This is a genomic window from Micromonospora sp. NPDC049900, assembly GCF_044461025.1.
Taxonomy (GTDB): domain Bacteria; phylum Actinomycetota; class Actinomycetes; order Mycobacteriales; family Micromonosporaceae; genus Micromonospora.
This window is the reverse complement of the sequence record NZ_JBITKM010000002.1, coordinates 53,695-166,762: the sequence shown is the minus strand read 5'-3', so window position 1 is coordinate 166,762 and position 113,068 is coordinate 53,695. Positions and strand designations below refer to the sequence as shown.

100 protein-coding genes (1 of these 100 cut by a window edge) are annotated in these 113,068 nt (G+C 72.9%); 55 read left to right on the top strand and 45 right to left on the bottom strand.

Going from position 1 to position 113,068, the window contains the following annotated elements:
- Positions 1-395, top strand: the 3' end of a protein-coding gene (locus ACIBMZ_RS05285; protein ID WP_396691294.1) for a helix-turn-helix domain-containing protein. Its footprint begins 763 nt before the window's first position; the window shows 395 of its 1,158 coding nt (coding positions 764-1,158); its start codon lies off the left edge, out of view; its stop codon occupies positions 393-395.
- Between the two features lie 93 nt (positions 396-488).
- Here the strand turns inward: ACIBMZ_RS05285 and glgA are convergent, their stop codons facing one another.
- Positions 489-1,691, bottom strand: a complete 1,203-nt coding sequence (glgA, locus tag ACIBMZ_RS05280) for a glycogen synthase (RefSeq protein WP_396691292.1) — start codon at positions 1,689-1,691, stop codon at positions 489-491.
- Positions 1,692-1,762: 71 nt separating this feature from the next.
- On the opposite strand from glgA, the gene glgC reads away from it, so the two are divergent.
- Positions 1,763-2,995: a glucose-1-phosphate adenylyltransferase gene (gene glgC / locus ACIBMZ_RS05275; protein WP_350695255.1), complete on the top strand. Its 1,233-nt coding sequence runs from the start codon at positions 1,763-1,765 to the stop codon at positions 2,993-2,995.
- On the top strand, positions 2,992-4,635 hold the full coding sequence (gene pgm / locus ACIBMZ_RS05270; protein ID WP_396691290.1) for a phosphoglucomutase (alpha-D-glucose-1,6-bisphosphate-dependent): 1,644 nt from the start codon (positions 2,992-2,994) through the stop codon (positions 4,633-4,635). Before glgC ends, pgm begins: the two co-directional genes overlap by 4 nt.
- Positions 4,636-4,821: 186 nt before the next feature.
- On the opposite strand, the gene ACIBMZ_RS05265 is transcribed toward pgm, so the two are convergent.
- Both ACIBMZ_RS05265 and ACIBMZ_RS05260 read right to left on the bottom strand, forming a co-directional pair.
- Positions 4,822-6,681: a polysaccharide biosynthesis protein gene (locus ACIBMZ_RS05265; RefSeq protein WP_396691288.1), complete on the bottom strand. Its 1,860-nt coding sequence runs from the start codon at positions 6,679-6,681 to the stop codon at positions 4,822-4,824.
- Positions 6,682-6,884: 203 nt separating this feature from the next.
- Entirely contained in the window at positions 6,885-7,811 is a 927-nt protein-coding gene (locus ACIBMZ_RS05260; protein WP_396691287.1) for an NAD(+)/NADH kinase, read from the bottom strand.
- Positions 7,812-8,140: 329 nt separating this feature from the next.
- Here ACIBMZ_RS05260 and ACIBMZ_RS05255 point away from each other — a divergent pair, with 329 nt between their 5' ends.
- From ACIBMZ_RS05255 to ACIBMZ_RS05220, 8 genes are all read left to right on the top strand, one after another.
- Positions 8,141-9,334 (top strand): glycosyltransferase, encoded by a 1,194-nt coding sequence (locus ACIBMZ_RS05255; protein WP_396691285.1) that lies wholly within the window; start codon positions 8,141-8,143, stop codon positions 9,332-9,334.
- A gap of 128 nt (positions 9,335-9,462) precedes the next feature.
- The gene (locus ACIBMZ_RS05250; RefSeq protein ID WP_396691283.1) at positions 9,463-10,629 is read left to right on the top strand and encodes a hypothetical protein; all 1,167 of its coding nucleotides are present in this window, start codon (positions 9,463-9,465) and stop codon (positions 10,627-10,629) included.
- Positions 10,626-11,891: a hypothetical protein gene (locus ACIBMZ_RS05245; RefSeq protein ID WP_396691281.1), complete on the top strand. Its 1,266-nt coding sequence runs from the start codon at positions 10,626-10,628 to the stop codon at positions 11,889-11,891. Before ACIBMZ_RS05250 ends, ACIBMZ_RS05245 begins: the two co-directional genes overlap by 4 nt.
- Positions 11,888-13,072, top strand: coding sequence for a polysaccharide pyruvyl transferase family protein (locus ACIBMZ_RS05240; RefSeq protein WP_396691279.1), 1,185 nt, complete (start codon positions 11,888-11,890; stop codon positions 13,070-13,072). The genes ACIBMZ_RS05245 and ACIBMZ_RS05240 overlap by 4 nt, the downstream gene beginning before the upstream one ends.
- A gap of 234 nt (positions 13,073-13,306) precedes the next feature.
- Complete coding sequence (locus ACIBMZ_RS05235; RefSeq protein WP_396691278.1) at positions 13,307-14,548, top strand: glycosyltransferase; 1,242 nt, start codon at positions 13,307-13,309, stop codon at positions 14,546-14,548.
- Positions 14,549-14,597: 49 nt separating this feature from the next.
- Entirely contained in the window at positions 14,598-15,722 is a 1,125-nt protein-coding gene (wecB, locus tag ACIBMZ_RS05230) for a non-hydrolyzing UDP-N-acetylglucosamine 2-epimerase (protein WP_396691276.1), read from the top strand.
- Between the two features lie 589 nt (positions 15,723-16,311).
- Positions 16,312-17,532, top strand: coding sequence for a glycosyltransferase (locus tag ACIBMZ_RS05225; RefSeq protein ID WP_396691274.1), 1,221 nt, complete (start codon positions 16,312-16,314; stop codon positions 17,530-17,532).
- Between the two features lie 148 nt (positions 17,533-17,680).
- The gene (locus tag ACIBMZ_RS05220; protein WP_350695239.1) at positions 17,681-18,187 is read left to right on the top strand and encodes an acyltransferase; all 507 of its coding nucleotides are present in this window, start codon (positions 17,681-17,683) and stop codon (positions 18,185-18,187) included.
- A gap of 5 nt (positions 18,188-18,192) precedes the next feature.
- Here the strand turns inward: ACIBMZ_RS05220 and ACIBMZ_RS05215 are convergent, their stop codons facing one another.
- Positions 18,193-20,217 (bottom strand): hypothetical protein, encoded by a 2,025-nt coding sequence (locus ACIBMZ_RS05215; RefSeq protein ID WP_396691271.1) that lies wholly within the window; start codon positions 20,215-20,217, stop codon positions 18,193-18,195.
- A gap of 171 nt (positions 20,218-20,388) precedes the next feature.
- Between ACIBMZ_RS05215 and ACIBMZ_RS05210 the strand changes: the two genes are divergently transcribed.
- From ACIBMZ_RS05210 to ACIBMZ_RS05195, 4 genes are all read left to right on the top strand, one after another.
- On the top strand, positions 20,389-21,345 hold the full coding sequence (locus ACIBMZ_RS05210; RefSeq protein WP_396691270.1) for an NAD-dependent epimerase/dehydratase family protein: 957 nt from the start codon (positions 20,389-20,391) through the stop codon (positions 21,343-21,345).
- Between the two features lie 92 nt (positions 21,346-21,437).
- Positions 21,438-22,895 (top strand): lipopolysaccharide biosynthesis protein, encoded by a 1,458-nt coding sequence (locus ACIBMZ_RS05205; RefSeq protein ID WP_396691268.1) that lies wholly within the window; start codon positions 21,438-21,440, stop codon positions 22,893-22,895.
- On the top strand, positions 22,879-24,093 hold the full coding sequence (locus ACIBMZ_RS05200; RefSeq protein ID WP_396691266.1) for a glycosyltransferase: 1,215 nt from the start codon (positions 22,879-22,881) through the stop codon (positions 24,091-24,093). The genes ACIBMZ_RS05205 and ACIBMZ_RS05200 overlap by 17 nt, the downstream gene beginning before the upstream one ends.
- A gap of 5 nt (positions 24,094-24,098) precedes the next feature.
- A complete protein-coding gene (locus ACIBMZ_RS05195; protein ID WP_396691264.1) occupies positions 24,099-25,343 on the top strand; it encodes a glycosyltransferase in 1,245 nt (414 codons plus the stop codon).
- A gap of 67 nt (positions 25,344-25,410) precedes the next feature.
- Here the strand turns inward: ACIBMZ_RS05195 and ACIBMZ_RS05190 are convergent, their stop codons facing one another.
- From ACIBMZ_RS05190 to ACIBMZ_RS05180, 3 genes are all read right to left on the bottom strand, one after another.
- Entirely contained in the window at positions 25,411-26,829 is a 1,419-nt protein-coding gene (locus ACIBMZ_RS05190) for an O-antigen ligase family protein (RefSeq protein WP_396691262.1), read from the bottom strand.
- A 72-nt stretch (positions 26,830-26,901) separates the two neighbouring features.
- Positions 26,902-27,933, bottom strand: a complete 1,032-nt coding sequence (locus ACIBMZ_RS05185) for a dTDP-4-dehydrorhamnose reductase family protein (RefSeq protein WP_396691260.1) — start codon at positions 27,931-27,933, stop codon at positions 26,902-26,904.
- The gene (locus ACIBMZ_RS05180) at positions 27,930-28,973 is read right to left on the bottom strand and encodes a polysaccharide biosynthesis protein (RefSeq protein WP_396691258.1); all 1,044 of its coding nucleotides are present in this window, start codon (positions 28,971-28,973) and stop codon (positions 27,930-27,932) included. The genes ACIBMZ_RS05185 and ACIBMZ_RS05180 overlap by 4 nt, the downstream gene beginning before the upstream one ends.
- Positions 28,974-29,287: 314 nt before the next feature.
- Between ACIBMZ_RS05180 and ACIBMZ_RS05175 the strand changes: the two genes are divergently transcribed.
- The 3 genes from ACIBMZ_RS05175 to ACIBMZ_RS05165 are packed head-to-tail and all read left to right on the top strand — an operon-like array spanning position 29,288 to position 32,126.
- On the top strand, positions 29,288-29,956 hold the full coding sequence (locus tag ACIBMZ_RS05175) for a sugar transferase (protein ID WP_396691873.1): 669 nt from the start codon (positions 29,288-29,290) through the stop codon (positions 29,954-29,956).
- Positions 29,953-30,882 carry an NAD-dependent epimerase/dehydratase family protein gene (locus ACIBMZ_RS05170; RefSeq protein ID WP_396691256.1) on the top strand — a complete coding sequence of 310 codons (930 nt, stop codon included), beginning with the start codon at positions 29,953-29,955 and terminating at the stop codon, positions 30,880-30,882. The genes ACIBMZ_RS05175 and ACIBMZ_RS05170 overlap by 4 nt, the downstream gene beginning before the upstream one ends.
- Entirely contained in the window at positions 30,879-32,126 is a 1,248-nt protein-coding gene (locus ACIBMZ_RS05165; RefSeq protein ID WP_396691254.1) for a glycosyltransferase family 4 protein, read from the top strand. The genes ACIBMZ_RS05170 and ACIBMZ_RS05165 overlap by 4 nt, the downstream gene beginning before the upstream one ends.
- Positions 32,127-32,152: 26 nt before the next feature.
- Here the strand turns inward: ACIBMZ_RS05165 and ACIBMZ_RS05160 are convergent, their stop codons facing one another.
- Together ACIBMZ_RS05160 and ACIBMZ_RS05155 are read right to left on the bottom strand one after the other, a co-directional pair.
- Positions 32,153-32,581 (bottom strand): hypothetical protein, encoded by a 429-nt coding sequence (locus ACIBMZ_RS05160; protein WP_396691252.1) that lies wholly within the window; start codon positions 32,579-32,581, stop codon positions 32,153-32,155.
- 35 nt (positions 32,582-32,616) lie between these two features.
- A complete protein-coding gene (locus tag ACIBMZ_RS05155; RefSeq protein WP_396691250.1) occupies positions 32,617-35,037 on the bottom strand; it encodes a Tex family protein in 2,421 nt (806 codons plus the stop codon).
- A 62-nt stretch (positions 35,038-35,099) separates the two neighbouring features.
- On the opposite strand from ACIBMZ_RS05155, the gene ACIBMZ_RS05150 reads away from it, so the two are divergent.
- Positions 35,100-36,611, top strand: coding sequence for a deoxyguanosinetriphosphate triphosphohydrolase family protein (locus tag ACIBMZ_RS05150; RefSeq protein WP_396691249.1), 1,512 nt, complete (start codon positions 35,100-35,102; stop codon positions 36,609-36,611).
- Positions 36,612-36,693: 82 nt separating this feature from the next.
- On the opposite strand, the gene ACIBMZ_RS05145 is transcribed toward ACIBMZ_RS05150, so the two are convergent.
- The 6 genes from ACIBMZ_RS05145 to ACIBMZ_RS05120 form a co-directional block, all read right to left on the bottom strand.
- Positions 36,694-37,842, bottom strand: a complete 1,149-nt coding sequence (locus ACIBMZ_RS05145) for an MBL fold metallo-hydrolase (RefSeq protein ID WP_396691247.1) — start codon at positions 37,840-37,842, stop codon at positions 36,694-36,696.
- A gap of 53 nt (positions 37,843-37,895) precedes the next feature.
- Positions 37,896-38,654, bottom strand: coding sequence for a serine hydrolase (locus tag ACIBMZ_RS05140; protein ID WP_396691245.1), 759 nt, complete (start codon positions 38,652-38,654; stop codon positions 37,896-37,898).
- A gap of 203 nt (positions 38,655-38,857) precedes the next feature.
- On the bottom strand, positions 38,858-39,037 hold the full coding sequence (locus tag ACIBMZ_RS05135) for a hypothetical protein (protein ID WP_396691243.1): 180 nt from the start codon (positions 39,035-39,037) through the stop codon (positions 38,858-38,860).
- A gap of 495 nt (positions 39,038-39,532) precedes the next feature.
- Complete coding sequence (locus tag ACIBMZ_RS05130) at positions 39,533-40,294, bottom strand: succinate dehydrogenase/fumarate reductase iron-sulfur subunit (RefSeq protein WP_396691241.1); 762 nt, start codon at positions 40,292-40,294, stop codon at positions 39,533-39,535.
- Positions 40,291-42,228 (bottom strand): fumarate reductase/succinate dehydrogenase flavoprotein subunit, encoded by a 1,938-nt coding sequence (locus tag ACIBMZ_RS05125; RefSeq protein WP_396691239.1) that lies wholly within the window; start codon positions 42,226-42,228, stop codon positions 40,291-40,293. Before ACIBMZ_RS05125 ends, ACIBMZ_RS05130 begins: the two co-directional genes overlap by 4 nt.
- A 2-nt stretch (positions 42,229-42,230) precedes the next feature.
- Positions 42,231-42,923 carry a succinate dehydrogenase cytochrome b subunit gene (locus ACIBMZ_RS05120; protein WP_396691238.1) on the bottom strand — a complete coding sequence of 231 codons (693 nt, stop codon included), beginning with the start codon at positions 42,921-42,923 and terminating at the stop codon, positions 42,231-42,233.
- 77 nt (positions 42,924-43,000) lie between these two features.
- Between ACIBMZ_RS05120 and ACIBMZ_RS05115 the strand changes: the two genes are divergently transcribed.
- The gene (locus ACIBMZ_RS05115) at positions 43,001-43,933 is read left to right on the top strand and encodes a LysR family transcriptional regulator (protein WP_396691236.1); all 933 of its coding nucleotides are present in this window, start codon (positions 43,001-43,003) and stop codon (positions 43,931-43,933) included.
- Here ACIBMZ_RS05115 and hrpA read toward each other — a convergent pair.
- Positions 43,930-47,910 carry an ATP-dependent RNA helicase HrpA gene (hrpA, locus tag ACIBMZ_RS05110; RefSeq protein ID WP_396691234.1) on the bottom strand — a complete coding sequence of 1,327 codons (3,981 nt, stop codon included), beginning with the start codon at positions 47,908-47,910 and terminating at the stop codon, positions 43,930-43,932. The two genes, ACIBMZ_RS05115 and hrpA, sit on opposite strands and share 4 nt — an antisense overlap.
- 217 nt (positions 47,911-48,127) lie before the next feature.
- Here hrpA and ACIBMZ_RS05105 point away from each other — a divergent pair, with 217 nt between their 5' ends.
- Positions 48,128-48,505: a cytidine deaminase gene (locus ACIBMZ_RS05105; RefSeq protein ID WP_396691232.1), complete on the top strand. Its 378-nt coding sequence runs from the start codon at positions 48,128-48,130 to the stop codon at positions 48,503-48,505.
- 300 nt (positions 48,506-48,805) lie between these two features.
- Here ACIBMZ_RS05105 and ACIBMZ_RS05100 read toward each other — a convergent pair whose 3' ends face one another.
- The 4 genes from ACIBMZ_RS05100 to trmB all read right to left on the bottom strand — a co-directional run bounded on the left by ACIBMZ_RS05100 (position 48,806) and on the right by trmB (position 54,492).
- Positions 48,806-49,450, bottom strand: coding sequence for a hypothetical protein (locus ACIBMZ_RS05100; RefSeq protein ID WP_396691230.1), 645 nt, complete (start codon positions 49,448-49,450; stop codon positions 48,806-48,808).
- 41 nt (positions 49,451-49,491) lie between these two features.
- On the bottom strand, positions 49,492-50,970 hold the full coding sequence (locus ACIBMZ_RS05095; RefSeq protein ID WP_396691229.1) for an O-antigen ligase family protein: 1,479 nt from the start codon (positions 50,968-50,970) through the stop codon (positions 49,492-49,494).
- Positions 50,971-51,097: 127 nt separating this feature from the next.
- Positions 51,098-53,602, bottom strand: coding sequence for a DEAD/DEAH box helicase (locus ACIBMZ_RS05090; RefSeq protein ID WP_396691227.1), 2,505 nt, complete (start codon positions 53,600-53,602; stop codon positions 51,098-51,100).
- A 179-nt stretch (positions 53,603-53,781) separates the two neighbouring features.
- Positions 53,782-54,492: a tRNA (guanosine(46)-N7)-methyltransferase TrmB gene (gene trmB / locus ACIBMZ_RS05085; protein ID WP_396691225.1), complete on the bottom strand. Its 711-nt coding sequence runs from the start codon at positions 54,490-54,492 to the stop codon at positions 53,782-53,784.
- Between the two features lie 143 nt (positions 54,493-54,635).
- Between trmB and ACIBMZ_RS05080 the strand changes: the two genes are divergently transcribed.
- Complete coding sequence (locus ACIBMZ_RS05080) at positions 54,636-55,274, top strand: hypothetical protein (protein ID WP_396691223.1); 639 nt, start codon at positions 54,636-54,638, stop codon at positions 55,272-55,274.
- 433 nt (positions 55,275-55,707) lie between these two features.
- A complete protein-coding gene (locus tag ACIBMZ_RS05075) occupies positions 55,708-56,379 on the top strand; it encodes a class F sortase (protein ID WP_396691872.1) in 672 nt (223 codons plus the stop codon).
- A 109-nt stretch (positions 56,380-56,488) separates the two neighbouring features.
- Here ACIBMZ_RS05075 and ACIBMZ_RS05070 read toward each other — a convergent pair whose 3' ends face one another.
- The 3 genes from ACIBMZ_RS05070 to ACIBMZ_RS05060 form a co-directional block, all read right to left on the bottom strand.
- Positions 56,489-56,800, bottom strand: coding sequence for an antibiotic biosynthesis monooxygenase family protein (locus tag ACIBMZ_RS05070; RefSeq protein ID WP_396691221.1), 312 nt, complete (start codon positions 56,798-56,800; stop codon positions 56,489-56,491).
- 111 nt (positions 56,801-56,911) lie between these two features.
- Positions 56,912-57,709, bottom strand: a complete 798-nt coding sequence (locus ACIBMZ_RS05065; protein ID WP_396691219.1) for an exodeoxyribonuclease III — start codon at positions 57,707-57,709, stop codon at positions 56,912-56,914.
- Between the two features lie 175 nt (positions 57,710-57,884).
- On the bottom strand, positions 57,885-58,796 hold the full coding sequence (locus ACIBMZ_RS05060; RefSeq protein ID WP_396691217.1) for a proteasome assembly chaperone family protein: 912 nt from the start codon (positions 58,794-58,796) through the stop codon (positions 57,885-57,887).
- A 195-nt stretch (positions 58,797-58,991) separates the two neighbouring features.
- On the opposite strand from ACIBMZ_RS05060, the gene ACIBMZ_RS05055 reads away from it, so the two are divergent.
- Positions 58,992-59,747 carry an EcsC family protein gene (locus ACIBMZ_RS05055; RefSeq protein ID WP_396691215.1) on the top strand — a complete coding sequence of 252 codons (756 nt, stop codon included), beginning with the start codon at positions 58,992-58,994 and terminating at the stop codon, positions 59,745-59,747.
- Positions 59,748-59,773: 26 nt separating this feature from the next.
- Here ACIBMZ_RS05055 and ACIBMZ_RS05050 read toward each other — a convergent pair whose 3' ends face one another.
- Positions 59,774-60,625 carry a GDSL-type esterase/lipase family protein gene (locus ACIBMZ_RS05050; protein ID WP_396691211.1) on the bottom strand — a complete coding sequence of 284 codons (852 nt, stop codon included), beginning with the start codon at positions 60,623-60,625 and terminating at the stop codon, positions 59,774-59,776.
- 119 nt (positions 60,626-60,744) lie between these two features.
- Positions 60,745-61,341: an antibiotic biosynthesis monooxygenase gene (locus ACIBMZ_RS05045; RefSeq protein ID WP_396691209.1), complete on the bottom strand. Its 597-nt coding sequence runs from the start codon at positions 61,339-61,341 to the stop codon at positions 60,745-60,747.
- A gap of 120 nt (positions 61,342-61,461) precedes the next feature.
- Between ACIBMZ_RS05045 and ACIBMZ_RS05040 the strand changes: the two genes are divergently transcribed.
- From ACIBMZ_RS05040 to ACIBMZ_RS05000, 9 genes are all read left to right on the top strand, one after another.
- Positions 61,462-61,725 (top strand): DUF6343 family protein, encoded by a 264-nt coding sequence (locus ACIBMZ_RS05040; protein ID WP_396691207.1) that lies wholly within the window; start codon positions 61,462-61,464, stop codon positions 61,723-61,725.
- Positions 61,726-61,739: 14 nt separating this feature from the next.
- Complete coding sequence (locus ACIBMZ_RS05035; RefSeq protein WP_396691205.1) at positions 61,740-63,152, top strand: NADP-dependent succinic semialdehyde dehydrogenase; 1,413 nt, start codon at positions 61,740-61,742, stop codon at positions 63,150-63,152.
- A gap of 387 nt (positions 63,153-63,539) precedes the next feature.
- On the top strand, positions 63,540-64,514 hold the full coding sequence (locus ACIBMZ_RS05030) for an amidohydrolase family protein (protein ID WP_396691203.1): 975 nt from the start codon (positions 63,540-63,542) through the stop codon (positions 64,512-64,514).
- Positions 64,511-65,716 carry an SfnB family sulfur acquisition oxidoreductase gene (locus tag ACIBMZ_RS05025; RefSeq protein ID WP_396691201.1) on the top strand — a complete coding sequence of 402 codons (1,206 nt, stop codon included), beginning with the start codon at positions 64,511-64,513 and terminating at the stop codon, positions 65,714-65,716. The genes ACIBMZ_RS05030 and ACIBMZ_RS05025 overlap by 4 nt, the downstream gene beginning before the upstream one ends.
- Before the next feature lie 31 nt (positions 65,717-65,747).
- A complete protein-coding gene (locus tag ACIBMZ_RS05020; RefSeq protein WP_396691199.1) occupies positions 65,748-66,605 on the top strand; it encodes an ABC transporter permease in 858 nt (285 codons plus the stop codon).
- Positions 66,602-67,345 carry an ABC transporter ATP-binding protein gene (locus ACIBMZ_RS05015; RefSeq protein ID WP_396691197.1) on the top strand — a complete coding sequence of 248 codons (744 nt, stop codon included), beginning with the start codon at positions 66,602-66,604 and terminating at the stop codon, positions 67,343-67,345. The genes ACIBMZ_RS05020 and ACIBMZ_RS05015 overlap by 4 nt, the downstream gene beginning before the upstream one ends.
- 27 nt (positions 67,346-67,372) lie before the next feature.
- Positions 67,373-68,356, top strand: coding sequence for an ABC transporter substrate-binding protein (locus ACIBMZ_RS05010; protein ID WP_396691195.1), 984 nt, complete (start codon positions 67,373-67,375; stop codon positions 68,354-68,356).
- Position 68,357: 1 nt separating this feature from the next.
- A complete protein-coding gene (locus tag ACIBMZ_RS05005; RefSeq protein ID WP_396691193.1) occupies positions 68,358-69,419 on the top strand; it encodes an LLM class flavin-dependent oxidoreductase in 1,062 nt (353 codons plus the stop codon).
- A 103-nt stretch (positions 69,420-69,522) separates the two neighbouring features.
- Positions 69,523-70,491 (top strand): TIGR03885 family FMN-dependent LLM class oxidoreductase, encoded by a 969-nt coding sequence (locus ACIBMZ_RS05000; protein WP_396691191.1) that lies wholly within the window; start codon positions 69,523-69,525, stop codon positions 70,489-70,491.
- A gap of 98 nt (positions 70,492-70,589) precedes the next feature.
- On the opposite strand, the gene ACIBMZ_RS04995 is transcribed toward ACIBMZ_RS05000, so the two are convergent.
- Both ACIBMZ_RS04995 and ACIBMZ_RS04990 read right to left on the bottom strand, forming a co-directional pair.
- Positions 70,590-70,967, bottom strand: a complete 378-nt coding sequence (locus ACIBMZ_RS04995) for a GNAT family N-acetyltransferase (protein ID WP_396691871.1) — start codon at positions 70,965-70,967, stop codon at positions 70,590-70,592.
- A complete protein-coding gene (locus ACIBMZ_RS04990) occupies positions 70,964-73,576 on the bottom strand; it encodes a glycoside hydrolase family 9 protein (protein ID WP_396691189.1) in 2,613 nt (870 codons plus the stop codon). The genes ACIBMZ_RS04995 and ACIBMZ_RS04990 overlap by 4 nt, the downstream gene beginning before the upstream one ends.
- Positions 73,577-73,798: 222 nt before the next feature.
- Between ACIBMZ_RS04990 and ACIBMZ_RS04985 the strand changes: the two genes are divergently transcribed.
- Positions 73,799-74,527: a PP2C family protein-serine/threonine phosphatase gene (locus ACIBMZ_RS04985; protein ID WP_396691187.1), complete on the top strand. Its 729-nt coding sequence runs from the start codon at positions 73,799-73,801 to the stop codon at positions 74,525-74,527.
- Between the two features lie 123 nt (positions 74,528-74,650).
- Here the strand turns inward: ACIBMZ_RS04985 and hrpB are convergent, their stop codons facing one another.
- From hrpB to ACIBMZ_RS04970, 3 genes are all read right to left on the bottom strand, one after another.
- Positions 74,651-77,161: an ATP-dependent helicase HrpB gene (gene hrpB, locus ACIBMZ_RS04980; RefSeq protein ID WP_396691870.1), complete on the bottom strand. Its 2,511-nt coding sequence runs from the start codon at positions 77,159-77,161 to the stop codon at positions 74,651-74,653.
- 119 nt (positions 77,162-77,280) lie between these two features.
- The gene (locus tag ACIBMZ_RS04975; protein WP_396691185.1) at positions 77,281-77,481 is read right to left on the bottom strand and encodes a DUF397 domain-containing protein; all 201 of its coding nucleotides are present in this window, start codon (positions 77,479-77,481) and stop codon (positions 77,281-77,283) included.
- A gap of 42 nt (positions 77,482-77,523) precedes the next feature.
- Complete coding sequence (locus tag ACIBMZ_RS04970) at positions 77,524-78,366, bottom strand: helix-turn-helix domain-containing protein (protein ID WP_396691183.1); 843 nt, start codon at positions 78,364-78,366, stop codon at positions 77,524-77,526.
- 143 nt (positions 78,367-78,509) lie between these two features.
- Between ACIBMZ_RS04970 and ACIBMZ_RS04965 the strand changes: the two genes are divergently transcribed.
- From ACIBMZ_RS04965 to ACIBMZ_RS04955, 3 genes are read left to right on the top strand one after another with little or no spacing between them, the layout of a single operon-like run.
- Entirely contained in the window at positions 78,510-79,136 is a 627-nt protein-coding gene (locus ACIBMZ_RS04965) for a GPP34 family phosphoprotein (protein ID WP_396691181.1), read from the top strand.
- 41 nt (positions 79,137-79,177) lie between these two features.
- Entirely contained in the window at positions 79,178-80,689 is a 1,512-nt protein-coding gene (locus tag ACIBMZ_RS04960) for an APC family permease (protein ID WP_396691179.1), read from the top strand.
- Positions 80,686-81,279: a GNAT family N-acetyltransferase gene (locus ACIBMZ_RS04955; RefSeq protein WP_396691177.1), complete on the top strand. Its 594-nt coding sequence runs from the start codon at positions 80,686-80,688 to the stop codon at positions 81,277-81,279. Before ACIBMZ_RS04960 ends, ACIBMZ_RS04955 begins: the two co-directional genes overlap by 4 nt.
- A gap of 126 nt (positions 81,280-81,405) precedes the next feature.
- Here ACIBMZ_RS04955 and ACIBMZ_RS04950 read toward each other — a convergent pair whose 3' ends face one another.
- Positions 81,406-82,215, bottom strand: a complete 810-nt coding sequence (locus ACIBMZ_RS04950) for a SigB/SigF/SigG family RNA polymerase sigma factor (RefSeq protein ID WP_350695171.1) — start codon at positions 82,213-82,215, stop codon at positions 81,406-81,408.
- Positions 82,216-82,607: 392 nt separating this feature from the next.
- On the opposite strand from ACIBMZ_RS04950, the gene ACIBMZ_RS04945 reads away from it, so the two are divergent.
- Positions 82,608-83,339 (top strand): hypothetical protein, encoded by a 732-nt coding sequence (locus ACIBMZ_RS04945; RefSeq protein WP_396691175.1) that lies wholly within the window; start codon positions 82,608-82,610, stop codon positions 83,337-83,339.
- 398 nt (positions 83,340-83,737) lie between these two features.
- Here the strand turns inward: ACIBMZ_RS04945 and ACIBMZ_RS04940 are convergent, their stop codons facing one another.
- The gene (locus ACIBMZ_RS04940; RefSeq protein WP_396691173.1) at positions 83,738-84,259 is read right to left on the bottom strand and encodes a GNAT family N-acetyltransferase; all 522 of its coding nucleotides are present in this window, start codon (positions 84,257-84,259) and stop codon (positions 83,738-83,740) included.
- 275 nt (positions 84,260-84,534) lie between these two features.
- Between ACIBMZ_RS04940 and ACIBMZ_RS04935 the strand changes: the two genes are divergently transcribed.
- Complete coding sequence (locus ACIBMZ_RS04935) at positions 84,535-85,011, top strand: MarR family winged helix-turn-helix transcriptional regulator (protein ID WP_396691171.1); 477 nt, start codon at positions 84,535-84,537, stop codon at positions 85,009-85,011.
- Between the two features lie 11 nt (positions 85,012-85,022).
- Positions 85,023-86,012 (top strand): pirin family protein, encoded by a 990-nt coding sequence (locus ACIBMZ_RS04930; RefSeq protein ID WP_396691169.1) that lies wholly within the window; start codon positions 85,023-85,025, stop codon positions 86,010-86,012.
- A gap of 165 nt (positions 86,013-86,177) precedes the next feature.
- On the opposite strand, the gene ACIBMZ_RS04925 is transcribed toward ACIBMZ_RS04930, so the two are convergent.
- Together ACIBMZ_RS04925 and ACIBMZ_RS04920 are read right to left on the bottom strand one after the other, a co-directional pair.
- Positions 86,178-86,765, bottom strand: a complete 588-nt coding sequence (locus ACIBMZ_RS04925; protein ID WP_396691167.1) for a general stress protein — start codon at positions 86,763-86,765, stop codon at positions 86,178-86,180.
- A 185-nt stretch (positions 86,766-86,950) separates the two neighbouring features.
- Positions 86,951-88,330: a glycoside hydrolase family 6 protein gene (locus tag ACIBMZ_RS04920; RefSeq protein WP_396691165.1), complete on the bottom strand. Its 1,380-nt coding sequence runs from the start codon at positions 88,328-88,330 to the stop codon at positions 86,951-86,953.
- Between the two features lie 167 nt (positions 88,331-88,497).
- On the opposite strand from ACIBMZ_RS04920, the gene ACIBMZ_RS04915 reads away from it, so the two are divergent.
- Complete coding sequence (locus ACIBMZ_RS04915; RefSeq protein WP_396691163.1) at positions 88,498-89,454, top strand: NAD(P)/FAD-dependent oxidoreductase; 957 nt, start codon at positions 88,498-88,500, stop codon at positions 89,452-89,454.
- A gap of 30 nt (positions 89,455-89,484) precedes the next feature.
- Here ACIBMZ_RS04915 and ACIBMZ_RS04910 read toward each other — a convergent pair whose 3' ends face one another.
- Complete coding sequence (locus ACIBMZ_RS04910) at positions 89,485-91,608, bottom strand: SpoIIE family protein phosphatase (protein WP_396691162.1); 2,124 nt, start codon at positions 91,606-91,608, stop codon at positions 89,485-89,487.
- 188 nt (positions 91,609-91,796) lie between these two features.
- Between ACIBMZ_RS04910 and ACIBMZ_RS04905 the strand changes: the two genes are divergently transcribed.
- Positions 91,797-92,663 (top strand): hypothetical protein, encoded by an 867-nt coding sequence (locus ACIBMZ_RS04905; RefSeq protein WP_396691160.1) that lies wholly within the window; start codon positions 91,797-91,799, stop codon positions 92,661-92,663.
- A gap of 52 nt (positions 92,664-92,715) precedes the next feature.
- On the opposite strand, the gene ACIBMZ_RS04900 is transcribed toward ACIBMZ_RS04905, so the two are convergent.
- Entirely contained in the window at positions 92,716-93,090 is a 375-nt protein-coding gene (locus ACIBMZ_RS04900; protein WP_396691158.1) for a DUF6401 family natural product biosynthesis protein, read from the bottom strand.
- 141 nt (positions 93,091-93,231) lie between these two features.
- Between ACIBMZ_RS04900 and ACIBMZ_RS04895 the strand changes: the two genes are divergently transcribed.
- Positions 93,232-93,678 carry a hypothetical protein gene (locus ACIBMZ_RS04895; protein ID WP_396691156.1) on the top strand — a complete coding sequence of 149 codons (447 nt, stop codon included), beginning with the start codon at positions 93,232-93,234 and terminating at the stop codon, positions 93,676-93,678.
- A 34-nt stretch (positions 93,679-93,712) separates the two neighbouring features.
- Here the strand turns inward: ACIBMZ_RS04895 and ACIBMZ_RS04890 are convergent, their stop codons facing one another.
- The 5 genes from ACIBMZ_RS04890 to ACIBMZ_RS04870 form a co-directional block, all read right to left on the bottom strand.
- Positions 93,713-93,925, bottom strand: coding sequence for a hypothetical protein (locus ACIBMZ_RS04890; RefSeq protein ID WP_396691154.1), 213 nt, complete (start codon positions 93,923-93,925; stop codon positions 93,713-93,715).
- Positions 93,926-94,116: 191 nt separating this feature from the next.
- Positions 94,117-94,374, bottom strand: coding sequence for a hypothetical protein (locus ACIBMZ_RS04885; RefSeq protein WP_396691152.1), 258 nt, complete (start codon positions 94,372-94,374; stop codon positions 94,117-94,119).
- Positions 94,375-94,526: 152 nt separating this feature from the next.
- Positions 94,527-94,988: an SRPBCC family protein gene (locus tag ACIBMZ_RS04880; RefSeq protein WP_396691151.1), complete on the bottom strand. Its 462-nt coding sequence runs from the start codon at positions 94,986-94,988 to the stop codon at positions 94,527-94,529.
- 46 nt (positions 94,989-95,034) lie between these two features.
- A complete protein-coding gene (locus ACIBMZ_RS04875) occupies positions 95,035-95,451 on the bottom strand; it encodes a DUF2795 domain-containing protein (RefSeq protein WP_396691149.1) in 417 nt (138 codons plus the stop codon).
- A 46-nt stretch (positions 95,452-95,497) separates the two neighbouring features.
- A complete protein-coding gene (locus ACIBMZ_RS04870) occupies positions 95,498-96,478 on the bottom strand; it encodes a YihY/virulence factor BrkB family protein (RefSeq protein ID WP_396691147.1) in 981 nt (326 codons plus the stop codon).
- A 149-nt stretch (positions 96,479-96,627) separates the two neighbouring features.
- On the opposite strand from ACIBMZ_RS04870, the gene ACIBMZ_RS04865 reads away from it, so the two are divergent.
- The gene (locus ACIBMZ_RS04865; RefSeq protein WP_396691145.1) at positions 96,628-97,029 is read left to right on the top strand and encodes a ChaB family protein; all 402 of its coding nucleotides are present in this window, start codon (positions 96,628-96,630) and stop codon (positions 97,027-97,029) included.
- Between the two features lie 72 nt (positions 97,030-97,101).
- On the opposite strand, the gene ACIBMZ_RS04860 is transcribed toward ACIBMZ_RS04865, so the two are convergent.
- Positions 97,102-98,535 (bottom strand): aldehyde dehydrogenase family protein, encoded by a 1,434-nt coding sequence (locus ACIBMZ_RS04860; protein WP_396691869.1) that lies wholly within the window; start codon positions 98,533-98,535, stop codon positions 97,102-97,104.
- A gap of 69 nt (positions 98,536-98,604) precedes the next feature.
- On the opposite strand from ACIBMZ_RS04860, the gene ACIBMZ_RS04855 reads away from it, so the two are divergent.
- Positions 98,605-100,218: a phytoene desaturase family protein gene (locus ACIBMZ_RS04855; protein ID WP_396691142.1), complete on the top strand. Its 1,614-nt coding sequence runs from the start codon at positions 98,605-98,607 to the stop codon at positions 100,216-100,218.
- Positions 100,219-100,272: 54 nt separating this feature from the next.
- Here the strand turns inward: ACIBMZ_RS04855 and ACIBMZ_RS04850 are convergent, their stop codons facing one another.
- On the bottom strand, positions 100,273-101,040 hold the full coding sequence (locus tag ACIBMZ_RS04850; protein ID WP_350695142.1) for a polyprenol monophosphomannose synthase: 768 nt from the start codon (positions 101,038-101,040) through the stop codon (positions 100,273-100,275).
- 86 nt (positions 101,041-101,126) lie between these two features.
- A complete protein-coding gene (locus ACIBMZ_RS04845; protein ID WP_396691140.1) occupies positions 101,127-101,573 on the bottom strand; it encodes an SRPBCC family protein in 447 nt (148 codons plus the stop codon).
- A 216-nt stretch (positions 101,574-101,789) separates the two neighbouring features.
- Between ACIBMZ_RS04845 and ACIBMZ_RS04840 the strand changes: the two genes are divergently transcribed.
- From ACIBMZ_RS04840 to ACIBMZ_RS04805, 8 genes are read left to right on the top strand one after another with little or no spacing between them, the layout of a single operon-like run.
- Entirely contained in the window at positions 101,790-103,436 is a 1,647-nt protein-coding gene (locus tag ACIBMZ_RS04840; RefSeq protein ID WP_396691868.1) for an HAD-IIIA family hydrolase, read from the top strand.
- A complete protein-coding gene (locus ACIBMZ_RS04835; RefSeq protein WP_396691138.1) occupies positions 103,433-104,404 on the top strand; it encodes a glycosyltransferase in 972 nt (323 codons plus the stop codon). Before ACIBMZ_RS04840 ends, ACIBMZ_RS04835 begins: the two co-directional genes overlap by 4 nt.
- Positions 104,395-105,609: a glycosyltransferase gene (locus tag ACIBMZ_RS04830; RefSeq protein WP_396691136.1), complete on the top strand. Its 1,215-nt coding sequence runs from the start codon at positions 104,395-104,397 to the stop codon at positions 105,607-105,609. The genes ACIBMZ_RS04835 and ACIBMZ_RS04830 overlap by 10 nt, the downstream gene beginning before the upstream one ends.
- On the top strand, positions 105,606-106,304 hold the full coding sequence (locus ACIBMZ_RS04825; RefSeq protein WP_396691867.1) for an SIS domain-containing protein: 699 nt from the start codon (positions 105,606-105,608) through the stop codon (positions 106,302-106,304). The genes ACIBMZ_RS04830 and ACIBMZ_RS04825 overlap by 4 nt, the downstream gene beginning before the upstream one ends.
- A gap of 10 nt (positions 106,305-106,314) precedes the next feature.
- A complete protein-coding gene (locus tag ACIBMZ_RS04820; protein ID WP_396691134.1) occupies positions 106,315-107,751 on the top strand; it encodes a PfkB family carbohydrate kinase in 1,437 nt (478 codons plus the stop codon).
- A complete protein-coding gene (locus ACIBMZ_RS04815) occupies positions 107,748-108,443 on the top strand; it encodes an SDR family oxidoreductase (RefSeq protein WP_396691132.1) in 696 nt (231 codons plus the stop codon). Before ACIBMZ_RS04820 ends, ACIBMZ_RS04815 begins: the two co-directional genes overlap by 4 nt.
- Positions 108,440-109,387, top strand: coding sequence for a glycosyltransferase family 9 protein (locus ACIBMZ_RS04810; protein ID WP_396691130.1), 948 nt, complete (start codon positions 108,440-108,442; stop codon positions 109,385-109,387). The genes ACIBMZ_RS04815 and ACIBMZ_RS04810 overlap by 4 nt, the downstream gene beginning before the upstream one ends.
- Positions 109,371-110,354 carry a DNA topoisomerase IB gene (locus ACIBMZ_RS04805; protein WP_396691128.1) on the top strand — a complete coding sequence of 328 codons (984 nt, stop codon included), beginning with the start codon at positions 109,371-109,373 and terminating at the stop codon, positions 110,352-110,354. Before ACIBMZ_RS04810 ends, ACIBMZ_RS04805 begins: the two co-directional genes overlap by 17 nt.
- Before the next feature lie 4 nt (positions 110,355-110,358).
- On the opposite strand, the gene ACIBMZ_RS04800 is transcribed toward ACIBMZ_RS04805, so the two are convergent.
- Positions 110,359-111,117 carry a TetR/AcrR family transcriptional regulator gene (locus tag ACIBMZ_RS04800; protein ID WP_396691127.1) on the bottom strand — a complete coding sequence of 253 codons (759 nt, stop codon included), beginning with the start codon at positions 111,115-111,117 and terminating at the stop codon, positions 110,359-110,361.
- 96 nt (positions 111,118-111,213) lie between these two features.
- Between ACIBMZ_RS04800 and ACIBMZ_RS04795 the strand changes: the two genes are divergently transcribed.
- Entirely contained in the window at positions 111,214-112,179 is a 966-nt protein-coding gene (locus tag ACIBMZ_RS04795; RefSeq protein WP_396691125.1) for an ATP-binding cassette domain-containing protein, read from the top strand.
- Positions 112,172-112,936 carry an ABC transporter permease gene (locus ACIBMZ_RS04790; protein WP_396691123.1) on the top strand — a complete coding sequence of 255 codons (765 nt, stop codon included), beginning with the start codon at positions 112,172-112,174 and terminating at the stop codon, positions 112,934-112,936. The genes ACIBMZ_RS04795 and ACIBMZ_RS04790 overlap by 8 nt, the downstream gene beginning before the upstream one ends.
- Positions 112,937-113,068 lie beyond the last annotated feature (132 nt).

Genomic DNA, 113,068 nt, shown 5'->3' with positions numbered 1-113,068 from the left:
TCGACCAGGCTGCGGCGATCGTGCCCGAGCTGCCGGACGGCTACGGTACGGCGGCGGTGGAGGCGGCGCGGGTGGTGATCGCGGCCGACCTCGGGGACGTCGGGGTGGCGGCGGCTCGACACGAACGGCTGACGGCGGGGAACGGGTGGCGGTGGCTGCCGACCGAGCACCGCGCGGCGTACCTGCTCGACGTGGCCCGCGCGCACGCCCGCCTCGGCGACATGCTCCAGGCGGGGCGGGCGCTGTTGGACGCCGAGCGGACCGCCCCCGGCGAGGTACGCGAGCGCCCGTCCGCCCGCGCTCTGGTCGCCGTGGTGGCCCGCGCCGCCACCGCTCCCGCCGCGCTCACCCGCCTCGCCACCAGCCTGCACGTCGGTGGCGACGGTGCGGGGTGAGCTGTGGTGGACGGTGCGGGGTGAGCTGTGTTAGCAGGGGACCCCTGCTATGCACGAGGCGTTAATAAGGTGCCCTTCCTTACACCCAAAGCCTTACACCGAAAGCGAGCGGTACAGCTCTAGCGTCTGGCGCGCGATCGCGTCCCACGAGAAGTGCTCCACCGCGCGTCGGCGCCCGGCCCGGCCGAGTGCGGCGGCCCGCACCGGGTCGGCCAGCAGCGTGTTCAGCCGGTCCGCCAGGTCGGCCTCGAAGCGGGCCGGGTCCAGCGGGCGGCCCGAGCCGTCGGTGGCCTGGTCGATCGGGACCAGCAGCCCGGTCTCGCCGTCGGCGACCACCTCGGGGATGCCGCCGGTGGCGGTGGCGACCACGGCGGTCTCGCAGGCCATCGCCTCCAGGTTGACGATGCCCATCGGTTCGTACACCGACGGGCAGACGAAGATGGTGGCGTGGGTGAGCACCTGGATCACCTCGGACTTGGGCAGCATCTCGGCCACCCAGACCACTCCGGAGCGGCGCGACCGCAGCTCGGCGACCAGACCCTCCACCTCGGCGGCGATCTCCGGCGTGTCGGGTGCGCCGGCCAGCAGCACGAGCTGCGTCTCCGGCGGCAGTTCACGGGCGGCACGCAGCAGATGCGGCAGGCCCTTCTGATGGGTGATCCGCCCGACGTAGACCACGCTGGGCAGGGCGGGGTCGATGCCGAGTCGGGTCAGCACGTCGGTGCCCGGGTCGGGGGCGTACTGCGCGGTGTCGATGCCGTTGTAGATCACCTTGATCCGCTCCGGGTCCACCGACGGGTACGCGGCCAGCACGTCCCGGCCCATCCCGGCGCTGACCGCCACGACCGCGTCGGCGGATTCGTAGGCGGTGCGCTCGCACCAGGAGGAGAGCGCGTAGCCGCCGCCGAGCTGCTCGGCCTTCCACGGTCGCAGCGGCTCCAGGCTGTGCGCGGTCACCACGTGCGGCACCCCGTACAGCAGCTTCGCGGTGTGTCCGGCGAGATTGGCGTACCAGGTGTGGCTGTGCACCACGTCCGCGCCGGCACAGCCGGCGGCCATCTCCAGGTCCACACCCATGGTCCGCAGCGCGGCGTTCGTCCCGGCCAGCGCCGGCGGGTCCGCGTACGCCCGGACTCCCGGCTCGGTACGCGGCGCACCGAAGCAGTGCACCCGGACCTCGGTGATCCGGCGCAGCTCCCGGGCCAGGTACTCGACGTGGACCCCGGCACCGCCGTAGACCTCGGGCGGGTACTCCCGGGTGAGCAGGTCGACGCGAAGGGGGGCGGAGTCGGTCATGCCCGGCACCCTAGTGCAGAAGTGTGCCCGTACGAGTGGTGAAGCGGCACGGGGATGGATAGCGTCTGGTCATGGCTGCCAAGGTGCTCGCGATCGTCCTGGCCGGCGGAGAGGGCAAGCGCCTGATGCCGCTGACCACGGACCGGGCCAAGCCGGCCGTCCCGTTCGGCGGGATGTACCGCATGGTCGACTTCGTCCTCTCCAACCTGGCCAACGCCGGCTATCTGAAGATCGTCGTGCTGACCCAGTACAAGTCCCACTCCCTCGACCGGCACATCACCAAGACCTGGCGGATGTCGACGCTGCTGGGCAACTACGTGACGCCGGTGCCCGCGCAGCAGCGCCGGGGCCCCTGGTGGTTCGCCGGCTCCGCCGACGCGATCTACCAGAGCTTCAACCTGATCTACGACGAGCAGCCCGACTACGTGATCGTCTTCGGTGCCGACCACATCTACCGGATGGACCCCCGGCAGATGGTGGAGGACCACATCGCCTCCGGTGCCGGGGTCACGGTGGCCGGAATCCGGCAGCCGCTGCACACCGCCGACCAGTTCGGCGTGATCGAGGTCGGCGAGGACGGCCGACGGATCCGGGCCTTCCGGGAGAAGCCCACCGACGCGGTCGGGCTGCCCGACGCGCCCGACGAGATCTACGCCTCGATGGGCAACTACGTCTTCACCACCAGGGCGCTGATCGAGGCGGTGGAGCGCGACGCCGAGGACAAGACCAGCAAGCACGACATGGGCGGCAGCATCATCCCGATGCTGGTGGAGCGCGGCGAGGCCAACGTCTACGACTTCCGCGACAACGAGGTGCCGGGCAGCACCGACCGGGACCGGGGTTACTGGCGCGACGTGGGGACGCTCGACTCCTTCTACGACGCCCACATGGACCTGATCAACGTCCACCCGGTGTTCAACCTCTACAACTTCGACTGGCCGATCTACACCGAGCAGCCGCCGTACCCGCCGGCCAAGTTCGTGCACCAGTGGGGTGAGCGGGTCGGCCGGGCGGTCGCCTCGATGGTGTCGCCCGGCGCGGTGATCTCCGGCTCGCTGGTGGAGAACTCGATCGTCTCGCCGAAGGCCAAGGTGCACTCCTGGGCGCACGTGGACGGCGCGGTGCTGATGGAGGGCGTCGAGATCGGCCGGCACGCGGTGGTCCGCCGGGCCATCCTCGACAAGAACGTCTACGTGCCCGAGGGCGCGGAGATCGGCGTGGACCTGGAACGGGACCGGCAGCGCTACACCGTCTCGGACAACGGGATCGTGGTCATCGGCAAAGGACAGAAGGTGGAGCCATGAGTCACCCGCGCGCCGGTCAGCCGGCTCAGCCCGCCGACCTGGTCGACGTTCCGCGGCTGGTGACGGCCTACTACGCCGAGCATCCCGACCCGGCCGACCCGGCACAGCAGGTCTCCTTCGGCACCTCCGGGCATCGCGGGTCGAGCCTGCGCAACGCGTTCAACTCCGACCACATCCTGGCGGTCACCCAGGCGCTCTGTGACCACCGGCGGGAGCAGGGCGTCGACGGGCCACTGTTCCTGGGCCGGGACACCCACGCGTTGTCCACCCCGGCGGCCGTGGACGCCCTGGAGGTGCTCGCCGCCAACGAGGTCACCGTGCTGCTGGACAGCCGGGACGGCTACACCCCGACCCCGGCGGTCTCGCACGCCATCCTCACCCACAACCGGGGTCGCACCGGCGGGCTCGCCGACGGCATCGTGATCACCCCGTCGCACAACCCGCCGGACGACGGCGGGTTCAAGTACAACCCCACCCACGGCGGTCCGGCGGACTCGGACGTGACCCGATGGATCCAGGACCGCGCGAACGCGATCCTCGCCGCCGGGCTCAAGGAGGTGCGACGCATCCCGTACGCGCGGGCGCGCGCCGTCGACACCACCGGCACGTACGACTTCCTCGGCGCGTACGTGGACGACCTGCCGGCGGTGATCGACGTGGACGCGATCCGCGACGCCGGGGTGCGGATCGGTGCCGACCCGCTCGGCGGGGCCAGCGTCGACTACTGGGGCGAGATCGCCCAGCGGCACCGGTTGGAGTTGACCGTGGTCAACCCGACGGTGGATCCGACCTGGCGGTTCATGACCCTGGACGGCGACGGCAAGATCCGGATGGACTGTTCGTCGCCGAACGCGATGGCCTCGCTGATCGCGATGCGCGCCGACTACCAGGTGGCCACCGGCAACGACGCGGACGCCGACCGGCACGGCATCGTGACGCCGGACGCCGGTCTGATGAACCCCAACCACTACCTGGCGGTGGCGATCGCCCACCTGTTCCGGACCCGGGAACAGTGGGGTCCGGACGCGGCCGTCGGCAAGACCCTGGTCTCCTCGTCGATGATCGACCGGGTCGCTGTCGACCTCGGGCGTCCGTTGCTGGAGGTGCCGGTGGGCTTCAAGTGGTTCGTGCCCGGACTGCTCGACGGCGCGGTGGGCTTCGGCGGCGAGGAGAGCGCGGGCGCCTCGTTCCTGCGCCGCGACGGCGGGACGTGGACCACCGACAAGGACGGTCTGCTGCTCTGCCTGCTCGCCGCCGAGATCATCGCCACCACCGGCCGGACGCCCAGCGAGCACTGGGCCGAGTTGGCCGACCGGTTCGGCGCGCCCGCGTACGCCCGGATCGACGCCCCGGCCACCCGGGAGCAGAAGGCCGTGCTCGGCAAGCTCTCCCCGGAGCAGGTGCGCGCCACCGAGCTGGCCGGTGAGCCGATCACCGCCACGCTCACCGCCGCGCCCGGCAACGGCGCGCCGATCGGCGGGCTCAAGGTGACGACCGCCTCGGGTTGGTTCGCCGCCCGCCCGTCGGGCACCGAGGACGTCTACAAGATCTACGCCGAGTCGTTCCAGGGGCCCGAGCACCTGGCCCGGATCCAGCAGGAGGCGCGGGAACTGGTCACCGAGGTGCTGGCCGACTCCTGAGGGCTCGGCACCTGCCCGGCCCGGCTGCCGCCGGGTATCGGACAGCGGCCGGCGTCTGCCCGGCCCGGCTCGGGCCCGGCGTCGGACAGCGGGCGGCGCGTGACCGGTCCGTCGGCGTCGGGCAGTCGTGGACGCGTACGCCCGCGTGCCGTCACCCGGTGCGGGTGACGGCACGTCGGTGACGTGTCAGCGGGCCAGCGGGATGCCCGGCTGGCGTTCGCGGGACGTACCCGGCGAGACGCCGCAGAGCGCGGCGAGCTGGTCGACGATCAGGCCCGGGTCGCCGAACGGGTCGAGCGCACTGACCTCTAGTGGGTCGAGGGCCGGCACGGTCACGTGCGAGATCAGCGGGTGCAGTGGACGGTGGTCGGCCTCGCCGTGGCCGAGCAGGTCCTCGTGCAGCTTCTCGCCGGGGCGCAGTCCGGTGTAGACGACCTGCACCGGGCTGGCCGCCTGGGCGACCATCCGGCGGGCCAGGTCGTCGATGCGGACCGGCTCGCCCATGTCGAGCACCAGTGCCTCGCCGTCGCGCCCGATGCTGGCCGCCTGGAGGACCAGGTGCACCGCTTCCTGCACGGTCATCAGGTATCGCGTCACGTCGGGGTGCGTGACGGTCAACGGCTGCCCGGCCTCGATCTGCCGCTGGAAGGCGGTCACCACCGAGCCTCGGCTGCTGAGCACGTTGCCGAACCGGACGCTGAGGAAGGTGCCCGGGTGGGTCGCCGCCGCGTGGGCGGTGAGCATCTCGGTGAGGCGCTTGGAGTAGCCGAGCACGCTGATCGGGTTGGCGGCCTTGTCGGTGGAGATGTTGACGAAGCGGGCGACGTCCCGGCAGGCGTCCAGGACGGTGAGCGTGCCCCAGACGTTGGTCTTGATCGCCTCGCCGGGGTGCCGTTCCAGCAGGGTCAGGTGCTTGAGCGCGGCGGCGTGGAAGACGATCTCGGGTCGACGGTCCCGCATGATGCGCCGGATGCCCTCGTCGTCGCGCAGGTCGGCGAGGATGAGTTCCGGGCCGTCGAGCAGGGCCCGCCCGGTGAGTGACATCTGGAGGCTGTGCAGCGCGGACTCGTCCCGGTCGAGCATCATCAGCTCACCCGGGTTGGCGCGCATGATCTGCCGGCACAGTTCCGCGCCGATCGAGCCCCCCGCGCCGGTGACCAGGATCCGCCGACCGGCGAGGCCGTTGTCGTCGAGCGTGAGGTCGCCGACCACCTGACGGCGACCGAGCAGGTCGCTGATCTGTACGTCGCGGACGTCGCTGACCCTGATCCGGTGGTCCACCAGCTCCCGGACCGGTGGGATGATCTTGAAGGCGGCACCGGTGCGGAGGGTGATCTCCCGGATCTCCCGGATCAGGGTCGCGTCGGCGTTCGCCACCGAGAAGATCAGTGTGGTCGCGCCGGTGCGGCGGACGGCCTCGGCGAGTTGCTTCCGGCCGCCGAGCACCGGGACCCCGGCGATGCGCAGGTCGCGCCGCTCCGGGTCGTCGTCCAGCGCGCCGACCGGCAGGTAGCGTCCCTTCGGGTCGCCGAGCATGGCCCGGACCAGCCCCTGACCGGCCTCGCCCAGACCGAACAGGAGCACCGGGGTGGCGGATCGGGCGTCCGGACGCATGGCGCGGTCGCGGCGGTGCCGGTGCAGCAGGCGGGAGCAGAGCATGAACAGCAGCGCCAGCGCGCCGCCGACCACCGGGGTGCTGGCCGGGATCGGGCGCTCGCCGAAGGCGAGCAGGGCGAGCAGCGCCAGGGCGGCCGTGGTGGCGGTCGTGCCGGCGAGCCCGCGAACCTCCTCGATGGTGCCCAACGGCTGCCGGCCGGAGTAGATCCGTCGCAGTGCGCTGATCCCGACGTGCAGCACGGCGGTGGCGGCACCGAGCAGCATCACGTCGGTGGCCTTGTCCGCGGTGGGCACCTGTTCGTAGCGGGCCCAGCCGGCCACGGTGAAGCCGCCGACCCAGGCGAGGGCGTCGGCGGCCAGGAAGACGGCGGTGCGGCGTCGGTTCACTCTGTTCCGGTCCTGGGGCGTCGGCGTTATCTCGGGTGGCATGACGATCTCCCCTGTCCTGTCCGTGGCCGGTGAAGACCCACATCGGGTCTGGGGCCACGCACGTCCCCTAACTGCTTAGCGGAATTAAGGTCGTCCGATTCCCGTTTTCACGTTTCTCTGGCCGGTCGTTCATTTCCGGAAGTGTGAACAATTGTCGCGTGCAGGGGGGCGAGGGACGTTCTCCGAATGCGCAGACGTCGAATTCAGGCCGTCGGTGGTATCCGGCGGTCGAGACGTGAACGCAACTCCTCGGGGAGCAGCTCGCGCAGTTGCTCGGGCAGCAGCGGCAGGTCCAGCAGGCTCAACTTGAGCTGGCTGCGCTCCTGGAAGCGGCCCGGGTCGAGGCGCACCACCAGGCCCGCGTCGTGCCGGTAGCGGATGTCGACCGCGCCGGAGGTCGACCTCTCGCGGATCAGCAGCCCGTCGACCTCCACCGCGACCGGCCCGGAACCGGGCCGCAGCTCCAGCCGGACGTTCTCGTCGGGGGAGAGCACCACGGCCCGGGAGATGCCGGACATCGGCGCGCTCGGGGTCACCACCACCGCCCGGGTGGCCGGGGAGATCAGCGGCCCGCCCGCCGCGTAGCTGTACGCGGTCGACCCGGCAGGCGTGCTGACCACCACCGCGTCGCAGCGGTAGTAGCCGTACCGGCGGCCGTCCACGGCCAGGGTGGCGGTGACGAATCCCTGGCCGGGCGCACGGATCAGCGCGATGTCGTTGAACGCCACCACGTCGTCGCCGCACACGTCGCAGGCCAGGCAACTGTGTCCCGCCACGGTGTAGTCCCGGGTCAGCAGCCGGTCCAGCGCCGCCGGCACCTCCGGCGGCTCCACCTCGACCAGGAACCCGACCTTGCCCAGGTGCACGCCGAGCACCGGCTTGGGGTCGTTCACGGCCATCCGGAGCGCGCCCAGCATGGTGCCGTCCCCGCCGATGCTGACCAGCACGTCGGAGCGGGCGACGAGGTCCGCCGTCGGCATCGCCTGGACCGACTCGGGGACCCGGTGGCGGTCCTCGACGCGTACCGCCAGGGTGGCGTCGTGCCGGACGGCCCAGGCCGCGATGGTGTCCACCACGGGCGAGGTGTCCCGGGTGGGATGGAGCACCAGCCCGAGCCGGATTCGGTCCATGTGGCCAGCTCACCACAGTCCGGTCGCCCGCACGGTGCCTACCGGCCGGCGTCCGTCAATTGCGTGTGCCGGATTCTGATCGAGCGCGACGTGACGACTATTCACGAATTCGGCTCGCGGTGCCCTTTGTTCGGCATTCGTCGACCACGATGCTATTTTGGCTATTCCTTCTCGACCCGATCCGATATTGCGGAGGCCGATATATGAGTGATGAGCCGGGCCAGGTTCGCGTTCGGGAAGCGACGTGTCCACCGCCCGGTCGGCAACCGGCGGGTCACGGCCCGACCGGGCGTCGCCCCGCCGCGTCGGCGCGCCGTCGGGTCGCCCTGGTGACCCACGGGCTGCACCGCAACGGCGGGGTGGGTTCGGTGGTCAACTGGCTGTACGAGGGGTTGACGGACACCGGCCGGTACGCCGTGGACGTGCACGACCTGGCGACGTCCGTCCGGGACGCCGGCAGCCGCCGGTTGCTCGCGCCCCGGTCCTGGCGGCGCGCCAGCCTGCTGCGGCCGTCCGACACGGTGCCGCACGAGCGGTACTGGGGCGCCAACGCGGTCGAGGTGGAGGTCATGCGGTACCGGCCTCGGCAGGAACTGACCAGGGCGTTGGCGGGATACGACTGCATCCAGGTCGTCTGCGGCACCCCCGCCTGGGCGGCTCCGGTGCTCTCCGCCGGTCCGCCGGTCGTGGTGCAGATGGCGACGCTCGTCGCGTGGGAACGGGCGCACCGTCCACTGCGGGCCTGGCACCCGGCTGACCTCTGGCGGGCGGCGATGACCCGGCTCACCTCCCGGATCGAGCGGTCGGCGCTCGGCGCGGCGGACGCGGTCCTGGTCGAGAACCACGTGATCCTCGACTGGGCGGTGTCGCTCGGACTGTCGGGCGTCCTGCTCGCGCCGCCCGGCGTGGACACCGCCCGGTTCACACCGTCGCCGTCCGGCTGGCGCGCCGACGGATACCTGCTCTCGGTCTGCCGGCTCGGCGATCCACGCAAGGGGCTCGACCGGATGGTCCGCGCCTACGCCGAGGCCCTGCGACGTCGCCCGGACCTGCCGCCGCTCGTCCTCGCCGGCAAGGGGCGGCTCGCACCGGGTGTGACGGACCTGGTCGCGCAACTCGGGCTCGGTGAGCGGGTCCGAGTACGCCCCGACGTCCCGGCCGACGACCTGGTCGAGTTGTTCCGAGGCGCGTCCGTCTTCCTCCAGACCTCCTACGAGGAGGGCCTCGGTCTCTCGGCCGTGGAGGCGATGGCCTGTGGTCTGCCGACGGTGCTCACGGCCACCCACGGGGCCGTCGAGTGCGTCGCCGACGGGCGGACCGGCTGGTTGGTTCCCCTGGAGCCCGCCGACGAGGTGAGCGCGACCGTCGCGGCGCGGATCCTGGACATCCTGGACGTCTCCGGCCCGGCGATGGCGGAGGCCGCCCGTCGACGCTGCGAGTGCCTCTTCTCCCGTTCTGCGGCGCTGTCCCGATTCACCGACACCTACGATCGACTGCTCGCCGACCGGACGGCCGACCGGTGACGTGCGCGACGTCGTACCGCGTGGCCGAGGCTCGACCAGCGACCCCGGCACCACCGGACACGACGAGGGCCCCACGGGGCCGCCGCCGCAGACTGCCCCGGCTGAACTGGCTGCTGCAACTCTTTCCGGTGAGCACGATGGTGTCGGCCCCGTACGCGGTGCTCGTCGTCCCGATGGCGGTACTCAACGGCAATCCGGACCTGGGCTTCATCGTCATGCTGCTGGCCCTGGCGCTGCCGGGGTGCGTACTCGTCGAGCTGGCCTTCCTGCGACGGGTGGGCCGACGCGGCGAGTGGCAACGCGGCCTGGCCGAGGCCAGCGCCGGTCACCCCCACCTGTTCACGATCGCCCGCGCGGTCACGCTGGTCAGTGTCACCGCCGACCTGGCCGGTGCCTGGGCCGGCCGCGGCACGATCTTCACCCAGCTCACCGGCGAGGTGGTGACGTCACCGACGGCCATGCTCAGCTCCCTGTTCATGGGCTGGCGATACCTCGCCTTCGCCCTGCTGGCCGCGAGCCTGCTCGCCGGGCAGGCGGGCCGGTTGGCCTGCCTGCGCTGGACGGCCTACCTCATCGGCGCGCAGGTGGTGGTGGCGATGGCCACCGCGTTGACCGCTCCCGTGATGGGCTACCTCTCCTTCGTGGTGGCGCTGGCGGCCCTCTGCGGGTTGCTGCACACCCGGTTCGTGGTGATCGCCGTCATCGCGCTGTTCCTGATCTGGCCGACGGTGTACGCCGCCCGCAACGAGATCCGGGTCGACGGTGGCGTGGCGGTCGACGAGGAGGTCACCTCCGGCGACCGGCTCCGTTTCGACCTACAGGTGACGCGCGCCAGCGAGTACGACGTGCCGGTCGACATCGAGCGCCCCGGCGTGTCCCAGATCGTGCGGTACGGGCTGGTGCCCCGGGCACTCGACCCGGACCGGCCGGCCCTGTCGACCGGCACGCGGATCAACGAGTACCTCGGCGGAACGTCGACGTCCGCGTACACCTTCCTCGCGCTCGGCACGATCTACTTCCTCGACGGTCCGTGGGGCGTGGTGCTGTTCTACACCGGTTGGGCCCTCGTCGGGGTCCTGCTGCTGCGGGCCGGCGGTCCACCGGGACCGGTCCGCCTCGCGCTCTTCGGGTTCGCGGTCGCCAGCCCACTGATGTGGTCGAAGGTCTATCCGGAGTCCATGATCTCGTTCGTGCAGTTCTGCGTCGCCGCGCTGCCGGTGTTGCTGCTCCTGCGACTGACCCGGCACCGGGTGCCGACGCCGGCACCGCCGCGGCCCATCCGGTTCCCGACATGACGACCCGGGCGGCGCCGCGCACCGGCCCGTCGGTGGCGAGCGAGATCCCCCGGGCGGGCGGTCGGCGGGCGTTCGTCCGACGTACGGTGGCGGCGCTGTCGGTGAACGGGCTGTCGAGCGTGGGCAACCTGATGGTCTCGGTCTCCGTCGCGCGGAGTGAGTCACTGTCGAGACTGGGGCAGTTCGCCCTGGCATTCTCGATCTACGTACTGGTCATCGGTCTGGTGCGGACGGCGGTCACCGAGTCGGTGTTGGCCGCGCGGGCCGGCCCGGCCCGGCCCGAGATCGCGTGGGGGGCCCGCCGCGCCTGCACCGTCGCCGTCGGGTCCGGGTTGCTCGCGGCGGCCACCGGGGTGGTGGTCGGCGCCGACTACCTCACCGTGGTCGGCCTGGCCCTGCCCGGCCTGGTGGTCTACGACTACGTCAAGGCCATCAGCATCGGTGTCGGCGGCACCCGGGTCGCGCTGGCCCAGGAGTGCGCCTGGCTGGGCTGCACCGCTCTGGCCGTCGGGGCGGCCGTGGTCGGGTCGGTGCCGCCGGTGATGATCTTCGTCGGCTGGGCGGTCTCCGGTGCGGTCATCGGTGTCGTGGCCGCCCTGCGGCTGCGCTACGGCGTGGTGCCCGGCTGGGGGCTCGACCGTGCTGGCACCCGCGTGGCCGCCTCCTTCGCCGCGCAGTTCCTGGTCACCACCGGTTCGGCCCAACTGGCCCTGAGCGGTCTGGCCGCGACGGCGGGGGTGGCCGTGGTCGGCGCCCTCGGCGCGGCCCGAACGGTCTTCGGCCCGGTGACGCTGCTGATGACGACGCTCTCCTCGCTGATCGTCCCGTACCTGGCCCAGGCACGTCCGGAGACGGCACGCGCCCGGATGCGGGTGGCCGGTTCGGTCATCGCGGTGACCGGCGGCGTGGTGCTCCCACTGGTGCTGGCGGTGTGCCTGTTGCCGGACGACGTCGGCCGGGCCGTGCTGGGCGACAACTGGGACGCGGCCCGTCCGCTGCTGCCGCTGCTCTCCGTCGAGGCGTTGCTGGCCCCCGTCGCCCTCGTCGCCTTCGCCGGGCACCGCGTCGCCCACGCCGGTGGACGTGCCTTGGCGATCGGTGTGGTCCTCGGGCCGGTGCGGATCGCGACGATCGTCGCGGGTGGTGTTCTGTTCGGAGCCGGTGGCGCAGCAGGCGCACTGGCCGTACTCGCCCTGGTCAGCGCCGGTTGCTGGTGGTTCAGCTATCTGAAGCTGGGCGGGCGGAGGGGAGTTGTGCGGTGACCCGTGCCGTCGGACTGGTCTGCCTCGGTGAGGCCGGCAATTTCGGTGACGACCTGATCCTGATCGCCGCGGTGGCCGCCGCCACCGACGTGGAAGAGGAGACCGAGGTCCGGTACCTCAGCTTCGGTCGTCCCATCGACTGGGCGGCGATCTCGGCCCGGCTCGGTGCGCCACTGCGTCCCCGGCCGGTCCGCCCCGGACGGGACCTGCCCGGCTCCCGCCGCAGCGAACTGAGCTTCCAGGGCTGCCGCGCCGTGCTGTTCGGCGGCGGTGGCCTGCTCCAGACCAGCCATCACCCGCACACTCCCTACCGGTGGCTGAGCTTCCTGCCGGGACACCTGCCGGCGGTGCCGGTGCTCGCTGTGGGGCTCGGTCTCGGCCCGCTCAGCGCGGACTGGGAACGTCGGCTGCGGGCCCTCGGGTCCCCGTTCGACGAGTGCTACCTGCGCGACGGCGACTCGGTGACCCTGGCGGAGCAGCGGCTGGGGTGGCGGGCCCGGCGCTGCCGGGACTTCGTCGACCGGACCTTCCTCGACGGGCTGGGGGTACGTCCCGCAGCGGCCGGGCGCGACCGGCCGGAGGTGCTGGGGGTGGCGCTGCGGCGGTGGCCGGGGCTGGACGTGACCGACACCGCCCGCCACGTGGCCCGGGTCGCCGAGCGGTACGGCGTCGACGCGGTGCGCCTCTTCGTCCTGGAGGCGGGGGCCGGTGGACCCGATGTGACCTTCACCGAACAGGTGTGCCGGCAACTGGCCGGCGGTGACGCGACGGTGTTGCCGTACGAGGGCGTGGACCTGCTCGACTTCGCCGCCGCGATGGCGGAGTGCACGGTCGCCGTCTCGATGAAGCTGCACTCCAGCGCGCTCTGGGCGGCCCTGGACGTGCCGATCCTGCCGATCTCGTACGCGCCGAAGACGGCGGCCTTCTTCGACCAGCCCTTCGACGGGCTGCGGATCTACGACCGGGTGCTGCCCCCCGCCGTCGACGACGACGTGGTGCCACGGGCGGCCGAGGTGGTCGGACCGTGGTTGCGGCGGGCACTCGCCGGCCAGGTGCCCGTCACGCGCGCGATGCTGAGCGCCGGGGACCGGCTGAGGTTCCAGACCTCCGGCACGGCGGTCAACATCTACCGGCGGCTCGGTCGTACGGTCCGGGGCACGATCGGCGCCGGCTCGCGGTAGCCCGGCGCCGACCGTCCCGGCCGGAGGCGGGTGCTCAGTCCCCCCACGGGCGGCGCACGTCCCCTAGCGCTGTGCCGGCGGTGTGTGTCGCCTGGTATCTATTGCGTTGTTCGGGGTTTCGGATTGCGTTCTGCACAAACTGTTCGGAAGGTGTCGCCTCCTGCGTCCGGCAGTCACCGCAGAAGCGCTCGATCGTTGGGCCAATCAGTCCTGTGCTGCCGGCGAGGAGCGAAGATGGTCAACGACACCACCCCCGTGTCGCAATTTCGAGAGGGACTCTCGGAATATGACGAGAAGCAATTCCGCGTTCTCGTGACGGCGGAGTACTTCGTTCCCGGTTGGCGTGCCGGCGGCCCGGTCCGCTCGATCTCGGACGTGCTCGCGAAAGCCAGCGACGACATCGAGACGACCATGTTGACCCGTGACCACGACCTCGGTTCGCGCGATCCCTATCCCGGTCTCTCCGGTCGGTGGGCGCGATTCGGCCGGACCAGCATCTTCTACCTCGGGGTACGCCGTCCGGCGCACTGGCGGCAACTCTGGCGCGCGCTGCGCACGGTCCGGTTCGACCTGCTCTACGTCAACAGCGTCTGGTCGACCTTCTCCATCCTGCCCATCGTCGCGGCCCGGCTCGGCCTGCTGCGGGTGCGGCGCGTGCTGGTGGCGCCCCGGGGCGAGTTCGGGTCGGCCGCGCTGCGGCTGCACGGCCTGCGCAAGCGGATCTTCCTGGCCGGCTGGCGGTGGATGCTCGCCCAGCCCCGGGTGCTGTGGCACGCCACCACTCCGGCCGAGGCCGCCGACATCCGGCGGGTGCTGCCCCGGGCCCGGATCGGGGTGGTCGCCGTCGCCAGCGGTCCCGAGCCGGATCCGGAGCCGGTCACGCTGCCGCCGACCGCGCAGGCGCGGCTGGTCTTCATCGGACGGATCTCCCCGATGAAGAACCTCGACCTGGTGCTCCGCGCGCTCGCCCACGTGCCGGTGCCGGTCCGGTTGGACGTGTACGGCCCGGTGGAGGACCCGGGGTACTGGCGACGGTGCCAGGAACTGATCGCGGCCCTGCCCGAGCAGGCCACCGTCGCCTATCGCGGCGAGCTGCACCCCGACCACGTCCGCGAGACCTTCTCCCGGTACGAGGCGTTCGTGCTGCCGACCCGGGGCGAGAACTTCGGCAACGCCATCGCGGAGAGCCTGTCGGCGTACTGCCCGGTGATCTGTTCCGACCGCACCCCCTGGACCGGCGTGCTGCGCGACGGTGGCGGGCTGGTGTTGACCGATCTGACCCCGTCGGCCCTGGGCGCACTGGTCACCGAGGTCGCCACGGCCGCACCGGAGCAGCGGCACGCGGCCCGGGTGGCCGCCGGTGCGGCGTACCGGCGCTGGCGGGCGAGCCTGACCCGGGTCAGCGTGCTCGACCAGGCCCGGCACGTGATCCGCGACCCGGCGTACCGGGTGCCCCCGCAGGGGCGTACGTCCTGAACCGGTGGGCCGCACCGTCCACCGGAAGACCGCTGTGAGGAGAATGCCCGTGACCCGGGTGATGACCGTCGTCGGGACCAGGCCGGAGATCATCCGGCTGGCCCGGGTGATCGACGCGCTGGACCGGACCGTGGAGCACACGTTGGTGCACACGGGACAGAACTGGGACCCGGCCCTGTCCGACATCTTCTTCACCGAGCTGGGGGTCCGCGCGCCGGACCGGTTCCTGCGTGCGGACACCAGCTCGCTCGGCACCCTGCTCGGCGCAGTCCTGGTCGGCACCGAGGCCGCGATCGCCGAGACCCGTCCGGACGCGCTGCTGGTGCTCGGTGACACCAACAGCGCGATCTCGGCGCTGATGGCCCGACGGATGAAGGTGCCGGTGTACCACATGGAGGCCGGCAACCGCTGCTTCGACCTGAACGTGCCGGAGGAGACGAACCGGCGCATGGTCGACCACGTCGCCGACTTCAACCTGGTCTACTCCGAGCACGCCCGGCGCAACCTGCTCGCCGAGGGCCTGCACCCCCGGCGGATCCTGCACACCGGCTCGCCCATGCGCGAGGTGCTGGACCACTACCGGCCGCAGATCGACGCCTCGACCGTGCTGGCGCGGCTCGACCTGGAGCCCGGTGGCTATGTCGTGGTCAGCGCCCACCGGGAGGAGAACGTCGACCACCCGGACCGGCTCCGCCGGCTGCTGGACTGTCTCTGCGCGGTACGCGACGAGTGGGGCCTGCCGCTGCTGGTCTCCACCCATCCGCGCACTCGCAAGCGGTTGGAGTCCCTCGCCGTGGACGGTACGCGGCTGGAGGCCATCGCCTTCCACGAGCCGTTCGGCTTCTTCGACTACGTCACCCTGCAACGGCACGCCCGGTGCACGCTCTCGGACAGCGGCACGGTCAGCGAGGAGTCGGCGATCCTCGGCTTCCCGGCGGTGACCCTGCGCGAGTCGATCGAGCGCCCCGAGGCGCTGGACACCGGGTCGATCGTGATGACCGGCCTGGACCCGGCCGGGGTGGTGGAGGCGGTCCGGGTGGTGGTGGCGCAGGCCGCCGCCGGTGCCGCCGGCTGTCCGCTGGACTACCAGGTCCCGGACACCTCACGCCGGGTGGTCGACTTCATCCTGTCGACCGTGCGCCGTCATCACGACTGGGCGGGCATCCGGCACTGAGGACGGCGGCGGTGGTGCCGACCATCACGCCCTCGGCGAGGCGGCAGTGGCCGGAGACGGCGGCCAGCGGGTTGACCGACACGTAGTCGCCCAGCACCGCGTCGTGCCGTGCAGTTCTGGTTGAGGGGTACGTGGCGGCCGAGGACCACGTCGGTCGTCACGCGCGCCACCGGCGGCGAACACGCCCTCGCCGACCACGCAGTCCGCACCGATCTCGGCGTCCGGGTGGATCACCGTGGCGGCGGGCAGTCCGTAGTGGGAGATGGCGCGACGTCCGGCTCGGTGGGGTAGTCGTCGACGAATCCGCGCACCCGCCATCGGGGTTCGCGGGACATCGGCGTGTTGAGTAGACAAATTACCCGATACGCCTCACGGCCCATTCCGCCGACTCCTACGATCACTACGTCGGTCGTCACCCGTGGCTCCCTCGTCCGGGGAGAACGCCGGTCGCTCTCCGCCATCCGAGCCGCCCCGGAGCGTCGATGGTGACGGTCGCGCCGACACCGGTCCGCAGGCCCCACCTCCGCACCGGCGGGCGCGGCTGTGGCCTGCGGTGACGGACGCCCGCTTCCTGAAGGTGAGCCACACAGTGAACGAGCTGGTGAGGACCCGTCCGCCCGTCGCCGGTACGCACCGGTCGGCGTCGCGGTCCGCCGTCGAGTCGGACGGCTACCGGGTCGTCGCGACCGCCGGTGTGTTCGAGCCCGGCTTCCGGGGCGGCGGGCCGATCCGTTCGCTGCGCTACATCCTGGACACCCTGCCGGACGACCTCGACGTCACCCTGGTCACCCGGGATCGTGACCTGCACTCACCGGCGTCCTACCCGGGGCTGTCCGGGCGGTTGCTGCGCCGCGACGCCCGCTCGGCCGTGTTCTACCTCGACCCGTTCGCGCTCCGGCACTGGGCGCGGCTGCTGCGGCACGTCCGCTCCCGACCGGTCGACCTGCTCTACGTCAACAGCCTCTGGTCGCCGTTCTCGGTGGTGTCGATCCTCGCGGTCGCCTCGGGCGTGCTGCGCGCCGGGGCGATCCTGCTCGCGCCGCGCGGGGAACTGGCTCCGGCCGCCCTGGACATCAGGTCCCGCAAGAAGCGACTGTTCCTGTCGGTGTGGGCACCGCTGCTGCGTCGGCTCGGCGTGCGCTGGCAGGCGTGCAGCCGGCGGGAGGAGGAGCAGATCCGGGCGGCCGTGCCGTGGGCCCGGGTGATGGTCAACGGCAACGAGTGCGCCGTGCCGGAGGATCCCGCCCCGCCCGCCGAGCCGCGCGAGGGGCCGCTGCGGCTGGTCTTCGTGGGCCGGATCTCGCCGATTAAGAACCTGGTCACGGCGCTGGAGGCGGTGGCCGGTACGACCCGGCCGGTCGAGTTCGACATCTTCGGGCCGGTGGAGGACGAGGCGTACTGGGCGCGGTGTCGCGGGATCGTCGAGTCGATGCCCGAGCACGTCCGGGTCGCCTACCGGGGCGAACTCCCGGCGGGGCAGGTGCTTGCGACCTTCGGCCGGTACGACGCGTTCCTCTTCCCGACGCTGGGCGAGAACTACGGTCACGTGATCGTCGAGAGCCTGGCCGCCGGCTGCCCGGTGATCTGCTCCGACGAGACACCGTTCAGCGAGCTGATCACGCAGGCCGGGGGAGCGGTGGTGCGCCCCGCCACGGCCGCCGGGTTCAGCACGGTGCTCGACCGGCTCGCCGACCGCCCGGTCGCCGAGCGCGCCGAGGCGAAACGGGTCGCCGCCCGGCGGTACCGGATCTGGCGGCGACAGAGCCGGGAACTCAACGTGCTGGAGCACGCCCGCCGGTTCTGCCGCTGACCGTCGACCCGCCGGAGGTCCGTCACCCGTACCCCGGGCGGATCGTTGCGGGAGGTGTCCGGCGGTGCGGGCACGCCGGCCCGTCGCCGCGTACTTCGTCAGGTGAGGACGTCAGGTGTCTCGTCGCGTTCGTACCATGGTCCAGCGGGTGCGCGACCATCTCGCCGCCACCCGCGACCCGGAGGCGTTCGCCCGTTCGCTCGGGGTGAACCTGACCGGCCGGGTCCGGTTCTATGGGATCAGCCGGGCGATGTTCGGCTCGGAGCCCTGGCTGATCACCCTCGGCGACAACGTCTTCATCACCTCCGAGGTCCAGTTCGTCACGCACGACGGCGGCACGCTGATCCTCCGTAAGGAACACCCGGACCTGGACTGGACCGCGCCGATCGTCGTCGGCGACGACGTCTACATCGGGATGCGGTCGATGATCCTGGCGGGCGTCACCATCGGCAACCGGTGCGTGATCGGGGCGGGCTCGATCGTCACCCGGGACATCCCGGACAACACCGTGGCCGCCGGGGTGCCGGCGCGACCGTTGCGCACCACCGACGAGTACCTCGCGCGGTTGCAGGCCAAGTCGTTGGGGATCGGCCACCTGCCGGTGCCGGCCAAGCACGAGGCGATGAAGCGGATCTACGGGGTGACCACGGCCTGAGGCCGTCAGGCCCGCCGGTAGGCCACCCGTGGTGGCGGGAACCGGTGGACGTCGTCGACCGTGATCGCGCCCAGGGCGCCGGTCACGCCGGTCACCTGGTAGCCGTACCGGTCGCCGGACATCGCCGCCCGGTCGGTGCCGATGTTCAGCGCCGTCCCGCCCGCCGCCTCGGCCAGCAGCGTCGGCGCGGTGCTGCCGGTGCCCTGCCAGACCAGCGCGTACCAGTGCCAACCGCCGGGCAGCATCACCGGCGTGCCCAGCACCGACTCCTTGATCCCGGCGGTGGTCACCGCCAGCGTGCCGAAGTCGGCGATCGGGCCGAGGAACGCGGGCCGTCCGGTGGCCGGGTCGTGGGCGTACACGCCGTGGCGCAGCACGCCGGTGCCGGGTGCGGTCACCTCGACGCAGGCCCGGTCGACCGGGGTCGCCTCGGCCAGGTAGACCGGGTACAGCAGGAGCCGCTGGAACGCGCCGGTGTACGTGCTGGCCCGGGTCGGACCGGCCAGCGGCAGGAAGTAGCTGCCGACCCCGAGCACGACGCCGGGCACCTGCGGCGGGGCCGGTGGGGCGGGCTCGGCACGCCACATGCCGTACCCGGGCGAGACCGGCACCGCGTACGGGATGCCGTCGACGGCGACCCGGTCCGGCACCGTGAGGTTGGTCGGACCCTCGGCGACCAGCCGCCGGTGGTACAGCCGGGGTGCCGGCATCCGGGTCTGGGCGACCGGGTCGACCCGCTCGATCACCACGACGTCGTGGGTGCCGGTGGAGACGACGATCTCGGTGGCGGTCGAGGGCGGCGCCAGATAGCGGCGGTACGCCGTGCCGGTCACCGAGTCACCCGGCTCCAGCCTGCGTCCCCACACCAGTTGCGGGTAGTTCTTCTTCAGGCTGGAGCTGACGAACCAGGACTTGTCCGTGGTGTGCCGGACCCGGACCGCCCGTCGCCCGTCGTCCAACGGCAGCAGTCCGACCGCGATACCCCACCTCTGCTCCCCGCCGGAGTCGATCACCCACTGGGTCATGCTCGCGGCCGGGGTCAGTGGGTCCCGCAGCGTGGCCGGGGTGATGTCGGTGAGGGCGGTCAGCGTGTCGAGCTTCGCCCAGGTCGACCAGTTCAGCGAGCCGGCGACCCCGACGTTCGGCATGAACTGTCGGCGGCTGCCGCCGGTCGGCACGGTCAGCGCCGAACACTGGGTGACCCCGGCGTTCAGGGCGAAGCGGTCGAGCGCGGTGACCGTCTGCGAGATCAGCAGCCCGTCCGTGCTCCAGCGGTACAGGTTGTCGATCCGGCACAGCGACGGGACGCGGGTCATGATCGTGGCGATCGGCGTGCCGATGTTCGCCTGGGCGGTGTCGATCATCCCGCGATAGGACGGGATCACGTACGACTCCCGGATCCGCAGTTCCTGGCCGGTACGTCGACCGTCCGGCAGCGCCCGACCGTCGAGTTCCACGCTCACCACGTGGCTGTGCGTGGCCGGGCGGATCTGGACGTCCGGCGTGAGACCCGTGATCGGCACGGTGGTGCGGTTCGTCGCGCCGGAGAGGTGGGTCAGCGGTGCCGCCGGCCGCAGCCGCGCGCCCTGGGCGACGCCGGCCACGATCACGTACGGGTTGCCGAACAGCAGGCTGTCGGCGTTGGTGATGGCGAGCAGCGTGAAAACCTCGGTGCCGTCGGTCCACCGGGAACCCACGTCGGCGGTGGTCTTGCCGTGGTTGGTCACGACGATCTGGTCGCCCACGTTGTACCCGTGGTTGCCGCCCACGTACGACCAGCCGGTGTTGATCGGGCAGTTGTCGTCGGAGGTGTCGTGGATCGGGGTGCCCACGGCCGACGGGGAGGGCCACACCTGGGCGTCGGTCGCCGTCGACGGGACGAGCGTGACCTGCGGCAGGCTGGAGTGCCACATGCCGACCATGCCCAGGGGATAGGCGATGTTCGCCGGCATCAGCACGTCCCGGGTGGCGTCGAAACGCGACCGGATGGTCATCAGGGCGTTGGAACGGTAGACGATCAGTTCTCCCATGCCGGCACCTCCGCCGTGACGCGTCCCGATGATGTCACTGTGCGCCACGTCGCCCCTGGTCAGCGGTGCACGGTCGGCTCCCGGACAGCAGCGCGGAATTCCGCGAACGCGGGACGCTGACCCAGATGAGTCGATATACATACCTTCGACATTCATTCGGGGGTTATGTCCATGCGAGTTCTGGTCACCGGCGGGGCCGGTTTCATCGGATCCAATCTGGCCCGCGCCGCGTTGGCCGATCCCGCCGTCAAAGAGGTGACCGTCCTCGACGATCTCTCCGTCGGGTTGCCCGGCAACCTGGACGGGCTCGGCGTCGACCTGGTCGAGGGCTCCATCCTGGACCCGGTCGCCCTGGACACCGCGATGGCGGGCCGGGAGGCGGTGGTCCACCTGGCGGCCCTGCCGAGCGTGCCCCGCTCCCTGGCGGACCCGGTCGCCTCCCACCAGGCGAACGCGACCGGCACGCTGATGGTGCTGGAGGCGGCCCGCCGACACCACGTCGCGCACGTCGTCGTCGCCTCGTCGTCGTCGGTGTACGGCACGAACCCGGCGCTGCCCAAGGCGGAGCTGACCTGGACCCGGCCGATGAGCCCGTACGCGGCGAGCAAGCTGGCCACCGAGGCGTACGCGCTGGCGTACCAGGCGTCGTTCGGCCTGCCCACGCTGGCCTTCCGGTTCTTCAACGTGTTCGGGCCCGGGCAGCGGCACGACCACCCGTACGCGGCGGTCATCCCGCGTTTCGCGCACGCCGCCCTGCACGGCGAGCCGGTCGTGGTGCACGGCGACGGCACCCAGTCCCGCGACTTCACCTACGTCGGCACGGTGTGCCAGGTCATCCTGGACGCGCTGCGCCGCCGGGTGCAGCACCCGCACCCGGTCAACCTCGCCTTCGGGGCGCGGGCCACCCTGCTGGAGGTCGTCGACGAGTTGGCGGGGCTGCTCGGGCGACCGATCGCCCGTGAGTACGCCGCCCCGCGCGGCGGCGACGTGCCGCACTCGCTGGCCGACGACACCCTGCTGCGGGACCTGTTCCCGGACGTGACCCCGGTCGACCGTCTCGACGGCCTGCGCGCCACCGTCGCGTGGATGTCCGGGCGGCGCGACCTCGCACCCGCCGGGACCCGGTGAACCGGGCGGCGAGCCGGACCGGACCGGGGCGGTCGAGGGCCCCGAGCCCTCCCGTCGACCCTGCACAGACCTCGACGCCGCCTCCCGCCGAGATGCCGCAGGCCGTCGACGCGCCGTCCGCCGTGGAGACCCTGCCGGCGGCACCGGCCACCGACACGGCACCGGCCGCCGCCGCGCCGACGCCGTCCGAGGTGGCGGGGGAGCGGGACCGACGCGTCACGGTCGGCATCGCCGCCGCGATGGCGGCGAAGGGGATCGGCCTGGCCGCGCCGCTCGTCGTCACCCCGGCCTGCTTCGGCTACCTCGGCGAGCAGCGGTACGGCCTATGGATGGCGGTCACCGCGCTGACCGGCATGGCCTGGTTCGCCGACCTGGGGCTGGGCAACGGGCTGCTGACCCGGCTGAGCCACCACGTCACCGACGTCCGGGCCCAGGCGCGGGAGATCTCCAGCGCCTTCGCCACCCTCGGCGCGGTCGCCGTGGTGCTGGTCGTCGCGCTGGTGGCGGTCGTACCCACGGTGGGATGGGCCGGGCTGTTCGGCGTGACCGACGCGCGGGTCGCCGCGGACGCGTCCACGATGGTGCTGCTCTGCTTCGGGGCCTTCGCCGTCAACATCCCGTTCTCGCTGATCCAGCGGATCCAGTACGCCCGGGGCCAGGTGGTGCAGAGCAACGTCTGGCAGTCGGCCGGTGCGCTGGTGGCGATGGGCGCGGTGCTCGGCGCCATCGCCGCCGGGTGGGGTCCGCTGGTGGTGATCGGCTGCGCGGTGCTGGCCGTGCCGCTGACCAACCTGCTCAACACGGTGGCGTACTTCTGGTTCCAGGAGCCCGCGCTGCGGCCCGGTCCGGCCCTGGTGGACCGGGCCACCGCCGTCGGCCTGCTCCGGCTCGGTCTCCAGTTCTTCGCGCTCACCACCATGTCGTCGATCGCGCTCAACATGGACAGCCCGCTGGTCGCGTACCTGCTCGGGCCGGCGGTGGCGGCCCACTACGCGGTGGTCGGGAAGCTGTTCGGCGTACTGTCGATCTTCGTCGGGCTGGTCGGCATGACGATCTGGCCGGTCAACGGCACCGCCCTGGCCCGGGGCGAGGTGGCCTGGGTGCGCCGCAACACCCGACGCATGGTGCTGCTCTACGGCGTCATCGTCGGTGTGGTCGGCGGCGCGCTGGTCGGCGTCGGCCCCCGGCTGGTCGAGTCGTGGGTGAGCGGCATCGACCGCGCCTCGGTGTCGGTCGCGCTCCTGGCCGGGCTGGCCGCCTGGTCCTTCCTGGTCGCCGTCACCTCTCCGTTGACCATGGTGCAGAACAGCGTCGGCCTGCTCCGTCCGCAGTTCGTCGGCTGGGCGTCGTTCCTGGTGCTGGCGGCCGGGCTCAAGGTCTGGGGGCTGCGGCAGTTCGGGCTCGTCGGCCTGCCGGTCGCGGCCTGTCTCGCGTACGTGCTGACCATGTGGCCGGCGGTGATCGTGGGCTACCGGCGGGCGCTCGCCGGTGACCGGCCCCGCCGACCGGCCCGACGAGCGAAGGAGCACGCCGGTGTCCACCCGGGATGACCCGGCGACGCCGGGCCCGCGCCACCCCGAGCCGCCGTGCCGGGTCCTGCGCATCGTCGGCGAGCTGAACTTCGGCGGCACCGAGATGCGGACCGCCGAGCTGCTGCCCCGGCTGGCCGCCGCCGGTGTCGAGGTGCACCTGGTGACGCTCAGCCACCGGATCGGCCCCGGCCCGCTGGCCGACGTGGTCACCCGGCACGGTGGCACGGTCACCCCGATCGCGCTGGACGCCGACTTCGCCCCGCGCCTGCTCGGGCTGCTGCGGCGGTTGCGTCCGGACGTGGTGCACGTCGACTGCGCCAACTTCTCCGGCGTACCGCTGGCACTGGCCCGGCTCTGCGGCGTACCCGTTCGGGTGGCGCACTTCCGGGGCGACGACAACGTCCGCCGCAGCCTACGGCGGCGCGTCTACCGACGGCTCTGCGGTCGGCTGCTGCGGCACAGTGCCACCGACATCCTCGGTGTCTCGCCCAGCTCGCTCACCTTCGGCTACGACCCGCAGTGGCAGCGCGACCGGCGCTGCCGGGTGGTGCTCAACGGCCTCGACCTCGACCGGCTGCGGGCACCCGGCCGCGACGACCTGCGCGCACTGGTCGGCGCCGAACCGGGCGCCCTCGTCTGTGTCAGCGTCGGGCGGGCCTCGCCGGAGAAGCGGCGCTGGCTGCTGCCGCCGATCCTGGCCGAGCTGCGGTCGCTGGGCGTGCCGGCACACGCGGTGCTGGTCGGTCCCGGCGACGACGCCGACGACGACGCGCGGGTCCGTGCGGCGGCGCACGCCGCCGGACTCGCCGACCGGGTGCACCTGCTCGGCCCACGCGACGACGTGGGCCACCTGCTGCGGCAGGCCGACGTGGTGGTGCACCCCTCCTGCCTGGAAGGGCTGCCCGGGGGAGTGCTGGAACCCGTCGCGCTGGGCGTCGGCACCGTCGCCGCCGACCTGCCCGGGGTGCGGTTCATCGAGTCGCACCTGCCCGGCGTGGCGGTCGTCGACACCGACGCGCCGCCGAGGGCCTGGGCCGAGGCGGTGCGGACCGCCGCCGCGTACACCGCGTCGACGACGCCGCAGACGGCCGCCGCGCGCTTCGCCGACAGCGTCTTCGCCATCGACGCCGCCCTCGCCGCCCACCTCGCCATCTATCGACCACGGGAACATCCGACAGCACAGCGGAGCCGGCAGCGGGTCGGCTCGGAACGGTGACCGAGATGAACGACAGCACCCTGGTACGCGGCCCGGAGCAGCGCCGTCGGTCGACGATCCGGGTACGCCCGGCCCGGCCGCTGCTCGTCGGCGCGTACGCCTTCCCGTACGGCGACGCCACCTCCAACCGGCTGCGGCAACTCGCCCGCAGCGCCGCGCCCGAGGGGGAGCGGACCCTGGTGGTCAACGACTGGCCCTGCGAGGTCCCCTTCCCCGGCGAGTTCGGCGACCTCGCCGGCATCGACCTGGTCACGCTGCGCGTGCGGGGCGGCAACCGGCTCACCCGGATGGCGGCCCGCCTGGCCCGACCGGTACGCGTGCTGCGCGCCCTGCGCCGTGCGGGCGTGGACCGCGACGAGATCGGCGTGGTGCTGCTGCCGATGGCGATGATGACGCTCGGCAACTGGGCGGTGCTGCGGCTCGCGCTGCGCGCCCCGGTGGTGGTCGACGCCAGCGAACGCCACGACCGGCACCAGTTCGCGCACGGCTGGCTCACCCCGTACTTCGTGCGGCACCGCTGGTCGACCTTCCTGGCCACCCGGCTGGTGCACCGGGCCACGGCGGTGACCGGCGCACTCGCCGAGCACCTCGCCGCGTACGGCCTCGACGTGCTGGTGGTGCCGCCGCAGGTGGACTGCGCCGAGTTCGCGCCGCCCCGGACACCGTCGCTGGTCGACGGGCTGCGGCTGGTCTACGCCGGCACCCCCGGCCGCAAGGACATGCTCGACGTGATCGTGCGCGGCATCAGCCGGCTCGCCCCGGCCGATCAGCGACGGGTCAGCCTGACCATCGCGGGCATCACCCGCGAGCAGGCCGCCACCGGGTCGGACCTGGACCCGGCGCTGCTGGACGAGGTGGCGGCCGAGGTGACCTTCCTCGGCCGGGTGCCCCGCGACACCGTGCTCACGCTGCTCGGCGGCGCGCACTTCTCGATGCTGGTCCGGCCCACCGGGGGGTACGCCGCGCACGGCTTCCCGTCCAAGGTGCCGGAGAGCCTCGCCGCCGGTTGCCCGGTGCTGCTCAACCACACCAGCGACCTGGCCGCTCACGTGCACGACGGCGTCGAGGGCCTGGTGCTCGACGGCAACGGCCCGGACGACGTCCGACGCGGGATCGAGCGGGCGCTGCGCCTGCGGGACGAGGAGTGGGCGGCGATGAGCCGGGCCGCCCTGTCCCGGGCCCGTGAGTCGTTCGACCACCGGGCCTGGCAGGCCCGGGTCACCGCGTTCCTGACCGCCGCCCGGCGCTGACGCGACCGGCGTTCCCGCGCCTGCCCGGTGCGGCCGGAGGAGATCCGTCGCGTACGGGCGGCCGGTCTCAGCCGGGCAGCCCGACGGGTGCCCGACGACCCGGCCGGGTGCGTACGCCCTCGGTGACCCCGGCCTTCTCGTCCGGGTCGGCGGTGGGCCGGTGCAGCAGGGCGGCGACCGCGAGCCAGAACACGTACGGGTAGGGCTGCCCGGTGCCGAAGATGGCCGACTCGGTCAACTGCACCAGCACGCCGCTGACCACCAGCCAGACCAGGCCCGAGTTGGCCCCGCGCACCGGTGCGCGCAGCGCGCCGCGCCCGGCGGCCAGCAGCAGCGCCACCAGCGGGACGACGGCGGTGAGCCCCAGCTCCAGCAGCAGTTGCAGGTAGCTGTTGTGCACCACGCTGACGCCCGCGCCGAAGAACTCGTCGTAGCTGGCGAGTTCGAACAGGTGGTTGCGGGACGCGTACCCGAAACCCAGCGTGGGCCGGTTCTGCCACCACAGGTCGACGGTGGCCTGCCACATCTCGGTGCGGCCGTTGGACAGGTCGGCGCCCTCCGGATCGGTGAAGCGCAGCACGACCCGCTGCATCCACGGTGCCGAGAAGATGACCGGCAGCAGGTTGAACAGGTGCGCCACCAGCAGCGTGGCGGTCACCGCCGTGGCGGCCCGGACCACCGGCCCGAACCCGTGCCGCAGCAGGACCCAGGCGGCACCGACCAGGACGGCGACGATGCCGGTCCGGGACTGCGACAGCAGCAGACAGACACCGGCCGGCAGGACGCCGAGCAGCAGCACGGGTCGGCGGAACTGCTGGTACACCGCCCAGCCCAGCGGGATGGCCAGGGCGCACACGATGCCGAGCATGTTCGGGTTGTTGTAGATGCCCTGGAACCGCTGGCTGCTGGCCAGCGCGGCGGTCAGCACGCCGCCGCTGACCCCGTACCCGAGGCTGACCAGGGCGGACACGCTGAGGACCAGGTACACCGTCCGCAGGTCGGCGAGCATCACCGTACGCTCGGACCACCGCCGCCGCACCAGCACGTGCACCAGGGCGGCCAGCAGCACCAGGGCCACCCCACGCTGGAAGGTCTCCATCGGGACCACCGACCAGACGGTGCTGAGCGTGGCGAGCCCGGCGACCGACCAGAGCGCGGCGACGAGGACACCGGTCCACGGCGCGAGCCGGACCGGGACCCGGACCGGCCGGCACAGCCCCCACACCACCAGGGCGGCGACCGCGGCGTAGCGCGGATAGAAGCTCACCTCGACCAGGGCGGGCAGGTCCGACGAGGCGCAGACCAGCAGCGCGGTGGTCAGCCCCAGCAACCACCGCCACCCGTCCACCCGGCGGACCAGGGCGACCAACAGGAGCAGCAGGGTCAGCCCGATCGCGACCAGCGGGGCGTCGACCGCGACGAGGGTGGTGACCACGACCAGCGCCGCCGCCCCCGCGACGACGCCCCACTCGGCCAAACGGTTCATCACGTGCTGTCCTCCGCCTCGCGGCCGGCCCGCCTACCACGCGGCCCGGCGGGTCGTCGTCCTCGTCCGCCGTCAGACCCGGATGCCGGGCCGGTCCGCGTCGGTCCAGCGGGCCCGGGCCGCGTGCATGGCCCGGACCATCTCCGGCCAGTCCGGCGGCCGGTAGCCGGTGGCCTGGGCGAGGGCGTCGGCCCGCATCGAGCGGTCGCAGACGAAACCGTCGTCCGGCACCAGCTCACCGGGCCAGCCGTACACCTCGGCGACCAGCCGCAGCAGGTCGTGCTTGGTGATCGGATCGGCCGCGACGTGGTAGAGCCCGGTCAGGTCCTCGCGCGGCAGCACCACGGTGCGCAGCAGGCGGGCGAACTCGACGGTGGTCACGCCGGTGTAGACGGCCCGGGTGAAGCCCCGGACCTGACCCCGCTGGGCGAGGAACCAGTCCACCAGGGAACGGTGCGAGGTCAACTCGTGGCCGACGATCGAGGTGCGCAGGGTGAGCGCCGACGGTCCGGTCGCCTCACCGAGCAGTTTGGACCGCCCGTACAGGTCGGGTGGGTCGGGCAGGTCGTCCTCGGCGTAGTCGCCCCGTCGACCGGAGAAGACACAGTCGGTGCTGACGTGCACCAGCCGGCCGCCGAGATCGGCGCAGGCGGCGGCGAGCAGGTGCGGCAGGAGCGCGTTGAGCGTGACGGTCGGCACCGCCTCCTGCACGTCCGGCCGCTGCTTGATCACACCCACACAGTTGATCACCACGTCCGGCCGAAGCAGGTCGAGGAAGCGGCGGACCTCGGCGAACCGGGTGGCGTCGACGCCCGTGGTGATCCGGTCGCGCAGGTGCGCCGGGAACCACCCCGCCTCGTCGTCGATCCGCCGGGCCAGGCCGTGCACGTCCAGGTCGGGATCGGCGCTCAGTTCGCGCAGGACGGCGTGACCGAGCATGCCGGTGACCCCGACGACGAGTACCCGCCGGGTGGCCGGGCGCGACGAGCCCGACTCACCGCCCTGTCGGCCGGGGTGTGCGGCGTCGGCCTGGTCGCGCCGCCGGGGCACCCGATCGGTCGTGCCGCCGCCCACACCCGGGTCGGCGCCGCGCCGCTCGGTCATGCGGGCACGGCGGCAGCCGCCGCGACGTCGAGCTGCGCCCGTACCTCGGGCAGGGTCCGCAACAGCGTCTCGATCTCCGGTACGGAGAGCCGGCGCGCGTTGTGCGAGTGGAAGTCGGCCAACGCGCCCCGCTCGACGTTGCCCTCCTCGAAGTAGAGGGCGTAGTTCAGGTCGCGGCTGTCCACCGGCACCCGGAGGAACTCGCCCAGGTCCTCGGCGTGCGCGAGCTCCTCCCGGCTGGCCAGGGTCTCGTAGAGCTTCTCCCCGTGCCGGATGCCGAGCACGTCGAACTTGGCGGGCACCCCGAACAGGTTGCACAGGGCGGTGGCCAGGTCGCCGATGGTGCAGGCGTCGGCCTTGCGGATGAACACGTCGCCCGGCTGCCCGTCGCGGAACGCGTGCTCGACCAGGTCGACCGACTGCGCCAGCGACATCAGGAAACGGGTCATCGACGGCTCGGTGACGGTCGGCAGCGCGCCCCGGCGGATCTGCTCGATGAACAGCGGGATGACCGAGCCGCGCGAGTACATGACGTTGCCGTAGCGCACGCAGCAGACCCGGGTCCGGGCCTGCGGGTTGTTCCGGGCGTGCGCCTGGGCCACCTTCTCCATCAGCGCCTTGGTCATCCCCATCGCGTTCACCGGGTAGACCGCCTTGTCGGTGCTGAGCAGCACCAGCGTCTCGACCCCGACCCGTTCGCAGGCCTCGACGACGTTGGCGCTCCCGAGCACGTTCGTGCGCAGCGCCTCCAGCGGGAAGAACTCGCAGGACGGGACCTGCTTGAGCGCGGCGGCGTGGAAGACGAACTCCATGCCCCGCGCGGCCCTGAGCACGCTGTCGTAGTCACGGACGTCGCCCACGTAGTAGCGGACCCGGTCGTCGCGCAGGCGGTGTCGCATCGCGTCCTGCTTGGACTCGTCGCGGCTGAGGACCCGCACCTCGGTGGCCCCGGCGTCGAGCAGCCGGGAAACCATCGTCTGGCCGAATGATCCGGTGCCACCGGTAATCAGAAATCGCCGATCCGTTAGCGAGGAAATCACATCTGGCCCTGCCTGTTCCCTGTCGAGTGTTCCGCGATGCCGTCGGGACGGCGTCCACCGGCGAACATACCGATTCACGAACTGATCCGGGACGGCTTTCCTGAATTGAAAAAGGAGTCTCATTCGGATTGTCCGCGTGTAGGTGACAGGTGAGCGAAATTCATTCCACCGTACGGTCCGAACAGTGCGCCACGAAATGTGAAAGCGCGATCCGGCGCAGCGGAGAATGATATGCGTATCGCATGTCAAAAGTTGCTCTCCATGCGACGCACACGCGTGCCGGGGCTGCCGGCGCGGCGAGGGGTCCGCGCGGGATCGCCGAGGATCCGGCCACCTGGCGACCGTACGATCGGTGGAAGCGGCTGCTCGACGTCGTGGGCGCCCTCCTCGTCCTGGTCCTGGGCGCACCGCTGATGGCCCTGGTGGCCCTCGTGGTGCTGATCGCGCACGGTCGGCCGGTGCTGTTCCGGCACAAGCGGCCCGGCCTGCACGGCGAGCTGTTCGAGATGGTCAAGTTCCGGACCATGCGGCACCCCGACCCGGACCGGGGACTGGTCACCGACGCGCAGCGCCTGACCCGGGTCGGCCGCTGGCTGCGAGCCAGCAGCCTGGACGAGCTGCCCGAGTTCTGGAACGTGCTGCGGGGCGAGATGAGCGTCGTCGGTCCCCGCCCGCACCTGGTGCAGTACCTCGACCTCTACAGCCCGGAACAGGCCCGCCGCCACGACGTACGGCCCGGCATCACCGGGCTGGCGCAGGTCCGGGGCCGCAACGCGCTGGAGTGGCAGGTCAAGTTCGCCCACGACGTCGAGTACGTCGACCGGCGCTCGCTCCTGCTGGACCTGAAGATCGTGCTGGCCACCGTCTGGGTGGTCGCCAGCCGCCAGGGCATCTCCGCGCCGGGTGCGGCCACCTGGCACGAGTTCACCGGCAATCCAGGGCAGTCGACGGTCGCCGAGGCGGATCCCGCGTACCGCCGATGAACCGGGTGCTGCTGCTCGGCGCCGGCGGGTTCCTCGGACGGCACGTCGGGGCGCTGCTCGCCGCGCACGCCGACGTCCGGGCACCCGACCGGTCGGCCTGCGACCTGGTCCGCATCGACCTTCCCGCGCTGATCGCGTTGCTGTCCCGGGAACGGCCCGACGCGGTGGTGGTCGCCGCGGGCCGGATCGTCGGCTCCGGGTACGACTTCGTCCGCGCGCACGTGCTGGCCACCGCCAAGCTCGTCGAGGCGATGGCGGAGGCGGTGCCGACGGCCCGACTGGTCCGGATCGGGTCGGCCGCCGAGTACGGCGCCGTCCCGTACGGCCTCGCGGTGACCGAGGACCATCCGTGCGCGCCGGTCAACGAGTACGGGCTCAGCCACCTGACCGCGACCCGGCTGGCGGAGCTGGCCGGTACGGCGGGCCGGGTCGACACGGTCGTGCTGCGGGTCTTCAACCCGGTCGGGCCGGGCATCCCGGCGGGCAACGTGCTCGGCCGGGTCACCGCGCTGATCAGGTCGGCCCGCGCCGCCGGGGACGATGGCATCGCGCTGGGACTGCACGACACGTACCGCGACTTCGTCGACGTGCGGGACGTGGCGTCGGCGGTGCTGGCGGCGGTGCGCAGCGCGCCCACGGCCGACCGGGTGGTCAACGTCGGCAGCGGCCGGGCGGTGGCCGTCCGCGACGTGGTCCGGCTGCTGGCCGAGGTGGCCGGGTTCACCGGCGACGTCCGCGACGGCGGGTTCGCCGCCGACGCCGGGCGCTCCGCCACCGTGCCGTGGATGTGCGCGGACACCACACGTGCCGGGCGGGTGCTCGGCTGGGCACCCGCGTACGACCTGCGCGAGTCGCTGACCGCGCTGTGGCGCACCGACGGCGCCGTGCCGCCGGTACGCCCGTTGGCCCCACTGGAGACGGGATGAGGCGCATGCGGATCGGCCTGCTCACGCAATGGTTCGACCCGGAGCCCGGCCCGGCCGCCCTGCCCGGGATGCTCGCCACCGCCCTCGCCGGACGGGGGCACGAGGTGCAGGTGCTCACCGGCTTCCCCAACTACCCGACCGGGCGACTGGCCCCCGGCTACCGGATGGCCCGCCGCCGGGACGAGACCGTCGGCGCGACCCGGATCCGGCGGGTCGCGCTCTATCCCAGCCACGACCGTTCCGCGCTGCGTCGGGTCGCCAACTACGGCTCCTTCGCCGTCTCCGCGTTGACCTCCGGCACGCCGGTGCTGCGGGGGCTGGACGCGCTCTGGGTGGGTAACTCGCCGATCAGCGTCGCGCTGCCGATGTGGTTCACCCGGTACGCCCACCGGGTGCCGGTGCTGCTGCACGTCCTCGACCTCTGGCCGGACAGCGTGGTGGCCAGCGGATTCCTCGGGACCGGGCGGCTGTCCCGGACCGTTGAGCGGGGCATGGCCGGCTGGTGCGGCGCGATGTACCGCAGCGCCGCCCGGGTCGCCTGCGTCTCGCCCGGCGCCGTCGACCTGCTCGCCGGTCGGGGCGTGCCCCGGGAGAAGCTGGTGCACATCCCGATGTGGGCGGACGAGACACCCCGGCCCCGCGCCGGTGACCTGCGCGCGGAGCTGGGCGTGCGCCCCGACCAGGTGGTCCTGGTGTACGCCGGTGCGCTCGGCGAGGCACAGGGGCTCGACTCGCTCGTGGACGCCTGCGCAAGGGTGGCCGACCCCCGGCTGGTCTGCGTGATCGCGGGCTCCGGCACCACCGAGGAACGGCTGCGCCGTCGGGCCGAGGAGTCGGGCGCGGCCAACGTGCGCTTCCTCGGGCAACTGCCCCGGGAACGGATGCCCGCGTTGATGGCGACCGGCGACGCGCACTACGTGAGCCTTCGGCCCGGCGGCATGTCGGCGTACACCATGCCGAGCAAGGTGCAGGCCACCCTGGCCGCCGGACGGGCCCTGCTGGTGGCCGCCGAGGGGGACGCCGCCGACGTGGCCCGCGACAGCGGGGCCGGGATCACCGCCCGGCCCGGTGACCCCGACTCGATCGCCGCCGCGCTGCGCGAACTCTGCGACCTCGGCCGGGAGAAGCTCGACCTGCTCGGGCAGGCCGGTCGGCTGCACTACCAGCGGGTCTTCTCGGTGGCCGCCGGTGCTCATCGGGTGGAGCAGGCGCTGTCCGAGGTGGTCGACGTCCACCGACGCTGAGGGCGTCAGGGCCCGCGTCGAGGGCGTCAGGGCCAGTCGTCACCGGCGTCCAGGCGCCGGTCGAGCAGCTCCGCCAGCGGCAGGGACTCGCCGTCCCGGCCGCCCCGGCCGACCACCAGCGGCGGCGGGACCGGCGGGCAGACCGCGCCGAACAGCAGCGCACGCACGCTGTTCGGCACGGTCAGCAGATAGAAGTTCCCCCGGGCGTCGACCGCCCGCGAGCGCGCCCGGTCGACGTACCAGCCGGTCAGGCCGGTGCGGTAGCGGTGCCGCCCGTCGTAGGACGTCACCCGCAGCCGCTCGGTGCGCAGCCCGCGCGCGGTCGCGTCGGCGACGAAGCGCTGCACCAGCTCCGTCGCCGCGGCCTGCTCCACGGCCCGGGCCCGGGACTCGGCCTCGGCGTGCGCGTGCACCGCCCGCCGTCGCTGCTCCCGCCAGTCCTCGTCGCCCGCCATGGCGCTCACCGTACGCCGCTCACCCGGGGAGGGGCTCAGGCCAGTCCGGCGCGACGCAACGCCTCGGCCATCGCGTCGTTCGCCGGCCCGGCCGGGCCCCGGCCCTGCCGCTGCTGCGGCCCGCCGCGCTGCCCGCCCCGGTCTCCGCGACCGCCGCCGCGTCCGCCCTGCCCGGCACCGCCCTGCCCGCCGCCGTCCCGGCCGCCCCGGTTCTCCCGACCGCCCTGGTTCTCCCGGCCACCGCGCTCCCGCGGACCGCCGCGGGCGGCCTCCGCGTCGTCGTCCAGCCGCAGCGTCAGCGAGATGCGCTTGCGCGGTACGTCCACGTCCAGCACCTTCACCTTGACCACGTCGCCGGACTTCACCACCTCGCGCGGGTCCTTGACGAAGGTGCGCGACATCGCCGACACGTGCACCAGACCGTCCTGGTGCACCCCGACGTCGACGAAGGCGCCGAAGGCCGCCACGTTGGTGACCACGCCCTCCAGCACCATCCCCGGGGTCAGGTCGCCGATCTTCTCGACGCCCTCGACGAAGGTGGCGGTCTTGAACTCCGGACGCGGGTCGCGCCCCGGCTTCTCCAACTCGGCGAGGATGTCGGTGACCGTCGGCAGACCGAACGTGTCGTCGACGAAGTCGGTGGCCCGCAGGCCGCGCAGGATCGCCGACCGGCCGATCAGCGTCCGCAGATCCTGTCCGGTGCTGGCCAGGATCCGGCGCACCACCGGGTACGCCTCGGGGTGCACGCTGGAGGAGTCCAGCGGGTCGTCGCCGTCGGGGATACGCAGGAAGCCGGCGCACTGCTCGAACGCCTTCGGCCCGAGTCGGGGCACCTTGCGCAGGTCGGAGCGGCTGCGGAACGGCCCGTTGGCGTCCCGGTGCAGCACGATGTTCTCGGCCAGCCCGGCGCCGATCCCGGAGACCCGGGTCAGCAGCGGCGCGGACGCGGTGTTCACGTCCACCCCGACGCCGTTGACGCAGTCCTCCACCACCGTGTCCAGCGACCGGGAGAGCTTCACCTCCGACAGGTCGTGCTGGTACTGCCCGACGCCGATGGATTTCGGGTCGATCTTCACCAGCTCGGCGAGCGGGTCCTGCAACCGGCGGGCGATGGAGACCGCGCCACGCAGCGACACGTCCATCCCGGGCAGCTCCTGCGCCGCGTACGCGGAGGCGGAGTAGACAGAGGCACCCGCCTCGGAGACCATCACCTTGGTCAACCCGAGCTGCGGGAAGCGCTTGATCAGGTCACCGGCGAGCTTGTCGGTCTCCCGGCTGGCCGTACCGTTGCCGATCGCCACCAGCTCCACCTGGTGCGCCCCGGCGAGCCGGGCCAGCGTCTCGATCGAGGCGTCCCACTGTCGGCGCGGCTCGTGCGGGTAGATCGTGTCGGTGGCGACCACCTTGCCGGTGGCGTCCACCACCGCCACCTTCACCCCGGTCCGCAGCCCCGGGTCCAGCCCCATCGTCGGCCGGGCCCCGGCCGGCGCGGCCAGCAGCAGGTCACGCAGGTTGGTGGCGAAGACCCGGACGGCCTCCTCCTCGGCCGCCTGCCACAACCGCATCCGCAGGTCCGCGCCGAGGTGGATGAGGATCCGGGTACGCCACGCCCAGCGCACCGTGTCGGCCAGCCACCGGTCCGCGGGCCGCCCCTGGTCGCCGACGCCGAACCGGCCGGCGATCGCCGCCTCGTACCGGGTCGGGCCGGTGACCGTGTCGGCGTCGCCGTCGGTCTCCGGGTCCATGGTCAGGTCGAGCACGCCCTCCTTCTCGCCCCGGAACATCGCCAGGATGCGGTGCGAGGGCAGCTTCGGGTACGGCTCGGCGAAGTCGAAGTAGTCGGCGAACTTCGCGCCGGCCGACTCCTGTCCCTCGCGGACCCGGGCCACCAGCCGGCCCCGCGACCACATCTGCTCGCGCAGCGTGCCGATCAGGTCGGCGTCCTCGGCGAACCGCTCGATCAGGATGGCCCGCGCCCCGTCCAGCGCGGCGGCGGCGTCGGCCACCCCCTTGTCCGCGTCGACGTAGCCGGCGGCGGTCTCCCGGGGGTCCCGCGTCGGGTCGCCGAGCAGCGTGTCGGCCAGCGGCTCCAGCCCCGCCTCGCGGGCGATCTGCGCCCGGGTCCGCCGCTTCGGCTTGTACGGCAGATAGATGTCCTCCAGGCGGGACTTCGAGTCGGCCGCCATGATCTGCGCTTCCAGGGCCTCGTCCAGCTTGCCCTGGGAGCGGATCGACTCCAGCACCGCCGCCCGCCGCTCGTCCAGCTCCCGCAGGTAGCGCAGCCGCTCCTCGAGCGTACGAAGCTGGGTGTCGTCGAGCAGCCCGGTGGCCTCCTTGCGGTACCGCGCGATGAACGGCACCGTCGCACCGCCGTCGAGCAGATCCACGGCCGCGCGTACCTGGCGCTCGGCGACGCCGAGTTCCTCGGCGATGCGCTGATGAACAGAGAGGGTCACGATGTCGCTCCGCCTTCGGGTGTGGGTTCCGTGGTGCATTCTGCCGGGCTACCGTGGCGATCATGGAACCACCTGTGGAGCCGCGCGCCCGACGCCTGTTCGGCGGCAGCGCCCGCACCCTCGGCGACCTCGCGACCAGCCCGTTCCGCGCGGACCGGGACCGCATCGTCGGCTCGCCGTTCTTCACCCGCCTGGGCGGAGTCACCCAGGTGGTCAGTCCCGGCGGGTCCGGTCTGCTGGTGCACAATCGGCTCACGCACAGCCTCAAGGTCGCACAGGTGGCCCGCGCGATCGCGGAACGGCTCACCGCCGACGGGTGGCAACGTGACCTGGTGGAGAAGCTGGGCGGCTGCGACCCGGACGTGGTGGAGGCCGCCGCGCTCGCCCACGACCTCGGTCACCCGCCCTTCGGGCACCTGGGCGAACGGGTGCTGGACCGGCTGGCCCGGCACCGGCTCGGCCTCACCGACGGCTTCGAGGGCAACGCCCAGTCGTACCGGATCGTCACCTCGACCGAGATCCGGGGCGCGGCCACCACCGGCCTGGACCTGACCGCGGCGGTCCGGGCGGCGATGCTGAAGTACCCGTGGACCCGGCTCGACCACCCGGACCCGCACCCGCGCCTGATGGACCCGCCGCCGCGCGGTGCCACCCCGCCGCCGGACGACCCGGACAGCGGCTCGGCCAAGTTCGGGGCGTACCGCACCGAGCTGGAGGACCTGCGGCAGGCGCGTGCGCCGTTCGCCGGGCGGATCGCCGACTGGCAGCAGACCGTCGAGGCGTCGGTGATGGACACCGCCGACGACGTCGCCTACGCCATCCACGACGTGGAGGACTTCTATCGCGTCGGGGTGCTCCAGCAGGGTGCCGTCGCCGCCGAGCTGATGGCCTGGCAGCGGGAGGGCGGCAGCCTCCGGGCGATCACCGACGCGGCGTTGCAGACCTCGGCCCGCCGGCCCGGTTCGGCGATCGAGCGGCTGCGCCGCCAACTGCACCGCAAGGACGCCTGGATCGCCGACGACGACGCCTTCGCGGCGGCCGTCGAACACGTCCGGGAGGAGCTGGTCGAGGGCCTGCTGGCGGTACCCTTCGACGGCTCCATCGAGGCAGAACAGTACGTCGCCCGGTTCTCCGCCCGGTGGACCACCCGCTTCGTGGACGCGATCACCGTGGTCGAGCAGCCCGGCATGCGCTCCGGGCACGTGCTGCTGGCCCCGGCGCAGTGGCACGAGGTGCAGGTGCTCAAGTTCGTCCACCACCGCTTCGTGCTGGCCCGCCCCGACCTGGCCCTGCACCAGCGGGGCCAGGCCCGCCTGCTCGGCACCCTGGTCGAGGCGTTGCTGGAGTGGCTGCTCGACCCGGAGGAGGAGTCCCGTCTGCCCCGACGGCTGCACGACCTGGTGGAGTTGGCCGAGGCGGAGCTGCACCCGCGTACCCCGGACCGGCTCGGCAAGGCGCGTGGCCGCGCCATCGTGGACTTCGTCGCCCAGCTCACCGACGGGCAGGCGGTGGCGATGCTGGACGCCCTGTCCGGCCGCTCCGGCGCCCTCTGGACCGACGCCTTCGTCCTCTGACCGCGCGGCGGGTGCGGTGAAAGGAAGGGCACCTTCCTAACGCCTACGGCATAGGAAGGGCCCCCTCCTAACACCGAGGAGCTCAGGCGACCGTCTGCCACCAGCCGTCGACCGGCGGCGGGTCGTCCACCACGACCCGCTCGCCGGGCCGGGGCACCGCCAGCCGGACGTCGCGGGCCTTGGCCTCGGCCCAGAGCCGGTCCACCGGCTCGGACCAGTCGTGCATGGCGAGGTTGAACGTCGCCCAGTGCACCGGCACGAACAGCCCGCCGCGCAGATCCAGGTGGGCGGCGACGCCCTCCTCCGGGAACATGTGGATCCCCGGCCAGGCCCGGTCGTACGCGCCGATCTGCACCAGCGTCGCGTCGAACGGCCCGTACGCCGCCCCGATCTCGGCGTACCCGTCGAAGTAGCCGGAGTCCCCGGTGTAGTAGACCTTCCGCTGCCGACCGGCGACCACCCACGAACTCCACAGCGTGCCGTTGCGCCGCAGCCCCCGGCCGGAGAAGTGCTGCGCGGCCGTGCAGGTGATCTCCAGGTCGGCCACCCGGTGCGTCTGCGACCAGTCCAGCTCGATCACCCGGTGCGCCGGCACCCCCCACCGGTCGAGGTGCGCGCCGACCCCGAGCGGCACCAGGAACGGCGCCGACTGCCGGGCGGTCAACTCCCGCACCGTGGCCATGTCCAGGTGGTCGTAGTGGTCGTGGGAGATCAGGATCGCGTCGAGCTGCGGCAGCTCGTCGAGGCGTACCGGCGGTTCGTGCAGTCGACGCGGACCGACCGCGTCCGACGGCGAGCACCTGTCGCTCCAGACCGGGTCGACCAGCACCCGGCGACCCTCGATCTCGATCAGCGTGGAGGCGTGGCCGTACCAGACGAGGTTCAGCTCGCGGGCCCGGTCGACGTCCGGCGCGGGCGTCGACCGCACCAGCGGCACGGCCCGGGTCGGTCGACGCTGCTGCTTACCGAAGATCATCTCGCGGAACAGGTTGCTGTCCGGATTGGGCGCCGTCCGGGTGCTCGTCCGGTTGTGGAACGTCCCGTCGCGGAACTGCGGCGACCGGGCCGCCCGCTCCGCCCGCGCCCCGGTCAGGCGGCCACCGAGCGCGGCCGGTACGCCCCGGGCCGCCCACGCCAGTCCGGCTAGTCCGGCCAACGCGGCCACCCCGACCACCGATCCACCGATCCGTCGGCCGGCGACTCGTCCCGTCGGCTCCTTCGGTGCTCGCATGGTTGCCCCCCTCTGCTGATCCCCGCAGTCCACGGTAGCCCTGACCGCCCGGTTCAACCCTGGTTGCCGCAGCCGTGTGGGCGCGGCTCGCCGGTCGCCAGCCGGTCGGTCAGGTCCAGCAACCGCCGACCCAACCGGGCCCGGGCCTGCACAGCGGGGTGGGTGGCGCCGAAGTCGTCCGCCCCGGGTTGACCGGCGGCGAAGAAGGCGTACGTCAGTCGGGGCGCCCCGGCCGTGTCGAAGATCACCCCGGCCTCGTGCCGGGCGTCGCGGAACCAGCCGGCCTTGGTGGCGATCCGCGCCCGCTCGGCCGACGACATGGTGCGTCGCACCCCGTCGGTGAACGCCACCGGCGAACGCAGCATCCGCAGCACGAACTCCGTCGAGGCGGGGGAGAGCAGGGTGCCGCCGACGAGCGCCCGCAGCAGGTCGTGCGTCTCGCGGGCCGTGCTGGTGCCGAGGTGGTACCGGGGCGAGTCGGGCACCGGCTGCACAGACGTGCCCGGGAAGCCCTTCGCCGCCACGATCCGGTTGACCTCGGCGGCCGGGCAGACCTGCGCGCACAGCCGCACCGCGACGTCGTCGGAGACGGTCAGCAGGTTCGCCAGCACGTGTCCCAGCGTCACCCGGCTGGGATAGGCGCCGGCCAACCCGAAGATGCCGTCGCTGTCCGGAGTCGCGAGCTCGGCGGTCACCTCGACCTGACGGTCGAGGGCGAGCAACCCCCGGTCGACCGTGTCCAGCACCGCCGTCGCCACCGCGATCTTGTTGACGCTGTACGCCTCGACCCGGCGGTCCGCCGACTCGTCCACCGCGACCAGCGGGCCGTCCGGCCCGGCGAGACTCAGGTACGCCTGCCAGTCGCCGCCGGCCCGGGCGCGCTCCCGCCGGTACGCCGCTCGGACCCGTGCCGCGATCCGGCTCGGGTCGCTGCGCGGTGCAACCGGTTCGCGAATGGTCCACTCCCGTTCCCGTCATGGACACCTTAGGCCGACGGACGCACACCGGCGCGCGCTCACGGGTTGAGGACCACCTTGACGTAGCCGTCCTCCTTGCGCTGGAACATCTGGTACGCCAGCGGGGCCCGGTCCAGCGGCAGCCGGTGGGTGAGCAGGTCCGAGACACCGAGCGGGTCCTCGTCGGTGAGCAGCGGGACGATCTCGTCGACCCACCGGCGTACGTGACACTGGCCCATCCGCAACTGGATGCCCTCAGCGGCAGCGGGTCGACCTCGCCGTTGTACACCCCGGAGATGGAGACGGTGCCGCCGCGCGGGGACGGCCTTCACCGCGGTCTTGAGCACCACCAGCCTGCCCCACCGGGCCGAGGCCGAAGACGGCCAGCGTGCGGCCGGGCGGCGTGTCCGCGGACCGGACGGCCCGCCAGGCGGTCCGCAGGATGTCGGACAGATGCAGCCAGAGCCCGTCCACGCCGTGCTCCGGCACCGTTGATCGGGCCGAAGTCAGCAGGTACTCCACTTGTCCGCCAGGCACCGAGCCATAGCCACCAGCGCCGCACCTTCCCCCCCCACCTCCCTCCCCGGCCTGCGTGATCAAGGAGTTCTGGTCGCTGACGCTGCGGTCGCGTGACGCAAACTCCTTGATCACCGCGCCCGGGGGTGGGTGGGGAGGGGGAGGGGGGAGGGGGGTGGGTGGGGCGGCCGTTTCGCGCGCGGTTCAGGTGTTGGGGGTCAGGTGCCGGGGGTGTCGTTCCGCTTGGCGGTGGCGGCCAGGTAGTCGCGGTTCAGGCGGCCGATGGTGGTCAGCGGGATGCCCTTCGGGCAGACCACGGTGCACTCGCCCGCGTTGGTGCAGCCGCCGAAGCCGGCCTCGTCGTGCGCGTCGACCATGCCGATCACCCGGGTGTACCGCTCCGGCTGGCCCTGGGGGAGCAGCGAGAGCTGGGTGACCTTGGCAGCGGTGAAGAGCATGCCGGAGCCGTTCGGGCAGGCGGCCACGCAGGCGCCGCAGCCGATGCAGGCGGCCGACTCGAAGGCGGCGTCGGCGTCGGCCTTCGCCACCGGGACCGAGTGGGCCTCCGGCGCGCTGCCGGTGGGGGCGGTGATGTACCCACCGGCGGCGATGATGTTGTCGAACGAGTTGCGGTTGACCACCAGGTCCTTGATGACCGGGAAGGCCCGGGCCCGCCACGGCTCGATGTCGATGGTCTCGCCGTCGGAGAACTGTCGCATGTGGAGCTGGCAGGCGGTGGTGCCGCGCTGCGGCCCGTGCGCGTCACCGTTGATCATCAGGCCGCACATGCCGCAGATGCCCTCGCGGCAGTCGTGGTCGAAGGCGACCGGTTCCTCGCCGGAGAGGATGAGTCGCTCGTTGAGGACGTCGAGCATCTCCAGGAAGGACATGTCCGGGGAGACGTCCTCGACCTGGTAGGTGACCATCCGCCCCTTGTCCTGGGGGCTGGACTGACGCCAGATGCGCAGGGTCAGGTTCACTTGTAGCTCCGCTGCGTGGGGTGGACGTATTCGAAGTTCAGGTCTTCCTTGTGCAGCACCGACGGCTGCCCGGTGGCGGTGAACTCCCAGGCGGCGACGTACGCGAAGTGCTCGTCGTCGCGCTGGGCCTCGCCGTCGGGAGTCTGGTGCTCGGCACGGAAGTGACCGCCGCAGGACTCCTCCCGGTGCAGGGCGTCGATGCACATCAGCTCGGCCAGCTCGAAGAAGTCGGCGACGCGGCCGGCCTTCTCCAGCGACTGGTTCAGCCCCTCGCCGTCGCCGGGCACCCGGACCCGCTGCCAGAACTGGTCGCGCAGCGCCCGGATCTCGTCGATCGCCTTGCGCAGCCCGGCCTCGGAGCGCTCCATGCCGCAGTGCTCCCACATGATCTGGCCCAGCTCACGGTGGAACGAGTCCACCGTGCGGTCGCCGTCGATCGCGAGTAGCCGCTGGATCCGGTCCTCGACGTCGCGCCGCGCCTCGACGGCCGCCGGGTGGCTGCCGTCGACCTGCTCGAACGGGCCGGCGGCCAGGTAGTTGGCGACCGTGTTCGGCAGCACGAAGTAGCCGTCGGCGAGCCCCTGCATCAGCGCCGAGGCGCCGAGCCGGTTCGCGCCGTGGTCGGAGAAGTTCGCCTCGCCGATCACGAACAGGCCGGGGATGGTGGACTGGAGGTCGTAGTCGACCCAGAGGCCGCCCATCGTGTAGTGCACGGCGGGGTAGATGCGCATCGGGACCTCGTACGGGTCCTCGCCGGTGATCCGCTCGTACATCTCGAAGAGGTTGCCGTACTTGGCCTCGATGGCCTTGCGGCCGAGACGCCCGATGGCGTCGGAGAAGTCCAGGTAGACGCCGAGCTTCGTGGGGCCCACGCCACGGCCCTCGTCACAGACGTACTTCGCGGCCCGGGAGGCGATGTCGCGCGGCACCAGGTTGCCGAAGGAGGGGTAGATCCGCTCCAGGTAGTAGTCGCGCTCGTCCTCCGGGATGTCCCGCGGGTTGCGGTCGTCGCCCTTGGTCTTCGGTACCCACACCCGGCCGTCGTTGCGCAGCGACTCGCTCATCAGGGTCAGCTTCGACTGGTGGTCGCCGGAGACCGGGATGCAGGTCGGGTGGATCTGGGTGTAGCAGGGGTTGGCGAAGTACGCGCCCTTGCGGTGCGCCCGCCAGGTGGCGGTGACGTTGCAGCCCTTGGCGTTGGTGGAGAGGTAGAAGACGTTGCCGTAGCCGCCGGAGGCGAGCACCACGGCGTCGGCGAACTCGGTGCTGATCTCGCCGGTGACCATGTCCCGGACGACGATGCCGCGCGCCTTGCCGTCGATGATGATCAGCTCCAGCATCTCGTGCCGGGCGTTCATCTCCACGTTGCCGAGGCCGATCTGCCGCTCCAGCGCCTGGTACGCGCCGAGCAGCAACTGCTGACCCGTCTGGCCCCGGGCGTAGAAGGTGCGCTGGACCTGCGCGCCACCGAAGGACCGGGTGTCCAGCAGGCCGCCGTACTCGCGGGCGAACGGGACGCCCTGGGCGACGCACTGGTCGATGATGTTCACCGACATCTCGGCCAGCCGGTGCACGTTCGACTCCCGGGAGCGGAAGTCGCCGCCCTTGACGGTGTCGTAGAACAGCCGGTGCACCGAGTCACCGTCGTTGCGGTAGTTCTTGGCGGCGTTGATGCCGCCCTGCGCGGCGATCGAGTGGGCCCGGCGCGGGCTGTCCTGGTAGCAGTACGACTTGACCCGGTAGCCCTGCTCGCCCAGCGTGGCGGCGGCGGCTCCGCCGGCCAGGCCGGTGCCGACCACGATCACGGTCATCTTGCGCCGGTTGGCCGGGTTGACCAGCTTGGCCTCGAAACGGCGGCGTTCCCACCGGGTCTCGATTGGCCCGTCGGGAGCCCGGGTGTCGGCGATCGGGTCGCCCTCGGTGAACAGATCCATGGTCAGGACACCAATCCGGTGAGTACGGCGAACGGGACCAGGAGGTAGCCGGCGCAGAGGACGACGGCGAAGGTCAGCGCCACCAGGCGGGCCCGCTGCTCGCCCCGGGGCGTCTGCTGCCCGAGGCTGCGCAGCGCGCTGAAGATGCCGTGCCGCAGGTGGAAGCCGAGCGCGACGATCGCCAGCGTGTAGAAGAGCGTGACGTACCAGCGCGACGGCGCGAAGTCGGCCACCACGTTGGCGTACGGCCGGGACGGGTCACCGACCGGGTTCAGCGTGCCGGTGGTGAGGTCGAGGATGTGGTAGATCACGAAGAGCAGGATGATCACGCCGCCCCAGCGCATGGTGCGGGCGGCGTAGCTGCCCCGGACCTTCTTGCGGTGGGCGTAGCGCACCGGGCGGGCGGCGCGGGCGCGCAGCGCGAGGACGGTGGCCGCCCAGATGTGGCCGAGCACCGAGACCAGCAGGCCGATCCGCATGATCCAGAGGAACCAGACGTGCGGCAGCACCGGTCCGCCGATGTCGCGCAGCCAGTGCGCGTAGTCGTTGAACGACGCGTCGCCCGCGAAGACCTTGAGATTGCCCAGCATGTGCGCGATGAGGAAGAGCACCAGGAAGATGCCCGTCACCGCCATGACCGCCTTCAGTCCGACATTGGATCGGATGGGCGACCGCGTTCTCGTCGTGACTACCACGAGCCCGACGCTAGGAGTACTTTGATCAGTCGTCCAATGCATCGACACCGCAGTCTTGATAGCCATAAGCTATGTAGATGCAGCTCCATCAGCTGAAGTACTTCGTAGCGGTGGCAGAAGTACGACATTTCACCCAGGCGGCCGACATCGTCGGCATAACTCAGCCCTCGTTGAGTAAGCAAATTCACGCCCTGGAGGACAGCCTCGGTGCCCCGCTGTTCGAGCGGGTAAGGGGGAACATCGCCCTCACCGCCGCCGGGGAGGTGCTGCTGCCGCTGGCCAAGCGGATCCTGGCCGACGTCGACACCGCCACCCGGGAGGTGCAGGAACTGGTCGGCCTGCGGCGCGGCCGGGTACGCCTCGGCGCCACCCCCAGCCTGGCCACCTCGTTGGCCCCGCCGGTGCTGCGGCTGTTCCGCGACGCGCATCCCACCATCGACCTGCGGGTGGAGGAGGGCGGCTCGCAGGACCTGGTCCGGGACCTGCTCCGCGGCGACCTCGACCTGGCGCTGATCATCATGCCGGCCCAGGGCACCGACCCCGGGCTGCGTGCCGACCCGATCCTGCGGGAGAGCCTGGTGGTCGCCTCGGTCGACCCGCTGCCGACCGCCTCGACCGGCGGCGACCTGCGCATCACCGACCTGCGCGACCAGCCGCTGGTGATGTTCCGCGAAGGCTACGACCTGCGCGACGCCACCCTCCAGGCGTGCCGCGCCGCCGGGTTCGAGCCGACGCTCTCCGTCGACGGCGGCGAGATGGACGCGGTCCTCAGCTTCGTCGAGGCCGGGCTGGGCGTCGCGCTGGTCCCCGGCATCGTGGTGGCCCGGCGGCCCGGCATCCGGGTCACCCGACTGGCGCCCCCCGGGGTCCGCCGCACCATCGCGGTGGCCCGCCGCCGCGACGTGGTGCCGACCCACGCCGGCCGCGAACTGCGCCGCATCCTGCTGGAGTACGTGCAGACCGCCACCGCCGGCGCGCAGCTCCCACCCGGCGTGGAACCCCTGACCTAGCCGCTCTCCGCGTCGTCCATGGCACGGTAGATGCGCTGCTCGGAGACCGGGTACGGGGTGCCCAGCGCCTGGGCGAAGACGTTCACCCGCAACTCCTCGATCATCCAGCGGATCTGCCGCACCGCGGCCGAGTTCCGACGGGCAGCCGGCAGCGCCGCGACCATCTCGTCGTACTCCCGTTGGACCACCGCGACCCGGTCCTGTTGCTGCTTGTCCCGCTGCGGGTTGGCCGCCAACCGGTCCATCCGTCGCTCGATCGCGGTCAGGTAGCGCAGCAGGTCGGGCAGGCGGGCGTACCCGGCCTCGGTGATGAATCCGGCGTGCACCAGCCGGGTGAGCTGGGCGCGGATGTCGGCCAGGGCGGCCACCACGGCCAGGTTCCTCGTCGCGCCGAGTCGCTGCTGCACCGCGTACGCCGCGCCGAGCACCGCCCGGACCCGATCCATCACCTCCACCACGGTGTCCACCAGCCCGGCCCGCACGGTGTCCCGCAGCGCGGCGAAACCCTCGGCGTCCCAGGCCGGTCCACCGGCGTCGGCGACCAGCTTGTCGATCGCCGCCCCGGCCGCGTCCTCGATCAACGCCTGCACCCCGCCGTGCGGGTTGCGGGACAGCGCCAGCTTCGCCTCGTTGGACAGCCGCCCCTGGAGGAACTTCGCCGGCGACGGCACGGTCAGCCGCAGCAGCCGCCGGGTGCCGGCCCAGTGCGCGGCCTCCTGCTCACCGGCGGAGTCGACGACGCGTACGCCCACCGTGGCGCCCTCGTCCACCAGCGCCGGGTACGCGGTCACCGCGTACCCGGCCCGGACCTGCTCGATGGTGCGCGGCAGGGTGCCGATCTCCCAGCCGGTCAGCCCGGTACGCGCCACGTCCGGCGCGGCGGCGGCCACCACCTGGCGTACCTCCGCCGTGAGCCGACGTTGCAGGGACGGCAGGTCCTTGCCCTCGGCGACCGGCTTGTCGTCCTCGCCGAGCACCCGGAACGTGACCCGCAGGTGCGCCGGCAACCGGCTCAGGTCCCAGGCGTCGCGAGGGACCGTCACCCCGGTCATCCGGCGCAACTGCCGGGTCAGCGCGTCCAGCAGCGGCTCCTCGCCGGGGGTGATCGCGGCCAGTGCGGCGCGCGCGAAGTCCGGCACCGGCACGAAGTTGCGGCGGACCGGCTTCGGCAGCGACCGGATCAGCGCGATCACCAGCTCCTCGCGCAGCCCCGGCACCTGCCAGTCGAAGCTCTCCGCCGGCACCTGGTTGAGCAGCGGCAACGGGATGTCCACCGTCACCCCGTCGGTCGGCGTGCCCGGCTCGAAGGTGTACGTCACCGGCAGGCTGACCCCGTCGGCACTCCACGAGTCCGGGAAGTCGGCCTCGTCCACCCCGCCCCGACCGGCGTTGACCAGCAGCTCGCGGGTGAAGGTGAGCAGGTCCGGCCGCTCCCGGCGGGCCGTCTTCCACCACCTGTCGAAGTGCCGTCCGGAGACCACGTCGGCGGGGATCCGCTCGTCGTAAAACTGGAAGATCGTCTCGTCGTCGACCAGGATGTCCCGCCGCCGAGCCCGGTTCTCCAACTCCTCCACCTCGGCCAGCAGCCGCTGGTTGTCCCGCCAGAACTGGTGGTGGGTGGACCAGTCGCCCTCGACCAGCGCGTGCCGGATGAACAGCTCCCGACTCAGCGTCGGGTCGATCCGGCCGAAGGTGATCTTCCGAGACGTGACCAGCGGTACGCCGTAGAGCGTCACCTTCTCGTACGCCATCACCGCCGCCTGCTTCTTCTCCCAGTGCGGCTCGCTGTAACTGCGCTTCACCAGGTGCTGGGCGAGCGGCTCGACCCACTCCGGTTCGATCCGCCCGTTCACCCGCCCCCACAGCCGGGACGTCTCCACCAGCTCGGCGGCCATCACCCAGCGCGGCGGCTTGCGGAACAGCGCCGACCCCGGGAACAGCCCGAACTTGGCTCCCCGGGCACCCAGGTACTCGTGCTTCTGGGCGTCCTTCAGGCCGACGTGGGACAACAGACCGGGCAGCAGCGACTGGTGCACCCGGGGAGTGTCGATCTCCTCCGGCAGGTCCGCGTTCGGCGTACGCAACACCTGGCGCAACTGGCTGACGATGTCCTGCCACTCGCGAACCCGCAGGTAGTTGAGGTACTCGGCCTTGCACATCCGGCGGAACGCGCTCGACGACAGGGCCCGTTGCTGCTCGCGCAGGTGACGCCAGAGATTGAGGTACGCGACGAAGTCCGATTCCTTGTCGGCGAACCGGGCATGCGCCTGGTCCGCCTGGGCCTGCCGGTCGGCCGGACGTTCCCGCGGATCCTGGATCGACAGCGCGGCGGCGATCACCATCACCTCGACGGCACACCCGTTGCGCTCGCCCTCCAACACCATCCGGGCCAGCCGGGGGTCGACCGGAAGCTGGGCGAGCCGCCGCCCCAGCGCGGTCAGCCGGCGGGCCGGATCGGTCTCCGTCGGGTCGAGGGCACCCAACTCGTGCAGCAGGTTGACGCCGTCGGCGATGTTGCGCCGGTCCGGTGGGTCGATGAACGGGAAAGCGGCGATGTCGCCCAGCCCGATCGCGGTCATCTGGAGGATGACCGAGGCCAGGTTGGTCCGCAGGATCTCCGGGTCGGTGAACTCGGGCCGGGCCAGGAAGTCCTGCTCGTCGTAGAGCCGGATGCAGATACCGTCCGAGGTACGCCCACAGCGGCCCTTGCGCTGGTTGGCGCTGGCCTGCGAGACCGGCTCGATCGGCAGCCGCTGCACCTTGAGCCGCTGCGAGTAGCGGGAGATCCGCGCGGTCCCCGGGTCCACCACGTACTTGATGCCCGGGACGGTCAGCGAGGTCTCCGCCACGTTGGTGGCCAGCACCACCCGCCGCCCACCGTGCGGGGCGAAGACACGGTGCTGCTCGGCGACGCTGAGTCGGGCGTACAGCGGCAGGATCTCGGTGTGGCGCAGCGCCGGCCGGTTCTCCACGAGCCTGCCCAGCGCGTCGGCGGTGTCCCGGATCTCCCGCTCGCCGCTGAGGAACACCAGGACGTCGCCGGGCCCCTCGGCGGCCAACTCCTGCACCGCGTCGCCGATGGCCTGGACCTGGTCGCGGACGTTCTCCTCGTCCGTGTCGTCGGCGTCCTCGTCGACCTCGACCAGCGGGCGGTACCGCACTTCGACCGGGTACGTCCGACCGGACACCTCGACCACGGGCGCCGGCACCCCGTCCGGATGCTCGGCGGTGGGCGGCCCGGCGAAGTGCCGGGCGAACCGGTCGGTCTCGATGGTCGCCGAGGTGATGATCACCTTCAGGTCCGGGCGGCGGGGCAGGAGCTGCCGGAGGTAGCCGAGAATGAAGTCGATGTTGAGGCTACGCTCGTGCGCCTCGTCGATGATCAGCGTGTCGTACTGGCGCAGCATCCGGTCGGTCTGCAACTCGGCCAGCAGGATGCCGTCGGTCATCAGCTTGACCAGGCTGTTCTCGCCCACCTGATCGGTGAAACGCACCTTGTAGCCGACCACGTCACCGAGCTGGGTACCCAACTCCTCGGCGATCCGGTCCGCGACCGTACGCGCCGCCAACCGCCTCGGCTGGGTGTGCCCGATCAGCCCGTGCACCCCACGGCCCAACTCCAGGCAGATCTTCGGCAACTGGGTGGTCTTGCCCGAGCCGGTCTCCCCGGCCACGATCACCACCTGGTGGTCCCGGATCGCCGCCGCGATGTCGGCCGCCCGCTCGCTGACCGGCAACTGCGCCGGGTACGTCACCGCCGGCACCGCCGCCCGTCGGGCCGCCAGCCGCGCCTCCGCCTCGGCCACCTCGACCACGATCTCGGCGAGCGTCGCCTCCCGACGCTGCGGATCGCGTACCTTCCGCAACCCGTCCAGCCGCCGACGCAGCCGACGCTGGTCGCGGAACATCAACGGGGAGAGGCGACGGTGCACCTCGCGAACGGGATCGGTCGCGGCGGTGGTGGCTGGATTCTGCATGTCGTGGCCAAGGATAGGCAGCGCGCCGCCGACCCGCCTCCTGGTTACCCCCGGTGCGTGAGGAACCGGATGCCCGGATGTAAGGAAGGGTCCCCTGCTAACGCCTCAGGCATAGGAAGGGTCCCCTCCTAACACCGTGCGCGCCTGCACCGCGTGGGTGTGAGCAGAGCGGCGGTCTATCGTTGACCGCCGAGCCGGAGCGAGCACGGGAACGCCGATGACGATGCGTGACACCGACCGGGCGCTGGTGCAGGCCGCCAGCGCCGTGGCCAAGCTGCGCTGCCGCAGCGCCGCCCACACCCTTGCGGCGGCGGCCCGCACCGTCGACGGACGGATAGTCTCCGGCGTGAACGTCGTGCACCCCACCGGGGGTGCCTGCGCCGAGGTGGTCGTGGTGGGCACCGCGGCGACCCAGCACGCGGGCGAACTGGAGACGATCGTCACCGTGGGCGATCGCGGTCGGATCCTGGTGGCCCCCTGCGACCCGTGCCGGCGGCTGCTGGCCGACCAGTTCCCGGCGCTCCGCGTGATCACCGGCACGGTCGAGGACCCCCAGGTGAACCAGGTGACCGAGCCACCCACCACGCCCGGGTAACCCACCTGGCCTCGCGCGGTGCGCCCGTCCTCATGATCCGCGCAACCTCAGTGATACTGCTGCCTCCAAGGGAGCCTGAGACAGCACATCGCTGAAGGTGCGCGGATTGTGCATCGGTGTCGCGTCGGGCGTGCTCTCGATCGCGTCGCCGGCCGGGCCGAGCTGTGCCGACAGGCGGTGCGCTCGGCGGGCGGGTGGTCCGGCACCGGCTGGCACCGGACCACCACCGAGGTCGGAGGAGAACGACAGAGCCGACCGACGACGGGATGACCGGTTACGGACGTGCGGGGGAGAGGGGCGTCAGGCGGCGGCGGACCAGATGGCGCGGAAGGCGGCGGCCTCCCCGGCCAGCCAGCGTTCGATCTCGTCGGACTTGGCGCTGTCGGGCATCCGATGGGTGGTGCCGCGGCGCACGTCGACCAGGACCGGCTCGGCGTGCGGCAGGACGGCGTCCATGTGGCGGGCGGTCAGGTGCAGGGCGGCCAGGGTCGCCTCCTCGCTGGGCGGCGCCTCGTCGAAGTGCAGGCGGACCGCTTCGGCACGGCCGTCGGCGTACCGGATGCCGAAGTGGGGGTTGATCTTGATGGGTAGGTCGCCGAGCATGGCCAGGGCGTCGCGGGTCTGCGCCAGGTCGACGGTGGCCGGCTCGCCGAGCGAGTGCAGCCAGGCGGTCGCGCCGGGCGTCAGGGCCTGGTAGAGCGGTCGCCAGCGGGGCTTGACCACGTCGACCACCTGGGTCAGGTGGGTGCCGCCGGTGTGGAAGGCGATGTCGGCCTTGAGCGCCTTGACGAACTGGCCGTGCGGGTTGAACCCCGAGCGGCTGGCCCGCTGCCGACGCAGGCCGCCGACGAAGCTGGCCTTGGTGGGCCCGGTACGGCCGACGTACCGGGTGAAGCCGAGGAGGGTGGCGTACGGCGTGAGGGGGGCGGAGGTGGGCGCTGTCACGAGCATCCTCCCAGGTCAGGAACTCGATTAGTACATATATTCTAATCGACGGGTCTGACATCGCCCAGAGGAGATAAGGGGCCGATCGGACTGCGCTGACGGGTCCGGATCGGCCAGGTCCGCAACCCTGTCCGGGTCGGCGCGAACGGGTCGGTCGGCGCCTTCGGTCGGCGGGGCTCGGGCGTCGTCCGCCGGGTCGGCGCGGCTGTCCGCTGCGGCACCGCCGCCACCGGGAGCGGCATGGGTGCGGGGGCGGCCGGCCGGGTCACGAGCAGCAGCGCCACCAGCAGCCACACCACCGTCGCCACCCGGTTGACCGTGGTGGTGGGCAGTCCCAGCGACCCGACGACGACCACGACCAGCAGCCCGGCGCCGAACCGCACCACGGCGCGGTCGGTCCGGCGGCGGGACCGCCACCAGAGCACGACCAGCATGGCCAGGATCGCGGTCTGCGCCACCACGCCGAGGACGCCGGCCATCACCAACGCCTCCACCCATGCCGAGTCGTAGGCGATGCGCAGCCCGTCCATGCCGAAGCCGGTCCACGGCGAGTGGGTGAACACGATCCCGGCGGCGTCGGCGAGCGTCGAGTTCTCGCCGAAGCGGCGGGCCGAGTACAGCGACAGGAGGCTGCCGGACTGCTCACCCGGGGTGAGCCACGCGTCGAGGAGCATGCCGCCGATCGGCGAGTCGGGCCGCCGCGCCTGGTGATCGAAGACGGCCAGGACGCCGCTGACGGCCAGCGCCGCGCCGACCCGGGTACGCCACGGCGAGCCGGCCCAGGTCTGCCAGATCGCCACCGGCAGCCCGACCAGCAGGAAGATCTTGGACGCGGTGAGGAGCCCGCCGATGGTGAGCAGGACCCCGGCGGTGGCGAGCGGGACGGGCCGGCGACGCAGCAGGAACACGGCGGCGACCAGCCCGAGGCTGTACATGACACCGGCCTCGGCCGGTTGGTTGAACACGCCCGAGTAGCGGCCCATCGTGGCGGCTCGCTCGGCGGTCGTCACCGTGCCGGTGTCGCCACTCCACCAGGCGCTGAGGATGTGGTCGTACGCGCCGGGGTCCATCAGCATCGCGTACGCCAGGATCGCGTTGGCGGCGAGGATCGTGACGAGCGTCCCGGCGGCGAACCGCAGCAGTCGCAGCCGGTCGACGTCACCGGAGACGATCAGGTAGCCGGCGGTCAGGACGATCGCCGGCAGGAGCAGGTTGTCCAGCCCGGCCCAGAAGCCGACCGTGCGCATCCCGGTGGGGAGGTGGGCGTCGCCGATCGACGCCACGGCGGCGACCGTCGGATAGGCGACGAGCAGGGCGGCGAGCGCCACGACCGGCCCGGGGGTGGTCGGCAGGCGTCGGGCACGGGCCAGGAACGCGAGCACCGCGACGGCGCAGACGGCGAGCTGCTCGGTACGGACGCCGGACACCACGTACGGGCCGAACGACGCCGCCACGAGCACCACGACGGCGCCGTCTGCGGAGCGCTGCCCGGGAAGGATGCGTCGTCTATGTGATGGCATGTGAGCGTCGACCCCCACTGTCAAGGAACGCCCCATTTTGTGCCGCCGATCTGCGGGTACGGCGAAGCCCGGCCCGCTCGGCGCGTCGCGCCGCCGAGGTCCGGTTGGTCGGGTGACCGGGAGACGCCTAGAGCTGGCCGACGTCGGTGACGCGGACCACCGCCGCCCCGGCCTCGTCGGAGGCGGCCAGGTCGACCTCGGCGCTGATGCCCCAGTCGTGGTCGCCGTCCGGGTCGTCGAGGATCTGCCGGACGCTCCAGCGTTCCCGACCCTGCTCGATCATGAGCAACGCGGGGCCACGGGCGTCCGGCCCGGTGCCGATCTCCGGGTACGCCTCGAAGTACGGCTCCAGCGCGTCCGCCCAGGCGTCGGCGTTGAACCCGGATTCGGCGTCCAGCTCGCCGAGGGCGTCCCAGTGCCGCAACGCCGCCAGTTCCACCCGCCGGAACAGGGCGTTGCGCACCAGCACCCGGAACGCCCGCGCGTTGCGGGTCACCGCGGCCGGTCGATCGTCCAGGGCGGCGGCGACGTCGGGCAGGTCGCCCGGGTTGCGCAGCCGCTCCCACTCGTCGATCAGGCTGGAGTCGACCTGCCGGACCAACTCGCCGAGCCACTCGATCAGGTCGACGAGTTCCTCGGTCTTGGCCTCCTCGGGCACCGTCTGGCGCAGCGTCTTGTACGCGTCCGCGAGGTAGCGCAGCACCAGCCCCTCGGACCGGGACAGCCCGTAGAACTGCACGAACTCGGTGAACGTCATCGCCCGCTCGTACATGTCCCGGACCACGGACTTGGGGGAGAGCTGGTGGTCGGCCACCCACGGATGCCCCTGCCGGTACATCTCGTACGCGTTGTCGAGCAGCTCGGCCAGCGGCTTCGGCCAGGTCACCTCGTCGAGCAGTTCGATGCGGGCCTCGTACTCGATGCCCTCGGCCTTCATCGCGGCGACCGCCTCACCACGGGCCTTGAACTGCTGCGCGGACAGCACCTGGCGAGGGTCGTCGAGGATCGACTCGATCACCGACAGCACGTCCAGCGCATACGACGGGGAGTCGGTGTCCAGCAACTCGATGGTGGCCAGGGCGAGGGGCGACAGCGGCTGGTTGAGCGCGAAGTCCAGTTGGAGGTCGACGGTGAGCCGGACCCGCCGCCCGGTCTCGTCCGGCTCGGGCAGTTCCTCGACCACACCACCGGCCCGCAGCGCGCGATAGATGGCGATCGCCCGGCGGATGTGCCGGCGCTGCGCCGCCGCGTCCTCGTGGTTGTCGGTGAGCAGGTGCCGCATCGCGGCGAACGCGTCGCCGGGACGGCCGATGACGTTGAGCAGCATCGAGTGGCTGACCTGGAAGCTGGAGGTCAGCGGCTCCGGCTCGGCCGACACCAGGCGGTCGAAGGTGGGCTGGCCCCAGCCGATGGAGCCCTCCGGCGGCTTCTTCTTGACCACCTTGCGCCGCTTCTTCGGGTCGTCACCGGCCTTGGCGAGCGCCTTCTCGTTCTCGATCACGTGCTCGGGCGCCTGCACGACCACCCGACCGAGGGTGTCGAAACCGGCCCGACCGGCCCGGCCGGCGATCTGGTGGAACTCGCGCGCCTTGAGCAGCCGGGTCCGTACGCCGTCGTACTTGGACAGGCCGGTGAACAGCACGGTGCGGATCGGCACGTTGATGCCGACGCCGAGGGTGTCCGTACCGCAGATGACCTTGAGTAGACCTGCCTGGGCGAGCGTCTCCACCAGCCGGCGGTACTTGGGCAGCATGCCGGCGTGGTGCACGCCGATGCCGTGACGGACCAGGCGGGACAGCGTCTTGCCGAAGCCGGAGGTGAACCGGAAGCCGCCGATGGCCTGGGCGATCATGTCCTTCTCGGCGCGGGTGCAGACGTTGACGCTCATCAGCGCCTGTGCGCGCTCCAACGCGGCGGCCTGGGTGAAGTGCACGACGTACACCGGGGCCTGCTTGGTCTGCAGCAACTCTTCGAGCGTCTCGTGCAGCGGCGTCATCGCGTACGAGAAGAGCAGCGGGACCGGCCGCTCGGCCGAGCGGACGACGGCCGTCGCCCGGCCGGTACGCCGGGTCAGGTCGTCCACGAACCGGGTGGTGTCGCCCAACGTGGCCGACATCAGCACGAACTGCGCCTGCGGCAGCTCGATCAGCGGGACCTGCCAGGCCCAGCCCCGGTCGGGCTCGGCGTAGAAGTGGAACTCGTCCATCACGACCTGGCCGACGTCGGCGCGGCTGCCCTCGCGCAGCGCCAGGTTGGCCAGGATCTCCGCCGTGCAGCAGATGATCGGCGCGTCGGCGTTGACGCTCGCGTCACCGGTCAGCATCCCGACGTTCTCCGCGCCGAACACCTCGCAGAGCGCGAAGAACTTCTCCGACACCAGGGCCTTGATCGGCGCGGTGTAGAACGTCGTCCGGTCGTCGGCCAGCGCGGCGAAGTGCGCGGCGATCGCCACCAGGCTCTTGCCGGAGCCGGTCGGCGTATTCATGATCACGTTCGCGCCGGAGACGATCTCGATGACCGCCTCCTCCTGGTGGGGATAGAGGTCCAGGCCGCGCTCGGACGCCCAGCCGGCGAACGCGTCGTAGAGGGTGTCGGGGTCGGCGGTCTTGGGCAGCGCGGCGGTGAGAGTCATGGCCGGTCCATCGTGCCTGTCGCCGCCCCACCAACGCCAACCGGGGATGCCGCCCGCCGCCCGCCGCCGGGCCGTGGGTTCGGATGTAAGGAGGGGTCCCCTGCTATACACCAGGCGTTAGCAGGGGACCCCTCCTTACATCTGGGAGCCCGCGCGGCACAGCCTGAGAGCGCAGCGCTTCAGCGGCGGCGGTACATCAGGTCGGCGATCGGCCGTCCCGCCCGCAGCGCCCGCCGTTCGAACCGGGTGACCGGCCGGTGCTCCGGCCGGGGCGCGACCCCGTCGTAGAGGTTGACCAGGCCGGGGTCGGCGTCCAGCGTGAGCCGCATCGACGCCGCGTACTCCGCCCAGTCGGTCGCGCAGTGCAACGTGCCGCCCGGCGCCAGCCGGGACCGCAGCAGCGCCACGTGCGCCGGCTGGATCAGTCGCCGCTTGTGGTGCCGCGACTTGGGCCACGGATCCGGGAAGAACACGTGCACCGCGTCGAGGGAGTCGGGCGGCAACAGGCGTACCAGGTCCAGCGCGTCACCCTCGGCGATCCGGAGATTGCCCAGCTCGCGCTGGTGCACGAGGTCCAGGAGGTTCGCGATTCCCGGCGTGTGCACCTCGACCGCCAGATAGTCTCGATCCGGGTCGGCGGCGGCCATCTCGGCGGTCGTGTCGCCCATGCCGGACCCGATCTCGACCACCAGCGGTGCCCGCCGGCCGAAGAGGTCGACCGGGTCGAGTCGGTCGACATCGGCCACCCGCAGGGCGTACATCGGCCACAGGTGCGTCAACGCCGCCGTCTGACGGTCGCTCATCCGGCCGCCACGCGGGTGGAAGGTGCGGATCGGCCGCGCCGGGTGGGGCGGCGCGGACACGGTGGGAAGCGGGTCGGTGGAGGTCACAGCGAACCGAGCCTACGCGAGCATCGCGCCGGATCGGATGTGAGGTACGACCGGGAGTGAGACCATCATCCCGTACGGCAGGCCGGGTGTCCGCAGCGGCGTCCGGCGACTGCTCCGGCACGCCGGGAGGGGGCATCGTGTCAGTGACCCGCACTCGTCGGGTGCCGTTGCTGCTCGTCGCCGCCCTGCCACTGCTGGCGGCCGTACTCGCCGTACCGCTGCTGCCGCCCGGTCCCGCCCGGGCCGGCGTACCCGTCGCTGCGCGCTCCGGTCCGACGGCCGCCCCCGCCGCGCCGTGGTCCGACCTGACGGCCGTCCGTGCCGCCGCCCCGCAACCGGATCCGACCGGCGTGGTCGCCGCCCCGCAACCCGGCCCGAACGTCTTCGTCGAGGTCATGCCGAGCACCGTCGAACCGGGCCACATGGTCGGCCTGCGGGCGAGCTGCCAGGACAACTCCGTCGGCGCGATCGTCGTCTCGGACGCCTTCGGCCGGGTCGCGGTGCAGCCGCAACGCGGCCTGCTCTTCGGGACGGCGATGGTCAAGGACCGGGTGCTCCCCGGCAACTACCGGGTCAAGCTGGAGTGCCGGGGCGGCGAGACCGCGTCGACGATGGTCCAGGTCGTACGCCAGATGAAGCCCAGCCGAGGCCCGGCGACCGGTTTCGGCGGCGCGGCCGGCGGTGTCGCCTCCGGGCTGCTGCTGCCCGGCGGGCTCGCGCTGACCGTCACCGGGATGGTCGTCTGGGTCGCCGCCACCCGTCGGCGCGGCACGGGCGGGTGAGCCCGCCGTGCCCGCCCCGCGCGCCCCCCGTCCCACCGGCTCCGGCGGTACGCCCCGCACCGGCCGCCCGTCGCCCGTCGCCGGTGCCCCGCGTAGCCGCCCGGTAGCCAGCCCGCCCCGCCCCGACCTCTTCGTGCCCGATCCGCCGCGTCCCGGCCCCCGCCCACCCACGGTCGCCGCACCCGGCACCTCTCGTCCATCCGTGGCCGCCTCGCCGGTTAGCGCTCACCCTGCCGTGGCCGCCTCGCCGGGGACGCCGTACCCACCGACTGCCACACCGCGCAGGTCGCGTCCCTGGGCACACCTTCCCGTCGACACCCCACCTCCGGGGCCGGGCGGACCACCGCCGGGTTCGGGCGTACCGTCGCCGGATCGGGCGTACCCGACCGACCTGGACGGGCCGGTTCCGCCGGACGTGCAGGGCCGGGCCCCGATCGGCGCCGGTGCCCGCGTCCGAGCCCGCCGTGCGCAACGGGTCGAGCGCTCCGGCCGTCGCCCGTGGTCGCTGCCGCTGGCCGTGGTGCTGGTGCTGGTGGGTGTCTTCGCCACCGGAGCCGGGCTGGGTCGTACCGCCGGTTCCCCGCTGGGCTGGGCCGCGACCGGCGGCGAAGCGGCGTCGACCTCGGCACCCGCGACGCGGACCGTGGCTCGACCGGTGAGCCTGTCGGTGCCCTCGATCGACGTCTCCGCCCCGGTGAAGCCGGTCGGCGACGCACCGGACGGCACGATCGGGGTGCCGCCGCTGAGCCGACACCAGGAGACCGGCTGGTACGACCGAGGCCCGGTCCCCGGCGACCCCGGCCCGGCGGTGATCGTCGGGCACGTGGACACCAAGAGCGGCCCGTCGGTCTTCTACGACCTGGGCAAACTGCGGGTGGGCGACACGGTCGAGGTGAAACGCGAGGACGGCTCGGTGGCGGTGTTCACCGTGGACTCCGTCGAGCACTTCCCGAAGGACCAGTTGCCGGCCGACCGTGTCTACGGTCACGACGGCCCACCGACCCTGCGCCTGATCACCTGCGGCGGCCAGTGGCTCGGTGGCCAGGACGGCTACGCCGACAACGTGATCGCCTTCGCCAGCCTCACCACCACCCGCCCCGCCTGACCATCCCGGTGTCGGCGTCCTCGTCGGCGCGGCCGGACGGCACGGGCGGGGCCGGGCGGGATTCTCGCCCGCCCCGGCTCCCCGTCGCCAGGGTGTGAGCGGCTGCTGGTCAGGGGACCTGCTGAACGACCTCGAACTCCAGGAGAGCGGCGCCGGAGGCGACCGGGGGACGCTGCTCGGCACCGGGTGGGGCGGCGTGGGCGGCCCGGGCGGGACCGTTGGCCCAGTCCTGGTACGCCTGCTCGGTCTCCCACCGCGTGTACACGAAGTAGCGGTTCTCACCGGCCACCGGGCGCAGCAGCTCGAAGCCGAGGAAACCGGGGGAGTTCTCCACGGCGCGGGCGCGGGCGGCGAACCGCTTCTCCAACTCCGCACCGGCACCGGGCGGGACGTCGATCGCGTTGATCTTCACAACTGCCATGTCTCCACCCTAGACCCGGATGAGCGCATCAGATCTTGGTGCACGGATGCCCCGCCAGGGGCCGTTTCGTACCGAGATCGGCGGGAGAGGTGGTGGGCGGGTGGGGCGGGGTCAGAAGGACTCGACCGTCGGCACGAGGTCGACGTCGACCACGATCGGCGCGTGGTCCGAGGGGCCCTTGCCCTTGCGGGCCTCCCGGTCCACGTACGCGGAACGGACCGCGCGGGCGACCGGCGCCGAGGCGTACACCAGGTCGATCCGCATGCCCTTGTTCTGGTGGAACATCCCGGCCCGGTAGTCCCAGTAGGTGTACGGGTGCGGCCCCTTCATCGGGGTGGGCACCACGTCGTCGAGGCCGAGGTCGCGCAGCGCCGCCAGGGCGGCCCGCTCGGCCGGCGTGACGTGGGTGGAGGTCGCGAACAGCGCCGGGTCCCACACGTCCTCGTCGGTCGGGGCCACGTTGAAGTCGCCGCAGACCGCGAGCGCCGGCCCGCCGGTCAGTTCCGCGTCCAGCGCGTCCCGCAGCGCCGCCAACCAGGCCAGCTTGTACGCGTAGTGCGGGTCGTCGGGGGCCCGCCCGTTCGGCACGTACACCGACCAGACCCGCAGCCCGTCGCAGGTGGCGGCGATGGCGCGGGCCTCCGGCTCGGGGAACCCGGGTTCGCCGGGGAACCCGACCGTGACGTCGGCGAGCCCGACCCGGGACAGCACGGCCACGCCGTTCCACCGGCCGTCGCTGTGGCTGGCCACGGTGTAGCCGAGTTCACCCACCTCGGCGACCGGGAACGCGCCGTCGGGGCACTTGGTCTCCTGTAGGCAGACCACGTCCGGCCCGGTGCCGGCCAGCCAGTCCAACAGGCGGGGCAGGCGGGCCTTCACCGAGTTGACGTTCCAGGTCGCCAGGCGCATGGTGCCAGCCTGCCGTATCCCGGCCCGTCCCGCCCGACGTCGCAGGAGCCCGGCGGTTCGCGGTGTGCGCGGCGCTGTGCGGTGTGCGGTTCGCGCAGGGGCGAAGTGTTAGGAGGGGACCCCTGCTCTGCACGAGGCGTTAATAGGGGGCCCTTCCTTGCACGCGGAGCGGCCGTTACGCCTCCGGCGGGCGGGTCTGCTCGGCGAGGAAGCGTTCCAGTTCGGCGCCGAGTTCCTCGGCCGTGGGCAGCGGACCGTTCTCGGCGGCGAGCAGGTTCCGCTCGCCCTTGCCCCGGGCGAACGCGTCGTACTGCTCCTCCAGCGCCTGCACCAGCGCGCTGGCCTCGTCGTTCTGCGCGACCTGCCGGTCGATCTCGACGCGTACCACCTCGGCGGCCGAGTGTAGCCCGTCGCGGGGGAGCAGCAGCCCGGTGCTGCGCGACACCGACGCCAACAGCACCTCGGCGGCGGCCGGGTACTCGGCCTGCGCCACGTAGTGCGGCACGTGGGCGGCGAAGCCCAGCGCGTCCCGGCCCGCCTCGCCGAGGCGGAACTCCAGCAGGTGTCCCACGCTGCCGGGGACCTGCACCCGTTGCAGCCACGGCTCGTAGCCGGCGATCAGGTCACGTCGGGTGGCGTGCGCGGTCACGCCGGTCGGGCGGGTGTGCGGCACCGCCATCGGGATCGCGTTCAGCCCGACGGTGAGCCGGACGTCGAGCCGCTCGGCCAGACCCGACACGGCAGCCACGAACCGCTCCCACTGTAGGTCCGGCTCGGGTCCGGTGAGCAGCAGGAACGGGGTCTCGTCGTCGTCGCTGAGCAGGTGCAGCTCCAACGCGGGCGCGTCGTAGCTCTCCCAGTGGTCCTCGACGAAGGTCATCACCGGACGCCGGGAGCGGTAGTCGAACAACTGGTCGAGGTCGAACCGGGCGATCGGGCGGGCGTCCAGCGAGGTGAACAACTGCTCGCGGGCCAGCCGACTGGCGTTACCGGCGTCGACGAAGCCGGTGAGGGCCTGGATCAGGACCGGTTGCCCGAGGTCGGACAGATCGTCGGTGAGTTCGTAGAGCTCGTGTGGGTCGAGCACCGGTGCGGCCTCCCTGGTTTGCGCGTCACGGGTCGCCGGGTTGACGGCGTCCCGATCGCCAGAACGTACCCGTCATCCTGATGCATTCCTGTTGCGGCGAGCCGTTCGCCCCGGCATCGGTGTAGCAACAACCGACCGGGGTACCGCGTTGCCGTCACGAGGTACACATGGAGGGAAGTCACCGAAGGGAGAGCGATGAGCGATTCCGTCCCCGCCGACGGTCAGCCCGTCACCCCGGCACCGGCCGGGCCGGCGTCCGCGGGCGAGGCCGTCGAGGCCCCGCCGGCCACGCTCTGGGACCGCATGCGCCAGGATCCGCAGTACGCGCCGGAGCACCTCGCCATCGAGGCGGTGCGCCGGCTCGGGCCGGAGGCGGAGCGGTGGGCCCGGCAGGCCCGCGCCGACCATCCGCGCCTCACCGAGGAGGCCCTGGCAGAGAAGGCGGTACGCCGGTTCGTCAACCGGGCGCGGCTCTCCGGTGCGGTCTCCGGTGCCGCCGGACTGCCCGGTGCGGTGATCGACGTGGGGGTGCTGGCCTGGACCCAGGCGCGGATGGTGCTGCACATCGCCGCCGCGTACGGGGTGGACCCGACCCACCCGGACCGCGCCGCCGACCTGCTGGTGTTGCAGAAGGTGCACAAGGTGGCGGCGAGTGCCCGGCTGGCGCTGGCGGTGGCGGCCGGGCGGGAACGCGCCGGTGCGTTGTTCGGCGGTGGCGGCGGGCAGCAGGCGCTGAGCCGGGTGATGCTGCGGTTGGGCGTACGACTGGCCCAGATGGCCGGCGTCCGCGCCGCGAAGCGACTCTTCGCCAAGGTGGTGCCCGGCGCCGCGATCGTGCTCGGCACCTGGGCGAACTCCTCGGCCACCAAGGGACTGGCCGAACGCTCCCGGGCCATGTACCGCCGGCCCGACGGCCCGCCCATCCCGGCACCGCGGATCTCGCCCGAGTAGTCCGGCGGGTGCGCCTTCGCCGACGGTCAGTCCGCGTAGCCGGAGGAGCGCCAGGTCACCTCGGCGAGGCGGGACTGACCGTCGGTGTTCGGGTGGAAGTAGTCCAACCGGTTGACCAGGTCCAGGTCGAAGCGCACCCGGTGTACCGCCCCGCCGTCGTGGCGGCACCGGGAGCCGTACGCCCGGCAGGCCGCCCGGAGTTGGTTGTTGTAGGCGTCGATCCGCTCCCGGAACTCGGCCCGGCGGGCCCGGTCGGCGGGGGCGTCCGAGGTCGCGTCGGCCAGCAGCGTCGGGCAGACGCCGCGCCGCCAGGCACGGGCCGCCCGGGAGTCGTCGTGGCCGACCTCCCAGAGGCGGTACAGGTCCGGGATGCTCACCACCAGCACCCGCGCCTTCGGGCGGCCCTCGCGCAACACCCGCAGCCCTCGGTCGATCTCGGCCCGGAACTCGGTCACCGGGGTCATCGCCCCGATCGTGCTCCGGCAGGCGTCGTTGGCGCCGATCAGGACGGTCACGTAGTCGGCGCGGTCGCGTACCGCCCGCTCGGCCTGCCCGGCCAGCGCGGCGGCCCGCGCGCCCGCACGGGCGTGGTTGTGGGCGTGGCCGCGCAGCCCCGGGTTGCGGTCCACCAGCTTCCGGTAGTGGCTCTCCACCCGCAGGCCGTCCCCGGTCGACCAGGAGTTGCGTTCGCACGAGGTCAGGACCAGGCAGGAACCGAACCCGGTGGTGATCGAGTCGCCGAGCGCGGCGACGACCTTGGGTGAGCCGGCCCGGGGTGTGTCGTCGCTCGGCCGTGGTGTCGGTTCCGCACCGGCCTCGCAGGCGAGCGCGACCAGTGCGAGCAGGCTGACCACGACGGTGGTCCAGCGTTTGGGCATGAGTTCCCCAGCCTCACAGCACAGAGCGACAGCATGGTGACTCTACGCGTGGGGCGGGTGGTGCTCCCGTGTCGATGTCGGAGATGCGGCAGAGACCTGTCGCGGTCGAGGGCCGCGTGCTATGCGCGCCACGGGGCGCGGTGCCCGTGCAGCCACCAGTGCAGCGCCCGGGTGATCCGGGGCAGCACCAGATAGGTCATCAGCGGGGTCAGGGTGAGCGTCATGACCAGGACCCGGGCCGCCACCGGCAACTCCGGTAGGAAGTGGCCGGTGAGCAGCGTCGCGGTGAGGCTGAGCGGGAAGAAAGCCAGCCAGATGGTGATCGCCTGCTTCCAGCGGGGCGGCGAGGCGGGCACCGTCGGCGTCGCGTCCAGCAACTCCACGGTCTCCTCGCGGGGCGGGTCGAACCAGCCCTCGATGCCGGTCCGTCGCTCGACCCGGGTGTGCTCGACGATGCCCTGTGCCGAGGTCAGCCACCAGTGCCGCTGCGGCGACTCCTCCCAGCGGCGCAGCGTGTCCGGGTCGGCGAAGCGGTAGAGCATGTGCCACTCGCCCGAACCGGGTGCGCTGCGGACCCAACCGGCGCCCAGGAAGCCTGGGAACACCTCGGCCAGCGCCGTACCGGCCCGCATCCACGCCACCATCTCGTCGGTGCGGGCGGGGTCGGCACGTCGGGCCACGGCGACGGTCACCGGCGCGGCGGAGCTCACGGTCATGCCTCCCATGGTGCGCGCGCCGACCCGTGACGGCCCCTCGGCGGGCGGTCGATGTAACGCAACGCACCACCGGGGCCCGCCACGACGGTTAGCCCCGGCATCGCCGGGTAGGTGGGGGCGATGACCAGATCCCAGCCCCGACGTGCCCGTGGCACGGTCGGCCACGCGTACAGCGCGCTCAACCTGAGGCTCGTACTGGCCGGCTTCGGGCTCGTCTCCATGGTCGTCTTCGCGGTGCTGGCGTTCCGTGCCGACGTGGCCTGGTTGGGTGTCGTCTGCGTCGTTCTCGCGGTGATCGCCGTCGTCGACCTGGCCGTCATCCAACGTCGTCGTGCCGCCCGCCGCCGCGAGGAACCCGGCGTACGGCACTCGCTCTTCGAGTGACGGGAGAAGCCCTGATGTCCATCGCCACCACCGACCCCCGGTCCGGGCAAGTGCTCAAGACGTACGAGGCGATGTCCGACGCGCAGGTCGACGAGGCGATCGAGCGGACCCACCTGGCGTACCGGGACCTGCGGTCCACCACGATCGCGCAGCGCGGGCGGTGGCTGACGGCGGCGGCCGACCTGCTGGAGGCGGAGCGCGACGAGATCGCCCGGCTGATGACCACCGAGATGGGCAAGACCCTCGCCGCGTCGAAGGCCGAGGTCACCAAGTGCGCCAGCGCATGCCGGTTCTACGCCCGGCACGCCGCGGAGTTCCTGGCCGATCGTCCGGCCGACGCGTCGGCGGTCTCCGCGACCCGGGCGTTCGTCCGCTACCAGCCGATCGGGCCGGTGCTGGCGGTGATGCCGTGGAACTTCCCGCTCTGGCAGGTGGTCCGGTTCGCCGCGCCGGCGCTGATGGCCGGCAACACCGGACTGCTCAAACATGCCTCCAACGTGCCGCAGACGGCACTGACGCTGGAGAGCGTGTTCCGGCGGGCCGGCTTCCCCGAAGGTGCCTTCACCGCGCTGCTGGTCGGCTCCGACGCCGTCGACCGGATCCTGAGCGACCCCCGGGTCCGGGCCGCCACACTCACCGGCAGTGAGCCCGCCGGCCGCTCGATCGCCCAGATCGCCGGCCGGGAACTCAAGAAGACCGTGCTGGAACTGGGTGGCAGCGACCCGTTCGTGGTGATGCCCTCGGCCGACGTGGACCTCGCCGCCGAGGTGGCCACCACCGCCCGCTGCCAGAACAACGGCCAGTCCTGCATCGCGGCCAAGCGGTTCATCGTGCACACCGACGTGTACGAGGCGTTCGCCGAGGCGTTCGCACACCGGATGTCGGCGCTACGGGTCGGTGACCCGATGGACGACGACACCGACGTCGGGCCGCTCGCCTCCGAGCGGGGGCGCGACGAGGTCGACGCCCAGGTGCGGGACGCCGTCGACCGGGGCGCCACCGTGCTCTGCGGCGGCGAGAAGCCGACCGGCGACGGCTGGTTCTATCCGCCGACCGTGGTCACCGACCTGCGGCCGGACATGCGGATGTGGAGCGAGGAGGTGTTCGGGCCGGTCGCCGGGCTGTACCGGGTCTCGTCGTACGACGAGGCGATCGAGGTGGCCAACGGCACCCCGTACGGCCTCGGCTCGAACGCCTGGACCCGCGACCCGCAGGAGCAGGAGCGCTTCGCCACCGACCTGGACGCGGGAGCCGTCTTCGTCAACGGCATGACCACCTCGTACCCGGAACTGCCCTTCGGCGGGGTGAAGAACTCCGGCTACGGCCGGGAACTGTCGGCGCAGGGCATGCACGAGTTCTGCAACGTCAAGACCGTCTGGGTGGGCGAGGGCGCGGCCACCGCCGGTGCGGGCGCCCACGCCGAGTAGTTGCACACGAGCGGTGCGGAGCGGATTGCCGCCACGGGGGTGATTTTGCTGGTCACGCCCGCCTCCGGCGTCTCGGATGCTGGGCAGGTTGTTGTTAATTCCTATCGGGTGGATAGGGTTACTGTCGTGATCAAGAGCCATTTCACCTGGCACCGGCGGCGCTGGCATGTGGACCTGCGCCGCACCGCCGGTGCCCTGTGTCGGCTCTAGACGACCCGCCGGCCTGACGACTCGGCCGGCGCCGCCCCCTCTCTCGGTGACCCGCTCGGGCACCCCCATCGGCTCACCCTCGACGGCCACCTCTGCCTTCGCGCGGGCCGACTCTCCCCGGAACCGGTGATCCTTCGCGCCGTTCCACACCCCTCACCGCACAGAGATCAGGTCAGCATGTCCGAAATCGGCTCACCGGCGGTGGTGGACTTCCACGTCCACTACGTCGACCCCGCCCATCCACCCGCCCTGTGGGCGTCCGCCAGACCCGAGGTGGCCGCGCTCCGGGAGCGGACCGTCCGGCGCATCGTCGACCTCGACGACGTCCTGGCGTCCGCCGAGGCCGGAGGCGTCGCCACCCGGGTGCTCAACGCTCCGCCGTCCCTGGTCGCCGCCGCCGGTACGACCCTGACCGCCCGGGTGATCCGGGAGATCAACGATCACCTGGCCCGCCAGGTCGCCGTCCACCCGGGCCGACTGGTGGGACTGGCGACCATCGACGCCTGGCAGGGGGAGGAGGCCGCCACCGAACTCCGGCGCGCGGTGACCGAGCTGCACCTGTCCGGTGCGGTCGTCGACGCCGCCGCGAGCGGAGGGGACCGGTTGCTCGACGACCCGGCCGCCTACCCGACGCTGCGGACGGCAGCGGAACTCGGCGTGCCGGTGTTCGTACATCCGATCAACCCGCGCGGCTTCACCGACCAGCTCGAAGGGATCGGCCGTGCCGGCACCCTGCTCGCCCGTGGCGCGATCGACGCCGCGAGCCTGCTGGCGCTGCTCAACTCCCGGGTCGTCGACGACCTGCCGCACCTGCGGATCGTCATCCCGCTGATCGGTGCCCCGGCCCTGCTGCTCGGCACCTTCACCGGGCTGACCGCGAAGATCAGCCGGCACGCGCCGGAACACCTCCGGCGGCACGTCTACGTCGACACCATGGGATTCGACCCGGCCAGCATCCGCTACCTGGTCGACGTGGTCGGTGCCGATCACGTCCTGGTCGGATCGGACTCGCCGATCGTGGCCGAGTCGATCCACCGGGACGAGGTCCTCGCCGCGCTCGCCTCGGCGGGACTGGACGAGGCGGAGGTGGCCGCCGTCGCCGGGGGCAACGCGCGCCGTCTGCTCGGCATCGTCGAGGCGGCCGACGGATGACCGCCCACCCCGTGGCCCCCGTGCTCGCCGACGGCGCCGAGGCGGTACGCGTCGCCTCCGAGTTGGCGCGGCGGTTCGCGCCCGGCGCACGGGACCGAGACCGGAACCGGGCCGTCCCCACCGCCGAACTCCAGCAGGTCGCGGCCTCCGGGTTGCTCGGCATCACGGTTCCCCGGGCGTACGGCGGTGCCGCCGTCGGTCACCGCGACCTGGCCGACGTGTTCCGGGTGCTCGCCGTCGCGGACGCCTCCATCAGCCAGGTGCTCCAGAACCACTTCGTCTTCGTCCGGGTGCTGCGTGACCGGGGCACCCCGGCACAGCAGGAGTTCCTTCTCGGCGAGGTGCTGCGTGGCGCCCGTTTCGGCAACGCGATGGCCGAACGGGGCGTCGATCGCCGCAAGGGCGAGACGTCGACGTCGCTGCGGGCGCTGCCCGGCACGACGGACCTGCGGCTGGACGGCCGCAAGTACTACACGACCGGTGCCTCCACCGCGGACTGGGTGCCGGTGAAGACCCGGGATCCGGACGGCGTCGACGTGGTCGCCTTCGTCCGGCAGGGCACCCCCGGACTCTCCTTCGGCGACGACTGGACCGCTCTCGGTCAGCGCGGTACGCACAGCGGCAGCACCCTGCTCACCGACGTGCGGGTGCCGGTCGAGCAGATCGTGCGGTGGCCGTACGACGGCGCGGAACTGCGTACCGCCGGTGCCGCCGGACAACTGCTGCACGCGGCGATCGACGTCGGGATCGCCGAATCGGCGCTGGCCGCCGCAGCCGAGTACGTGCGTACCCGGACCCGCGCCTACGCCGACAGCCCGTGGGAGCGGGCCGCCGACGAGCACCACCTGATCAACGACGTCGGCCGGCAGACCGTCCAGGTACGCGCGGCCCGCGCGTTGCTGGAACGGGCCGCCGACGCGGTCGACGCGGCCGAGGCCGACCCGGTCCTGGAGGCCGGGAAGGTCGCCGAGGCGTCGCTCGCCGTCGCCGCCGCCCGCGCGTTCACCGCCGAGACCGCGGTGACCACCGCCAGCGAGCTGTTCTCCTACGCCGGCACCAGCGCCACCGACGAGGAACACGGGCTGGACCGGTTCTGGCGCGACGCCCGGACGCACACCCTGCACGACCCGACCCGCTGGAAGTACCACCACCTCGGCAACCACGTGCTCAACGGCGTCGCACCCCGGGGGCCCCTGCTGTGAACGCCGTGATCGTAGGAGGAGGTATACCCCGATGACCGCGCCTGCCCTGTCCACCGTGGACGCCACGGTCGGTCGGCCGACCGGTGGCCCGGCCGGCCCGCCGGCGCGCCGCAGCCCGGCACGGCGCCGGCTGCTCAAGTCGGCCCGACGGGTGCTGGTGCCGGTCCTGCTCGTCGGCGTCTGGCAACTGGCCTCCAGCGTCGGCTGGCTGAACCCGACCACGTTCGCCAGCCCGCGGATGGTCTGGGACCGGTTCGTCGAGTTCGCCGAGAGCGGCGTGCTGGCGACGAACGTGCTGGCCTCCCTGCAACGGGTGGTACTGGGACTGCTGGTCGGCATCCTGATCGGCGTGCTGCTGGGGTTGGCGACCGGGCTGTCCCGAGTGGCCGACGAACTCGTCGACCCGCCGCTGCAGATGTTGCGGGCCGTGCCGACGCTGGGCATGATGCCGCTGCTCCTGCTCTGGCTCGGTATCGACGAGGCGCTGAAGGTCGGCCTGGTCGCGATCGGCGTGATCTTTCCGATCTACCTGAACTTCAGCAAGGGCATCCGTTCGGTCGACCCACGGTTCCGGGAACTCGCACAGAGCTGCGGGGCCTCCCGGTACGCCGTGATCCGGCACATCATCCTGCCCGGAGCGCTACCGCACCTGCTCATCGGACTGCGGTTCTCGTTGGCGATCGCCTGGCTCAGCCTGGTCTTCGGCGAGACCGTCGCGGCGGAGTCCGGCATCGGCTACATGCTGACCCGGGCCAAGGACTTCCTGCAGACCGACACGATCGTGCTCTGTCTGGCCCTGTACGCGCTGCTCGGCCTGGCCATCGAGGGCCTGGTCCGGGTCATCGAATGGAAGACCCTGTCGTGGCGACGAGAGTTCGTGGACCGATGAGCGTGGCGTCGCCGGACATCGCCGGCATCTCCGTACGCGGGCTGCGCAAGCACTACGGCAGCCGCCTCATCCTGGACACCGTCGACCTGGAGGTACGCCACGGCGAGTTCCTGGTCATCGTCGGCGAGAGCGGCGGGGGCAAGAGCACCCTGCTGCGCGCGCTGGCGGCTCTCGACACCGACCACGAGGGTGAGCTGTCCGTCCGGCAGCCGGTCGCGGTCGGCTTCCAGGACGCCCGGCTCCTGCCCTGGCGCTCGGTCTGGGAGAACGTCGTCTTCGGGCTGCGCGGCAACCGCGCCGCGTTGCGCCGGCAGGCCGTGGAGGTGCTCGCCGAGGTCGGCCTGGACGCCCTCGCCGACGCCTGGCCGGGCACGCTCTCCGGCGGCGAGGCGCAGCGGGCCGCGCTCGCCCGCGCGCTCGTCCGGCGGCCGGAGGTGCTGCTGCTCGACGAGCCGTTCGGCGCCCTCGACGCGTTGACCCGGCTCCGGATGCAGGCACTGGTCCACTCGCTGTGGAAGGCGCACGGCTTCACCACCGTCCTGGTCACCCACGACGTCGACGAGGCGATCGTGCTCGCCGACCGGATCCTCGTGCTGACCGGCGGCCGGCTCGCCGACGAGGTCAGACCCCACTTCACCGGTGCCCGCACCCGCGAGGACCCCGGCTTCGAGCGGACCCGGATCCGGATCCTCGAACAGCTCGGTGCCGCCCACTACGAAACCGAACTCGGCCGGCACTGACCGGCACCCCTGTCGAAAGGCACAACCATGATCGACCGCAGAACCCGTCGGGCACCCCTGCTCGCCGCCGTGCTCACCGTCGCCGTCGCACTGACCGGCTGCGGTGGCGGAGGCGGCGCGGCCAACGCCGACGGCACGGTCTCGCTCACCCTGGTCACCACCGACCTGTACGGCTACACACCGCTGTTCGAGGCGAAGAACCTCCAGGTGCCCGGCGTGCAGATCACATACCGGGAGTTCGCCAACTCGGTCGAACTGAACTCGGCCATGGAGGCCGGTCAGATCGACATCTCCGACACCGGTGACATCGGTCCGATCACCGCGGCGGCCTCCGGAAGCCGGCAGAAGGTCATCGGCTGCACCAAGCCCAACGACCAGAACATCAAGTACATCGTGCGTCGTGACTCCGGGATCACCAGCTTCGCCGACCTGGTGGGCAAGCGCGTCGGCATGCCGATCCGCTCCAACCACGGGCTGTTGTACGAGCGGCTGCTGAAGAAGAACAACCTCACCGACAACGACGTCAAGGCGGTCAACATCTCCGGTGCCGACGGCGTCAACGCCCTCGTCAAGGGCGACATCGAGGCGTACTCGGCGAACGCCCCCGGATCGCCGGACATCCTGGAGCGCTACCCGGAACTGGTGGAGATCGACGGGATCGCCGGCACCGTGAACAACCTTTACTGCCTGCGGGTCAGCCCCCAGGCGTACGAGCAGAAGCACGCGGCGTTGCGGGCCTTCTTCCAGGCGGCTGCGGAACTCGGACTCTGGGCCTCCCAGCATCCCGACGAGGCGGCGCAGGTCGTCAAGCCGCACGTGGACTACAGCCTGACGACCCTGTCCACCACCTTCCGGATCAGCGGTGCCGGCTACCAACCGATCGACGACGCGTTCCTGCTCCGCCAGCAGGAGTTCGCCGACGAACTGCTCTCCGTCGAGTTCATCGAGAAGCCGGTCGACGTGAAGCAGGTCTTCGTCGGCGACTTCAACGACGTCCTGCCGGCGGCCTGACGTGGGCACGTCACCGCGTCTCGGGGTGTGGACGCCGATCAGCGGGAACTGGGCGGTGCGCCGGCATCCGGACGAGTACCTCGACGGCAGCTACGCCGACAACCGGCGGACCGTCGTCGAGGCCGAACGGCTCGGCCTCGACACCACCCTCATCGCCCAGCACACCGTCAACCCGGGTGACCCGGACGGCGACGTCATCGACACCTGGACGACGTCGGCCGCGATCGCCGAGGCGACCTCCCGCATCGAGATCATCGCTGCGGTCAAGCCCTTCCTCTACAACCCGGGCGTACTGGCCAAGATGGCGACCCAGATCGGCCACATCAGCCGGGGCCGGTTCGCGATCAACCTGGTGTCGGGCTGGTTCCTGCCCGAGATCACCAGACTCGGTCTGCCGCTGATCGACCACGACCGCCGGTACGACTACTCGCGCGAATGGCTGTCCATCGTGGAGCAGGCGTGGGCGGGTGGACCGGTGACCGCGACCGGCGACTATCTGCGCGCCGACGACCTGCGGCTGCGCCCGCTGCCGTACGCCGGCAGCCCGCCGCTGGTCTACTTCGGCGGCGAGTCGGAGCCGGCCCGTGCCCTCGCCGCCGCGGCGGCGGACGTCTTCCTGATCAACGGCCGACCGCTGGAGGGCCCCGACGGGGTGCGGGCGGTCATCGCCGACCTGCGGTCCCGGCCCCGCACCGGGCGCGCGCCGCTGCGGTTCGGGCTGACCAGCTTCCTCATCGCCCGCCCGACCGAGAGCGAGGCGAAGGAGGAGTTCGACCGGCTCTGGCGGTTGACCCAGGAACAGCGCAAGCCGATCGAGGGCGCGGATCCGGCCCGGGTGATGGGCCGCAACGCGGTCGGGGTGGCCAGTGTCGGCACGAACGGCGGAACCCTCTCCGGCCTGGTCGGCAGCTACGCGCAGATCGCCGACCGGATCAGCGCTTTCGCCGATGCCGGCGTGGACACGTTCCTGTTCCAGTTCCAGCCGCACTTCGCCGAGATGGAACGCTTCGCCACCGAGGTCGCCCCGCTGCTGCGCTCCCGACACGGCGCACCGGTGGGCTGACCGCTCGACCGATGGAATGAAAGGAGGGGTCCCCTGCTATGCACCAGGCGGTAGCAGGGGACCCCTGCTTACATCGCGCCGCGCGTGGGTAGGGAAAGCCCGCATGACGGCGATCGGCTTCCACGCCTCCCACGAGCAGATCCACCCGCGCGCGCTGCTGGAAGCGGTGATCCACGCCGAGCGGGTCGGCTTCGACGCGGCCATGTGCTCCGACCACTTCGCGCCGTGGAGCGAACGCCAGGGCCACTCCGGGTTCGCCTGGTCCTGGCTCGGCTCCGCGCTCCAGGCCACCGACCTCTCCTTCGGCGTGGTCAACGCGCCCGGGCAGCGCTACCACCCGGCGATCATCGCCCAGGCGATCGGCACCCTCGGCGCGATGTACCCGGGGCGTTTCTGGGCCGCCCTCGGCTCCGGAGAGGCCGCCAACGAGCACGTCACCGGCGAGGTCTGGCCGCGCAAGGACGTCCGCAACGCCCGGCTGCGCGAGTGCGTGGACGTCATCCGCGCGCTGCTCGCCGGTGAGGAGGTCAGCCACGACGGCCTGGTACGCGTGGACCGGGCCCGACTGTGGAGCCGCCCCGAGCAGCCTCCGGCCCTGGTCGGCGCGGCGGTCAGCGTCGAGACCGCCCGCTGGTGCGCGGAGTGGGCGGACGGGCTGATCACCGTCAACGCCGCACCCGAGCACCTGCGGCGGATGATCGACGCGTACCGGGAGGGCGGCGGTCGCGGGCCGGTGCATCTCCAGGTGCACCTGAGCTGGGCGCCGGACCAGGGCGAGGCCGAGGCGATCGCGTACGACCAGTGGCGCAGCAACGTCTTCGCGCCGCCGGTCTGCTGGGACCTGGCCACCCCGGAACACTTCGACGTGGTCTCCGCCGAGGTGCCGATGAGCCGCCTCGCCGAGGTGGTCAACATCTCCGCCGACCTGGGCCGGCACGTGGGCTGGTTGGAGGAGTACGTCGACCTCGGGTTCGACCAGATCGCGCTGCACCACGTCGGGCAGGAGCAGCGGCCGTTCCTCGACGCGTTCGGCGAGCAGGTGCTACCGAAGCTGCGCGGTCGCAGCGGCTGAGCAGCGCTTCTCCGCAGACGGTCGTCCGTGGGGGCGGCCGGTACCTGTCATTCTCCCGTCCGACCCTCCCGGGGACCGGGGCCGGGGACGGCGACGGCTCAGTCGAGGCGGCGGGCCAGCACCTGTCCCGGCCATTGCGTGCCGTCCGGTCGGGACACGGCGAACGGATCGGTGGCGGTGAAGCCCTGCCGCTCGTACCAGCGGACCAGCGCGCCGTCGTCGCCCGCGTAGCAGTCCACCCGCAGCAGGTCCACACCGCGTTCCCGGGCCAGCTCGGCGGCGTGTGCCAGCAGCCGGCCACCGATTCCGGCACCGGCGTGCGCCCGATCGGTGACCAGCAGGTTCACGTACAGCTCCGGCTCGGTGGCGGGTGGCACGTACTCGGTGGCGTCGCCCACCACCAGCGCCCCGACCGGCTGCCCGGCCACCTCGGCCAGCCACAGCCCGCCGCCGACGGCCCCCCACCCGGGGTTCAGGAGACGGTGCAGGGGGAGCCGTTGACGGTGACCAGGGCGGGGTCGGGGTTGGCCCCCGGCCCGGTGGTGGCGTTGAAGCCGAAGGTCACCGTGCCGCCCGGGTTGATCCGGGCGTTGTACGACTCGTTCTTGGCGGTCACCGTGGCACCGGCCTGCGTCACCTTCGCCGTCCAGGCCTCCCGGACCTTGGCGTCGCCGGTGAAGGCGAAGCGGGCGGTCCAGCCGTTCACCGCGCTGGTGCCGGTGTTGCGGATGGCCACCTGGGCGGTGAAGCCGGTGCCGCCCTGCCAGAAGCCGTAGTTGGTGTACGACACCGAGCACGTCGGCGCCGGTACGGCCGAGGCGTCACCCTGGTCGGCGAGGAACGAGGAGATCCAGGTCAGCGCCGAGTTCCAGTTGATGGCGACCTCGTTGGTGGAGTACGAGGCGATGTCGTCGACGAAGCAGAACATCGGCGCGCAGCCGGCCAGCAACTGCTCCACGAACGGGTCCTGGAGGGCGGCGTTCGGGCCGCCGGCCAGCGAGCCGACCGGAGGCTTGGGCATGGACGGGTCGAGCTGGTGGCCGAAGATGCGGCTGTGCTGGTTCTCCGCCGCGTGCTCGCCCCACCCGGTCACGTACGAGATGTTCAGCGCGTTGCGGCCGAAGATGTAGTCCATCGCCTGCACCGCACCGTCGCGGTACTTCGCCTCGCGGGTCAGGTCGAACGCGGTGGCCAACACGACCGCGTTGTTGATCACGTTGCTGTTGCCGCCCCAGAAGTAGCTGCCGGCGTCACCGGGCATCGGCAGCCCGTACGCCTGCCGCTGGATCTCGGCGAGGTAGCCGTCGGCGGCGGTGGTGACCGAGGCGCGAACCCGGGCCAGGTCGGTGGCGGGCAGCCCGTTCGGCACGGTGGCCAGGTCGAGGCGGCCCAGCGCGGCCACGCTCTGCCAGCCGAAGCCCCGCGCGTCGAAGACGTCACCGGTGTGGTGCGGCGAGGCGGTCAGGTCGGTCAGGTACGCGCGCTCGCCGGTGGTCAGGTACAACTCCACGGCGGCCCAGTAGAACTCGTCGGTGACGTTGCTGTCGTCGTACGCGCCGCCGCCGTTGCCGTCGGTCGGGCTGGCGTACCGGGTGGGGTTGGCCTTGGCCGCCGCGTACGCGGTCTTGGCCGCGGTGCCGCAGCGCTGCGCGAACGCCGCGTCGTACGGGGCGAACAGCCGGGCGCACTGCGCGGCGACGGCGGCCAGGTTGAGCGTGGCGGCGGTGGACGGCGGGTGCAGCTCACGCGGCTCCGGGTCGTCCTCGGGCTGCAACGGCAGGCCGGTCCAGTTCCGGTCGTGGATCTTGTGGTGGGCCATCCCGGCCAGCGGCTTGCCGGCCGGCACCTGCATCCGCAGCAGGAACTCCAGCTCCCAGCGGGCCTCGTCGAGGATGTCGGGCACCCCGTTGTCGCGCTCCGGCAGCCGCAGCGTGCCGTCGCCGAGGGCGGTGCCGAAGCCGGCGGTGGCGGCGTTCTTGGTCCGCTCGAAGGTGCTCAGCAACTGGTAGGTGGCGATGCCGCCGTTCACGACGTACTTGCCGTGGTCACCGGCGTCGTACCAGCCGCCGCGCACGTCGAGCCGGTAGTCGCAGACCCCGGCCTGACACGGCACGTCGACATCGCCCTGGTTCGGGGCGACGCCCAGGTGACCGGCGGGACGGGCGTACTCGTCGCCGACCAGGTCGCCGTCGATGGCGATGCCGCTGCGCTGGATGTAGAAGAACTGCAACGCGTCGGAGCGCAGTCGCTCGTAGAGCGCGCCGGAGATGTCGAACGGGTGGCTCACCTCGCCGTCCACGGCGAGCGTCAGGCCCTGCCCCGGTGTGCGGTAGCCGGAGAAGTCGACGGAGTGCACGTTCTGCGCCGACGCCGGGTCGACGCCGCGCGGGGTGGTGGTGCCGCTGGCGACCACGCTGCCGGAGGCGGCGCGCAACTGCCACGGCAGGGCCTCGGTGGCGTCGGTGACGACAGTGGCGTTCTTGGGGCCGCCGGGCAGGTAGCCGACCTGGTTGACCCGGACCCGGGGGCCGGTGTCCGGCACGTACGGCTCGGGTGGGTTGCCGCCGCGCAGCGAGACGTTGTCCAGGCAGACGGTCTGCCCCTCGGCGGCGCCGCCGACCTGGAAGATGAGCTGCGCGCGCTCGTCGTCCTCGGGCGCCACGAAGGTCCGCTCGACCCGTTGCTGGGTGGGGGTGGCGGCGGCGGTGACCGAGTAGTAGCCGGTGTAGGGGGCGTTGCCCAGTTGCAGCACGGCGGTGACGTTGCTGCCGGGGGTCGCGGTGACGTCGAAGCCGAGGGTGTACTCGGCGCCGGCGACCAGCGCCACCGCGTCCTGGCCGATGCCGGCGTCCCAGGGGTTGGCCAACCCACCGGCGACGGTGGTGCAGAGTTGGCCGTCGGTCACGCCGAGCGGGCCGGTGCCGAAGGAGAACCACGGCGACACGCCGGTGCTGAAATCGCCGTTGGTGATCTGTTCGGGGGCTTCGGCCGGGGGATCGGCGTGGGCGGTGCCGGCGCTCACGGCGGCCAGCGCCACGGTGGTCGCCGCGGCGAGGACCGCGAGTCGACGTCGGGATGGCGTCACGGAATATTCCTTCCGACGAACGGGACGGAATGGTGGTGGGCGAGTGCGAGGAAGCTGGGAGCGCTCCCAGGTATCGGGCATGTTTCCAGGGTGGACGGGCCCTGTCAATCGATCCCATCCGATGGGCTCGGAGGTCGTCGGCCAGTGAGATTCGCCGCGCCACGCCCGGTCGTCCTGATCTCCTAGAGACAACGGAGCCCTTCTCCTGGCAGGCTGCGTCCCATGACCCTGAAGCTGCGTTCCGCGGGGACGAGCGACCGTGGGCTGATCCGCAGCGGCAACCAGGACGCGCTGCACGCCGGTACCTGGCTGGTGGCCGTCGCCGACGGCATGGGCGGGATGGCCGCGGGCGACCTGGCCAGCGCCATCGCCATCGAGGCGGTGGCGCCGCTGGACGTGGAGATACCCGAGCACGCGCTGGTCGCCGCGTTGCAGGACGGCATCCAGTCGGCCACCACCCGGATCCGGCAGGCGGTGAGCGAGGACCCGCAGCGGCAGGGGATGGGCACGACGCTGACCGCGCTGCTGTTCGCGCGTACCGGAAGCTGCCTGGCGCTGGCCCACGTGGGTGACTCCCGGGCGTACCTGTACCGCGACGCCGTGCTCAAGCAGATCACCCGGGACGACACATTCGTGCAGATGCTCGTCGACCAGGGGGTGATCACACCGGACCAGGCCAGCAGCCACCCCCGCCGGGCGGTGGTCACCCAGGCGCTGCAGGGCGACGAGGTGTCCCCGACGTACGCCACGATGCTGCCCCGCCACGGCGACCGCTGGCTATTGTGCAGCGACGGACTGTCCAACGTCGTCCGGGCCGAGACGCTGGCCGAGGTGCTCGCCGCCCACCCGGACCGGGATGCCTGCGCCCGCAAGCTCATCGACCTGGCGTTGCACGCCGGTGGCCCGGACAACATCACCGTGGTCATCGCGGACGTGATCGACGAGCCCTGACGCGCAGCCGCGCCCGGACCCGGTCGGCCGCGCCCAGCCGACGGCTTGGCGCGGCGGCTGACGGCTGTTAGGAAGGGTCCCCTGCTATGCACCAGGCGTTAACAGGGTGCCCTTCCTTTCACGTCAGCCGCGCCCAGCCCGCCGGGTGGGTGTGGCCGTGGTCGGGTCCTCCGGCCAGGGGTGGCGTGGGTAACGCCCCCGTAGTTCGGCGCGTACCTGCCGGTAGCCGGTACGCCAGAACGAGGCCAGGTCGGCGGTGACCGCCACCGGCCGGCCCGCCGGGGAGAGCAGGTGCAGCAGCACCGGCACCCGACCGCCGCCGACGCGGGGCGCCTGCGCCCACCCGAAGGTCTCCTGGAGCCGGACCGCCAGCACCGGCGCGTCCGGGTCGGTGTAGTCCACCCGGATCCGGGATCCGCTCGGCACGGTGATCCGCTCGGGGGCCAGCTCGTCCAGCCGACCCGCCAGTGACCAGGGCACCAGGCGGCGCAGCGCACCGGTCACGTCGACCCGGGCCAGATCGGCCCGGCGGCGGGCCCCGGCCAGCTCGGGCCCGAGCCAGTCCGGCGCGCGGGCCAGCAGCGCCTCGTCGCTGACGTCCGGCCAGTCGTCGCCGAGCGCCCGCCGGCAGAACGCCAACCGATCGCGTAGTGCCCGCGCCGCCGGGCTCCAACCCAGCAGGTCGAGGCCGACCTCGCGCAGCCCGGTCAGCAGGGCGGCGGCGACCTCCGCCGAGCTGGGTCGGGGCAGCGGCCGGTCGACCAGCTCGATGGCGCCCAGCCGGACCACCTCCCGGGCCACCACGTCGTCGCCGGACCAACCGACTTCCCGGTCGGTGCGCAGCAGCGCCGCGCCGACCTCCCGGGCGGTCGCCTCGTCCAGCACCGCGGCCCGCCGGACCCGCGCGGCCGGCGCGCCGGGCGCACGGTCCGCCACCGCCACGGCCAGCCACCCGGCACCGGCCAGCGCCGACCCCGGTGCCAGCTCCGCCGCGGTCCCGCCACTCATCAGGTACGCCGAACCGCCCGGCCGCCGCACCCGGCCCACCCGCTCCGGGTACGCCAACCCGACCAGCAACCCGGCGGCCAGGTCGTCGGGCAGGGCTCTCCCGGACGGGTCCTCGGCGGTGCCGCTCGGCAGGGCGGTACGCAGCCGGCGTACCTCGGTCCGCCAGCGGGCGGTCGCACCCGGGTCGACGCCGTCGCGCAGCCGACGCCAGGCGGCGGCGAGGTCGTCTCCGGTCCCGGCGACGGACTCCTCGGCGAGCAGCGCCACCACCTCGGCGGCCCGCCGGGCGCCCACCCGGGCGGCCCCGTCGAGCAGGGCCCGGGCCAGCCGGGGATGCGCTCCGGTGGCGGCGATCGCCCGTCCCCGCGCGGTGATCCGCCCGTCCGGGTCCAGCGCGTCGAGCGTGCCGAGCGTCTCCCGGGCCACCGCCATCGCCGCCGCCGGGGGCGGATCCGGCAGCGCCAGCCCGGTGCCGTCCGGCGCGCCCCAGGCGGCCAGGTCGAGCGCGAAGCCGGTGAGGTCGGCGGTGGCGATCTCCGGTTCCGGCTGGGCCGCCAGTCGCTCGTGGGTCGCCGGTGACCAGCAGCGGTAGACGTGCCCCGGTGCCTCGCGACCGGCCCGCCCGGCCCGCTGGGTGGCCCCGGCCCGGGACACCGGCACGGTGACCAGCGCGCCCAGTCCCCGGGCCAGGTCCAGCCGGGCGACCCGGGACAGGCCGGCGTCCACCACGGTCCGCACCCCGGGCACGGTCAGACTGCTCTCGGCCACCGCGGTGGCCAGCACCACCCGCCGTCGCGGTCCCGGGCGTAGCGCGGCGTCCTGCTCGGTGCCGTCCTGCCGGCCGTGCAGTCGTAGCACGTCGACGCGGTCGCGCAGGGCGGCCAGCCGGCCCGCGACGGCCGCGATCTCGCCCACGCCGGGAAGGAAGACCAGCAGGTCACCGTCCTGTTCGTCGAGTGCCCGCCGGACGGTCGCGGCGACGTGGTCGAGCAGCGCCCGGTCCACCGGCCCGGCGCCGGGCGGCGGCACCGGCCGGGCCGGTGGCACCCAGACCCGGGTCACCGGGTGCAGCGCCGAGGCGGCCCGGACCACCGGCGCGGGGCGGTCCCCGCCGAGCAGGGCGGCGAAGCGGTCCGCCTCCGGGGTCGCCGACATCGCCAGCAGCCACAGGTCCGGCCGCAGCGCGGCCCGGGACTCCACGCTGAAGGCGAGCGCGAGATCGGCGTCGAGCTGTCGTTCGTGGACCTCGTCCAGCAGCACCGCGCCGACGCCGGCCAGTTCCGGGTCGTGCTGCAACCGGCGGACCAGCAGCCCGGTGGTGACCACCTCGACCCGGGTCCGCGCGCCGACCCGCCGGTCGCCCCGCACCGCGTAACCGACCCGGTCACCGACCCGCTCGCCGAGCAGCGTCGCCATCCGCCGGGCGGCGGCCCGGGCGGCCACCCGCCGGGGCTGGGCGACGAGCACGCGCCCGGCGACCGCCTCGGCCACCGCCAGCGGGGCGAGCGTGGTCTTGCCGGTGCCCGGCGGGGCGACGAGGACCGCGGTCCCCGCCGCGCGCAGCGCCGCCACCAGCGCCGGCAGCGCGGGACGGACCGGCAGGTCGAGGGGTACGTCGGAGAGCACGGCCCAGTCTCGCACCGGCTCTGCGGCCCCGGTCGACGTGTCCGCTGCGCCTCGGTCGACGGGCCGGTCTCCCGCCTCGACGTGCCCGCCTGCCCGGCGCGGCCCGCGCAGGCGGCGGATCAGCCGGCGTGGACCCCGTCGACGCCGGTGACGAAGGCGTGCCAGGCCGACGGCGGGAAGCTCAGCACGGGGCCGGGACGGTCCTTGCTGTCCCGCACCGCCACCCGACCGTCGACGACGGCGACCTCGACGCAGTTGCCGTTGCCCACGCTGCGCGTACTGGTACGCCAGTTAGCCCGGGACAGGTCGAGCGCGGTCATCGCGATCCCTTCGTCGATACCGACCGTGACCGCGCCGAACGGTCACGTAAAGTAACGAGAAGCTTCCTTCAGGCGTACCAAAGACGCCGCTGGATCAAGCGCCAGGCGTCGCAGCCTCTCGTGCACAAGGCTATACGAGCGCACCTGCGCGACCTCTTCCAGTGCCAGGCCTGTCGTGAGGTTTTCCAGGTAAACCACGGCCGCGTCGGCGGCGTCGGCAAACGTGAGGATCACGTACGGCGAGTTCATCGCCGGGTGGCCGCCGGCCGCGAATGGAAGTACCTGGATGGTGACGTTGGGTAGCTGTGCGGTGGTCTCCAGGTGGGCGAGTTGCTCCGCCATGACCGCTCGTTCGCTCACGGGGCGTAGCAGTACCGCCTCGTTCAGCACCACCGACAGCTCAGCCGGTTCGTCGCTGCGCAGCACGTCCTGGCGGCGCAGCCGGGCGGCCACCTTGCGGTCGATGTCGTCCTCGCCCGCGGTGAGCCGGTAGACCTCCCGGGCGTACGCCTCGGTCTGTAGCAGCCCCGGCACCGCCTCCGCCTCGTACGTGCGCAGGGTGGCCGCCTCGGCCTCCAGTCCGACGTAGAACTCGAACCACTCCGGCAGGACGTCGCTGTAGTGCTGCCACCAGCCCCGCTGCTGCGCGCCCCGGGCGATCTCGATGAGCGCCTCGGCGTCGTTGCCGGTCACCTGGTACAGCGCCAGCGCGGCCCGGACGTCGCGCGGCTTGATGCCGATCTGGGCGTTCTCGATGCGGGAGAGGTTGCTCTTGGACATGTCCAGTTGCCGGGCGGCGACGTCCAGGGTCATGCCGGCGCGTTCGCGCAACTGGCGGAGTTCCCGGGCGATGCGGCGGCGGCGAACGGTGGGGCTCGCAGTCACCCTCCGAGTCTGTCACGGGAAAAGTCCCAGGTCGCGTCAGCACGGAGTGCAACTGCCGAAAACGGGAGTTGCGTTGCAGTAGCACTCGGTGCATCCTTGCCTCCGGTTAGCGATCACTATGGACGGCCGGCCAGGGGGGACGCGTGCTCATCGCCGACGAGTTCTTTCTGATCGCGCACAACGACACCCGGGGCAAGGCCAAGCTGCATCCGGCCGCCACCAGCCTCGGCCTGGCCGCCGGCCTGCTCGGCGAGCTCGTCCTCTATGGACACGTGACGGTCGCTGCCGGACAGGTCACCGTGGTCGACCGGCGTCCACCGGCCGACGCGCTGGCACACACCGTGCTGGACCAGTTGATCGGCGAGCAACAGCACCAGGCGGTGCGTACCTGGCTCAGCTTCCTCGCCCAGACGGCGGTGACCTCGGTGGGGGAGCGGCTGGCGCGCGCCGGGGTGCTGCGCCGGCAGGAGATGCGTCGACTGCTGCGCACCAGCGTCACGTACGTGCCGACGGACCTCAACGTCGCGGCCTGGCCGGCCACCCGACTGCGCGCCGCGCTGGAACGCGCGGATCCGCCCCACGTGCCCGACGCGCTGCTGCTCGGGCTGGTCGCGGCGGCCGGGCTGACCCGCGAGGTGCTGTGGAGCGCGGGTCCGCGCGCCCACCACCGGCTCAACCTGATCATTCCGGCTCTGCCGGCTCCGCTCAAGGAACTCGTCGGGCAGACCGAGGCCGCCGTGGGTGCGGCCGTGTTGCGCGGCATCCCCTGAGTCAGCTCCTTTCCTTCCCCTCCCTGACATCCGGAGCAGTCATGCCCTCGACAGTGACAACCCCACGATCGAGCAACGTCTCCGAGGCACTGGCCCGTGGCCGCCTCGGGGTGCCCTCGGTGGTCTTCTTCGTGCTCTCCGCGGCGGCGCCGCTGACCGTGGTCGCCGGTGTGGTCACCACCGGCTACGGCGTCGTCGGGGTGCTCGGCATCCCGCTGGCCTTCCTGGCGGTCGCCGCCGTGCTGGCGCTCTTCTCCGCCGGCTACGTGGCGATGGCCCGCCGGATGGCCAACGCCGGTGCCTTCTACGCGTACGTGGCCCGGGGGTTGGGCCGCCCGGCCGGGGTGGGTGCGGCGTGGGTGGCGCTGATCGCGTACAACGCCCTCCAGGTCGGGCTCTACGGCACCATCGGCGCGGCGGCGGCACCGGTGCTGGACCGGCTGTTCGGCGTGACGCCACAGTGGTGGATCGTGGCGCTGCTGGCCTGGGCGCTGGTGGGCCTGCTCGGGCTGCTGCGCGTGGACATCAACGGCATGGTGCTGGCCGCGCTGCTCTGCGCCGAGATCGCCGTCATCGTGCTGTTCGACCTCGGCCAGTTGGGCAACCCGGCGGGCGGCAGCGTCAGCTTCGCGGCGTTCTCGCCGGACAACTTCTTCGTGCCCGGCCTCGGCGCGGTGCTGGTGCTGGCGATCCTCGGCTTCGTCGGCTTCGAGGCGGCGGTGGTGTTCAGCGAGGAGAGCAAGGACCCGCAGCGGACCGTGCCGATGGCCACGTACCTGTCGGTGGCCATCATCGCGGTGGTCTACGCCCTCTCGTCGTGGAGCATGACGGTGGCCGTCGGCCCGGACCGGATCGTCGAGGAGGCCGGCACGCAGAGCGTGGAACTGATCTTCAACCTGGCCGGCGCACACCTGGGCGACACCGTCCTCACCATCGGGCAGGCGCTGTTCCTGACCTCGGTGCTGGCCGCGATGATCTCGTTCCACAACACCACCGCGCGGTACGCCTTCGCGCTGGGCCGCGAGCGGGTGCTGCCGGCGGTGTTCGGGCGGACCTCGCCGACGACCGGTGCGCCCCAGGCCGCCTCGCTGGCGCAGAGCGCGCTCGGCCTGGTGGTGATCCTGCTGTACGCGTTCAACGGCTGGGACCCGGTCCTGCAACTGTTCTTCTGGCTGGGCACCAGTGGTGGCTTCGGTGTGCTGCTGCTGATCGCGACCACCGCGGTCGCCATCATCGTCTACTTCGCCCGCAACGCCGCCCAGGAGACGCTCTGGCGGCGGCTGATCGCGCCCGGCATCGCCGCGATCGCGCTGACCGCCATCATCGTGCTGGCGGTGCAGAACTTCGCCAACCTGCTCGGCGTCGAGCCCGACTCCCCGCTGCGCTGGGCCTTCCCGGCGGTGTACCCGGTGGCGGCGCTGCTCGGCGCGCTGTGGGGGCTGACGTTGCGCAGCAGCCGGCCCGACACGTACGCCCGGATCGGGCTGGGAGCGGAGAGCGCCGCCGCGGTCATGGTCCCGCCGTCGCCGGTCGAGGCGGAGGCGCGGCGATGACGGTGACGACGATCTCCCGCCTCGGGGCGGCGGACACCCGCTGGGTGGCCGAGCGCATCGCCGAGTCCTTCCTGGTCTTGGACGCCACCCGGTGGCTGGTTCCGGACGAGGCCAAGCGGGAGGCGGTGCTGGCCGGGAACTTCGAGATCATCGTGGCGCACGCGATGCGGCACGGGCTGGTGTTCGGCACGGCGGACCGGGCCGGGGTGGCGGTCTGGCTGCCGTCGGTCGGCGAGCCGCTGCCGCCGCCGGACGAGTACGACGCCCGGCTGGCCGCCGCCTGCGGGGAGTGGACGCCGCGCTTCGTCCACCTGGACGAGCTGTTCGCCGCCCACCACCCGCACCGGGACCACCACCACCTGGCGCTGCTGGCCGTGCGGCCGGACCGCCAGGGGCAGGGGGTGGGTTCGGCGCTGCTGCGGCACCACCACGCCTGGCTGGACGCCAACGGCGTGTCGGCCTATCTGGAGGCGAGCAGCGAGGTCGGTCGTGACCTCTACGCGCGGCACGGGTACCGGGTGTCGGAGCCGTTCCGGTTGCCCGACGGTACGCCGTTCTGGCCGATGTGGCGGGAGCCCGCCGCCGCCTGAGTCGTCCGTCCCACCGGCTCGGCCGACGCGGGCGCCGGCCCGGGCGGGCCGACGGGGCCGAGGCGGTGGCGGCGGACACGACGGTGGCCGGGTCCGTGCGGACCCGGCCACCGTCGCCACCCCCCCTTAGTACGTACCGTCGAGCTGCCCCCGCAGCTTCGTCAGCGCCCGGGCCAGCAGCCGGGACACGTGCATCTGCGATACGCCGATCTGCTCGGCGATCTGCGACTGGGTGAGGTTGCCGTAGAAGCGCAGCGTGAGGATCTTCTGCTCGCGCTCGTCCAGCGTGGCCAGCGCCGGCCCGAGGGCCACCCGCAGCTCGGCCAGCTCGAACTCGCTGTCCTCGCCGCCGAGCATGTCGCCCAGCTCGGTCGCCCGGTCGCCGTCACCGGTCGGGGTGGACAGCGACACCGCGTTGTAGGCGCGGGCACCTTCCAGGCCCTCCAGGACCTCTTCCTCGGTGAGGTTGAGGTGGGTGGCGATGTCGGCGACCGTCGGCGAGCGGCCGAGGGTCTGCAACAGCGAGCTGTTGGCGTCGGAGATGGCCAGCCGCAGCTCCTGGAGCCGCCGGGGGACACGGATGTCCCAGGTGCGGTCGCGGAAGTGCCGCTTGAGCTCGCCGATGATGGTGGGGATCGCGTAGCCGGCGAAGTCGACGCCCCGGGTGGGATCGAACTTGTCGATCGCCTTGATCAGGCCGACGGCCGCGGTCTGGGCCAGGTCGTCGGTGGGCTCGCCGCGCCCGCTGTAGCGGTGCGCGAGGTGGTTGGCCAGCGGCAGCCAGGCCTCGATCGCCCGGTCCCGCAGCGCGGCCCGGGACGGGTGCCCGGCCGGCAGCGCGGCCATCGCGTTGAGTAGGTCGGTGGCACTGTCGGAGAGTGATCGCGGGTCGAGCTTCGGCGCCGGGGCGGTCGCCGTTTCGGTGAGCGCGGTCATGGTGGTCCTCCCTGCACCTCGTCCGCGGATAAAGACGTGACGCTTTGGTTTAGAGCTGTTAGTCCGTTCGGGAGTCACCTTAGCCTGATGGTGCCGCAGAAATCTAGCCGAACGGACGATGTGCTTAAGTGATTTTGAGGCATGAAACCTACTCAATCGGTCATTCGTCCATCAACTACCGCCGGTTCGGAGGGTGATTCGTGATCTCCACTGGGCGGTTCGGACGATCCCCTCATCGGTCGTCACTCGCGCGGGCCCGGACGGACGGCGGGCTGACGCCGCCGATCGGGGGAGATGCCGCCGGGTCGGTGTGACGACTGTCGCCTATCCGTCGTTGTCCCGTCGGTGGGACCGGGCATAGCGTCGCGGGAAAACTGTCGACCGGAGGTGTTGTGCTCGACCCCGCGGTGCCCCAACTCGTCGTGAACTGCCGGACGCTGTACTTCAGTTGGCTGCCGGCGGATCCGGACGCGGTGGCGGCGCTCGTCCCGGCCGGGCTGTGCCCGCATCCCGGCGGCCAGGTCTTCATGAACCAGTACGTGGTGGACGACGCGAGCCAGACCTCCGGCTTCGGCTCGTACTCGCTGACCTACCTCGGGGTGACCCTGGCCGGCGTGGACGCGCCCGACGGCGTGACCCCCGGGGGCTGGTGGACCCACTACGTGACCTCCAGCGAACTGGTCCGCCAGTACGCCCTCGGCCGGGGCGCTCCCGCGCTGACCGGTGACACCACCATCGTCGCGAACGGGCACGAACTGGTGACCGAGACCACCATCGGCGGCGTGCCGGTGATCCGGGCCCGGGTGCGTGCCGGTGAGACCGGTCACGCCGTGCACAACGGCCACCACCGGTACGTCACCGCACTGCACGACCGGCTGGTGAGCAGCATCTACCCGGTGGTCGCCGAGCCCAGCACCTCCTTCGAGATCGAGTCGGTGGAGTTCCTGGACCCGGAGCACCCCGTGTACGCGCTGCGGCCGGAGAACCCGCTCACCATCGGGTGGGGCTACTACTCGCCCCGGGCGTCGTTCGCGTACCCGGGTGGGCTGACCGTGCTCGACACTCCGGAGTCCGGGTCGACGGACGTGCCGTACGCCGAACGCCCGCTGCCCGCGCACCACTGAGCCCGCGCCGGCCGTCCATCGGCTGAGAAATCCGGGCCTCTTTCGGGTTTTCCCTGTTCCAGGTGGGTAAGCCAGTCGCGGGTCGGTACGCCCCGGTGCGCCGGGCGACATCGCCGTGCGCGTCGGCGTGACCACCCGGAGGCCGCCCCGGCCTCACCATCCCGGATCGGGCTCGTCCCGCCGGCCGTCCGTGCCGGTGCCGTGGGCCCGGCTTCGGCCCGAGCAGCGAGGAGGCCGCACCATGCACGGCGAGATGACGAACTCCGTGACCGAGCACCGCGAGCAGGCGGTGGAGAGCGAGCGGGGTGCGCTGTTGGCCGTACTGGTGATGGTCCTGCTGGGCGTGGCCGGCATATTCGCCGTCTCCTGACCCGGCTGGCGCGCCGTCGCCGCAGGGCTCAGTCCGTGGCGAGGCGGGCGTGCAGGTGTTCGTCGTAGCGTCGGCCGTCGCCGTAGCGGTGTGACTGCCGCAGCGTGCCCTCGACCGGATACCCGGCCCGCTCGGCGACCCGGCAGGAGGCCGGGTTGGCGACCGCGTGGCACAGCTCGATGCGGTGCAGGCCCAGGTCGCGGAAGGCCCACTCGGTGAGCAGTCGGACCGCCGCCGAGGCCAGGCCCCGTCGGCGGGCGGCGGCGACGATCCAGTAGCCGATCGACGCGTCGCCCGCGTGGATGCGGTGCAGCGAGACCGAGCCGAGCATGATCTCCGGTCGGGTCGGGTCGGCCACCGCCAGCGAGACGTGGGTGCCCTGGGACCAGTCGGCCCGCCACCGAACCCACTGCCGGGCGGTGTCGAGGTCGAACGCGTCGCCCTGCGGGTTCCACTGGGCGATGGCCGGGTCGTGCCACGCGGCCAGCACGGCGGGCGCGTCCGCGGTGCTCCAGGGGCGTAGCAGCAGGCCGGGGCCGGTCAGTTCCACGACGCGAAAGTGTCGCACAGCCGCGTCCTCCGTCGGGGAGCATGCCCCACGACGGGCACGCCCCGCCCCGCGGGCACGCCCCCCGCGATCATGGACTTGTGGTAGCGACACAAGGCACACAAGCCCCGGAACGCCCGCCACTCCTCCAAGATCGGCGAGGGTCGGCGCGGTGTCGCTTCAAATTTTGACCGAATCATCTACCTGGGGAGTGTGGTGCAGATGGTGCTGCCCGGGGCTCCATTGTTCAAATCTTGAATAAGTGCTACGGTGGCGCCATGACGGAGAACCTGAGCGAGGTGCGACTGGCCGCCTGGCGGGCCTACATCGAGGCCAGCCAGCGGTTGTTCACCCGGCTGGAGGACGACCTGCGGGCCGCCAGCGAGCTGAGCTTCGCCGACTACCACGTGCTGGTGCTGCTCGCCGAGGCCCCGGGGCAGCGGCTGCGGATGGGTGAGCTCGCCGGTCGGCTCGTCTTCTCGCCCAGTCGACTGACCTACCAGGTCTCCTCCATGCAGCGGCGTGGCCTGGTCGCCCGGCAGCCCTGTCCGGACGACGGGCGGGGCAGCGAGGCGGTGCTCACCGCCGCCGGGCTGATGGCGTTGCGCGAGGCCGCCCCGCACCATCTGCGTTCGGTCCGCACCCACCTGATGGACGACCTCGACGATGCCGAGATCGCCTGCCTGACCACGGTCTTCACCCGACTCGGCCAGCGGTTGCAGGGCACCGCCGGCACCGCCCCCCGCGAGAGCTGAAGGAGCTTCCGATGCCCGCCATCACCGTCGACAACGTCCTCGTCCTGCCCCGACTGCCCAAGCTCGACGAGTCGACCACCGTCATCCGTCCGGTCCGCCGGTTGACCACCGCGCCCAGCGGCTTCGAGGGCGAGGGCTTCCCGGTGCGCCGGGCCTTCGCCGGGGTACCCACCACCGAGCTGGACCCGTTCCTGCACCTCGACCAGATGGGCGAGGTGGAGTACGCGCCGGGCGAGCCGAAGGGCACCAGTTGGCACCCGCACCGCGGCTTCGAGACCGTCACGTACATCATCGACGGGGTCTTCGACCACCAGGACAGCCACGGCGGTGGCGGCACCATCACCAACGGCGACACCCAGTGGATGACGGCCGGCAGTGGCCTGCTGCACATCGAGGCGCCGCCGGAGCACCTGGTGGTCAGCGGTGGTCTGTTCCACGGCACCCAGCTCTGGGTCAACCTGCCCAAGGTGGCCAAGATGAACCCGCCGAAATACCAGGACATCCGGGGCAACCAGGCGGCACTGGTCACCACGCCGGACGGTGGCGCGCTGGTCCGGGTGATCGCCGGTGAGATCGCCGGGCACCAGGGACCCGGATCGACGTACACGCCGATCACCGTCGCCCACGTGACGGTCGAGCCCGGCGCGCAGGTCGACCTGCCGTGGCGGCCGGACTTCAACGCCCTGGTGTACGTGCTGGGCGGCCGGGGCACGGTCGGCGCGAACGGACGCGGCGTCCGCACCGGGCAGCTCGCGGTGCACGGCCCGGGCGACGCGCTGCGGTTCAAGGCCAACGCCCGGCAGGACAGCCGCACCCCGACGCTGGACCTCTACATCATGGGCGGGCAGCCGATCCGCGAGCCGGTGGCGCAGTACGGCCCGTTCGTGATGAACAGCCGGGACGAGCTGATCCAGGCGTTCGAGGACTACCAGGCGGGTCGGCTCGGCGTCGTCCCGGCGGAGCGGGTGCCGCACAGCGGTGGTCAGGGCGACCGGCCCTGACAGGTCGCCTCGGGGAGGGCCCGCCCCGATGCGCGACCGGGGAATGGTCGACTCCCCACCTCGTGCCGTCGGGCTCACTGTCGTGACCTTGCGGGGAAGCGCGGCCCTGACCACGCGAAGCGGCCCACGGGCGGGAGAGTTCCCACCCGTGGGCCTCGCGTGATGTCAGGTCGCCGGTTGTGCCGAGCGACCGCCCAGGTGCAGTCGGCCCACGAGCTGTCGGGCCTGTTCGGCGACGTCCGCCTCGACGGTCACCGCGTACTGGTTGGCCCGCAGTGAGCTGGCCGAGGTGAAGTCCCGCTTGCCGCCGGTCATGGCGTGCGCGACCCCGCCGAACACGGCACCCCAGACGGCACCGATGACCAGGCCGACCAGGAGCACGGCCAGCCAGTTGCCGACCGTGAAGATGCCGAACAGCAGACCGATGAACAGTCCGAGCCAGGCACCCGTACCGGCGCCGATCAGCGCGGCCCGCGCGGTGGTCAGCCGACCGAGCACCGTCTCCACCAGGGTGAGGTCGGTGCCGACGATGGCGGTCCGTTCGACCGGGAAGCGGTTGTCGGCCAGATAGTCCACGACGCGTTGCGCGGACGGATAGTCCGGGTACGCGCCCAGTGTCACGGTCGGCGGTCCGGCCGGTGGGCCGTGCCCGTCGCCGCTGGGTGCCGCGGTGCGGCCTCCGGGGCCGGACGGGAGGGTGTCGCCGCCGGTCACGCCGGGCTGCCACGCCGAGGGATTCGACTGTGTGGTCATGGGTCTCCTCCTTCGTCTCGGCTCGCGTTCCCGCCTGGGGCGAGCGGTAACGCCCGTGGCGGATCGGGTACCGGCCGGTCCCGCGCAGGCGACCGGGCCCCCGGCCGCCGCTGTCGCGGTGTCGGCCGGAGGCCCGGTCTGTGGTGGTGGCCCGTGGGCCCGGTGTGGTCCTGGGGGCGCGCCGGTCAGGCGCAGGTGCCGCCGTTGAGGGTGAAGGGGCCGGGCGTCGGCAGGCTGCTGCCGCTGTAGGTGCCCTGGAAGCCCACGCTGATCGTGCCGCCGACGGGCACGCTGCCGTTGTACGCGACGTTGCGGACCTCGATGCGGTCACCGGACTGGCTCCAGGTGCCGTTCCAGCCGTTGCTCAGCCGTACGCCGGAGCCGGCGTTGAAGGCGAGCGTCCAGCCGGTGAGCGCCACGCTGCGGTTGGTGACCCGGATCTCGGCGGTGAAGCCGCCGGCCCACGTGTTCGGGGTGAACGTCACCGCGCAGCTTCCGGCGGGCGGGTTGGACGGGGGCGGCGTGGTCGGCGGCGTGGTGGTGGGGGGAGTGGTGGTCGGCGGGGTCGTCGTCGGCGGGGTGGTGGTCGGCGGGGGGCCGGCCGCGATCGCCAGGTCGTACGCCCGCTGCGGCACGAACTGTCCGGCCGCGGCGATACAGCCGTCGGCCTCGCCGGGCAGCTTCACCCAGAGGAACGCGTCGATCGCCGAGTCGCCGGTGGCGGTGGTGCTCGGCGTGCCGATCGCCCGCCCCGGCGGGTCGCACCACTCCGAGCCGGCCGGGCCGTTGCCGTTACGGCTGGTGTCGATGACCGCCTTGAGGCGGGAGATGCCGGTGGCCTGGATGATCTGCTTGGCGTACGAGACCTCGTCGGCGGTGCGGCGGTAGTTCGACACGTTCACCGAGATGCCGTCGGCGCTGTTGGCGATGTCCGCCGCGTTGAGCCGAGCAGCCGCCTCGCTGGGCGCGAGCCATCCGCCGTGGCCGATGTCGTAGTAGACCTTCGCCGCCGACGAGCCGGCCTTGAGCGCCTTGCCGGCGTACGCCATGGAGGCCCGGACCTCGGCCTGCTGGCTGGCGTTCATGCAGCTCGTCATGATCGGGAGTACGTCGGGCTCCAGGATGATCGTGGCGGGTCGACCGCCGAGCCCGGCGGCGACCTGGTCCACCCACTGCCGGTAGGTGGAGTGGTTGGGCGCACCGCCCCCGCTGTGGTTGCTGCAGTCGCGGTTGGGGATGTTGTAGACCACCAGGATCGGGATCTTGCCGGCGTTGGCGGCGGCGGTGACGAAGGAGCTGACCTCGGCGCGTACGGTCGAGGTGTTGGTGGTGGTGTACCAGCGGGGCTGCGGGACGCTGGCGATCCGGTCCCGGATCACGGCGGCCTTGGAGTCGTTCGGGTTGGCGGCCACCCAGCGGGCGGCGCTGGTGTCCGGATCGACGTAGAACACGGAGTCGGCGGCGGCGGCGGGCGCGGGACGCAACGCGCCCACGCCGACGGTGGCGACCACGGTCAGGGCCGTCGCGACGGCGCCGACCACGGCATAGGTGCCTCGGGTTCTCATGGACTGCTCCTCGTATGCATCGAAGACAGTGCGTGGAAGCGCTCCCACATGTCCGACAAGGTACGGGCCGGTTGCGAACTTGTGAAGACCTTCCGGAAGTATCCGGAGGATCGACGGTCGCCGCTCGGTCGCCGCCACGTGGGCCAGGTCGCGAATACGATCACCGGATGGGTCTGGATCGGACGGGTGTCGTGGTGGTCGGTGCGGGGATCGCGGGCGTCGCCTGCGCGGCGGAACTGGCGCGGGCCGGCGTGCCCGTCCAGATCCGCGAACGCGGTCGGGTGGCCGGTGGGCGGATGGCCAGCAAACGCTTCGACGGCCGCCCCGCCGACCTGGGCGCGGCCTACCTGACGGTGAGCGATCCGGAGTTCGCCGAGGTGGTACGCGAATGGGAGGCCGCCGGCCTGGCCCACGAGTGGACCGACACCTTCGTCTCCTACGACGGCACCGGGCGGCGCGAGGTCGCCGGGCCGATGCGCTGGTCCGCTCCCCGGGGTCTGCGGTCCCTTGTCGAGCACCTGGCCCGCGACCTGCCGGTGGTGGTGAACCGGCTGGTGCTCGGCGTCGAGGCCGGTCCGCTGGTGGACGGCACCGCGTGCGCGGCGGCGGTCCTGGCGATGCCGGGCCCGCAGGCGGCGCTGCTGCTGGACCCGGCCCTGGCCGACGCCACCGAGGCGGCCGGGCGGCAGCGCTGGGCGCCGACGCTCTCCGCCGTGCTGCGCTTCCCGACCCGACGCTGGTCCGACTTCCGGGGCGCCTTCGTCAACGACCATCCGCTGCTCAGCCTGGTCTGCGACGACGGCGACCGGCGCGGTGACGGTGCACCGGTGCTGGTCGCGCACACCACGCCGGAGTTCGCCGCCGGTCATCTCGCGCAGCCCACCGGCGCCGCGTCGGCCGTCGAGGCGGCCGTCCGCGACCTGCTCGCGCTACCCGAGCGCGCCGAGCACGTGCACGTGCACCGCTGGACGTACGCCAAGCCCACCTCCGGCGAGCACGTCGCGTTCCATCTGGACGGCGACGGGATCGGGTTGGCCGGGGACGTCTTCGGCGAGTCCCGGGTGCAGACCGCCTGGCGGTCCGGCCGCGACCTCGGCCGCGCCCTGGTCCAGCGGCTGACCTGAGGCGCGGGCCGGGTCGCCCGCCGGGCGGGGTCAGCCGGGTGGGAGCAGGATCTCGAACCAGACGGTCGAACCGCGCACGGTGGGGTCGGTGCCCCAGGCGTCGCTCAGCTCCTCGATCAGCCCCAGCCCGCGTCCCCGGCTGCTCAGCGTGTCGGTGCGGGCCCGCGTCACCGTGCCCCGGGACCCGGAGTCGGCCACCGAGACGAGCAGGCGCTCCGGGCTGAGGTCGATCTCCACCCGGGCCTCGGTGCCGGCGTGCAGCAGGGCGTTGGTGGTCAACTCGCTGGTGCAGAGCACCGCCGCGCCGATCACCGACTCGGCCACCCGCCACTCGGTGAGCAGCGCGGTCATCCAGTGCCGGACCCGGCTCGGCGCCGTCGGCTCGGCCGGCACCTCCATCCGGGCCGACCGGCTCGGTCGCAGCGCGTACTCGACGGCCAGGACGGCCACGTCGTCCTCGGTGGCACCGGGGACCGAGGACGACGCGGTGGCGCAGAGGGCCCTCGGGTCACCGCTGGGCGCGGCGGCCACCGACTCCGCCAGGCGGGCCAGGCCGTGCGACAGCCCCTGCCGTCGGCGCTCCACCACACCGTCGCTGAACAGCAGCAGGGTGTCGCCGGGGGAGAACGCGACGGTGCCGGTGGCGGGGTGGTAGCCGATGCCCAGCGGCGCGCCGGTCGGCACGTCCACGTACTCGGCCCGTGGTTCGCCCCCGGGCCCGCAGCGCCGTACCAGCGGGGCCGGGTGACCGGCGCTGGCCAGGGTGAGCAGCTCCCGCTGCACGTCGATCACCCCGAACGCCACGGTCACGAACAGCTCGTACGTGCCGGTCTCGGACCCGAGGCTGGTCACCAGCCGGTCCAGCCCGACGAGCACCTGGTCGGGACGCGGGTCGTTGAGCGCCAGCGCCCGCAGCGCGGCGCGTACCTGTCCCATCCGGGCGGCGGCCTGCACGTCGTGCCCGGCCACGTCGCCGAGCACCACCCCCAGGTCGCCGGTGGGCAGCACGAAGGCGTCGTAGAAGTCGCCACCGGCGGCGTTGCCGTCGACCCCCGGGTCGTATCGGGCGGCGATCCGCAGCAGCGGCAGGCTCGGCAGGTTCTCCGGCAGCATGCTGCGCTGGAGCAACTGGGCGGTGCCGTGCTGGGTCTCGAAGCGGCGGGCCCGCTCGGTCGCCTGACCGACCAACTCGGCCGACGCGGCCAGCAACGCCCGTTCCGGCGCGGTCCAGGTGTGCGGGGTGCGGTATCCGACGGTGAGCGCGCCGCGTACCCCGGAGGCGCGCAGCGGCACCGACGCCAGGGCGCGGACCCGCTGGTCGTGCCGGTCGGCGGCGGTCTCGCGCAGCGGTTCGCCGTCGTCGACGAACCGGGCCTGACCGGTACGCGCGCTGAGCGCGGCCGGTGCCGGCCAGTCCGCCGGCCCGCGCCGCCACAGCGGGGGCAGCCGCTCGTCCGCCTCGTCCACGAGTTCGCCACGGACCCGGCGGACCAGCCGCCAGCCGCCCCCACCGCCGGTGTCGTCGACGGCGAACGAGACCCGGTCGGCGTCGAACGAGGTGAGCGCGTACCGCAGCGCGACCCGGGCCACGTCGTCGAGCGTCAGCGTGCCGGACAACGCCGCCGCGAAATCGCTGAGCTCCTGCAACTGGCGGGTCGCCGGGTTGGTCTCGGCGACCACCGACAGCACCCCGGCGATCCGGCCCCGGCTGTCCCGGACGGTCGAGCAGGCCCAGATGTAGACCGACGGGTCGAGGCCGTCGGAGTGCAGGGGGAGAGGCACCTCCTTCTCCAGGAACGGCTCCCCGGTGCGGTACGTCTGCTCGACCACGTCACCGACGCCGGGCAGCCGCCACGCCCGGTCGAAGACCTCGGCGGCGGGCCGCCCCACGGCCTGCGGGTGCCGGTCGCCGATCAACTCGGCGTACGCGTCGTTGTAGAGCAGTAGCAACTCGTCGCCGAGGTAGAGCGCCATCGGCGCGGGTGAGGCGAGCACCACCTCGACGGCGGCGCGGACCGCCGGGTCCCAGGACTCGCGGGTGCCCAGCACGGTCGCGCCCCACTCGTGGTGGCCGACGACGGTCGTGGCGCGCGGCACCGGCGCACGGGGCGCCTGACCTGCTGGCGTGGGGACTCGCCCGACCGTTCCTGGCATGACCGCAGCCTAGCCCGACCCCTCGACCCGTGTTTCCGATCATGCGCCCGGCGGTTCGGGTCGGGCCATCAGGGCAGGTCAGGGCCGTTCTGTCGGGATGTGTCGGGAAAAAGCAGGTGACCTGCGCGGCGTGCCGCCCCGACGTTGGGGTATGCGCGCGGGGCAGTCCATGCGACAGGAGGGACATCATGCCGGAAACCCTGGCGGCCAGGCAGGTCAACATCGGTGACGCTGTGGCCGACATGTGGAGGTCGGTGCTGCTGTTCGTACCGAGGGCCATCGCGTTCATCGCGATCCTGGTGGTCGGATGGCTCATCGCGAGAGCCGTGCTCAAGATCGTTGATACGGTCCTGGAACGGGTGGGGTTCGATCGCGCGGTCGAACGGGGCGGCATCAAGCGCGCGCTCGAACGGACCAGGTACGACGCCAGTGACATCCTGGCCCGCCTGGCGTACTACGCCGTACTGCTGTTCACGCTTCAGTTCGCCTTCGGCGTCTGGGGTCCGAACGCGATCAGCAACCTGATCGGCGGCGTGGTGGCCTGGCTGCCCCGGGCCTTCGTGGCGATCGTGATCGTGGTGATCGCCGCGGCGATCGCCAACGCGGTACGGGACCTCGTCAGCGGTGCGCTGGGTGGTCTGTCGTACGGGCGGGTGCTGGCCGACCTGACGGCGGTCTTCATCATCGCGCTCGGCGTCATCGCCGCGCTGAACCAGGTGGGCATCGCCACCACCGTCACCACTCCGGTCCTGATCGCGGTGCTCGCCACGGTGGCCGGCATCCTGATCGTCGGCGTGGGCGGTGGTCTGGTCAAGCCCATGCAGAACCGCTGGGACGGCTGGCTCCACCGGATCGCGGAGGAGTCGCGGGCCGTCCGCGAACAGCGGCAGGGCACCCAGGCCGGACGCAGCGACATGCAGCGGCAGATGGCCGACCGGGCGGGTGCCGAGCGCACCCAGGCCATGTCGCGAGGGCAGGAGTCCTCGATGTCCGGGGGACGGGGCACGTACCAGTCCGGGAACTCGGGTGACGAGACCCAGCAGTTCGGTCGGTGACCGGACGCGTACCGCCGACGGGTGTCCGCCACACGGCGGGCACCCGTTCGCGTCACAGCGACGGCGGCTGCGGGGCCGGGGTGTCCAGCGCGGCGGTCAGCGCGCAGACGGCGAGCAGTCGCACCAGCACCCAGTCCGCCTCGGCCCACTCGACCGGGGTGGCCGGTGGCTGCCAGCCGTGCTCGTCGGCGGCGGTCCGTAGCCCCTCGGCGTAGCCGGCCAGGGCGGCGGCGGTCAGCGGGGCGTCGTCGCCCCGGAGGCTGTCGCGCACCGCGGCGGCGTGCTGGTCGACGGCGGCGAGCAGGCCGGGCAGGGCGGCAGCGGCGGCCAGCCCGTCCAGACCCATGGCGGTGGCGAGCGCCATCAGGGCCGACCGGTTGTCCTCGACGGTGGTACGGGTCCGAACCCGGTTCGACGGCACGCGCATGGGGAACGAATCTAGCCAACCCGGACCGGCGGCGGCCTCGGCCGCACGGCTGGTCAGGGGGTCGGCCGGTCGTCGTGCCGGGCATCCGGACCCGGACGTGCGACCGCCCATCCGGGCAGTGGCGGCAACAGGGAGGCACGAATGGACACCACCGACGGCCCCGAGGAGCGGCACCGACGACCGGCCGGTGTGAGCGACGACACGGTGGAGGCGCTCGGCAGGCTCAGCGAGGCGCTGGAGTGCGTGGAACGCGCCCGTGGCGAGCTGTACTCGATGCACCAGCGCATCGGGCACGCCGACCTGATGCTGGACGAGGCGGTGCGGATGTTCCGTGCGGCCGGGCACGAGGCGATCGCCGACCGGATCGCCGACGAGTTGGTGGGTCGCAACGTGATCGCGGGACGCTGGACGTTCCAGCTCGTCGAGGAGTTCGACGACGGGTACTACGCGCTCTTCCGTGACCTGGACCGGACCGCCCGCGACGAGTTGGTCGGGGGCCGGCGGCACGTGTACGAGGCGGAGATGAAGGAACGGCGTCGTACCCGTGGTCGGACGGGTCACGAGGCCCGCCCGCCGGAGGCCGGGTGAGGGCGGTGCGCCGCCCGCAGCGGCCCGGGTGCGCCTACTCCGTCGAGCGGGCGTCCGCCGGACGGCGGCGCGCGGTGTCGTCCGCGATGATCACAGTCGCCACCATCAGTGCGACGCAGAGGCTGAACAGCCAGGAGCTGTCCTCGGTGAAGCGGGCGGAGACGGGTGCCTGAGCGGCGGCGAGCAGGAAGCCGAGCCATGCCAGGCGGCGTTGACGCGTGGTGAGGAAGCCGGAGCCCTGATGCATCCCGAAAGTCTTGCGCGCTGTCGCGGCATTGCCGTCAGCCGAACGGCCGAATCTGTCCGACCCGTCCGAATCCTGACCCGTCCGGCCGACCCAATCACCGCCGATCATGGGCGTGGCGTCTTCACAGAAGGCGCTTGACGGGATGAAAAGCCCGATACCGCGCCCCGATCGGCGATGATCCGGTGGTGCGGTCAGAGGGTGTCCGGGCCGGTACGTCCGGTGGTGGAGGGACGGTGGGCGCGCTCGGGGTCGGTCGGCTCGCGACCCGTACCGGGGACCTGCGAACCCCGGTCGGCGGCCTCCGGGCCGTGACCGAACGCGGCCTCCTCCCCGGCGTCGTTGCCGGTCACGTCGTCGGACTGCCCGTCGAGCGTGGACCGGGCGACCGCCCGGTCGAGCTCCTCCAACGGCAGCCGTTCCTCGTCACGCCACACCCTGTCGTCGCTCATACCCTCGCCCTACCCCCACCCGCACCGGCCAAACGGCGCACCGCGCGACCCGGCGATGCCGGCACCGGCGCGACCACCGGCACCGGCGCGACCACCGGCACCGGCGACGGCCGCCGGGTGAGCGGCGGCCGTGGCGGAAGGTACGGAAGGGATCAGGGCTGCGGTCGGTCGACGGTGCCGCGCCAGGAGCCGGTCTCCTGACCGCGTCGCTCGATGAACTGCTTGAAGCGTTGCAGGTCACCCTTTGCCCGGCGGTCCACCACACCCAGCTTGTCGCCGGCCTGTTCGAGGACGCCCTGCGGGTCGAACTCCAACTGGAGGCTGACCCGGCTGTTCTGCTCGTCGAGCCGGTGGAAGGTGACCACCCCGGCGTGCTTGGTGCCGCCGGTCGAATGCCAGGCGACCCGCTCGTCCGGGAGCTGCTCGGTGATCTCCGCGTCGAACTCGCGCTTGACCCCGGCGATCTCCACGGTCCAGTGGGTGAGCGTGTCGGAGAGCTGACGGACCTCCTCGACGCCCTCCATGAAGTGGGGGAACTCCTCGAACTGCGTCCACTGGTCGTACGCCGTCCGTACCGGGACGGCCACGTCCACGTGCTCGGTCACACCACTCATCAGAATCCTCTCCTGCGCCGGTGCGGGGGCGGGCCGCAGGCCAGCCTCACCAGCGCGTCGTCTCGTTCCGGTGGCCGAGTGCGGCCCAGACCTCGGACACCGTCTCGTACCGGGTGCTCTCCGGCAGGCGCTCCAACTCGGCGAGCAGATCGGCCGGCGCCTCGTTCTCCCGCGCGTTCGCGAGCAGGGCCGCCCGGTCACCGGGGAGGGCGGTCATCGTGATGAACCGTCCCAGCCGGCTGCGGCCCTCCACGTCCTCGGACGTCATGCCCTGCGGCGTGCCGCTGCGGCTCTCGCCGCCGACGACCGTGGTCGCCTCCGGCTGGTCCTCGCCCGCCGGTTCCGGCACCCGGAACTCGTCGACCCGGGAGCCGCCGGTCCCCGGCCCCTGCACCAGGCCGTTGACCTCCTGCTCCATCTGGTCGTCGACTCTCGGTGAGTGCTTGCTGCTGCCCCGTTCCATGCCTTCTGCGCTACCCGGGGGAGGGGGTGGTAAACCCGGCACCGGGTCACGAAGCGGCCGGTGACCGCGGTGGCAGGACGGGCTCCTCGGCGTCGCGCACGCCGGACTGGAGCACCCGTCCGCGCTGCAACTCCGCGTTGATCTGCACCCCGAGCAGCAGGGCGGAGTTGGACAGGTAGAGCCAGACCAGGAACGCGATCACCGCGCCGAGGCTGCCGTAGGTGGTGTCGTACGAGCCGAAGTTGGCCACGTACAGGCCGAAGCCGAAGGAACCCAACGCCCAGGCGACCAGCGCCACCACCCCGCCCGGGGTGAGCCACCGGAACCGGGGCTGGCGGACGTTCGGCGCCACCCAGAACAGCATCGACATCAGCAGCATCGCGATCATCGCGAGCACCGGCCACTTCACCACCGACCAGGCGGTCCGGGCCGCGCCCCCGGCGCCCACCAGGTCGCCGACCGCGTCGGCGACCGGCCCGCTGACGATCAGCCCGGTGGCCACCACGGCGAGCAGCACCAGGGACAGCGCCGCCAACCCGATCTGGATCGGCCGCAGCTTCCACACCGGCCGCCCCTCGGTCACCCCGTAGACGGTGTTCGAGGCGCGGGTGAACGAGGCGATGAAGTTCGAGGCGGACCAGAGCGCGCCGAGCAGACCGAAGCTGAGCAGCACCCCGGCCGAGCTGTTCTGCTCCACCACGCCCCGGACCACGCCGACGAAGTTCTCGTTCGCCACCACCGAACCCGCCCCGACGTCCCGGGCCAGGTCGAGCACGGTGTCGACGGTGCGTTCCCCGTCCGAGACCAGCCCGACCAGGGCGACCACCACGACGGTGGAGGGGAAGAGCGCGAGCACGCCGTAGTAGGTGAGCGCGGCGGCCCAGTCGGTGCAGTTGTCCTGTAGGTAGTTGCGCCCGCTGCGGACCAGCACGCCCCGCCACGTCGACCAGTGCAACTGCCGGATCCGGGCGGGTAGATCGGACACCGGCGGCTCCTCGGCCGTGGCGTCCGGGTTCGTCGTGGTCATCACCGCTCCCTGCTGACGACCGGCACCAGGGTACGCCGGGTGGCCCGGCCGGTACCCCCGGCCGCTCGGCGGCAAACCGGATTCCGGGTTTGGCGCCGCCGGGGCGGGGAACGCCAGTCGGAATGGCCCGACCACGGAGGAGGATCGAGATGCCCGGGCGCGAGGTACTGCCCAGCACGCTGCGGCGCTCCCCGGAGAAGGCACAGCGCACCTGGGAGAAGACGCACGATTCGGCCGTCGAGACGTACGGCGAGGGGGAACGGGCACACCGCACCGCCTTCGCCGCCGTGAAGCACGAGTTCGAGAAGGTGGGCGACCACTGGGAGCCCAAGGGCCGCAAGGGCCCGAGTGACCGACAGGCCGCCGGAGGCGGCCCGGAACGGCGGGCACCCACCGCCGGTGGGGTGGACGCGAACGCCCCCAAGGAGCACCTGATGGCCAGGGCCCGCGAACTGGACGTGCGGGGCCGGTCGAGCATGAGCAAGCCGGAACTGGTCAGCGCCATCCAGAAGGCGAACGACCGGCAGACCGCCAGGGCACGCGGCGACTGACCCGCCGCCCCGAGGGCCCCGACCCCGCCGTCACCGGCACGGGTCGGGGCCCTCGGCGTACCGGCGCGGTCCTCACCAGTGCCCGCCGCCGGGTGCCTCGATGTGCACCGCCTTGACGGCGGTGAACTCGTCCAGCAGCTCCGGCCCGTAGCCGAAGCCCTGACCGCTGCCCCGACGCGGGTGGGCCGCCCCGGCCGGAGCGCCGCCGAAGACCGCGTTCACCTTGACCGTGCCGACCGGCAGTTCCCGCCAGGCCCGCTGGGCGTGACTCATCGACCCGGTCAGTACGGTCGCCGCCAGCCCGTACGGCGAGTCGGCGGCACACCGCAGCGCCTCGCTGAACGAGTCGACCACCACCACCGGCGCGACGGGCCCGAACGTCTCCTCCCGCACCAGCGCCATGTCGTGCCGGCAGTTGTCCAGCACGGTGGCCGGGTAGAAGGCGCCCGGCCCTTCCGGCAGCGTCCCGCCGACCCGGATCCGCGCCCCGTCGGCGACCGCCGCCGTCACCTGCCCGTGCACCTGGTCGCGGTGCCGCCGGTCGACCAGCGGACCCAGGTCGGTGGCGGGATCGCCACCCGGCCCGACGCGCAGCGCCGCCGCCCGCTCCACCAGCGCGGCGACGAAGTCCTCGGCCACGTCGCGGTGCGCGTAGACGCGCTCCACCGCGACGCAGATCTGCCCCGCGTTGGCGAACGCGCCGATCGCGGCCTGCCCGGCGGCCCAGACCGGGTCCACGTCGGCGTCCACGATCAGCGGGTCGCTGCCGCCGTTCTCCAACAGCACCTTGGCACCGCTGCGGGCGGCTGCCACGGCGACGGCCCGTCCGGTCACGGTCGACCCGACGTGCGCCACCACGTCCACCTCGGCACCGGCGAGCGCCGCGCCGGTCTCCGCCCCGCCGGTCAGCAGCGAGAGCACACCGGCCGGTAGCGCCGAGTCGAACGCGCGGGCCAGCAGCCACCCGGTCGCCGGGGTGCGTTCGCTCGGCTTGTGCAGCACCACGTTGCCGGTGACGAGGGCGGCGCCGAGCAGCCCGCAGGACACCGCCACCGGGTCGTTCCACGGGGTGATCACGGCGACCACGCCGCGCGGCTGCGGTGTCATGAAGTCCAGGGCGTCGGGCGCGCCGTGCAGGGTCCGCCCGCCCCGGGCCGGGGCGAGTTCGGCGTACTGCCGCAGGGTGGCGATGCCGGCCTCGACGCCGCCCCGGGCGTCGGCGAGCGGCTTGCCCATCTCGGCGGTGGTCGCCTCGGCCAGCTCGTCGGCGGCGGCGGACACCGCGTCGGCGGCCCGGTGCAACGCGGCGGCCCGCTCGGCCGGCGGCGTCGCCGCCCACTCGGCCGCCACGCCACGCGCCGCCGCGACCGCCTTGCCGACCTCGTCCGGGGTGGCGACCGGGGCGGCGGTCACCGCAGCGCCGGTCGCCGGGTCGTGCACCACCAGGTCACCGGCCTCCCCGCCGGCCCCCCACACCCCACCGATGAGCTGCGCAACCGTGTACATGGCGCGCTGCATGCCCCGATGGTCGCCGGGCAAACGTTTCGCCCGGTTGAGCCCGGGTAGCGTCGGTGGATGATGTCGTCCGGTTCTCTCGGCGCCGAGCAGGCCGACGCGGTGGTCGTCGGCGCCGGCCACAACGGCCTGGTCGCCGCGAACCTGCTCGCCGACGCGGGCTGGGACGTGCTGGTGCTGGAGGCGACCGGCGCGCCGGGCGGAGCGGTGCGCTCGGCGGAGGTGACCGCGCCCGGCTACCTCAGCGACCTCTACAGCTCCTTCTACCCGTTGGGTTACGCCTCCCCGGTGCTGCGCGGGCTCGACCTGACCCGGTACGGACTGGCCTGGCGGCACGCCCCGGACGTGCTGGCCCACCTCTTCCCGGACGACCGGGCCGCCCTGCTCAACCGCGACCCCGAGGTCACGGCGGCGTCGCTGGAGGAGTTCGCGCCCGGCGACGGCGAACGCTGGCTGGCCGCGTACGCGCAGTGGCAGCACATCGCCGATCCGATGCTGGACCTGATCGGCACCCCGTTCCCACCGGTACGCCCCGGTCTGGACATGCTGCGTCGGCTGCACACCGGCGGTGCGTTGCGGCTGGCCCGGCGGATGGTCCTGCCGGTGCGCCGCCTCGGCGAGGAACTGTTCACCGGTGCCGGGGGGCCGGCGCTGATGGCCGGCTGCGCGTTGCACACCGATCTGTCCACCGAGGACGCCGGCTCCGGCCTGTACGGCTGGCTGCTGGCGATGCTCGGCCAGCAGGTCGGCTGGCCGGTGCCGACCGGCGGGGCACAGAAGATCACCGACGCGCTGGTGGCCCGGCTGACCGAGCGGGGCGGCCGGATCCGCCACGACGCCCGGGTGGACCGGGTCCTGGTGGCCCGGGGTCGGGCGATGGGCGTGCGCACCGTCGACGGCGGGTTGTACCGGGCGCGCCGGGCGGTGCTGGCGGACGTGCCCGCGCCCGCGCTCTACCTGGACCTGGTCGGCGCGGCGGCGCTACCACCGAGGCTGGTGGCGGACCTGGAGCACTTCCGGTGGGACGGGTCGACGCTGAAGGTGGACTGGGCGCTGTCCGGGCCGGTGCCGTGGACCAACCGGCGGCTGGCCACCGTCGGTACCGTGCACCTCGGTGCGGATCTCGGCGGGCTGACCGGCTACTCCGCGACGCTCGCCCGAGGTGAGCTGCCCCGCGACCCGTTCCTGTTGGTCGGGCAGATGACGGTGGCCGACCCCAGCCACTCCCCGCCGGGCACCGAGTCGCTCTGGTCGTACACGCACCTGCCGTTTCGTCGGCACTGGCGCAGCGAGGACGTGCTCGGTCACGTGGAGCGGATGGAGGCGGTGCTGGAGGCCGCCGCGCCCGGCTTCCGGAGCCTGGTGGTCGGTCGGCACGTGTTCGGGCCGGCCGATCTGGAGGAGGCCAACCCGAGCCTGGTCGGCGGTGCCCTCGGTGGTGGCACCGCCGCGCCCTACCAGCAACTGTTCCTGCGCCCTGTGCCCGGACTGGGCCGCGCGGACACCCCGGTCGACCGGCTCTTCCTGGCCAGCGCGTCGGCGCATCCCGGCGGTGGGGTGCACGGGGCGCCGGGGGCCAACGCGGCCCGGGCCGCGCTGGCCCGGGACCGGGCGTTCACCGGTGGGGCCTATCGCCGGGCGGTGGACACCGCCCACCGGGCCGTGTATCGCTGAGGCGTCGTGGCGACCGGCCACCCCGACGCGGCCGGTCACGGCCCGCGCGGTGGCTCAGCGCTCGATGCCGCGATGCCGGGTACGCAGCTTGAACGGCATCAACGCGCTCTCGATCTTGGTGGCGGTGGTCATCTTCGAGTCGCCGTCGCGTCGCTCCTCGAAGCGGATCGGCACCTCCAGGATGGTGTGCCCCAGCTTCGTGGCGAGGTAGTGCATCTCCACCTGGAAGCTGTAGCCGTTGGACTGCACCCGCTCCAGCCCGATGTCACGCAGCGCGTCGGCCCGCCAGATCTTGAACCCGGCGGTCAGGTCCCGGATGCGGACCCGCAGCAGCGTGTGCACGTACAGGTTGGCCCAGCCACTGAGCGCGCGCCGGTACAGCGGCCAGTTCTCGTCCAGCTCGCCACCGGGCACGTATCGGGAGCCGATCACCACACCGGCCTGGGTGGACAGCAGCGCGCCGAGCATCCCCGGCAGCGCCTCCGGCGGGTGGGACAGGTCGGCGTCCATCTGGGCCACGTACTCGGCCCCGCCGTCGAGGGCGCGGCTGATCCCGTCCACGTACGCGCGGCCGAGGCCCTCCTTGCCCGGCCGGTGCACGACCTCGATCCGCTCCGGGTGCTCGATGGCCAGCTTGTCCGCCACCTCGCCGGTGCCGTCCGGGGAGTTGTCGTCCGCGACCAGCACCTTCAGGCCCGGCAACGGCAGGGCGAGCAGGCGCTCGACCAGCAGTGGCAGGTTGCCCGCCTCGTTGTAGGTGGGTACCACGACGGTCAGGCGCGCGTCCCCCCACGGCGTGGGTAACTGGACGGGTTCGATCATGGGGGACATCCTCGGTCTGCGGACAGGCTTCCCCGTGAGCGTAGCCACTTGTCCGTTCCAGGGGGAATCGGCTCCCCCTGCCCAGGTCAGTCCGGTGCCTTCTGGCGGCGGGCGATGTCCGCGAGCCGACTCAGCGTCTCCTTGTTGCGTTGGTGCAGCACCAAGTCATTGATCTTGGTGCGCAGCCACCGCAGCGGGCCGGCGGCGAAGTCCTCGCCGAGCAGGACCCGGGTGCTGGTCGGCCCGACCGGTTCCAGCGTGAAGACCACCACGCCCTCGCCGGCCGGCCAGAGCTTCACCCGCAGCACCAGCTTGCGTTCCGGCTCGCACTCCAGCACCTGGGAGGAGTCCTCCAGGGAGAGGGGCCAGGGGCCGGCCCGGTGGTGCAGCCGGGTCCCCACCCGGGGCCAGTCGTCGTCGACGTTGCGCATGTGCGCGGTGCCGACCACCCAGTCGCTGTACGTCCACCCGTCGGCCAGCACCGCCCAGACCTGCCGTACCGGTGCCTCGATGACCCGCTCCACGATCGCCACGCACAGGGCCGTACCCAGGTGGGCGGCCCGGCTAACGGCAGCACGGGTTAGCTTCTCGGGGGCCGTGGGTAAGGCCACCCGCGAGCGGCGGTGCGTCGGTCGGTGGGCCGGTACCCGTCGACCACGCCCCGATCGACGTTTACTCCTCGGGGCGCAGGGAACCCGCCGCCCGTGCGACAGGACCGTGGGGAGCCGGATCAGCGCAGGTCAGCCGGGGTGCTGACCGGCGTCGACCGGGCCGGTCCCGCCCTGTTCGACGCGGTTCTGCTGGACCGGGACGGCACCCTGGTCGAGGACGTGCCGTACAACGGCGACCCGGACAAGGTACGGCCGATGCCCGGCGCGCGGGCCGCGCTGGACCGGTTGCGCGCGGCCGGTCTGCGGCTCGCCGTGGTCACCAACCAGTCCGGGCTGGCCCGGGGCCTGTTCACCGAGGCGGACCTGCGCCGGGTGCACCGTAGGGTCGAGGACCTGCTCGGCCCCTTCGACTCGTGGCAGGTGTGCCCGCACGACGACGGGGACGGCTGTGCCTGCCGCAAACCCGCACCCGGGCTGGTGCAGGCCGCCGCCCGGGCGCTCGGCACCGTACCCGCGCGCTGCGTGCTGATCGGCGACATCGGCCGGGACGTCACCGCCGCGCTGGCCGCCGGTGCGGCGGGCATCCTCGTGCCCACACCGGTCACCCGGGCCGAGGAGATCGCCGCCGCCGGCTGGCTCGCCGCCGACCTGCCGTCGGCGGTGGACGAGATCCTGCGCCGCCGACAGGCACTGCGCCCGGCACCGACACCCGCGACCGGACCGCGACGGACGGTGCTGGTGGTGCGCGCCGACTCGGTCGGCGACGTGCTGGTCACCGGCCCCGGCGTCCGGGCGGTGGCCGCCGGTGCCGACCGGGTGGTGCTGCTCTGCGGCCCGCGCGGCCGGGCCGCCGCCGAACTGCTGCCCGGCGTCGACGAGATCGTGGAGCACCGGCTGCCGTGGATCGATCCCGAACCCGGACCCGTCGACCCCGCCGAGATGGCCGCCCTGACCGCCCGGCTGGCGGCCGTCGCCGCCGACGAGGCGGTCGTCTTCACCTCGTTCCACCAGTCGCCGTTGCCGCTGGCCCTGCTGCTGCGGATGGCCGGGGTGCGGCGGATCGCGGCGATCAGCGACGACTACCCGGGGAGCCTGCTGGACGTCCGGCACCGGGTACCGGCCGGTGTGCCGGAGGCCGAACGCGCGTTGTCGCTGGCCGCCGCCGCCGGGTATGCGCTGCCCGCCCACGACGAGCCGCGCCTGCGGTTGCGTCCGGTGCCCGCCCCGCCGCCGGAGGCCGGCGAGCCGGGATACGTGGTGCTGCACCCGGGCTCGGACGCGCCGGCGCGCGGCTGCCCGCCGGAGCTGGCCGAGCGGATCGCCCGGGAGCTGGCCGCCGCCGGTCACCGGGTGGTGGTCACCGGCGGCCCGCAGGAACGCGAGCTGACCGCCCGGGTCGCCGGCCGGTACGCCCGCGACCTCGGCGGCCGGACCGGGCTCGCCGAGCTGGCCGCCGTGGTGGCCGGTGCCGGCGCGCTGGTGGTCGGCAACACCGGCCCGGCGCACCTGGCCGCCGCCTCCGGGGTGCCGGTGGTGAGCCTGTTCGCCCCCACCGTGCCGTTCGGGCAGTGGGGCCCCTGGCGGGTGCCGACGGTACGACTCGGCGACGCGACCGCCGGATGCCGTGACAGCCGCGCCGCGCGCTGCCCGGTGCCCGGTCACCCGTGCCTCAGCGAAATCTCCCCGGGCGCGGTCGTCGACGCGCTCCGGCTGCTGGGCGTACCGCCGGACCCGGTGCCCACCCGCCCGGTGGTGTCCCGTGCGGCGGCGGGAGGCGGCCGATGAACATCCTGCTCTGGCACGTGCACGGCTCGTGGACCACGTCGTTCGTGCACGGCAAACACCGCTACCTGGTGCCGGCCACCCCGGACCGGGGGCCGTACGGGCTGGGCCGGGCTCGCACGTACACCTGGCCGGAGAGCGCCGCCGAGGTGAGCCCGGAGCAGTTGCGCGACAGCGACGTCGACGTGGTCCTCCTGCAACGCCCGGAGGAGCTGGAGCTGGCCGAGCGGTGGCTGGGCCGTCGGCCCGGCCGGGACGTGCCGGCGATCTACGTCGAGCACAACACCCCGAAGGACGGGGACGTGCCGCACAGCCGCCACCCGATGGCCGACCGCGACGACCTGCTCGTCGCCCACGTGACCGCCTTCAACGAGCTGTTCTGGGACACCGGCACGACCCGGACCACCGTGGTCGACCACGGCATCGTGCCACCGGCCGTCGAGTACACCGGCGAACTGGACCGGCTGGCCGTGGTGATCAACGAGCCGGTACGCCGCTGGCGGGTCACCGGCACCGACCTGCTGCCCCGGTTCGCCGAGATCGCCCCGCTGGACGTCTTCGGCATGAAGGTGGCCGGGCTCGCCGACCACCTCGGCCTGCCCGCCGACCGCCTCACCAGCCACGACGACGTACCGCAGCACCGGATGCACGCCGAGCTGGCGCGCCGCCGGGCGTACCTGCACCTGTGCCGGTGGACCTCGCTCGGGCTGAGCCTGATCGAGGCGATGAGCATCGGCATGCCGGTGGTGGCGCTGGCCAGCACCGAGGCGGTGATGGCCGTGCCGCCGGACGCCGGTGCGCTGGACACCCGCGTCGACGAGCTGCTGGAGGCCGCCGACCGGTTCGTCGCCGAGCCCCAGCGGGCCCGGCTGGCGGGGCAGGCGGCGCGGGCCGCCGCCCGGGAACGCTACGGCCTCGACCGTTTCCTCGCCGACTGGGACCGGCTGCTGGAGGAGGAAGTATGCGGATAGCGATGATCTCGGAGCACGCCAGCCCGCTCGCCATCCTGGGCGGGGAGGACGCCGGTGGCCAGAACACGCACGTCGCGGAACTCTCCGCCGCGCTCGTCGCGGCCGGGCACGACGTCCGCGTCTACACCCGGCGCGACGCGGTGGACCTGCCGGTGATGGTGCGCAGCCCGGACGGCTACGACGTGGTGCACGTACCCGCCGGGCCGGCCGAGCCGGTGGCCAAGGACGCGCTGCTGCCGCACATGCGCGCGTTCGGTGCCTGGCTGGTGGAGCGCTGGCGCGGCGACTGGACGCCCGAGGTGGTCCACGCACACTTCTGGATGAGCGGGCTGGCGGCGGTGCAGGCCGGTCGGCAGGTCGGCGTGCCGGTGGTGCAGACGTACCACGCGCTCGGCACGGTCAAGCGCCGCCACCAGGGTGTCCAGGACACCAGCCCGGCCCGGCGGATCGGCTACGAACTCCAACTCGGCCGGTCGGTGGACCGGGTGATCGCGCAGTGCCGCGACGAGGTCGGCGAGCTGGTCCGGATGGGGGTGCCCCGCTCGGCGATGACGGTCGTGCCGTCCGGGGTGAACCTGGGCACGTTCGCCCCGCTGGGCCCGGCCGCCGAACGGGAGCCGGGACGGGCCCGCATCCTCACCGTCGGACGGCTGGTGGAACGCAAGGGCTTCCAGACCGTGGTCCGCGCGATGGCGCACGTGCCGGATGCCGAGTGCGTGGTGGTGGGCGGCCCGCCCGCCGGGCTGCTGGAGACCGACCCGTACGCCCGGCGGCTGCGCGCGTTGGCCCGGAGCTGCGGGGTGGCCGATCGGGTGCGGCTGGTCGGCGCGGTGCCGCGCGAGGAGATGGGCCGCTGGTACCGGTCGGCGGACATCCTGGTCGCCGCCCCCTGGTACGAGCCGTTCGGCCTGACCCCGCTGGAGGCGATGGCGTGTGGGGTCCCGGTGGTGGCGACCGCCGTGGGCGGGTTGCGGGACACCGTGGTCGACGGGGTGACCGGGGACCTGGTGCCGGCGCGTGACCCGAGGGCGTTGGGCGAGGCGCTGGCCGGGTTGCTCGACGACCGCATCCGCCGGTTCGCGTACGCGGGCGCGGCCCGGGCGCGGGCCCGGCAGCACTACTCGTGGACGGTCACCGCGGAACGTCTCGCCGATCTGTACGCCGAGGTGGCCGCCGTGCACCGGCCGACCCGGGTGGTGGCCTGATGCCGGGGCGCAACCCGCTGGAGACGCACCTGGCGCACCTGGCCGCCGCGTTGGCGCCGTACCGGCGGTGCGAGCCGTTGCTGGCCCGGTGGGGGGTCGTCCTGGCACAGCACCTGACCGCCGGGGGCCGGTTGCTGGTGGCCGGCAACGGTGGCAGCGCCGCCGAGGCGCAGCACCTCACCGCCGAGCTGGTCGGCAAGCTGCGCGAGGACCGGCAGCCGCTGTCCGCCATCGCCCTGCACGCCGAGACCTCGGCGTTGACCGCGATCGGCAACGACTACGGCTACGAGGAGGTCTTCGCCCGGCAGGTCCGCGCGCACGGCCGCCCCGACGACGTCCTGTTGCTGCTCTCCACCAGCGGTGGCAGCACGAACCTGCTGGCCGCCGCGCGGGCGGGTCGCCAGGCCGGGCTGCGGTGCTGGGCGTTCACCGGCCCGGCACCGAATCCGCTGGCCGACGCCGTCCACGAGGCGCTCGCGGTGGACTGCCCGGACTCGCAGGTCGTGCAGGAACTGCACCTGGTCTCCAGTCACCTGCTCTGCGAGTACGTGGAGCGGGCGATGGCCGAGCGACCGGCGGTGGCGTACGTGGAGCCGGTGGTGCCGGCGGCGTCGGAGGCACCGGCGGCCGGTCCGGTCCGCGCCGGGGTCGAGGTGGTGCTGGACGGTGGGGCCGGCCGACCGGTCGAGGCGTGAGGAGGCAAGCGTGAGGGGACCCGTGGTGGTGGTCGGCGACACCCTGCTCGACCGGGACGTGGAGGGCGTGGTGAACCGGCTCTGTCCGGACTCGCCGGTCCCGGTGCTGGACGAGACCGCGCACGTCGACCGGCCCGGCGGGGCCGGACTCGCCGCCGTCTTCGCCGCCGCGCAGGGCGCCGAGGTGGTGCTGGTCACCGCGCTGGCCGACGACGCCGGTGGGGCCCGGCTGGGGGTGCTGCTGGCCGCCGCCGGGGTGCAGGTGTACCCGTTGCGGCTGGCCGGGTCCACCCCGGAGAAGATCCGGCTGCGGGCCGGTGGGCGGGTGCTGCTGCGCCACGACCGGGGCGGCGGCGCTCAGACGCCGGGCGAACCCGCCGAGGCGGTGCTGCGGGTCATCGAGCGGGCGTCGGTGGTGCTGGTCAGCGACTACGGCCGGGGGGTGGCGCGGCAGCCGGCGCTGCGGGCGGCCCTGGCGGCGACCCGGGCCCCGGTGGTCTGGGACCCGCACCCGCGCGGACCGGCGGCGGTGCCCGGGGTGCACCTGGTCACGCCGAACGAGTCGGAGGTGCAGGAGCTGGTCGAGGCACCCGCCGCCGCCACCCGGCTGGCCACCGCCGCCGACGGCGCGGAGCGCCTGCGGCAACGCTGGCGGGCCGGTGCGGTGGCGGTGACGTTGGGCGCCGACGGCGCGTTGCTCAGCCACGCCGGGTCGACCCCGCTGGTGGTGCCGACGCCGGTGGCCGCCGAGGGCGACACCTGCGGTGCGGGGGACCGGTTCGCGGTCGCCGCCGGACTGGCCCTGGGCCGGGGCGCGCTGCTCTCCGAGGCGGTGCAGGAGGCGGTGACCGAGGCGTCGGCGTACGTGGCGGACGGGGGAGTGGCGACCGCGCTGCCGACGGCGGTGCGGCGGGCCCCGCAGGCGGTGCACACCGCGGTGGGCGGCGACCGGGTCGGGGTGGCGGCAGCCGCCGCCGCGGTGGCCCGGGTCCGTGCCGCCGGGGGCACGGTCGTGGCGACCGGAGGCTGTTTCGACCTGCTGCACGCCGGTCACGTGGCGACCCTCCAGGCGGCTCGGCAACTCGGCGACTGCCTGGTGGTGTGCCTCAACTCCGACGCCAGCGTCAGCGGGCTCAAGGGCCCGGACCGCCCGGTCGTGCGGCAGGACGACCGCAGCCGCCTGCTGGCGGCGCTGAGCTGCGTGGACGCGGTGATGATCTTCGACGAGTCGACTCCGGCGGCGGCACTGTCCTGGCTGCGCCCGGACATCTGGGTCAAGGGCGGGGACTACGCCACCGGCGGCGGGGACGGCGACTGTCTGCCCGAGGCCGAGATACTGCGCCGCTGGGGCGGTCACACGGTGGTGGTGCCGTACCTGGACGGCCGGTCCACCACCGGCCTGATCGCCGCGACGGCGGCGCGTACCGGCGTGGGGGTGTCCCGATGAGCGCGCCCGGCACCGGACGCACCGTGCTGGTCACCGGCGGGTCCAGCGGGTTGGGCGCGGCGGTGGTGGCCGCGGTCGCCCGCTCCGGCGGGCGACCGCTGGTGCTGGACCGGCAGGCACCCGGCGACGGGGTGGCCTGGGTCGAGTGCGACCTGGCCGACACCCGCGCGGCGGAGGCCGCCACCCGGCAGCTCGCCGAGCGCGAGGGCGGTCTCGACGCGGTGGTGACCGCCGCCGGTGTGGACGTGCCCGGCCGCCTGGCCGACGTGCCCGGCGAGACCTGGGACCGGATCGTCACGGTGGACCTGCTGGCCACCGCCGCCGTGATCCGGGCCGCGCTGCCCTTCCTGGAGGCCGCCCGGGGCAGCATCGTCACGGTGGCGTCCACGCTCGGGGTCAAGGCGGTCAGCGACGCCACGGCGTACTGCGCGGCGAAGTTCGGCGTGGTCGGCTTCACCCGCGCGCTCGCCGCCGAGCTGGCCGGGGCGGTGAACGTGACGCTGCTGGTGCCGGGCGGCATGCGGACCGCCTTCTTCGACGACCGCGACGCGCAGTACCGTCCGGGGCCGGACGCGATCCTCAACGACCCGGCGCATACCGCCGCCGCGGTGATGTTCGCGCTCTCCCAACCGGCCGGCTGCGCGGTACGCGAGATGGTGGTCTGCGCCGAGCAGGAGACCTCGTACCCGTGATCCTGGTGCTGCGCGCCCTCGGTGTCGGTGATCTCGCCACGGCGGTCCCGGCACTGCGGGCGTTGCGGGCGGCGTACCCGGACCGGGAACTGGTGCTCGCCGCGCCGGACTGGCTCGGCCCGCTGGTCGAGCTGGTCGGCGGCGTGGACCGGCTGCTGCCCACCGACGGGCTGGACCGGCTGGGGGCGCCCGGCGGGCCGGTGGAGGTGGCGGTGAACCTGCACGGCCGGGGACCGCGCTCGCACCGGCTGCTCGTCGGCACCGGCCCGGACCGATTGTTCGCCTTCGCCGACGCGCGGGCGGCGCACGCCGACGGGCCCGGGTGGGACGACGCGGAGCACGAGGTGGCGCGCTGGTGCCGGCTGCTGCGCTGGTACGGGATCGCGGCCGACCCGACCGACCTGGACCTGCGGCGGCCGTCGCCGGGGACCGTGCCGACCGGCGTGACGGTGCTGCATCCCGGCTCCAAGGTGCCGGCCAAGCGCTGGCCGCCCGGTCGGTACGCCGCGCTGGCCCGCGAGCTGACCGACGCGGGGCACCGGGTGGTGCTGACCGGCGGTACGGGGGAGCGGGCCACCGCGGCTCGGGTCGCGGACGAGGCCGGGCTGCCCGGCGATGCGGTGCTGGCCGGGCGGACCGACCTCGGGCAGCTCGCCGCGCTGGTCGCCGGGGCCCGGCTGGTGGTCAGCGGGGACACCGGCGTGGCGCACCTGGCCACCGGTTACCGCACCCCGTCGGTGGTGATCTTCGGGCCGGTCCCGCCCGCCCGGTGGGGCCCGCCGCCGGAACGACGACGACACCGGGTGCTCTGGGGCGGCGCATGCCCGACCTCGGACGGGGTAGGCGGTCACCCGGCGGTCACCGCCGTCGGGGTCGACGCGGTGCTGGCCGCCGTCGAGGAGGTGGAACGGGTGGTGCGGGCGGACCGTGCGGTTGCGGCGTAGTGATCCGGGTCGGCCGGGATACGGCCGCCGGCGACGCGGTCCGGGCTGGTCGTTCCTCGACCCGCGCGGCGAGCCGGTGCGTGACCCGGACGAGCTGTCCCGGCTGCGGGCCCTGGTCATCCCGCCGGCCTGGCGGCAGGTGTGGATCGCTCCGCATCCGAACGGCCACATCCAGGCCACCGGGATCGACGCCGCAGGCCGCAAGCAGTACCTCTACCACCCGCTGTGGCGGCAGCGGCAGGACGAGGCCAAGTTCGACCACGTGCTGGAGGTGGCCCGCCGGCTGCCGGTGCTGCGGGAACGGGTCGGCCAGGACCTGACCGGGCGGGGGCTGCGTCGCGAGCGGGTGCTGGCGACCGTGACCCGGCTGCTCGACATGGGCACCTTCCGGGTCGGCAGCGACCAGTACGCGGCCGGGGACGAGCCGACCTTCGGCGTCGCCACCCTGCGCCCCGAACACGCCCGGTCCCGCCAGGGCTGTGTGGTCTTCGAGTTCCCGGCCAAGGGCGGCATCGAGCAGGTCCGCCTGGTCTCCGATCCGGAGCTGTGCCGGGTGCTGACCCACCTGCGTCGCCGTCGACGGGCGGCGGACCGGCTGTTCGGCTACTGGGACGGCCGGCAGTGGCGGGACGTACGGGCCGACGAGGTCAACGACTACCTGCGGGACGCCAGCGGCGGCGAGATGACGGCGAAGGACTTCCGCACCTGGCACGCCACCGTCCGGGCGGCCACCGAGCTGGCCGTGCTCGGACAGCCGAGGTCGGTCACCGCACGTCGGCGGGCGGTGGCCGGCGTGATGCGCGAGGTGGCGGAGCTGCTCGGCAACACCCCGACGGTGGCCCGGACCTCCTACGTGGACCCTCGGGTGGTCGACCTGTTCCACGACGGCGTGGTGGTGCCGGTCGGCCGGGACAGCGACCGGGAACAGGCCGAGCGTGCCGTGCTCGACCTGCTGGACCGGTCCTGAGCGGTCACCGGCCGTCCGTCGTGCGCGTCTGGATCATCACCTCGACGCCGTCGAGCACCCGGCCGAGCCCGAAGCGCCACTCCGCGTCGACGAAGTCGTCCTCTTCGTCGCCCTCGGCGATCAACTCGTGGATCGCCGGGTAGGGCCCGTCGGCGGTGAGCCGGGCCAGGTGCCGCCAGTAGTGCAGGCCCACCTGGTCGGGGGTCTGTCCGCTGCGGACCGCCGCCTCGGTCAGGTCGGCGGTGGTGGTGGCCCAGCTCCGGGCGTACCCGCTGACCAGCATGACGGTGGAGACGCGTTCGGTGCCGCGCAGGCCGGTACCGGCCAGGGCCGCCAGGCCGTACTCCAGCCAGCGGACCTGGTTGGGGTTGATCGGCGGGCCGCTGATCGGCACGTGCCTGATCCACGGCTGGCGGCGCAGCGCGGTCAGGTTCCCCTCGGCCCAGCGGGTCAGCGCGGGGCGCCAGCCCTCGTCCGGGGCGCGCGGTGGCGGGGGCGGCCCGTACGCGGTGTCGACCATCAGGTCGAGCAGGTCGTGCTTGGTCGGCACGTACCGGTAGAGCGACATCGTCGCCGCGCCCAGCTCACCGGCGACGCGGCTCATCGACACCGCGCCGAGCCCCTCGGACTGGGCGACCTGGATCCCGGCGGCCACCACCTGTTCCAGGCTGAGGCCGCGCTTCGGGCCTCGGCTCGGACGGTCGCGCAGCCCCCAGGCGAGCGCGATGTTCTCGGGCAGTTCGACGTCGGGACCGTCGCTCACATGTACCTCCACCGGCCGGGCTTGACCCTCATCGTAACTTCTGCGTATCGTCTACGCAGTTAAGCGTACGACATACGCAGAAAGCGGAGAGTGACCATGGCGAACGGACCACCCGCGGTCGAGCTGGTCGAGCTGAGGAAGTCCTTCGGCGACCTCGTCGTCCTCGACGGGCTGACCATGCGGGTAGAGGCCGGCGGCGTACACGCGCTGCTCGGCCAGAACGGGGCCGGCAAGACCACCACGGTGCGGATCCTGGCCACGCTGACCCGGCCCGACGGGGGCAGCGCCCGGGTCGCCGGCCACGACGTGGTGCGTGACCGACGACGGGTCCGGCGGACGATCAGCCTCGCCGGCCAGCACGCCGCCCTGGACGACACCCAGACCGGCCTGGAGAACCTGACCATGCTGGCCCGGCTCGCCGGGCTGTCCGGGCCGGCGGCCCGCAAGCGCGCCACCGATCTGCTGGAACGCTTCGCGCTGACCGACGCGGGCGGGCGGTGGGCGATCACCTACTCCGGGGGCATGCGCCGCCGCCTGGACCTCGCCGCCAGCCTGGTCGGGCAGCCGTCCGTGGTGTTCCTGGACGAGCCCACCACCGGCCTGGACGTGCGCAGCCGGCAGGGGCTCTGGGAGGTCGTCGGCGAACTGGCCCGCACCGGGGTGACCGTGCTGCTCACCACGCAGTACCTGGAGGAGGCCGACCGACTGGCCGACCGGATCACCGTGCTGCACCGGGGCGCGATCGCCGCCGAGGGCACCGCCGACGACCTCAAGCGCCGCTTCGGCGCGCACCGGCTGGAGCTGACCTGGCGCGAGGAGGGCGGCCTGCGGCAGGCGGTCGCACTGCTGGGCGACCGGGTCACCGACCGGGACCCGGACCGGCTCGCCCTGTCGGTGGCCACCGACGGAAGTGCGCCGCAGGTGCGTGCCCTGCTCGACGAGATCGATCCGGACCGTCACGGGGTGGTCCGGTTCACCGTCCGCGAGGCGACCCTCGACGACGTCTTCCTCACCCTCACCGGCACTCCGGCGCCCACCCGACGGCAGGTGACCCATGTCTGAGCTGGCCGTACGCGGATCGCAGACGGCGGTGATGATCGGCCGCTGCGTCCGGCTGTCGCGCCGCAACGTCGACGCGTTGCTCACCTCGCTGCTGCTGCCGGTGATGCTGCTGCTGGTCTTCGTCTACCTCTTCGGCGGGGCGATCGACACCGGCTCGACGTACGTGACCTACGTGGTGCCCGGCGTGCTGCTGCTCTGCGCCGGCTTCGGCGCGGCGGGCACGGCGGTGAGCGTCACCACGGACATGACCAACGGCATGATCGAGCGACTGCGCACCATGGACGTCGGCGCGACCTCGATCATCGGCGGTCACGTGGCGGCCAGCATCGCGCGCAACACGGTCTCCACCGTGCTGGTGCTGGCCGTCGCCGTCGTCATCGGGTTCCGGCCCGCCGTGGAACCGCTGCGCTGGCTGGCCGCCGCCGGGGTGCTGCTGCTGTTCCTGCTGGCGGTGTCCTGGCTGTCGGCGGCGTTCGGGCTGCTGGCCCGTACGCCCGAGACAGCCGGCGGGTACACCTTCCTGGTGATGTTCCTGCCCTACCCGAGCAGCGCCTTCGTGCCGGTCGAGACGCTGCCCCGCTGGCTGCGCGGCTTCGCCGAACACCAGCCCGTCACGCCGGTCATCGAGTCGCTGCGCGGGTTGCTGCTCGACCTGCCGGTCGGCGCGGCGCCGGCCCGCGCGGCGGCTTGGTGCCTGGGCATGCTGGCGGTCGCGGTGCTGCTCTCATCGGTGCTGTTCCGCCGCCGGATCGCCTGATCCGCACGAGAGAGAGCAGGGGGGGGGGGGGGGGGGGGCGCGGGGCCCCCCCCCCCCGCCCCGCCGGCGGGGCGCGCCCGCGGGGGGCGGCCGGGCGGCGGCGCCCGGGGGCGCGGGGGGGGGGGGGCGGAC

Excerpts from the sequence above, each read along its gene's own strand:
- glgA (WP_396691292.1), bottom strand. The coding sequence starts at position 1,691 with ATGACCGACTCCGCCCCCCTTCGCGTCGACCTGCTCACCCGGGAGTAC.
- glgC (WP_350695255.1), top strand. The coding sequence starts at position 1,763 with ATGGCTGCCAAGGTGCTCGCGATCGTCCTGGCCGGCGGAGAGGGCAAG.
- pgm (WP_396691290.1), top strand. The coding sequence starts at position 2,992 with ATGAGTCACCCGCGCGCCGGTCAGCCGGCTCAGCCCGCCGACCTGGTC.
- ACIBMZ_RS05265 (WP_396691288.1), bottom strand. The coding sequence starts at position 6,681 with ATGCCACCCGAGATAACGCCGACGCCCCAGGACCGGAACAGAGTGAAC.
- ACIBMZ_RS05260 (WP_396691287.1), bottom strand. The coding sequence starts at position 7,811 with ATGGACCGAATCCGGCTCGGGCTGGTGCTCCATCCCACCCGGGACACC.
- ACIBMZ_RS05245 (WP_396691281.1), top strand. The coding sequence starts at position 10,626 with ATGACGACCCGGGCGGCGCCGCGCACCGGCCCGTCGGTGGCGAGCGAG.
- ACIBMZ_RS05235 (WP_396691278.1), top strand. The coding sequence starts at position 13,307 with ATGGTCAACGACACCACCCCCGTGTCGCAATTTCGAGAGGGACTCTCG.
- ACIBMZ_RS05215 (WP_396691271.1), bottom strand. The coding sequence starts at position 20,217 with ATGGGAGAACTGATCGTCTACCGTTCCAACGCCCTGATGACCATCCGG.
- ACIBMZ_RS05210 (WP_396691270.1), top strand. The coding sequence starts at position 20,389 with ATGCGAGTTCTGGTCACCGGCGGGGCCGGTTTCATCGGATCCAATCTG.
- ACIBMZ_RS05205 (WP_396691268.1), top strand. The coding sequence starts at position 21,438 with ATGCCGCAGGCCGTCGACGCGCCGTCCGCCGTGGAGACCCTGCCGGCG.
- ACIBMZ_RS05195 (WP_396691264.1), top strand. The coding sequence starts at position 24,099 with ATGAACGACAGCACCCTGGTACGCGGCCCGGAGCAGCGCCGTCGGTCG.
- ACIBMZ_RS05190 (WP_396691262.1), bottom strand. The coding sequence starts at position 26,829 with ATGAACCGTTTGGCCGAGTGGGGCGTCGTCGCGGGGGCGGCGGCGCTG.
- ACIBMZ_RS05185 (WP_396691260.1), bottom strand. The coding sequence starts at position 27,933 with ATGACCGAGCGGCGCGGCGCCGACCCGGGTGTGGGCGGCGGCACGACC.
- ACIBMZ_RS05170 (WP_396691256.1), top strand. The coding sequence starts at position 29,953 with ATGAACCGGGTGCTGCTGCTCGGCGCCGGCGGGTTCCTCGGACGGCAC.
- ACIBMZ_RS05165 (WP_396691254.1), top strand. The coding sequence starts at position 30,879 with ATGAGGCGCATGCGGATCGGCCTGCTCACGCAATGGTTCGACCCGGAG.
- ACIBMZ_RS05160 (WP_396691252.1), bottom strand. The coding sequence starts at position 32,581 with ATGGCGGGCGACGAGGACTGGCGGGAGCAGCGACGGCGGGCGGTGCAC.
- ACIBMZ_RS05150 (WP_396691249.1), top strand. The coding sequence starts at position 35,100 with ATGGAACCACCTGTGGAGCCGCGCGCCCGACGCCTGTTCGGCGGCAGC.
- ACIBMZ_RS05145 (WP_396691247.1), bottom strand. The coding sequence starts at position 37,842 with ATGCGAGCACCGAAGGAGCCGACGGGACGAGTCGCCGGCCGACGGATC.
- ACIBMZ_RS05135 (WP_396691243.1), bottom strand. The coding sequence starts at position 39,037 with ATGGGCCAGTGTCACGTACGCCGGTGGGTCGACGAGATCGTCCCGCTG.
- ACIBMZ_RS05125 (WP_396691239.1), bottom strand. The coding sequence starts at position 42,228 with ATGGATCTGTTCACCGAGGGCGACCCGATCGCCGACACCCGGGCTCCC.
- ACIBMZ_RS05115 (WP_396691236.1), top strand. The coding sequence starts at position 43,001 with ATGCAGCTCCATCAGCTGAAGTACTTCGTAGCGGTGGCAGAAGTACGA.
- hrpA (WP_396691234.1), bottom strand. The coding sequence starts at position 47,910 with ATGCAGAATCCAGCCACCACCGCCGCGACCGATCCCGTTCGCGAGGTG.
- ACIBMZ_RS05105 (WP_396691232.1), top strand. The coding sequence starts at position 48,128 with ATGACGATGCGTGACACCGACCGGGCGCTGGTGCAGGCCGCCAGCGCC.
- ACIBMZ_RS05095 (WP_396691229.1), bottom strand. The coding sequence starts at position 50,970 with ATGCCATCACATAGACGACGCATCCTTCCCGGGCAGCGCTCCGCAGAC.
- ACIBMZ_RS05090 (WP_396691227.1), bottom strand. The coding sequence starts at position 53,602 with ATGACTCTCACCGCCGCGCTGCCCAAGACCGCCGACCCCGACACCCTC.
- ACIBMZ_RS05070 (WP_396691221.1), bottom strand. The coding sequence starts at position 56,800 with ATGGCAGTTGTGAAGATCAACGCGATCGACGTCCCGCCCGGTGCCGGT.
- ACIBMZ_RS05065 (WP_396691219.1), bottom strand. The coding sequence starts at position 57,709 with ATGCGCCTGGCGACCTGGAACGTCAACTCGGTGAAGGCCCGCCTGCCC.
- ACIBMZ_RS05055 (WP_396691215.1), top strand. The coding sequence starts at position 58,992 with ATGAGCGATTCCGTCCCCGCCGACGGTCAGCCCGTCACCCCGGCACCG.
- ACIBMZ_RS05050 (WP_396691211.1), bottom strand. The coding sequence starts at position 60,625 with ATGCCCAAACGCTGGACCACCGTCGTGGTCAGCCTGCTCGCACTGGTC.
- ACIBMZ_RS05045 (WP_396691209.1), bottom strand. The coding sequence starts at position 61,341 with ATGACCGTGAGCTCCGCCGCGCCGGTGACCGTCGCCGTGGCCCGACGT.
- ACIBMZ_RS05040 (WP_396691207.1), top strand. The coding sequence starts at position 61,462 with ATGACCAGATCCCAGCCCCGACGTGCCCGTGGCACGGTCGGCCACGCG.
- ACIBMZ_RS05035 (WP_396691205.1), top strand. The coding sequence starts at position 61,740 with ATGTCCATCGCCACCACCGACCCCCGGTCCGGGCAAGTGCTCAAGACG.
- ACIBMZ_RS05030 (WP_396691203.1), top strand. The coding sequence starts at position 63,540 with ATGTCCGAAATCGGCTCACCGGCGGTGGTGGACTTCCACGTCCACTAC.
- ACIBMZ_RS05025 (WP_396691201.1), top strand. The coding sequence starts at position 64,511 with ATGACCGCCCACCCCGTGGCCCCCGTGCTCGCCGACGGCGCCGAGGCG.
- ACIBMZ_RS05020 (WP_396691199.1), top strand. The coding sequence starts at position 65,748 with ATGACCGCGCCTGCCCTGTCCACCGTGGACGCCACGGTCGGTCGGCCG.
- ACIBMZ_RS05015 (WP_396691197.1), top strand. The coding sequence starts at position 66,602 with ATGAGCGTGGCGTCGCCGGACATCGCCGGCATCTCCGTACGCGGGCTG.
- ACIBMZ_RS05010 (WP_396691195.1), top strand. The coding sequence starts at position 67,373 with ATGATCGACCGCAGAACCCGTCGGGCACCCCTGCTCGCCGCCGTGCTC.
- ACIBMZ_RS05000 (WP_396691191.1), top strand. The coding sequence starts at position 69,523 with ATGACGGCGATCGGCTTCCACGCCTCCCACGAGCAGATCCACCCGCGC.
- ACIBMZ_RS04985 (WP_396691187.1), top strand. The coding sequence starts at position 73,799 with ATGACCCTGAAGCTGCGTTCCGCGGGGACGAGCGACCGTGGGCTGATC.
- ACIBMZ_RS04975 (WP_396691185.1), bottom strand. The coding sequence starts at position 77,481 with ATGACCGCGCTCGACCTGTCCCGGGCTAACTGGCGTACCAGTACGCGC.
- ACIBMZ_RS04960 (WP_396691179.1), top strand. The coding sequence starts at position 79,178 with ATGCCCTCGACAGTGACAACCCCACGATCGAGCAACGTCTCCGAGGCA.
- ACIBMZ_RS04955 (WP_396691177.1), top strand. The coding sequence starts at position 80,686 with ATGACGGTGACGACGATCTCCCGCCTCGGGGCGGCGGACACCCGCTGG.
- ACIBMZ_RS04950 (WP_350695171.1), bottom strand. The coding sequence starts at position 82,215 with ATGACCGCGCTCACCGAAACGGCGACCGCCCCGGCGCCGAAGCTCGAC.
- ACIBMZ_RS04935 (WP_396691171.1), top strand. The coding sequence starts at position 84,535 with ATGACGGAGAACCTGAGCGAGGTGCGACTGGCCGCCTGGCGGGCCTAC.
- ACIBMZ_RS04930 (WP_396691169.1), top strand. The coding sequence starts at position 85,023 with ATGCCCGCCATCACCGTCGACAACGTCCTCGTCCTGCCCCGACTGCCC.
- ACIBMZ_RS04925 (WP_396691167.1), bottom strand. The coding sequence starts at position 86,765 with ATGACCACACAGTCGAATCCCTCGGCGTGGCAGCCCGGCGTGACCGGC.
- ACIBMZ_RS04920 (WP_396691165.1), bottom strand. The coding sequence starts at position 88,330 with ATGAGAACCCGAGGCACCTATGCCGTGGTCGGCGCCGTCGCGACGGCC.
- ACIBMZ_RS04915 (WP_396691163.1), top strand. The coding sequence starts at position 88,498 with ATGGGTCTGGATCGGACGGGTGTCGTGGTGGTCGGTGCGGGGATCGCG.
- ACIBMZ_RS04910 (WP_396691162.1), bottom strand. The coding sequence starts at position 91,608 with ATGCCAGGAACGGTCGGGCGAGTCCCCACGCCAGCAGGTCAGGCGCCC.
- ACIBMZ_RS04905 (WP_396691160.1), top strand. The coding sequence starts at position 91,797 with ATGCCGGAAACCCTGGCGGCCAGGCAGGTCAACATCGGTGACGCTGTG.
- ACIBMZ_RS04900 (WP_396691158.1), bottom strand. The coding sequence starts at position 93,090 with ATGCGCGTGCCGTCGAACCGGGTTCGGACCCGTACCACCGTCGAGGAC.
- ACIBMZ_RS04895 (WP_396691156.1), top strand. The coding sequence starts at position 93,232 with ATGGACACCACCGACGGCCCCGAGGAGCGGCACCGACGACCGGCCGGT.
- ACIBMZ_RS04890 (WP_396691154.1), bottom strand. The coding sequence starts at position 93,925 with ATGCATCAGGGCTCCGGCTTCCTCACCACGCGTCAACGCCGCCTGGCA.
- ACIBMZ_RS04885 (WP_396691152.1), bottom strand. The coding sequence starts at position 94,374 with ATGAGCGACGACAGGGTGTGGCGTGACGAGGAACGGCTGCCGTTGGAG.
- ACIBMZ_RS04880 (WP_396691151.1), bottom strand. The coding sequence starts at position 94,988 with ATGAGTGGTGTGACCGAGCACGTGGACGTGGCCGTCCCGGTACGGACG.
- ACIBMZ_RS04875 (WP_396691149.1), bottom strand. The coding sequence starts at position 95,451 with ATGGAACGGGGCAGCAGCAAGCACTCACCGAGAGTCGACGACCAGATG.
- ACIBMZ_RS04870 (WP_396691147.1), bottom strand. The coding sequence starts at position 96,478 with ATGACCACGACGAACCCGGACGCCACGGCCGAGGAGCCGCCGGTGTCC.
- ACIBMZ_RS04865 (WP_396691145.1), top strand. The coding sequence starts at position 96,628 with ATGCCCGGGCGCGAGGTACTGCCCAGCACGCTGCGGCGCTCCCCGGAG.
- ACIBMZ_RS04860 (WP_396691869.1), bottom strand. The coding sequence starts at position 98,535 with ATGTACACGGTTGCGCAGCTCATCGGTGGGGTGTGGGGGGCCGGCGGG.
- ACIBMZ_RS04855 (WP_396691142.1), top strand. The coding sequence starts at position 98,605 with ATGATGTCGTCCGGTTCTCTCGGCGCCGAGCAGGCCGACGCGGTGGTC.
- ACIBMZ_RS04850 (WP_350695142.1), bottom strand. The coding sequence starts at position 101,040 with ATGATCGAACCCGTCCAGTTACCCACGCCGTGGGGGGACGCGCGCCTG.
- ACIBMZ_RS04835 (WP_396691138.1), top strand. The coding sequence starts at position 103,433 with ATGAACATCCTGCTCTGGCACGTGCACGGCTCGTGGACCACGTCGTTC.
- ACIBMZ_RS04830 (WP_396691136.1), top strand. The coding sequence starts at position 104,395 with ATGCGGATAGCGATGATCTCGGAGCACGCCAGCCCGCTCGCCATCCTG.
- ACIBMZ_RS04815 (WP_396691132.1), top strand. The coding sequence starts at position 107,748 with ATGAGCGCGCCCGGCACCGGACGCACCGTGCTGGTCACCGGCGGGTCC.
- ACIBMZ_RS04795 (WP_396691125.1), top strand. The coding sequence starts at position 111,214 with ATGGCGAACGGACCACCCGCGGTCGAGCTGGTCGAGCTGAGGAAGTCC.
- ACIBMZ_RS04790 (WP_396691123.1), top strand. The coding sequence starts at position 112,172 with ATGTCTGAGCTGGCCGTACGCGGATCGCAGACGGCGGTGATGATCGGC.